At 41.8% G+C, this 115,343-nt stretch carries 97 protein-coding genes and 4 pseudogenes (1 of these 101 only partly in view); 45 read left to right on the top strand and 56 right to left on the bottom strand.

All coding sequences use genetic code 11. From position 1 onward, the window contains the following. The first annotated feature begins 225 nt into the window (after positions 1–225). A complete protein-coding gene (gene glmM / locus DP114_RS00935; protein WP_171975209.1) occupies positions 226–1,698 on the top strand; it encodes a phosphoglucosamine mutase in 1,473 nt (490 codons plus the stop codon). Here the strand turns inward: glmM and DP114_RS00930 are convergent. Next, a complete protein-coding gene (locus DP114_RS00930; RefSeq protein ID WP_172195138.1) occupies positions 1,691–1,930 on the bottom strand; it encodes a hypothetical protein in 240 nt (79 codons plus the stop codon). The genes glmM and DP114_RS00930 overlap by 8 nt on opposite strands. 223 nt (positions 1,931–2,153) lie before the next feature. Between DP114_RS00930 and DP114_RS35640 the strand changes: the two genes are divergently transcribed. From DP114_RS35640 to DP114_RS00915, 5 genes and pseudogenes are all read left to right on the top strand, one after another. Next, positions 2,154–2,282, top strand: a complete 129-nt coding sequence (locus tag DP114_RS35640) for a hypothetical protein (RefSeq protein ID WP_256379317.1) — start codon at positions 2,154–2,156, stop codon at positions 2,280–2,282. Positions 2,283–2,787: 505 nt separating this feature from the next. After that, a pseudogene (locus DP114_RS00925) lies at positions 2,788–4,294 on the top strand (SulP family inorganic anion transporter). Positions 4,295–4,523: 229 nt separating this feature from the next. Continuing rightward, positions 4,524–4,655 carry a hypothetical protein gene (locus tag DP114_RS35635; protein ID WP_256379316.1) on the top strand — a complete coding sequence of 44 codons (132 nt, stop codon included), beginning with the start codon at positions 4,524–4,526 and terminating at the stop codon, positions 4,653–4,655. 613 nt (positions 4,656–5,268) lie between these two features. Further along, positions 5,269–6,438: an acyltransferase family protein gene (locus tag DP114_RS00920; RefSeq protein ID WP_169265461.1), complete on the top strand. Its 1,170-nt coding sequence runs from the start codon at positions 5,269–5,271 to the stop codon at positions 6,436–6,438. Positions 6,439–6,441: 3 nt separating this feature from the next. Then, positions 6,442–7,893 carry a VanZ family protein gene (locus tag DP114_RS00915; RefSeq protein WP_171975207.1) on the top strand — a complete coding sequence of 484 codons (1,452 nt, stop codon included), beginning with the start codon at positions 6,442–6,444 and terminating at the stop codon, positions 7,891–7,893. Between the two features lie 131 nt (positions 7,894–8,024). Here DP114_RS00915 and DP114_RS00910 read toward each other — a convergent pair whose 3' ends face one another. The 5 genes from DP114_RS00910 to DP114_RS00895 form a co-directional block, all read right to left on the bottom strand. Next, positions 8,025–8,717: an acyltransferase gene (locus tag DP114_RS00910; RefSeq protein ID WP_171975206.1), complete on the bottom strand. Its 693-nt coding sequence runs from the start codon at positions 8,715–8,717 to the stop codon at positions 8,025–8,027. 443 nt (positions 8,718–9,160) lie between these two features. Further along, positions 9,161–9,289 (bottom strand): hypothetical protein, encoded by a 129-nt coding sequence (locus DP114_RS35630; protein ID WP_256379315.1) that lies wholly within the window; start codon positions 9,287–9,289, stop codon positions 9,161–9,163. A 267-nt stretch (positions 9,290–9,556) separates the two neighbouring features. Next, entirely contained in the window at positions 9,557–10,789 is a 1,233-nt protein-coding gene (locus tag DP114_RS00905; protein ID WP_171978080.1) for a DUF445 domain-containing protein, read from the bottom strand. A 19-nt stretch (positions 10,790–10,808) separates the two neighbouring features. After that, entirely contained in the window at positions 10,809–11,312 is a 504-nt protein-coding gene (locus DP114_RS00900) for a hypothetical protein (protein ID WP_172195135.1), read from the bottom strand. Positions 11,313–11,515: 203 nt separating this feature from the next. After that, positions 11,516–12,526: a response regulator gene (locus DP114_RS00895; protein ID WP_169263972.1), complete on the bottom strand. Its 1,011-nt coding sequence runs from the start codon at positions 12,524–12,526 to the stop codon at positions 11,516–11,518. Between the two features lie 392 nt (positions 12,527–12,918). Here DP114_RS00895 and DP114_RS00890 point away from each other — a divergent pair, with 392 nt between their 5' ends. Both DP114_RS00890 and DP114_RS00885 read left to right on the top strand, forming a co-directional pair. Continuing rightward, positions 12,919–13,998, top strand: coding sequence for a RuBisCO accumulation factor 1 (locus DP114_RS00890; protein WP_171975204.1), 1,080 nt, complete (start codon positions 12,919–12,921; stop codon positions 13,996–13,998). 106 nt (positions 13,999–14,104) lie between these two features. Then, positions 14,105–14,573 (top strand): annotated as a pseudogene (locus DP114_RS00885) (RNA-guided endonuclease InsQ/TnpB family protein); the annotation flags it as partial. 231 nt (positions 14,574–14,804) lie between these two features. Here the strand turns inward: DP114_RS00885 and DP114_RS00880 are convergent. Together DP114_RS00880 and rimI are read right to left on the bottom strand one after the other, a co-directional pair. Continuing rightward, positions 14,805–17,273 (bottom strand): ATP-dependent Clp protease ATP-binding subunit, encoded by a 2,469-nt coding sequence (locus DP114_RS00880; RefSeq protein ID WP_171975203.1) that lies wholly within the window; start codon positions 17,271–17,273, stop codon positions 14,805–14,807. A gap of 381 nt (positions 17,274–17,654) precedes the next feature. After that, positions 17,655–18,185 (bottom strand): ribosomal protein S18-alanine N-acetyltransferase, encoded by a 531-nt coding sequence (gene rimI, locus DP114_RS00875; RefSeq protein WP_169263969.1) that lies wholly within the window; start codon positions 18,183–18,185, stop codon positions 17,655–17,657. A 90-nt stretch (positions 18,186–18,275) separates the two neighbouring features. Here rimI and lysA point away from each other — a divergent pair, with 90 nt between their 5' ends. The 3 genes from lysA (at position 18,276) to uppS (ending at position 21,703) form a co-directional block, all read left to right on the top strand. After that, positions 18,276–19,682 carry a diaminopimelate decarboxylase gene (gene lysA / locus DP114_RS00870; RefSeq protein ID WP_169263968.1) on the top strand — a complete coding sequence of 469 codons (1,407 nt, stop codon included), beginning with the start codon at positions 18,276–18,278 and terminating at the stop codon, positions 19,680–19,682. Between the two features lie 348 nt (positions 19,683–20,030). Continuing rightward, positions 20,031–20,957: a diadenylate cyclase CdaA gene (cdaA, locus tag DP114_RS00865; RefSeq protein WP_171975202.1), complete on the top strand. Its 927-nt coding sequence runs from the start codon at positions 20,031–20,033 to the stop codon at positions 20,955–20,957. After that, positions 20,954–21,703 carry a polyprenyl diphosphate synthase gene (uppS, locus tag DP114_RS00860; protein ID WP_169263966.1) on the top strand — a complete coding sequence of 250 codons (750 nt, stop codon included), beginning with the start codon at positions 20,954–20,956 and terminating at the stop codon, positions 21,701–21,703. The genes cdaA and uppS overlap by 4 nt, the downstream gene beginning before the upstream one ends. Before the next feature lie 140 nt (positions 21,704–21,843). On the opposite strand, the gene DP114_RS00855 is transcribed toward uppS, so the two are convergent. From DP114_RS00855 to dnaK, 4 genes are all read right to left on the bottom strand, one after another. After that, positions 21,844–22,116: a DUF3143 domain-containing protein gene (locus tag DP114_RS00855; RefSeq protein WP_169263965.1), complete on the bottom strand. Its 273-nt coding sequence runs from the start codon at positions 22,114–22,116 to the stop codon at positions 21,844–21,846. Between the two features lie 374 nt (positions 22,117–22,490). Beyond that, positions 22,491–23,012 carry a J domain-containing protein gene (locus DP114_RS00850; RefSeq protein ID WP_169263979.1) on the bottom strand — a complete coding sequence of 174 codons (522 nt, stop codon included), beginning with the start codon at positions 23,010–23,012 and terminating at the stop codon, positions 22,491–22,493. Between the two features lie 358 nt (positions 23,013–23,370). Then, a complete protein-coding gene (locus tag DP114_RS00845; RefSeq protein WP_169263964.1) occupies positions 23,371–24,360 on the bottom strand; it encodes a DnaJ C-terminal domain-containing protein in 990 nt (329 codons plus the stop codon). Between the two features lie 208 nt (positions 24,361–24,568). After that, the gene (gene dnaK / locus DP114_RS00840) at positions 24,569–26,770 is read right to left on the bottom strand and encodes a molecular chaperone DnaK (RefSeq protein ID WP_171975201.1); all 2,202 of its coding nucleotides are present in this window, start codon (positions 26,768–26,770) and stop codon (positions 24,569–24,571) included. A 117-nt stretch (positions 26,771–26,887) separates the two neighbouring features. On the opposite strand from dnaK, the gene DP114_RS00835 reads away from it, so the two are divergent. The 5 genes from DP114_RS00835 (at position 26,888) to DP114_RS00815 (ending at position 31,155) form a co-directional block, all read left to right on the top strand. Further along, positions 26,888–27,745: a M28 family peptidase gene (locus tag DP114_RS00835; protein ID WP_169263962.1), complete on the top strand. Its 858-nt coding sequence runs from the start codon at positions 26,888–26,890 to the stop codon at positions 27,743–27,745. A 426-nt stretch (positions 27,746–28,171) separates the two neighbouring features. Then, positions 28,172–28,402 carry a Uma2 family endonuclease gene (locus DP114_RS35995; protein ID WP_318284531.1) on the top strand — a complete coding sequence of 77 codons (231 nt, stop codon included), beginning with the start codon at positions 28,172–28,174 and terminating at the stop codon, positions 28,400–28,402. 173 nt (positions 28,403–28,575) lie between these two features. Beyond that, a complete protein-coding gene (gene der, locus DP114_RS00825) occupies positions 28,576–29,937 on the top strand; it encodes a ribosome biogenesis GTPase Der (protein WP_169263961.1) in 1,362 nt (453 codons plus the stop codon). An 86-nt stretch (positions 29,938–30,023) separates the two neighbouring features. After that, a complete protein-coding gene (locus DP114_RS00820) occupies positions 30,024–30,176 on the top strand; it encodes a hypothetical protein (RefSeq protein WP_171975200.1) in 153 nt (50 codons plus the stop codon). Positions 30,177–30,228: 52 nt separating this feature from the next. Beyond that, positions 30,229–31,155 (top strand): energy-coupling factor transporter transmembrane component T family protein, encoded by a 927-nt coding sequence (locus tag DP114_RS00815; RefSeq protein WP_171975199.1) that lies wholly within the window; start codon positions 30,229–30,231, stop codon positions 31,153–31,155. A 42-nt stretch (positions 31,156–31,197) separates the two neighbouring features. Here the strand turns inward: DP114_RS00815 and DP114_RS00810 are convergent, their stop codons facing one another. From DP114_RS00810 to DP114_RS36175, 15 genes are all read right to left on the bottom strand, one after another. Continuing rightward, positions 31,198–33,273 (bottom strand): serine/threonine-protein kinase, encoded by a 2,076-nt coding sequence (locus tag DP114_RS00810; RefSeq protein ID WP_171975198.1) that lies wholly within the window; start codon positions 33,271–33,273, stop codon positions 31,198–31,200. Positions 33,274–33,445: 172 nt separating this feature from the next. Further along, on the bottom strand, positions 33,446–34,690 hold the full coding sequence (locus DP114_RS00805) for a glycosyltransferase family 4 protein (protein WP_171975197.1): 1,245 nt from the start codon (positions 34,688–34,690) through the stop codon (positions 33,446–33,448). A gap of 140 nt (positions 34,691–34,830) precedes the next feature. Next, positions 34,831–36,210, bottom strand: a complete 1,380-nt coding sequence (locus DP114_RS00800; protein ID WP_171975196.1) for a glycosyltransferase family protein — start codon at positions 36,208–36,210, stop codon at positions 34,831–34,833. Beyond that, positions 36,210–37,538 carry a glycosyltransferase gene (locus DP114_RS00795; protein WP_171975195.1) on the bottom strand — a complete coding sequence of 443 codons (1,329 nt, stop codon included), beginning with the start codon at positions 37,536–37,538 and terminating at the stop codon, positions 36,210–36,212. Before DP114_RS00795 ends, DP114_RS00800 begins: the two co-directional genes overlap by 1 nt. A gap of 20 nt (positions 37,539–37,558) precedes the next feature. Continuing rightward, positions 37,559–37,927: an EamA family transporter gene (locus tag DP114_RS00790; protein ID WP_171975194.1), complete on the bottom strand. Its 369-nt coding sequence runs from the start codon at positions 37,925–37,927 to the stop codon at positions 37,559–37,561. Positions 37,928–37,980: 53 nt separating this feature from the next. Beyond that, on the bottom strand, positions 37,981–39,933 hold the full coding sequence (locus DP114_RS00785) for a hypothetical protein (protein WP_171975193.1): 1,953 nt from the start codon (positions 39,931–39,933) through the stop codon (positions 37,981–37,983). A gap of 426 nt (positions 39,934–40,359) precedes the next feature. Then, positions 40,360–41,049 carry a glycosyltransferase family 2 protein gene (locus DP114_RS00780; RefSeq protein WP_169263954.1) on the bottom strand — a complete coding sequence of 230 codons (690 nt, stop codon included), beginning with the start codon at positions 41,047–41,049 and terminating at the stop codon, positions 40,360–40,362. 83 nt (positions 41,050–41,132) lie between these two features. After that, positions 41,133–42,101: a GDP-mannose 4,6-dehydratase gene (locus tag DP114_RS00775; protein WP_169263953.1), complete on the bottom strand. Its 969-nt coding sequence runs from the start codon at positions 42,099–42,101 to the stop codon at positions 41,133–41,135. 240 nt (positions 42,102–42,341) lie between these two features. Next, on the bottom strand, positions 42,342–44,714 hold the full coding sequence (locus DP114_RS00770; protein ID WP_171975192.1) for a glycosyltransferase: 2,373 nt from the start codon (positions 44,712–44,714) through the stop codon (positions 42,342–42,344). After that, complete coding sequence (locus DP114_RS00765) at positions 44,711–45,919, bottom strand: glycosyltransferase family 4 protein (protein ID WP_169263951.1); 1,209 nt, start codon at positions 45,917–45,919, stop codon at positions 44,711–44,713. The genes DP114_RS00770 and DP114_RS00765 overlap by 4 nt, the downstream gene beginning before the upstream one ends. After that, complete coding sequence (locus DP114_RS00760) at positions 45,916–47,505, bottom strand: class I SAM-dependent methyltransferase (RefSeq protein ID WP_171975191.1); 1,590 nt, start codon at positions 47,503–47,505, stop codon at positions 45,916–45,918. The genes DP114_RS00765 and DP114_RS00760 overlap by 4 nt, the downstream gene beginning before the upstream one ends. A gap of 60 nt (positions 47,506–47,565) precedes the next feature. Continuing rightward, positions 47,566–49,410, bottom strand: coding sequence for a methyltransferase domain-containing protein (locus tag DP114_RS00755; protein WP_171975190.1), 1,845 nt, complete (start codon positions 49,408–49,410; stop codon positions 47,566–47,568). Then, on the bottom strand, positions 49,403–50,713 hold the full coding sequence (locus tag DP114_RS00750; protein WP_171975189.1) for an ABC transporter ATP-binding protein: 1,311 nt from the start codon (positions 50,711–50,713) through the stop codon (positions 49,403–49,405). The genes DP114_RS00755 and DP114_RS00750 overlap by 8 nt, the downstream gene beginning before the upstream one ends. Before the next feature lie 122 nt (positions 50,714–50,835). Then, positions 50,836–51,681, bottom strand: a complete 846-nt coding sequence (locus tag DP114_RS00745) for an ABC transporter permease (RefSeq protein ID WP_169263976.1) — start codon at positions 51,679–51,681, stop codon at positions 50,836–50,838. Between the two features lie 308 nt (positions 51,682–51,989). After that, a complete protein-coding gene (locus DP114_RS36175; RefSeq protein ID WP_370460614.1) occupies positions 51,990–52,169 on the bottom strand; it encodes a hypothetical protein in 180 nt (59 codons plus the stop codon). A 150-nt stretch (positions 52,170–52,319) separates the two neighbouring features. On the opposite strand from DP114_RS36175, the gene DP114_RS00735 reads away from it, so the two are divergent. The 5 genes from DP114_RS00735 (at position 52,320) to DP114_RS00715 (ending at position 55,924) form a co-directional block, all read left to right on the top strand. Then, positions 52,320–52,634: a hypothetical protein gene (locus tag DP114_RS00735; RefSeq protein ID WP_169263921.1), complete on the top strand. Its 315-nt coding sequence runs from the start codon at positions 52,320–52,322 to the stop codon at positions 52,632–52,634. Between the two features lie 124 nt (positions 52,635–52,758). Next, positions 52,759–52,953, top strand: coding sequence for a cytochrome b6f subunit PetP (gene petP, locus DP114_RS00730; RefSeq protein WP_171975188.1), 195 nt, complete (start codon positions 52,759–52,761; stop codon positions 52,951–52,953). 203 nt (positions 52,954–53,156) lie between these two features. Then, positions 53,157–54,257 (top strand): Get3/ArsA fold putative tail anchor-mediating ATPase NosAFP, encoded by a 1,101-nt coding sequence (locus DP114_RS00725; RefSeq protein ID WP_169263946.1) that lies wholly within the window; start codon positions 53,157–53,159, stop codon positions 54,255–54,257. A gap of 203 nt (positions 54,258–54,460) precedes the next feature. Then, on the top strand, positions 54,461–55,501 hold the full coding sequence (gene chlG / locus DP114_RS00720; RefSeq protein ID WP_171975187.1) for a chlorophyll synthase ChlG: 1,041 nt from the start codon (positions 54,461–54,463) through the stop codon (positions 55,499–55,501). 135 nt (positions 55,502–55,636) lie between these two features. After that, positions 55,637–55,924 (top strand): hypothetical protein, encoded by a 288-nt coding sequence (locus tag DP114_RS00715; RefSeq protein WP_169263944.1) that lies wholly within the window; start codon positions 55,637–55,639, stop codon positions 55,922–55,924. 100 nt (positions 55,925–56,024) lie between these two features. Here the strand turns inward: DP114_RS00715 and DP114_RS00710 are convergent, their stop codons facing one another. Both DP114_RS00710 and DP114_RS00705 read right to left on the bottom strand, forming a co-directional pair. Beyond that, positions 56,025–56,747 carry a dienelactone hydrolase family protein gene (locus DP114_RS00710; protein ID WP_171975186.1) on the bottom strand — a complete coding sequence of 241 codons (723 nt, stop codon included), beginning with the start codon at positions 56,745–56,747 and terminating at the stop codon, positions 56,025–56,027. Positions 56,748–56,768: 21 nt separating this feature from the next. After that, positions 56,769–57,722 carry an MDR/zinc-dependent alcohol dehydrogenase-like family protein gene (locus tag DP114_RS00705; RefSeq protein WP_169263942.1) on the bottom strand — a complete coding sequence of 318 codons (954 nt, stop codon included), beginning with the start codon at positions 57,720–57,722 and terminating at the stop codon, positions 56,769–56,771. Positions 57,723–57,786: 64 nt separating this feature from the next. Between DP114_RS00705 and DP114_RS00700 the strand changes: the two genes are divergently transcribed. Beyond that, the gene (locus DP114_RS00700; RefSeq protein WP_169263941.1) at positions 57,787–58,866 is read left to right on the top strand and encodes a ChaN family lipoprotein; all 1,080 of its coding nucleotides are present in this window, start codon (positions 57,787–57,789) and stop codon (positions 58,864–58,866) included. A gap of 415 nt (positions 58,867–59,281) precedes the next feature. Continuing rightward, complete coding sequence (locus DP114_RS00695; protein WP_169263940.1) at positions 59,282–59,668, top strand: hypothetical protein; 387 nt, start codon at positions 59,282–59,284, stop codon at positions 59,666–59,668. Between the two features lie 297 nt (positions 59,669–59,965). Here the strand turns inward: DP114_RS00695 and DP114_RS00690 are convergent, their stop codons facing one another. The 4 genes from DP114_RS00690 to iscB (DP114_RS00675) all read right to left on the bottom strand — a co-directional run bounded on the left by DP114_RS00690 (position 59,966) and on the right by iscB (DP114_RS00675) (position 63,913). Next, positions 59,966–60,160 (bottom strand): helix-turn-helix domain-containing protein, encoded by a 195-nt coding sequence (locus DP114_RS00690; protein ID WP_246162995.1) that lies wholly within the window; start codon positions 60,158–60,160, stop codon positions 59,966–59,968. A 107-nt stretch (positions 60,161–60,267) separates the two neighbouring features. Beyond that, positions 60,268–61,074 carry an inositol monophosphatase family protein gene (locus DP114_RS00685; RefSeq protein WP_169263939.1) on the bottom strand — a complete coding sequence of 269 codons (807 nt, stop codon included), beginning with the start codon at positions 61,072–61,074 and terminating at the stop codon, positions 60,268–60,270. A 65-nt stretch (positions 61,075–61,139) separates the two neighbouring features. Then, complete coding sequence (locus tag DP114_RS00680; RefSeq protein WP_169263938.1) at positions 61,140–62,606, bottom strand: BCD family MFS transporter; 1,467 nt, start codon at positions 62,604–62,606, stop codon at positions 61,140–61,142. Positions 62,607–62,626: 20 nt separating this feature from the next. Then, entirely contained in the window at positions 62,627–63,913 is a 1,287-nt protein-coding gene (iscB, locus tag DP114_RS00675) for an RNA-guided endonuclease IscB (protein WP_171975185.1), read from the bottom strand. Between the two features lie 377 nt (positions 63,914–64,290). Between iscB (DP114_RS00675) and DP114_RS00670 the strand changes: the two genes are divergently transcribed. After that, a complete protein-coding gene (locus DP114_RS00670) occupies positions 64,291–65,238 on the top strand; it encodes an aldo/keto reductase (RefSeq protein ID WP_169263936.1) in 948 nt (315 codons plus the stop codon). A 40-nt stretch (positions 65,239–65,278) separates the two neighbouring features. Here DP114_RS00670 and DP114_RS00665 read toward each other — a convergent pair whose 3' ends face one another. Then, on the bottom strand, positions 65,279–66,040 hold the full coding sequence (locus DP114_RS00665; protein WP_169263935.1) for a circadian clock KaiB family protein: 762 nt from the start codon (positions 66,038–66,040) through the stop codon (positions 65,279–65,281). Between the two features lie 809 nt (positions 66,041–66,849). On the opposite strand from DP114_RS00665, the gene DP114_RS00660 reads away from it, so the two are divergent. Both DP114_RS00660 and wecB read left to right on the top strand, forming a co-directional pair. Beyond that, complete coding sequence (locus tag DP114_RS00660) at positions 66,850–67,227, top strand: hypothetical protein (RefSeq protein WP_171975184.1); 378 nt, start codon at positions 66,850–66,852, stop codon at positions 67,225–67,227. Between the two features lie 144 nt (positions 67,228–67,371). Next, entirely contained in the window at positions 67,372–68,523 is a 1,152-nt protein-coding gene (wecB, locus tag DP114_RS00655; RefSeq protein WP_169263933.1) for a non-hydrolyzing UDP-N-acetylglucosamine 2-epimerase, read from the top strand. On the opposite strand, the gene DP114_RS34615 is transcribed toward wecB, so the two are convergent. From DP114_RS34615 to glcD, 4 genes are all read right to left on the bottom strand, one after another. Then, positions 68,520–69,542 (bottom strand): peptidoglycan-binding domain-containing protein, encoded by a 1,023-nt coding sequence (locus DP114_RS34615; RefSeq protein WP_246162992.1) that lies wholly within the window; start codon positions 69,540–69,542, stop codon positions 68,520–68,522. The genes wecB and DP114_RS34615 overlap by 4 nt on opposite strands. A gap of 380 nt (positions 69,543–69,922) precedes the next feature. Beyond that, on the bottom strand, positions 69,923–70,552 hold the full coding sequence (locus DP114_RS00640; RefSeq protein ID WP_169263932.1) for a peptidoglycan-binding domain-containing protein: 630 nt from the start codon (positions 70,550–70,552) through the stop codon (positions 69,923–69,925). A 382-nt stretch (positions 70,553–70,934) separates the two neighbouring features. Beyond that, complete coding sequence (locus DP114_RS00635) at positions 70,935–71,858, bottom strand: M23 family metallopeptidase (RefSeq protein ID WP_171975183.1); 924 nt, start codon at positions 71,856–71,858, stop codon at positions 70,935–70,937. Positions 71,859–72,299: 441 nt separating this feature from the next. Then, the gene (glcD, locus tag DP114_RS00630; protein ID WP_169263931.1) at positions 72,300–73,778 is read right to left on the bottom strand and encodes a glycolate oxidase subunit GlcD; all 1,479 of its coding nucleotides are present in this window, start codon (positions 73,776–73,778) and stop codon (positions 72,300–72,302) included. Between the two features lie 115 nt (positions 73,779–73,893). On the opposite strand from glcD, the pseudogene DP114_RS34610 reads away from it, so the two are divergent. Next, positions 73,894–74,088, top strand: a pseudogene (locus tag DP114_RS34610) (Uma2 family endonuclease); the annotation flags it as partial. Positions 74,089–74,133: 45 nt separating this feature from the next. Here DP114_RS34610 and DP114_RS00625 read toward each other — a convergent pair. Next, entirely contained in the window at positions 74,134–74,865 is a 732-nt protein-coding gene (locus DP114_RS00625) for a GDSL-type esterase/lipase family protein (protein ID WP_171975182.1), read from the bottom strand. 70 nt (positions 74,866–74,935) lie between these two features. Then, positions 74,936–75,835 carry a tRNA (adenosine(37)-N6)-dimethylallyltransferase MiaA gene (gene miaA / locus DP114_RS00620; protein ID WP_171975181.1) on the bottom strand — a complete coding sequence of 300 codons (900 nt, stop codon included), beginning with the start codon at positions 75,833–75,835 and terminating at the stop codon, positions 74,936–74,938. 181 nt (positions 75,836–76,016) lie between these two features. Between miaA and gyrB the strand changes: the two genes are divergently transcribed. The 3 genes from gyrB to rpoD all read left to right on the top strand — a co-directional run bounded on the left by gyrB (position 76,017) and on the right by rpoD (position 81,933). Beyond that, complete coding sequence (gene gyrB, locus DP114_RS00615) at positions 76,017–77,954, top strand: DNA topoisomerase (ATP-hydrolyzing) subunit B (RefSeq protein WP_171975180.1); 1,938 nt, start codon at positions 76,017–76,019, stop codon at positions 77,952–77,954. A 653-nt stretch (positions 77,955–78,607) separates the two neighbouring features. Further along, entirely contained in the window at positions 78,608–79,246 is a 639-nt protein-coding gene (locus tag DP114_RS00610) for a fasciclin domain-containing protein (protein WP_171975179.1), read from the top strand. A 1,511-nt stretch (positions 79,247–80,757) separates the two neighbouring features. Beyond that, complete coding sequence (gene rpoD / locus DP114_RS00605) at positions 80,758–81,933, top strand: RNA polymerase sigma factor RpoD (protein WP_169263926.1); 1,176 nt, start codon at positions 80,758–80,760, stop codon at positions 81,931–81,933. Positions 81,934–82,144: 211 nt separating this feature from the next. Here rpoD and DP114_RS00600 read toward each other — a convergent pair whose 3' ends face one another. Next, the gene (locus DP114_RS00600) at positions 82,145–82,324 is read right to left on the bottom strand and encodes a chlorophyll a/b-binding protein (RefSeq protein ID WP_169263925.1); all 180 of its coding nucleotides are present in this window, start codon (positions 82,322–82,324) and stop codon (positions 82,145–82,147) included. A 177-nt stretch (positions 82,325–82,501) separates the two neighbouring features. Here DP114_RS00600 and DP114_RS00595 point away from each other — a divergent pair, with 177 nt between their 5' ends. Beyond that, positions 82,502–83,068, top strand: coding sequence for a DUF3455 domain-containing protein (locus DP114_RS00595; RefSeq protein WP_171975178.1), 567 nt, complete (start codon positions 82,502–82,504; stop codon positions 83,066–83,068). Positions 83,069–83,352: 284 nt separating this feature from the next. On the opposite strand, the gene gyrA is transcribed toward DP114_RS00595, so the two are convergent. Beyond that, the gene (gyrA, locus tag DP114_RS00590; RefSeq protein ID WP_169263924.1) at positions 83,353–85,872 is read right to left on the bottom strand and encodes a DNA gyrase subunit A; all 2,520 of its coding nucleotides are present in this window, start codon (positions 85,870–85,872) and stop codon (positions 83,353–83,355) included. 257 nt (positions 85,873–86,129) lie between these two features. Here gyrA and DP114_RS00585 point away from each other — a divergent pair, with 257 nt between their 5' ends. After that, positions 86,130–86,534 (top strand): response regulator, encoded by a 405-nt coding sequence (locus DP114_RS00585; RefSeq protein WP_169263923.1) that lies wholly within the window; start codon positions 86,130–86,132, stop codon positions 86,532–86,534. A 298-nt stretch (positions 86,535–86,832) separates the two neighbouring features. Here DP114_RS00585 and DP114_RS00580 read toward each other — a convergent pair whose 3' ends face one another. Next, positions 86,833–87,726: a tetratricopeptide repeat protein gene (locus DP114_RS00580; protein ID WP_171978079.1), complete on the bottom strand. Its 894-nt coding sequence runs from the start codon at positions 87,724–87,726 to the stop codon at positions 86,833–86,835. A 919-nt stretch (positions 87,727–88,645) separates the two neighbouring features. Between DP114_RS00580 and DP114_RS00575 the strand changes: the two genes are divergently transcribed. The 4 genes and pseudogenes from DP114_RS00575 to DP114_RS00560 all read left to right on the top strand — a co-directional run bounded on the left by DP114_RS00575 (position 88,646) and on the right by DP114_RS00560 (position 93,257). Then, entirely contained in the window at positions 88,646–90,118 is a 1,473-nt protein-coding gene (locus DP114_RS00575) for an efflux RND transporter periplasmic adaptor subunit (RefSeq protein WP_171975177.1), read from the top strand. Then, positions 90,115–91,332, top strand: coding sequence for an ABC transporter permease (locus DP114_RS00570; RefSeq protein WP_171975176.1), 1,218 nt, complete (start codon positions 90,115–90,117; stop codon positions 91,330–91,332). Before DP114_RS00575 ends, DP114_RS00570 begins: the two co-directional genes overlap by 4 nt. 265 nt (positions 91,333–91,597) lie before the next feature. After that, complete coding sequence (locus tag DP114_RS00565; protein ID WP_305764690.1) at positions 91,598–92,362, top strand: ABC transporter ATP-binding protein; 765 nt, start codon at positions 91,598–91,600, stop codon at positions 92,360–92,362. Between the two features lie 529 nt (positions 92,363–92,891). Continuing rightward, positions 92,892–93,257 (top strand): annotated as a pseudogene (locus DP114_RS00560) (hypothetical protein). A gap of 176 nt (positions 93,258–93,433) precedes the next feature. On the opposite strand, the gene DP114_RS00555 reads toward DP114_RS00560, so the two are convergent. Then, a complete protein-coding gene (locus DP114_RS00555) occupies positions 93,434–94,075 on the bottom strand; it encodes an HAD-IA family hydrolase (protein WP_169265766.1) in 642 nt (213 codons plus the stop codon). Then, positions 94,072–95,031 carry a tRNA epoxyqueuosine(34) reductase QueG gene (gene queG / locus DP114_RS00550; RefSeq protein ID WP_169265767.1) on the bottom strand — a complete coding sequence of 320 codons (960 nt, stop codon included), beginning with the start codon at positions 95,029–95,031 and terminating at the stop codon, positions 94,072–94,074. The genes DP114_RS00555 and queG overlap by 4 nt, the downstream gene beginning before the upstream one ends. A 203-nt stretch (positions 95,032–95,234) precedes the next feature. On the opposite strand from queG, the gene DP114_RS00545 reads away from it, so the two are divergent. Beyond that, on the top strand, positions 95,235–95,657 hold the full coding sequence (locus DP114_RS00545) for a nuclear transport factor 2 family protein (RefSeq protein ID WP_169265768.1): 423 nt from the start codon (positions 95,235–95,237) through the stop codon (positions 95,655–95,657). 421 nt (positions 95,658–96,078) lie between these two features. Here DP114_RS00545 and DP114_RS00540 read toward each other — a convergent pair whose 3' ends face one another. From DP114_RS00540 to DP114_RS00530, 3 genes are all read right to left on the bottom strand, one after another. Continuing rightward, positions 96,079–96,510: an ATP-binding protein gene (locus tag DP114_RS00540; protein ID WP_169265769.1), complete on the bottom strand. Its 432-nt coding sequence runs from the start codon at positions 96,508–96,510 to the stop codon at positions 96,079–96,081. Positions 96,511–96,513: 3 nt separating this feature from the next. After that, positions 96,514–98,187, bottom strand: a complete 1,674-nt coding sequence (locus DP114_RS00535; RefSeq protein ID WP_169265770.1) for a SpoIIE family protein phosphatase — start codon at positions 98,185–98,187, stop codon at positions 96,514–96,516. A gap of 195 nt (positions 98,188–98,382) precedes the next feature. Then, complete coding sequence (locus DP114_RS00530; RefSeq protein WP_169265771.1) at positions 98,383–99,120, bottom strand: response regulator transcription factor; 738 nt, start codon at positions 99,118–99,120, stop codon at positions 98,383–98,385. A 750-nt stretch (positions 99,121–99,870) separates the two neighbouring features. On the opposite strand from DP114_RS00530, the gene DP114_RS00525 reads away from it, so the two are divergent. From DP114_RS00525 to DP114_RS00515, 3 genes are all read left to right on the top strand, one after another. Next, complete coding sequence (locus DP114_RS00525; protein ID WP_169265772.1) at positions 99,871–100,641, top strand: WecB/TagA/CpsF family glycosyltransferase; 771 nt, start codon at positions 99,871–99,873, stop codon at positions 100,639–100,641. A gap of 342 nt (positions 100,642–100,983) precedes the next feature. Beyond that, entirely contained in the window at positions 100,984–101,733 is a 750-nt protein-coding gene (gene ftsE, locus DP114_RS00520) for a cell division ATP-binding protein FtsE (RefSeq protein WP_169265773.1), read from the top strand. Positions 101,734–101,899: 166 nt separating this feature from the next. After that, the gene (locus DP114_RS00515) at positions 101,900–102,229 is read left to right on the top strand and encodes a hypothetical protein (protein ID WP_171975175.1); all 330 of its coding nucleotides are present in this window, start codon (positions 101,900–101,902) and stop codon (positions 102,227–102,229) included. Positions 102,230–102,303: 74 nt separating this feature from the next. Here DP114_RS00515 and DP114_RS00510 read toward each other — a convergent pair whose 3' ends face one another. Continuing rightward, positions 102,304–102,906: a hypothetical protein gene (locus tag DP114_RS00510; protein WP_171975174.1), complete on the bottom strand. Its 603-nt coding sequence runs from the start codon at positions 102,904–102,906 to the stop codon at positions 102,304–102,306. A 714-nt stretch (positions 102,907–103,620) separates the two neighbouring features. Then, a complete protein-coding gene (locus DP114_RS00505) occupies positions 103,621–104,157 on the bottom strand; it encodes a DUF4330 domain-containing protein (RefSeq protein WP_169265775.1) in 537 nt (178 codons plus the stop codon). Between the two features lie 269 nt (positions 104,158–104,426). On the opposite strand from DP114_RS00505, the gene DP114_RS00500 reads away from it, so the two are divergent. Then, positions 104,427–105,293, top strand: a complete 867-nt coding sequence (locus DP114_RS00500) for a M48 family metallopeptidase (RefSeq protein ID WP_169265776.1) — start codon at positions 104,427–104,429, stop codon at positions 105,291–105,293. A 36-nt stretch (positions 105,294–105,329) separates the two neighbouring features. Here the strand turns inward: DP114_RS00500 and DP114_RS00495 are convergent, their stop codons facing one another. The 3 genes from DP114_RS00495 to DP114_RS00485 form a co-directional block, all read right to left on the bottom strand. Further along, positions 105,330–106,091, bottom strand: a complete 762-nt coding sequence (locus DP114_RS00495) for a metallophosphoesterase family protein (RefSeq protein ID WP_169265777.1) — start codon at positions 106,089–106,091, stop codon at positions 105,330–105,332. 239 nt (positions 106,092–106,330) lie between these two features. Further along, entirely contained in the window at positions 106,331–107,122 is a 792-nt protein-coding gene (locus tag DP114_RS00490; protein ID WP_171975173.1) for a Tab2/Atab2 family RNA-binding protein, read from the bottom strand. 198 nt (positions 107,123–107,320) lie between these two features. Next, complete coding sequence (locus DP114_RS00485) at positions 107,321–108,148, bottom strand: TIGR01548 family HAD-type hydrolase (protein WP_171975172.1); 828 nt, start codon at positions 108,146–108,148, stop codon at positions 107,321–107,323. 268 nt (positions 108,149–108,416) lie between these two features. On the opposite strand from DP114_RS00485, the gene DP114_RS00480 reads away from it, so the two are divergent. Further along, positions 108,417–108,716: a 30S ribosomal protein PSRP-3 gene (locus tag DP114_RS00480; protein WP_048871660.1), complete on the top strand. Its 300-nt coding sequence runs from the start codon at positions 108,417–108,419 to the stop codon at positions 108,714–108,716. Positions 108,717–108,850: 134 nt separating this feature from the next. On the opposite strand, the gene DP114_RS00475 is transcribed toward DP114_RS00480, so the two are convergent. Both DP114_RS00475 and iscB (DP114_RS00470) read right to left on the bottom strand, forming a co-directional pair. Then, the gene (locus DP114_RS00475) at positions 108,851–110,230 is read right to left on the bottom strand and encodes an aminopeptidase P family protein (RefSeq protein ID WP_171975171.1); all 1,380 of its coding nucleotides are present in this window, start codon (positions 110,228–110,230) and stop codon (positions 108,851–108,853) included. Between the two features lie 238 nt (positions 110,231–110,468). After that, the gene (iscB, locus tag DP114_RS00470; protein ID WP_171975170.1) at positions 110,469–111,752 is read right to left on the bottom strand and encodes an RNA-guided endonuclease IscB; all 1,284 of its coding nucleotides are present in this window, start codon (positions 111,750–111,752) and stop codon (positions 110,469–110,471) included. 307 nt (positions 111,753–112,059) lie between these two features. On the opposite strand from iscB (DP114_RS00470), the gene DP114_RS00465 reads away from it, so the two are divergent. Continuing rightward, positions 112,060–112,509, top strand: a complete 450-nt coding sequence (locus DP114_RS00465; protein WP_169265782.1) for a DUF4332 domain-containing protein — start codon at positions 112,060–112,062, stop codon at positions 112,507–112,509. Between the two features lie 40 nt (positions 112,510–112,549). On the opposite strand, the gene DP114_RS00460 is transcribed toward DP114_RS00465, so the two are convergent. Further along, a complete protein-coding gene (locus tag DP114_RS00460; RefSeq protein WP_169265783.1) occupies positions 112,550–113,164 on the bottom strand; it encodes a TetR/AcrR family transcriptional regulator in 615 nt (204 codons plus the stop codon). A 406-nt stretch (positions 113,165–113,570) separates the two neighbouring features. On the opposite strand from DP114_RS00460, the gene DP114_RS00455 reads away from it, so the two are divergent. Both DP114_RS00455 and DP114_RS00450 read left to right on the top strand, forming a co-directional pair. Further along, positions 113,571–115,151: a M16 family metallopeptidase gene (locus tag DP114_RS00455; protein WP_169265784.1), complete on the top strand. Its 1,581-nt coding sequence runs from the start codon at positions 113,571–113,573 to the stop codon at positions 115,149–115,151. 90 nt (positions 115,152–115,241) lie between these two features. Beyond that, positions 115,242–115,343, top strand: the beginning of a protein-coding gene (locus DP114_RS00450) for a M16 family metallopeptidase (RefSeq protein ID WP_171975169.1). Its footprint extends 1,371 nt past the window's final position; 102 of the gene's 1,473 nt are visible here — the first part of the coding sequence; its start codon is at positions 115,242–115,244; the stop codon falls past the right edge of the window.

The raw sequence follows: 115,343 nt of genomic DNA, 5'->3' as shown, positions 1-115,343 counted from the left end.
GTAAGTTCCTAGTGATAAGTCTTGAGAGCAATTTTTGATGTAGCCCAGTAGTTTACAATATCTTTATAAATACAAAAAAATACTTAAAATATACTTACAACCACTTTGAGTGAAAAATGAAACAATAAATAGCAAAGTGTGACGATTAAAAGGCGTCCAGCACGAATTGTTGAATAAAAATTAAAGTGCTATTCTCCAGTGTGAGTGTGTGGGGTTTTTCTTCTTATGGTTTCATACATAACTCGAACTCAAGGTACTGCTTCAGAAAATTCAACAACTAATGTTGATGAATCGGAAAAGAAACTTAATGAGGGCGGTTTTGGGTTGAACTTAACATCACTTGTGGGTACACCCCTGTTTGGTACAGATGGTATTCGGGGACGAGTGGGAGACTTGCTGGGTGCACCCCTAGCATTGCAAGTAGGCTTTTGGGCAGGTACTGTTTTGCGTAGTCATGCTTCCAACCCAGGACCAGTCATCCTCGGCCAAGACTCCAGAAACTCCAGCGATATGCTGGCGATGTCCTTGAGTGCAGGGTTAACAGCAGCAGGATTAGAAGTTTGGCATTTGGGGCTATGTCCTACCCCTTGCGTTGCATATCTTACCAGCGTCACCGATGCTATCGGTGGGGTGATGATTTCTGCTAGCCACAACCCGCCAGAAGACAACGGCATTAAATTTTTTGGCGCGGATGGGATGAAGCTGTCCCAAGCTTTGCAAACGGAAGTAGAAGCAGGAGTGCGTGGTATGGCTTCTGCAAACTGTAATCATTGCGGACGGTATTACTCGCGCTTGGACTTAGTGGGAAGTTATGTTGAAGCATTGAAAAAACCCCTGCACGGTGTCATGAATTTTCAAGGCATGAAAATTGTTTTAGACTTGGCATGGGGAGCAGTTGTTGGTCTAGCACCATCGGTATTTCAGGAGATGGGGGCCCAAGTCATCTACTTACATAACGAACCAGATGGCGATCGCATCAACGTCAACTGCGGTTCCACTCACCTAGGAATTCTCCAAGCCGCCGTCCAAGAACACAATGCTGACTTAGGCTTTGCTTTTGATGGTGACGCAGATCGGGTTTTGGCTGTAGATAACACGGGAAGACAAGTCAATGGCGATTACATCCTCTACCTCTGGGGACAAAACCTAAAGCAAAACCAACAACTGCCAAATGACCTCATTGTTTCCACTGTTATGGCAAACTTAGGTTTTGAGAAAGCATGGAAGCAAGTCGGTGGGCAATTTATTCGCACAGCAGTTGGTGATCAGTACGTCCAAGCCCAAATGCTGCGGACTGGAGGAATGCTTGGGGGTGAACAATCGGGTCATATCCTCTGCCGTCACTATGGTATGACTGGAGATGGCTTGTTAACAGCCTTACATGTAGCAGCGTTGGTGAAACAAGCTGGCGTTCCCCTATCGGAAATGGTGACTCAAAGCTTTCAAACCTATCCGCAACTGTTGCAAAATGTTCGAGTGGAAGACAAAGCTAAGCGTTTGGGATGGAAAGAATGTGAACCCTTGCAACAGGCGATCGCCTGCGCCGAAGCAGCAATGGGAGATTCTGGCAGAGTTTTAGTCCGCGCCTCTGGTACAGAGCCACTCATCCGAGTTATGGTAGAAGCCGAAGCTGCTGAACTCGTCAACTACTGGACAAATGAATTGGTGATGCAGGTTCAACAGCACTTGGTTACGTGAAGTACTCACCACTCAACTGATATTCCCCAAGCAAAAAGCACTGATGGTTAGCTAGAGGCGCTTTCAAAAATTTCTTCAACTGCTTTGCTGGGTACAAATTGTCAAAAGGGCGTGGCGTCGCGAGAATGAGTTCTAACTCATCAGGTAAAAACGTGGCGATTTTCTGTTTGATGTCCAATGCTACAGCTTCGTCGCGCCTTCGGCGAACAGATTTTGAGCCTATTACTCCCAATAGGCATCAGCATATCTTATATCCGCTTCTCCAGGGAGAAAAGCTCTTACGTTGGGAGTGAAATTAATTTAAACAGCAATTTCTTGATTTGATAGACAAATATGTTAAAAGTTTTATATTTTCCAAATATTTTGTCACTTCATTATATGATAATGTTTACAAATTGATTTTTTGTTTGCATATAAAGGCAATCTAGTGAGGGTGTAAATTGCTTTTGTACATCATGTTTACAGTAACGGACTCTAAAAATTGGCTGCAAGTAAGCCGTTATAGTAGTCGGGGAAGTGTGTATTTATTCGCTCCGATGGTTAACTTCAACATCATGGCTGAAGTTGGCGATGCTCCCCCCTGATGTGCTAGCAAGAAATTGTAAATAATACGAACAATTCAATCATTCATTATATCTTGGTGAAAGTGACTAAATTTCACTTCTGTTTTAGTCTCTCAATCAAGAATATAATTTTTGATTGAAGTGGCTGTATTCTTAACTGCATAACTACAGAACCTAAATTGAATACAGTCTAAAAAATTAGAGGTTTCTAATATTAGAAGTGAAGTTTTAGCAGGGATAACTATAGCATTCGCACCGATAACTGAATTTTTTGCTTTTGCAGCGATCGCTAAACAAGTGAAGCTCAAACCATTTTTCCCTGCATTATAATGCTTCTAATCATCAAGCTACTTCACTCAGTAAAAGATGTAGCAGCGCCTCCCGAACGTAGTAGCTCCCCAAGTAGAGTATAGCCGCGTTGTTCACTTTCGTTGAGCTTTAAATCCACATACTCTTGATTCTGACTCCTGAATTTTGGATTCGGAATTAGCTCTAAATATTTCATACCTAAATAGCAGAGGAACACTTGAATACAACCGTTTTTAAACGAGAATGGTTCTCCAACACTAAAGCAGATATCCTAGCAGGTACTGTAGTAGCGCTAGCGCTGATTCCGGAGGCGATAGCTTCGCTACTGCCTTGGGCAGATCGCATTTTCAATTATTGCAGGCGTTGATCCTAAAGTCGGGCTATACGCCTCGTTTTGCATAGCAGTAGTGACAGCTTTTGCAGGAGGACGCCCTGGGCTGATTTCTGCTGCGACAGGAGCAATGGCGCTGTTAATGACCACATTAGTCAAAGAACATGGGCTGCAATATCTGTTTGCAACGACTATTCTAACTGGTGTGATTCAGATTATCTGTGGCAAGCTCAAACTCGGTCGCCAAATGAAGTATGTGCCGCGAGCAGTTATGCTCGGTTTTGTTAATGCCTTGGCAATCTTGATTTTTATGGCTCAGTTACCTCAGTTGGTTGGGGTACCCTGGCAAGTTTATATCATGTTTGCTGTGGGTCTTGGCATTATCTATCTACTACCCCGCTTCACCAAAGCAGTCCCTTCACCCTTAGTTGCAATTGTTGTTTTGACAGCTTTTTCTATCCTCACGGGGATCAAGGTTCCTACAGTAGGTGACATGGGCGAATTACCTACTACCTTTCCCATTTTCAGCTTACCTACGGTTCCATTGACCTTTGAGACACTCTCGATTATCTTTTCCTATGCATTACCTTTGGCTGTAGTGGGATTACTGGAGTCATTGTTAACTGCGTCACTACTCGACGAACTGACCGATACCCCAAGTGATAAAAATAGAGAAGCTGTAGGTCAGGGTATTGCCAATATTGTGACAGGATGCTTTGGGGGGATGGCAGGCTGTGCAATGATTGGTCAGTCGGTCATCAATATCAAATCTGGGGGACGCAGTCGTCTTTCTACCTTATGTGCTGGAGTGTTGTTATTGTTCTTCATTTTGGTATTAGGTGAATGGGTACGGCAGATACCAATGGCGTCCCTAGTTGCAGTGATGATCATGGTTTCGATTGGAACTTTTAGTTGGTCATCTCTAATCAACTTACACCGTATACCGAGAAGTGAAACTGCTGTCATGATTACAACTGTTTTCATGACTGTACTCACACACAACCTAGCAATTGGAGTTATCGTAGGTGTAGCATTTAGTACTGTCTTGTTTGCCCGCAACATTGCGAAAATTGTGTTTGTAGACACAGTTCTTAGCGATGAGAAAACTTCTCGGATTTACAGCGTTTCCGGTCAACTTTTCTTTGTATCGGTGGAAGAGTTTTTTGCCGCTTTTGATTTTAAAGAAGAATTAGAACGTGTAAAAATTGACCTGACCCATGCTCACATTTGGGATCAAGCAGCAGTTGCAGCCATTGATAGAGTTGTGATTAAGTTTCGCAGAAAAGGTGTAAAAGTAGACTTAGTGGGACTGAATGAAGCGAGTGCTACATTGCTAGAAAAGCTAGGTATTCACAATAAACCGGGTGCCCTAGAAAACCTTAATAACCACTAAATTATTACTAGCACAATCAGGTGGTTTTGTTCCAATTTGCCAGCTTCTACATGATAAATAATGAAAGACAGGGAAGTATGTCGTTTTTTTTGAAATCTTCATAATTTTTGGAAAAAATTTACGGTTTCTTGAAAAACTTTTCGTCATTTCATTCATAACATGGTGACAGTACGCTACTTGTGTCAGTAAAAAGGCGCTTTAGTAAATATGTAAATTATCTTGGCACATCATGATTACAACAGCAGCAAACGACAAAAATTGGCTGCAAAAAAGCCGTTATAGTAGTCGAGGAAGTATTTACTTATTCGCTCCAATGGTTGACTTCAACGTAATGGCTGATGTTGGAGATACTCCTCCTTGATCAGATGTGCTTATCTCTGATTGGAAATTTTATCAGAGACTCAATAACTGAATTTTGATGAAGTAAAAGATGTAGCTCTTTTTTGGAATAGCTTCAATAGATTCAATTGAGTTGAAATAGCTGCTTTGACTTTCGATAACTGAATATTTGAATTCACATCACTTGTTAATCGACTCACTACTACAAATTGAGAGTTAGATGATTAGTGCTGCTGCGAAGCGTTGATATTCAGTTGTGAATCAGATTGAAAGACAAACAGTAGTTTGTTTGATTTTAAACATAGATGTGAACGCTCAATACTAGCGACAGGATTTACTTGTGAAATAGAGTATTTCTTGTGCAGTTACATCTAACAACTCAACAATATCTGCATTTTACAATTTATTAAGCTAAATCTTAATGTTTGATAATTCAAACATTTAAGAAAATTTTCTTTGCGATTTCAAGACGCAAAAAAAAGATGATATGAGTTGACATAAAAACTCATAAAAAATGCTGTACAAAAATGTTGATGGTTATCTCCAATAGAGATAAAATCAGCACGATTATTTATAGCATTAACAGCAATCAAAGCTATTAAAACACACGTTGTTGTATTAATTGAATTAATCAAATGACGAAGACAACTAATGAACCAAAAATCCGTCTTTCTTTCTTAGATGGTATGCGTGGTTTAGCTGCATTATATGTCGTATCTTGTCACATTTTACCGCATCTAGGGGAGAACTTACCTTTGTGGATAATGTTGCCAACAAAACTCATGAGATATGGTTCTTTTAGTGTTGCAGTTTTCATTGTACTTTCTGGCTACTGTTTAATGCTGCCAGTCACTCGCTCTCAAACAGGTTATATTCCCGGAAACTTATTGGATTACTTTAAAAGAAGAGCGCGAAGAATTTTACCACCTTTTTACGCAGCAGTTATTTTATGTTGCTTATTAGCTGTGGTCATATTAAGTTTAGAGAGATTTACTACTTTCCAATGGTATGAAATGAAATTCGACTGGTTCTCTCCTCGATTTTCTTTTGTAGATGTGATTTTGCACTTTCTAGTCATTTACAATTTTGTTCCAGGAACGGATGTTTATGTAATGAATGTGCCATTATGGAGTGTCGCTTTAGAATGGCAGATTTACTTTTTATTTCCTCTGGTTTTTCTTCCTGTATTACGGCGTTGGGGTTTGTTGTCAGTTATTGCACTCGCTTTTTTAATTGGGCTAACACCTCACTATTTATTGAATGGTTATATGGATGTTAGCCGTCCTTGGTTTGTGGGTTCATTTACTATCGGAATGGCTGCAGCCGAGATTGCATTTTCGCAAAAGCCACAACTGGTGAAACTCAGAAAATCTTTACCTTGGGGTAGACTTGCTACAATTTTTGCTGGTATTGCTGTCATCACTGAGTGGAAGAAATTCGGAATTGATGCTTGGATTTTCGAGACTTTTGCTAGTATAGCGGCTGCTTGTTTGATAATTTATTGCACAAAAATTGTGATTTTGCGCAAAACGCCACCTTTAGTTATGCAGCTACTTGAGCATCCTTGGGCGATCGCACTCTCAACTTTTTCTTACAGTCTCTATCTGACTCACGGACCAGTAGAAACATTAGTGAACCACTGGCTTGTTACCCTAAAAATGTCTCCAGTGGTGTTCGCAGTAACATTGTATCTATTGAGTGTAGGAAGTTCGTTACTTGTTGGTTATTTATTTTATTTAGTTTTTGAGCGACCATTCACATCCAATTTCTTAAAAGAACACAAACTGAAAAATTCAACAAACTGAGGTATGATTCTAGTCATTTTTAGTATATTAGTAGTGCTCATAGCTACACTTTTTCCCTTTAATTTTTCTTTTCCAGACAGTCTTTCTCCACAATTAATTTTAGCCAGTTTCGACAATACGAGTTCTTTTGGAGACTTGGTAAACAATATTTTATTGTTTATGCCTTTAGGTTTCGGTTTAACTGCTCTTTCGCAGAGAAAAATGATGAAATTGATGAGTGTATTTTTAATAGTGATACTCATCAGCGCTGGCTTATCATCAATAGTTGAATTTCTGCAAGTTTTTCTACCTTCAAGAACACCTACACCTACAGATATTGTCAACAATACTACAGGTGGATTCGTAGGTATAATTTGCTTTTATCTGTGGCATTCACAACACTTTATATACATCTGGTCGCGTGTAGAAAACAGTAGAGTTGGCAACTCTATTACAAAGATAACGTTATTGTTTAGTGGATATATACTTCTTTCATTTCTGATTTCCATTCTCTGGCAAAATTCGATAGAGCTAAGTAATTGGAGTCTGAATTATCCGCTAATGCTTGGTAATGAGCAAACAGGTAATAGACCTTGGCAAGGCTATATTTCAGAAATGCATATTGCTGATAAAGCAATTGCTAAAAGTGATATATCACGATTATTGAATAGTGAAAATGACTTTGACACTATTAGAAATTATCTGATAGCTTCCTATCAGTTAATCAATAACACAAGTTATCAAGATCGTACTGGGCAACTTCCTGAACTCTCGCCGCAAGGACAGTTACCAAATATTGCAGATGAGAAAGGTGTTGCCTTAAGTTCGAGCCATTGGCTAAAAACAAGAACTCCTGCTACCTATTTGAACAAAAGGATACGTGAATCCTCTCAATTTACAATAATGACTACTGTTGCTACCGCTGATAGAGTTCAGACTGGACCTGCGCGCATTCTTTCAATTTCAAGTAGTACTCTTCATCGTAATTTAACCCTAGGACAGCAAGAAACTAACCTGGACTTGCGGATACGAACACCAATAACTGGAGCAAACGCGGCAGATTTAAAGTTCAGTGTACCTAATTTTTTTACAGATACTAATCCCCATAAAATAGTCATCACTTACTCTCAAGCAAATATCCAAGTATATATAGACAAATTACAGAATTTTTATTCTTTTAATTTACTAGAATTAGTTCCAAAAGAACAGAAGATATTTTACTATGCGTTAACTTTTATCCCTTTAGGAATTTGCCTAACACTCCTTACTATTCGGAAAAATAAAAAGTTAAGTTTTTATAGGTTTTTACTCTTTAGTGGGATATTACTACCTTCTCTAATAGTGGAAAGAATTTTGGTAATTAATACTGGCAAGAGTATCAGTTTAAAAAATATATTGCTTGGTATGTTCTTTACAGGTGTAACTATGCTGATATTAAGATTACGGGCTTCAGCATTGCTTAAAAAGAAGCCTTAAATTGAGTTTTTTTATTCTGTCTGCTGACTTCTTCTTTAATAGAGATGTACTGTTGTATCTAAAACAAAAAGCTTTGACAACAGTACCTGCACTCATTTTAACGAAAATACTCTAGTCCGAATTATAAATCCTCAAGCAGTGCCATTTCCCTTACTAGCTTTAATGACTTTTGCTGGTACTCCAACAGCTATGGAAAAAGGAGGAATATCTTTGTTAACAACTGCTCCAGCACCGATGACGCTTCCTTTACCAATAGTCACTCCATCTAAAATTCTAACTCCAGAACCTATCCAACATTTGTCTTGAATTTCAATCCCTTCACGGCTTAATCCATGCTCTCTATGATTGTTAGCGTAAATGCTTGTATGAGATGCAATCAGACATTCCTTACCAATTTTTATATGACCAGGACCAGCCATACAAACGTAGGGACCTAAATAGGAACCATCACCAATATCAATCAGACAATCACAAACAGTCGCTTTGATATCAACACCGCGATCAATACAAACCTTATTACCAATACGTAACAAGCTATTTGGCGCTCTCATATCAAAGAATACGTCTCGCAGAATTTTAACATAATCACCAACTTCAATCGAACAGCCTCCAAGAAGCTCAACTCCTGTGTGAATGTAAACTCCTCGACCCATGCGAGCAAATATTGGACGATAAGATAGCCGCCGCAATAGAACACCAACGGGACGAGGAACCCATCCCATGAGACTAGTTATGGCCAACTCTATGGTGCGTGACCAAATTGTAGGTGACGTAGTAGACAATTGGTCAATATCAAGTTGTTGCTCAAGTTCTTGAACTGTCATAGTTTTGACCTTTTACTTGGTAGACGACATCTAAATTAGAGTTCTGTTTTTTAACTGATTGCTTAAAACATCAAATTATTGGTTAATTTGCCCTAAAATATATCCCTGATACAAATTATTTTTTCTTACTCCATAGTTGAGGATAAGAGAACTTCCCGCACATCCTTAGTTGCTTTATGCCAATCAAAGTTTGCGATACGCGTAGCGTCAAGCCTCCGGCTTATCGCCTACTGGTGACATTCCTGTTGAAAAGGAAAGTTACTTCTTGCCCAAAAGCTATAATTTATTTCACCCGATGGAATTCTTTAACCTGATTTTTAACACAACAATTCAAGATCAGATTGGATAGGATGAAGCTCATTTTTTTCTCCATGCACTTACAGAAAAACACATCTGATTGTTATTGAGTTTCTGTTGATGTTTATAATCAGGTGTAACTAGTACTAGGGGGGAGCATCTCCGACTTCTGCCATCACGTTAAAATTCACCATCGGTGCAAACAAATAAGCACTTCCTCCATTGCCATAGCGGCTTTGTTGGAGCCAGTTTTTGAATTGTGCTGCTTTCATCATGTTGCACACAGATAGTTTTTCAACTGATTAGATCACTTAGTAATGGCACGATTTTTTGTGACTTCTATCATTTATATGTTTATGATATACCAAATTGCATCACACCAAAGACCTATATTGACGCTCTCCTCTCATCGTAAGCTAAACCCACTTGAATGATGTAGGGAGCCAACATATAGAGACATTTCATACAACGTCTCTTGCCTTGGTGATCAATTTTGTCATTAGCAACTGTATTTGCTGAAAAATAATCTTGTAGCAAAAAGTCTATTGAGCAAATAACAAAAACGTTGTTTGCACCAATCCAACAACAAAGCCTAAAATGCCGCCCAAATTCACAATTGCCTGCAACTCATTTTTAACAATCCCTTCTATTGCTGCTTCTAAATCAGCAGGTGAAGTTGATTTCACGCGGTCAACAATCACTTGGTCAATTGCCAAAATGGGAATTGCCTGAGCTACAATTGCTTCCAAGTCTTTCTCAAAATACCGCTCTAAAACAAGAGCCAGTTCTTTACTGACTACTTCGAGTGAAGCATTCACAACAGGAGAGGAACTGAGGCGATTCACCAGCAACATAGCGACATTTTCCCAGTCAACGGAACTACCTAATCCTTGGAGTAAGTCACTACCACGCGTTTGCGCGTAATTACGGACAGTTTCGCGTGTCGTCTTTCGCAGCTGTCGTACTGTACCTATTGGTAAACTTTCCAAAGAAAAACTTTGTAGAAGTTGCTTAAGGCGATCCCGCAGCTGTAACTGTTGAATCAATTCCTGCAAGCGAGTATTGGTAGCATCTTTCTCATCCAAGCAGTAAGTCCGTAGGCGCGTCAAAGTATTGCGTAAACCAAACAGATTTGCCACAACCCAATAAGTACCGCTGGTTTTTTCCCGAAAACTTTCGTCAATAGTTTGAATCGTGCGATCCGTCAAAAAGTCAATAACTGCTAGTCGCAAAATGTCCGGCGGTATGACAACCTGTAACAACCAATCACCCAGACGAGTGGCTTGTTCGTCGGTTAATTGAAAGTCCAGTAATATCTGGTCAAAAATTTGATTAACTTGCGCCTCTAAAAAGTCTTCCCGCCGCGCCAACACCTTCAAAAGACGCGGTAAGGATTCCCCTAACAAATCCCGTAAAATTCCCGACAATATTTTAGCAGTTTTCTGCTCTTTATCGGATTTTAGTTGGTCAATTGCCAGTCGCAAGATCCAGAGAATTGCTCCTTGGATGCGTTCTGTTTGCAACAATCGCCGCGCTAGTTTTTGCAACTCTTGGGGTGTCAGTAGCGACCCCATAATCGTATCTGAGACATTCTTAGCAAGCCGTTCTTGGTTGCGGGGAATCAATCCAGGTGTAAAAGGTATCTTTCGTCCACCGATGTAAATTGCACGGTAGGGACGAAATAACATTTTGATGGCTATATCGTTAGTGAAGTAGCCAATAATTCCACCCACTATTGGGGGAGAGACATAAAGCCAAAGATGAGACCAATCCAAAGTCATTAGTCATTACTTATTAGGAACCACTGCGTTGCGGTGAGGCAGTGCGTTGGGGAGCCACTGCCGTGCGCGGGTTAAGCGCGTTGAGGCATGTGGCGTGAGCCAGTACTTGATGAGGGTTTCCCGACAGAGGTATCTGGTGAGACAGCGCTGCAGGAGGTGAGACCAGTGCTGCGGGAGGGTCTCCCTCCGCAGGCATCTGGCGAACCCGAAGGGGTCTCCCGACAGAGGCGACTGCGTTCGCGTAGCGTCTCCGCAGGAGATACCCGAAGGGCGTTCGGGTTTCCCGACTTGTTCGCATGATTGCTTCTCCCAAGGGGAGACGCAACTGCCGAACCCGAAGGGTGAATCCAGCGCTGCAGGAGGTGAGACCAGTGCTGCGGGAGGGTCTCCCTCCGCAGGCATCTGGCGAACCCGAAGGGGTTTCCCCACAGAGGCGACGGGCGTTCCCGATAGGCGCAGCCGTGCCGTAGGCATAGGGAGGTTCCCTCCGTTGTAGCAAGTGCCGTTCATTAGTCATTAGTCATTAGCATTAGAAGCAAAGTACTAATAACTAATCATTAACAACTAAGCTTTCGTTATTACTAGCATTCCCATCATATCGTTTGCAACAGGGTAATGTGTTGCTGCTGCAAAACGAACTTTTTGGAGCTATCTCTATAAATTTCCTGTAAACTTAAATTTGGATTAGCGTTTATTTTGTTGTTTCATCGCCACTTTGTGTCATTCATAGCCAATGGTAGCGCTTCCTGCTGGAGCTTCATCATGAGCAGATACTGCGCGCAGCGCGATCGCTATCACTTCAGCAGACAAATCAAGGAATTTAAGTTCATCTTCGCTCAAAGTCTGGGGTTCTTGCCACTGTAGTGATAAGACTGCCAATACTTCTTGGCAATAGGTTATCGGAATAACCAGATGTGCTTGAACTTTGTTATCGCAGTAGTCAGCAACACCAAGCAACTTTTCGTCATTAAGTACATTGAGCGAGATTTGCATTTCGTGAGTAACGATACGCTGTGCGTCAAGCCTTGGGCTTATCGCCTCAATTGTAAGTGGATCTTGAGCGAGCCAGTTTTTCACTTTACCTGTCGTACTGTAACTTCCTTGATTTGCAGCCAAGGTATTACCCTTTACTAACTGCAATATACAGTTATGAGTTGCAAAATTTTCACCAAATGCCCTAGCAATGGAGTTGAGAGTTGTTTCCAAACAAGTATATTCTTGAGTAACCTGCACTAAAACACTCAGTAGTGCTATTTGAGCGTGAGCACGTTGCAATTCTTCTGTACGTTGCTTGAGTAAATCGTAAGTTTGGGCTGCTTGTTGGACAACTGCCTTCAATTGCCCTGGATCCCAAGGCTTGGTGATAAACTTATAAACCTGTCCTGTATTAATCGCCTCTACTAAGTCTTGAACATCAGTAAAACCTGTAAGGATAATTCTTAGGGTATCTGGAAACTGAGGCACTGTCTTACTTAGAAACTCAGTTCCCTTCATTTGGGGCATTCGTTGATCGGATATAATCACAGCTACTTCCCCTTCAGTTGCTAAGATTTGCAGAGCCTTCATACCACTGTCTGCTTTCAAGACATGAAAGTCGCGGCGGAAGGTGCGGTAAAGTAAATCGAGATTATCTTGTTCGTCATCAACTACCAAAATTTTTTGCTTTTTTGGTTTTTCTATACTCAATAATGGATGGCGAATCTTATCCAGTTCAGGAGTTTGATTATCCATAAAAACTTTCTAAATCCTTATCGGACAATTTTGTTATATTTCATACCAGCTTCGCTTGGAAACATCATACAAGCAGAAGCAGCAGATACCCGGATCATTTGTGAATAAATTGACTATTTAAATCTTTTTTACTTATTTATACGAAAAAAATTAGGCGACTAATTTTGATTTTTCAGTATAAAAACGTAATTTAAAAAAGAAAAAACATTTTGCTATAAGACGTAAGCAATAATATTGTAAAACTTCACTTGCTGAATCGATAGAAATACTCAGCTACAGGAAATATAAAGAAACATCGGTTGAGCGTATGAAGACGGAGGCGATTTGAATCACCGTTTTTGGTAAAATGCAACAAGCAATGAACTGCTCTCCCTTGAAGTTGTTAGTGGATTATGACTGACCAACCACCCAATCCTCAAAATTCGGATAATAGTGAAATCGCACAAGAATTGGTGCGAAAGCTCAGACAAAAGCAAGGCACCTGGGTGGAATGGGGAATTGCGATCGCCCAACTGCAAAAACTTGGTTATGATCCCCAAGCCATATTTGAAGGAACTGGATTTGAGCCGATACAACAAAATCAAGTCGTTGTTGGCTCTCAAGTATACAATTCCATAGAAAAGGTTGGTGCATCTCAAGCAGCGCGATCGCATTACTCAACACGAGGTAGTGATGTTTTGTACGAACTACGCCTACTCACCCAAGAAGAACGCGCAGCAGCTGCAGAACTCACCTTCCTGCACAAACTTGACATTGATGAGGCGCGGGAAGTCGCCAAAGCAGTAAAGGATTTCTCTCGCTTTGGTACCCTACCAGAGGGGTTTGAAAGTCATCCGGGAGATGCTGTAGCATATCACTGTTGGAAACTCGCCCGCCAAAACTCAGACTTACAAGAACGCTCCCGCCTGATAGCAAAAGGTTTACGTTTCGCTCACTCACAAACAGCAAGGAAGCAAATCGAACAGTTATTAACAGATTTTACGGTAGTCCCCAAACGTCCTGCTCCCTTGTTGCCCTTTTATCGCCTGGACTCTGAGGAAGAATTACCGCGTATGATACCAGTTGTGGGTGAGTTGCCAATAACCGCACAAGATTTCAAAGCAGTACCCATAGTAGAAGGGATAGAACCATTTGGTATGGTCAAGTTTGCTGGAGAGCAAGCTTGGGTAGCGTTACCAGGTTGGCAGATTTTGTTGAGTGCAGAAGATCCAGTGGTGATTTTGTGCAAGAGCAATAGCTTTCCCAACCAAACACAAAATTCCTCACAACCTGTGTTAGTTGTTGTAGATCGGCAAGAGCGAGAATGGGACTCTAACAGTTACTTTGTTGTTGATAACTCTGGTGAATTAGATTTCCAATGGTTTGAAACAGCACCGGAAATTCCCATACTTGGGAAAATTATTGTGATTGTGCGACCAAAGAAGATTTTGGATGAAAATGTGACCAAGGACTTTTGGCAGATTGACGAGTGAACTACCTACACTGTACCGTTAGGTCAGTGTAAGCTTCCCAATTCATTGGGGATTGCCTCAGCCTTCATAGATTTTTTACGTCCTGAAGACTTTGGTCTTACATCCCCATCACAAGTTAGCAAAAGCAATATCTAATTGTGGATGGGGAACTTTTACCAACTTTTTAGCTTACAAGCTAGAACGCGAAGGTGCAAAGTTGGTTTAAATTGACAGATGGTTTCCCAGTTCTAAACTGTGCTCTAATTGTTTCTATCAGATGGGTGAAATGCCGTTAGATGTGAGGGAATGGACTTGCCCTCATTGCGGTACTCATCATGATCGAGATGGTAATGCAGCCATCAACATTAGAGCGGAAGGAATCAGAATGCTTGCACTGAGCGGTGTCGAAGTGCTAAAGGTGAGCCAGTGCGGTCTTGGGGTCTCCCCAAGTGGAGCAACTCGCGAACCCGTAAGGGCGGAAGGTTCAGCCGTCTGGTGCTGTAGGAGGGGAGGTAAGACCCAAGATGGGACGAAAGTCTCATTTAGGGCACTCGCCTATGAGTACAGAAGCCCCGTCCGCCTATACGGCGGGGTAGTTCACGTTTGATTTCTTCACCAGAGTTCGGCGGCTTTACTTCTATGAAGCCTCCACTAAAGTACTTGATGTTTTCACTTTAAATAAGTTGATTGATAGAATAAAATATTATTTTTATTCAAATTTATAAATTCAACTAATCAAAAGATGAAATACAAAAAAAGGTAGAGCTGTTGGATGCTCTACCTTTGTTTTATCAGAAGAATAAAGAAATATTAAGTCTTCTTTGTTTCTATTCAACGACAGGGGTCAACAATTCCCGGCGCTGTTCAGCTCTGACAATCACATTACCAGTGTCATCCACATCAACAATGGCTGTATCACCATCTTTAATGCGACCAGACAGAATCTCTTCCGCTAGGCTATCTTCTAACAAGCGCATAATTGCCCGACGTAATGGTCTTGCGCCGTAGCTAGGGCTATAACCTTCTTCGATGAGACGGTTGTTGAATCTATCGGTGACTTCCAGTGTGATGCCTTTTTCTGTCAAGCGACCAAACACTTCCTTGAGCATGATCGTGGCGATTTGAGAGACCTCTTCTTTGCTCAATTGACGGAAGACGATGATTTCATCCAGTCGGTTGAGGAACTCAGGACGGAAGTATTGCTTGAGTTCTTCGTTAACCAAGGATTTAATCCGGTTGTATTGCGCTTCTGTTTGATCTTCAGCGACATCAAAGCCGAAGCCGCTACCACTCTTCTCGATTACCTTGGAACCGATATTGGAAGTCAAAATCAGCAAGGTGTTCTTGAAGTCTACGGTGCGACCTTTCGCATCGGTTAAGCGACCGTCTTCTAAAATTTGCAATAGCATATTAAAGACGTCGGGGTGTGCTTTTTCGATTTCGTCGAATAGCACAACTGTGTAAGGACGACGACGCACAGCTTCGGTCAGTTGACCACCTTCGTTATATCCGACATAACCAGGAGGCGAACCAATCAGCTTGCTGACGGTATGGCGCTCCATATATTCCGACATATCTAGGCGAATCATCGCTTCTTCGGAACCGAAGAAGTAAGAAGCCAAAGCTTTTGCTAACTCGGTTTTACCTACACCTGTTGGACCAGAGAAAATGAAGCTAGCAATGGGTCGATTAGGATTTTTCAAACCGACACGAGCGCGACGAATTGCACGTGAAACTGCTTTGACAGCATCTTCTTGACCAATCAAGCGTTGATGCAGGGTGTCTTCCATGTGCAGCAGCTTCTCGGATTCAGATTCGGTGAGTTTGTTCACCGGAACTCCTGTCCAGGAAGCGACAATGTGAGCAATGTCTTCTTCGGTAACGACAGGTTCGTCACCTTCAGTGCGACTACCGTTGGTCTTGCTTTGAGCAATGGCGCGAATTTCGGCTTTGATTTCCATTTCGCGATCGCGCAACTCCCCAGCTCTATCAAAGTCTTGAGCGCGGACTGCATCGTCTTTTTCTTTCAAAATCTGACGCAGTTCTTTGTCCAATTCTTTAGCTGCAGGGGGTAATTGCGAGTTAATCAAGCGAACCCGACTTCCTGCTTCGTCAATCAAGTCGATTGCTTTATCTGGAAGGTAACGGTCACTGATATATCTATCAGATAACTTCGCCGCTGCAAGCAAAGCTTCATCGGAGATTTTCAGCTTGTGGTGCTGTTCGTAGCGCTCGCGCAGTCCATAGAGAATCTCAATCGTCTCATCAACTGACGGTTCACCCACCATGACTGGCTGGAAGCGGCGCTCTAGGGCTGCATCCCGCTCGATGTGTTTGCGGTATTCATCTAGAGTTGTGGCTCCGATGCATTGCAATTCACCTCGCGCCAAGGCGGGTTTGAGGATATTTGCTGCATCGATTGCGCCTTCTGCCGCACCTGCACCAATTAAGGTGTGGACTTCGTCAATCACGAGAACAACATTGCCCGCCTGACGGATTTCATCCATGATTTTTTTCAGGCGTTCTTCAAATTCACCCCGGTACTTGGTTCCGGCGACAAGTAAACCGATATCCAGGGTTACCACACGTTTGTCTTCTAAGATGTCGGGGACATCTTTATTAGCAATGCGTTGTGCTAAACCTTCGGCGATCGCGGTTTTACCTACCCCTGGTTCCCCAATCAGGACGGGATTATTTTTTGTCCGCCGACCCAAAATCTGGATCACCCGTTCAATTTCTTTGGCGCGTCCTACTACAGGATCGAGTTTGCCATCTGCTGCCATTTGGGTCAGATTTGAGCCAAACTCGTCCAATGTCGGGGTTTTATTTCCACGTGGTTGACCACCAGCGCTCACCTCAGCTGTTTCTCCCAGCATTCGGATCACTTGGGTTCTTACCTTAGAAAGGTCCACTCCTAGGTTTTCTAGAACTCTGGCTGCTACACCTTCCCCTTCTCGGATCAAGCCCAACAGCAGATGCTCGGTGCCAATGTAGTTATGCCCTAATTGGCGCGCTTCTTCCAAGGATAGTTCCAGAACGCGCTTTGCCCGTGGCGTAAACGGAATTTCCACAGCGACAAAGCCGGAGCCTCGACCTATGATTTTTTCTACTTCAATCCGAGCGTCTTTGAGATTGACACCCATAGACTTCAGCACCTTAGCCGCTACTCCGGTACCTTCTCCAATCAGACCCAGGAGGATCTGCTCGGTACCTACGAAATTATGCCCAAGACGGCGAGCTTCTTCTTGGGCTAGCATAATTACCTTTATGGCTTTTTCTGTGAAGCGTTCAAACATATGGCATTCATCCCATCACCTGCGTCGTGCCGGTACGCTGATTTTAGCACAGGCAAAGATTGCGGATGCTTGTATAAACAAATAGACATCCGACAATGTTTGACCCAGCTTGGTGGGACAATTGCTAATTTTTCATGACTTTTATTTAATTTTCTTTACTTTTGTACGGTCAGTGTGCTGAGGAGCGTAATCTTATTTACCTTTTTAGGCTTGACCACGGATAATAAGTGGCTGGATTAAAAAGTTTTTTATTCAATCCCAAATAACACCTAATATCATATTCTCAGTTTCATCTCAAGCTTTTTTTGAACTTTATGAGATTTTCTTATGTTATTTTAGAAAATAAACAGAAATTTTCATCAAAGCAGGTAAGTAAGAGGACTAGGATGCTTTTGTCAAGCGATCGCGAATGATAATGTCCCAGTCATATAAAGTTTTCTGAAATTGTGGCTGTTGCAAATTTCCAAGCCATAAAATCAGCGCGTCTTCATCATCTTTGTAATAGCGCCGCCGCCGCCCGGCTATTTTAAAGCCAAATTTTTCATATAAAGAAATTGCTGCTGAATTAGAAGCTCGCACTTCGAGGGTTGCTCGCTCTAAACCGCGTCTGCAAGCATTTTTCAGCACAGAATACAAAAGAGCCTGTCCAAAACCTTGACGGTGGTATTGAGGATGAACCGCCAAGATAGTGATGTGAGCTTCATCTAAAATTGACCAAAAACAACTTATTCCTAGTAGCCTGACAACAGATACACCAGAGAACAAACCCAATAAATCACTGTTAGGGCTATCTAACTCGCGTTGGTAGCCTTCGAGAGTCCATAAACCACCGAAGCAGATTTGGTCGAGTTCCAGCACTGCACTCAAATCTGCTGAAGTGAGGTGTTTGATTTCTAATTCTAATTTGCTCACACTTATTCGTAAAAGTACAACGCCTTTGTAAACTGAGAAGCGGAGGAATTACTCACGCCTATAATTTAGAGAAGGACAAATCTTATAGTTATGGTATCGACACACCCTGCTGGGGTTCAATATTCTGGTAGTCAGTATTTACCACAAGCAAACCCTCAAAACATCAGTCTTTCACCAAATCAGCAACTTTTGCCGTTAACAGCCAGAGTTAACAATCATGATCATCTCGAAATTGGCGGTTGTGACGTCACAACGTTAGTTGAACAATTTGGATCACCGCTCTATATTTTAGATGAGCAAACCCTGCGAACAGCTTGTCGTCAATATCAAGACAGCTTCAAACGTTATTACAAGGGGGAATCTCAGGTACTGTACGCTTCCAAAGCGTGGAGTTGTATTTCTGTTTGTGCGATCGCACACGATGCTGGTTTAGGAATAGATGTCGTCTCTGGGGGTGAACTCTATACAGCCCTGAGTGCGGGTGTCAATCCCGATAAAATCTATTTCCACGGCAATAATAAATCCCACCAAGAACTAACTTTTGCCATTGAGTCTGGCTGCATCATTGTAGTAGATAACTGGTATGAGTTACGTACTTTGGTGGATATAGCTAAACAAACAGCAACACAACGTTCTATCCGCATCATGTTGCGTTTAACGCCAGGTATCGAATGTCACACCCACGAGTATATTCGCACGGGACATTTAGATAGCAAATTTGGCTTTGATCCCAATCAACTAGATGATTTGTTTACTTTTGTCAGTCAACAATCTGTGATTAACTGTCTGGGATTACATGCTCACATAGGTTCCCAAATTTTTGAACGTCAACCTCATCAAGATTTAGCTGCGGTGATGGTGCAGTGGCTAAATAAAGCTGCTGGATATGGTTTATCGATCAAAGAGTTGAATGTGGGAGGCGGCTTAGGGATTAAGTATACAGAATCGGATGATCCACCTAGCATAGAAGAGTGGGTGAAACCGATTTGTGAAGTTATTCAACAAGCTTGTGCTGCAAACAATTTGCCTTTGCCCAAATTATTATCTGAACCAGGGCGTTCACTGATTGGAACAGCTTGTGTGACAGCATACTCTATTGGTTCATCCAAGGTAATTCCAGAAATACGTACCTATGTAGCAGTTGATGGAGGAATGTCTGACAATCCGCGGCCAATCACATACCAGTCTGTGTATCGCGCAGTCGTTGCTAACCGAATGTCTGCTCCAATAACAGAAAGTGTAACAATAGCTGGCAAACATTGTGAATCTGGGGATATTCTAATAAAAGATGCCCGAGTGCCAAAAATTGAATCTGGGGATATTCTTGTAGTTATTGCGACTGGTGCTTACAATTACAGTATGGCATCTAACTACAATCGTCTGCCCCGACCGGCAGCTGTTATAGTAGCGAATGGCGAAGCAAACTTGATTTTGCGACGCGAAACTTATCAGGACTTAATTCGACAGGACTGCCTACCGCAAAGACTTAAAAGCTAGTTATTACGAGCCACTGCGTCCTTCAGGTTTCCTGCAAGGAACGCTGTGGAATTAGGCAGTGTGCCCTTCGGCTGCGCTCAGGGTAAACTTTTACGGGTTTCCCGACAGTAGCGCAATTGCCGTAGGCGCAAGCGTACGCCAAAAGCATACGCGCAAGCGTCTCTTCGCGTAGGATATTAGCTCCTGCCAGAAGAAGCAGGTAAACAGGAACACAAAAGCAATGCTTTCGGGGAAAGCCTGTGTAAGTAGACTATAGAAAGCACGCAAGTGGCATTCATTAATTAATCACGCTATGAGCTGTTAACTGTTGATTCACTTTATTAGAGGCAAAAGGTTAAATCCAGAGTCATGGGAGATTGGTGGACGCAATGGCTGACAAACCTAGAAAGGTCACAGTCCTTGCTGATTGGGACTCTGGATATAGGGTTAGTACTGGCGCTCACGTACATGATACTTATCATTATTAATGAGCGCCGGACATTGTGGATGGTTAGAGGATTTATTGTTCTGATGCTCGCATCAGCAATCAGCAGCAGATTGCATCTACTATTGCTGAACTTTGTACTGGAAAAGTTAGTAATTGGCTGTGCTGTGGCAATGGCGGTTGCTCTACAATCAGAGTTCCGCCGATTTTTGGAACAATTAGGACGCGGTGAATTCCAGCAGTTGTTTCAACCATCCCGTCTGGCGGTTCCCAAATACAATAGTGTCATTGATGAAATTGTTGATGCTGTTAGAGAACTGTCAAAAAATCGAATTGGAGCTTTGCTCATTTTGGAAACCACTGGTCCTATTGATGAGCGGGATTTTTCTGTGCCAGGAGTAAAGCTGAATGCCGAAGTGTCAAAGGAACTTATACAGACAATTTTTCAGCCGAAAACTTTATTACACGATGGGGCGACGTTAATTCGTGGCTCACGGATTGTGGCATCAGGTATAATCTTACCGCTATCGGGACGCACAGCCTCACGCCAGTTGGGAACACGCCACCGAGCGGCGATGGGAATTACTGAGCGGGTCGAAAATTGCATTTGTGTCGTTGTATCAGAAGAAACGGGTTCTATTTCCTTAGCGGAACGAGGTACCTTAAATAGACCGCTGACGATCACAAAGCTCAAAGAGTCTCTCGATACTCGCTTTTCTCCAAATGTGGATCGCGAACCTGGTGCTCCTGGTTTGTTAAGTTTGGGTCGTCAAATTCGTAGTAAGGTACTAGCACTCATTTCACGTTTACTCGGATTACCATCGACCGCTTCGCGACGAGATAAAAAATGACAGCACAACACACTGAACTACGAGATTTGCCCTCTGACTTGAAACAAGAATTCTTGCCCAGACACGTTGCAGTCATTATGGATGGCAATGGTCGATGGGCTAAGCGTCAAGGTCTTCCCCGGATTATGGGTCATAAAGCTGGTGTAGATGCGCTGAAAAATTTACTACGTTGTTGTGATGATTGGGGAATTGGAGCGCTAACAGCTTATGCTTTTTCAACTGAGAACTGGGGAAGACCAACCGAAGAAGTCGATTTTTTGATGACTTTATTTCAGCGAGTTTTGCGCCAAGAACTGCGTGAAATGATGAAGGAAAATGTTCAAATTAGATTTGTGGGTAATTTGAGTGTTTTACCTCTTGGGCTTCAAAAAGAAATTTCTCATTCAATGGAAGAAACAAGAAACAATCGCGGTATAAAATTCACCGTCGCAACCAATTACGGAGGTAGACAGGAGATTTTACAGGCGTGCCGTACAATTGCTCATAAAGCACAGCAAGGTTTGCTTCAACCAGATGAAATTGATGAGGCAACATTTGAACGTCACCTCTATACAGAAGGGGTTTGTGACCCAGATTTATTAATCCGTACAAGTGGGGAAATGCGGGTCTCGAATTTCCTTCTCTGGCAAATCGCTTATGCAGAAATTTATATTACAGAAGCCTTGTGGCCGGATTTTAACCGCAATGAATTTTATCGCGCCCTATGCGCTTATCAGCAACGAGAGCGTAGGTTCGGCAAAGTGTGATAAGAGGGGATGAGTACCGGACCAGGGAGAAGGCAGAAGAAGAGCTAATGTTCTTTTCTTCCCCCCCAACACCCCACAAGAGCGCCTCGTTTCCTCTTTTTACCTTACTCTCACACTGCCTGACCTTGTGTATCCTTCTTCTATGGTCCGGAAAAAACAGCCCGTTCTATGTCCTCTCGACTGAGGGAATACTTGAACGCACGTTGGATATCTTGTCCATCATCTCCAGCTTTGAGATACCGCACGATGATTTGCTCAATATCTAGCGAGAGTTCTGCTTGCCAAGTAGATCGCTGTAGCCGCCAGCAATGCAGTTGTTGTTCATCTCGTTGACAGCCTTGCTCTCTCAACCAATATTCAATTTGGGGGAGAGCATGGTTGTATAACGGTGTTTCCGGGGGAGGAAGAGCCATAATTTCAGTCAAGAGTCAATATTGACACTCATCGCACCTTTAGGCGCGAGGATTCTTGCTTCATCCGTCCTCCCTAGGTCTTCAAATGCAAGCATTCAAAATACCCCCGTTTGGATACGTCCACAAGCGCACACGGACTGCCCGACCGCGTTTGAAAGGATTTATTCAATTGCTTTTTACTCTTTCCTACACTATGTCGCACTCAGCTGAGCATTGTAGATGGGGAGCACCCAACTCTGCCTCACGATAGTCTTTTAGACTATGGGCAATATTATTATCCCGTATTTTTGGATACGCTGTCAATTCTGGAAAAGCCGTCCTAAAAGGACGGGGCTTTAGACCCAGCTTTTCGGTAAAAAGTTAAAAATTAGTTTTTAATTTGGAATTTCTGAAGGGACACTTGGTTGAGAAATAGTGGTATTGGGTTGTTGTATTGCTGGAGTATGTAGTCTTTGTGTTTGAAAGGCACCTTCACCACGGGTTAAGCCGATCGCGATCGCCAATAACAAGCAACCCAAAAGGGTTAATCCTAAAATAAACAAAGCAAAGATTTCACCAGCGCTGAGTGGGCGATCGCTGGCGTCAAGGTAAGCTGATTTAGACCAGTCGTAAGAATAGGAAACTGGGTGATTCAAGTCGGGGGGTGCTTGGATGACTCCAAAGCGGGAATAGCCAATTTTCAGGTCGTAGCTAAGCCGCCGTTCTGGGTTGCTTAAGGTAGCATACGCCTCGTTGAGTTGCTGAAATTTGGCAGTTGCTACAGCAGTGGGTAATTTTGTCGTATCTGGATGATAGTGCTTGCTCAATTCCCGGTAAGCACGACGGATTTCAATTACCGATGCTGAGGGATGCAGTCCTAGAAGGGAGTAATAGGTTGGTTTGCTGCTTTGTGGCATTGCCCCATTTTGATTCACAGCCGTTTCACTCACCTAGCTAAACGTTTTTTCTAATATTCTAAACCTAATTATTCCCTCAGCAGTTTAAATCCGTCACGAGTCTGTGATTGGTTGTTGGTTGTGAGTTGTCAGCTACTAGGCATGTAAGGGGGTAAGAGTATAGGGGAGCCAGTACTGATAGCGAAGCGTGGCACAAAGTGCCATAGGAGGTTTTCCCGACCTAGGTATCTGGCGTGTGTAGGGGCTAATTATCCCTGACACCCCTACACCCCTACACCGGCTTCGTTGGCGTACCAGACAGCAAAGGGCCCTTAGGCTTGGTCACAAACGACTACCAACAATTAACGATTCATCATCGCTATTTTACCAAATCGGTGCGGGGTTTAAAGGTTTCTATCTGTCGTAACTTTTCGTAAAGTTCACGTTCTTGTTCAGTAATATTTTTTGGAGCTACGATCTGAATTTCTACCAATTGGTCACCACGTTCACCGTTTTCCTTGGGGTAACCTTTGTTGGCAAGACGGAAGCGTTGACCTGAACGTACACCGGGGGGAATAGACATTTTTACTGGTCCGTCTAAGGTTGGCGCTTCTATCTGTCCTCCTAAAACTGCTTCAGTGGGAGTGACTGGAACCTGACAAAAAACATTTGAGCCTTCTATTTTAAATAAATAATGAGGGTTTACTGTAATTTTTAAGTATAAATCGCCATCATTGATACCTTGGTTTTTCAGGCGGATGGTTTGACCTGTGACCATACCAGGAGGCATATTGACTTCGAGCGAACGCCCATCTTCAAGCCGAATCCTCTCGCTTCCACCTTTGTATGCTTTTTCCAATGGTAACGTTAGTCTTGCTTCTATATCTCGGCGAGTGGGGCGAGAATTAACTGTGTATTGAACTTTTCTGTTTGTGGAACTAAAGGGATCACTCTCTACTCCAGTTGTGGAAGTTCCATTTTTGGTGTCTTTACGAACACCTACACCAATGACTTGATTGATAAAACTATCAAAATCAGAATATCTACCAGGATCTACCTCTTGATTGCGGGTACGACCGTTTGTACGATTCCAGCCGTTTTCTCGTGAAGCTGCTTGTTTGTCAAAACCTTTTTGTTTCCAAAAGCGACTAAATTGGTCATATTGCGCCCGTTTCGCTGTGTCAGAAAGAACTTCATAAGCCTCTCCGATATCTTTAAATTTTTCTTCTGCTGCTTTGTTTCCTGGATTGAGGTCTGGGTGATACTGACGCGCTAACCGTCGATAGTTCTTTTTGAGATCTTCATTGGACGCATCTTTCGTTACTCCTAAAATCTCGTAGTAATCCCGAAAATTCTGCAAATTTGGCATAGTTTCAGTTGTTTATTTTTAAGTTTTAAATTCTCACTTTTTTAGTGGTTATTCATTAATTCTTTAACGACTAACTAATTACCTATTACCTCTTACAAACTACTAAATCCGAATTTAAAATCAACCTTTTTTTTCTGTTGATTTTATCTGTTAATACTTTTTTTGAGGTACTAGGGGCGGGGTTTCCCGCCTTAATATCTATCAGACGTTATAACCAATTATCATCGTCATCATCCCAATTATCCTGGTAGCTAGGACGGGGTTTGCGTGAAGAACCGGTGTTATCAGAGGAACGATCTCTCCTGTCATAATCTCTGTTGTAGTCCTTGTTATAGTTCCTGTCTGTGTCATAGTAATCGCGATCGCCCCTGGCGGGGCTTCGCCCATCGCGTTCGCGCAGCGTGCCCGGAGGGCTCAGCGGGCGCTCTGCGCCATCGCCCCTTGGGCGGCTTCCTCCAAACGAATCGCGGTATGTATCCCTTTGGTAATCGCGATCATCGCCTCTTGGGCGGTTTCCTCCGGGAGGATCTCGGTCTTTTTCGCCAGTGAAGATTTCACGGATAGTACCAAACAAGTCATCCTCTTCATCATCAACGTAGTACTGGCGGATCTCACGGTTTAGATCATATAAGGCATCTTGCAAGTCGGCGTAAGCTTGGTCAATCCCTCTGTCATCATTTTCTTTCAAACTTTCGCGCAGTTCTCGGCAGATATTATCAATTCTTTGGCGGCGGCTGCGAGCAAGCTGCATGCCAAAATCCAACGCCACTTCTCTAAGTTGTCGTTCTGCTTGGATAATCAATGCTTCAGCACGAGTGCGTTTTTCTACCCGTTCTTTCCGTTCTCTGTCAATTTCAGCATATCTTTCAGCATCCTGAATTGCCTGCTTGATTTCCCCTTCGCTCAAGGTAGAAGCACCTTGAACTGTAATACTTTGTTCTCTGCCTGTGGTTCTATCCAGAGCGGTCACCTGTAATATTCCGTTGGCGTCTATATCAAATGATACTTGTACTTGCGGAATACCACGTGGGGCTGGAGGAATACCATACAGTTTAAACCGTCCGAGAGACTTATTATCTACTGCCATCTCCCGTTCGCCTTGGACGACGTGGACTTCCACTGTATTTTGATTATTTTCTGATGTGGAAAAAATATCAGAGCGGCGTACTGGTATGGTGGTGTTGCGGGGAATCAGTTTTTTCATGACGCCGTTGACGGTTTCTAATCCCAAAGACAGGGGTGTCACATCTAACAGCAGGACATCCTTGAGTTCACCAGCGAGAATACCCGCTTGTATTGCTGCACCTACGGCCACAACTTCATCTGGATTGACATTTTGGTTGGGTTGTTTGCCAATCATTGCTCGTACAACCTGCTGTATCATTGGCATTCGGGTAGCACCACCAACCAGCACTACTTCATCAATATCTGCTGGTGTTAAACCAGCGTCTTTCATGGCGCGTTTGACTGGAAGGCGTACACGTCCAAGTAAGTCATCAGACAAACCTTCAAACTCAGAACGAGTCAAACGAGTTTCGAGATGTTTTGGGCCTTCTTGATCAGCAGCGATAAAAGGTAAATTAATATCGGTGACGCTGACAGAGGAAAGTTCTATTTTGGCTTTTTCAGCTGCTTCTAACAAACGTTGTAAAGCTGAGCGATCGCGTCTTAAATCTACCCCTTCAGTTTCCAAAAATTTCTCTGCCAACCAATCGACTATTTTTTTATCAAAATCGTTACCACCGAGTTGCGTGTCTCCACTTGTGGATCTGACTTCAAACACTCCATCCCCAACGTCTAAAATCGACACATCAAACGTGCCACCACCCAAGTCAAAGACTAATATAGTTTCAGTGCTGCCGCGATCCAATCCGTAAGCCAAAGAAGCGGCTGTCGGTTCATTGAGAATTCGTAGTACTTCCAAACCTGCTATTCTACCAGCATCTCGTGTTGCTTGCCGCTGAGAATCATTAAAATAAGCAGGTACGGTGATGACTGCCCCTGTCACTGGACTACCCAAGTACTTACTGGCGTCCTCTGCCAGTTTCTTTAGTACCATTGCGGAAATTTCTTCTGGAGCAAAATCTTTATTTAGACGAGGACAAGAAATTTTAATGTTACCAACTTCATCTTTGCGGATAGTATATGGGATTCGCTTGGAATCTGGACTCAGTTCGCCATACCTGCGCCCAATGAAGCGTTTAACGGCGAAAAAGGTATCTTGTGGGTTGAGGAGGGTTTGCCGTCGTGCCATTTGCCCAACAACTCTTTCGCCTTCTTTGGTGAAGCCAACTACGGAGGGAGTCGTTCGCATTCCTTCTGCATTGGCAATCACCACCGGCTTGCCACCCTCCATGACGGCAACTACTGAGTTGGTTGTACCCAAGTCAATGCCGACTACCTTGCCCATGCGTTTTTGTTCTCCTATAGTGTCTTATAAATTAATTTGTTTAGATCTAATGCTTGATTTATTGTATCTTGCTGTTGAGAATTACATGGTCAAACAGTGTTCCTTGTTAGTTAATTTGTGAATCTAAAGAACGAAATCGAAAATCACCTTACCTCGATCGCCCGCGATCGCGATCCCTATCTAGCTACTGCTGGACATTTCTTTGTCCAAGAATACATTCGTCAACAATTTGCTCAATGGGGAAGTGTGGAAATCCACACCTTTAAAGTCGGGAGCAAAACTTGTCAAAACCTCATTTTGAATTTACCTTCACAACCTGAGTCCGAAAAAAGAGATTTGCCTCCTATTTTAATTGGTGCCCATTATGATGCTGTTCCTGGAACGCCAGGCGCTGATGATAATGCTACAGGTATAGCAGTTTTGCTGGAATTGGCAAGAATGTTTGCTGCCCAACCAACAAAATATCCCCTGCGGCTGGTAGCTTTTGATATGGAAGAATACGGCTTATTAGGTCCTTCTGGTGCTTCTGAGTATGCAGCCGAGTTGCGACAACAAGATCAGCCGCTACGGTTAATGATTTCTCTAGAAATGTTGGGCTATTGCGATCGTACCCCTGGTTCGCAAACTTACCCATCTCCTTTAGAACGCTTTTACCCAAATCGTGGCGATTTTATTGCTTTAATTGGCAATTGGCGCACAATTCGTGACTTAATTTCTATTAGCCGCAGTATTCGTAAAGTTGGCGTACCCAGCCATTGGCTACCAGTACCTAACAGAGGTTTAATACTTCCACTGACTCGACGAAGTGATCATGCACACTTTTGGGATCAAGGTTATCCTGCAATGATGGTGACAGATACAGCCAATATGCGAAATCCAAACTATCATAAACCCAGCGATACTATTGAGACTTTGGATTTAGATTTTCTGACTGGTGTTTGTCAAGGATTAGAAAGTGGTATTCGGTATTTGTGAAAAAAACGATATGTTTTGATTGAACAGTATTGAACTAGAAGGTTTAGAACAAGAGTTTTTAAAATATGTTTATCAACAACAGGTAACCTTATTATGGTTAAGACAAGTATCAGAAAAAAAATCACATTAGAAGATTTTTGAGCGCTTCCAGAAGGAGATGTCAACTATGAGTTTGTAGATAGTTATGCAGTGCCTAAAGTTTCTCCTAAATTCTTTCATTCGACTTTATAATTAACTCTGTGACTCTTGCTTCGTACTTGGTGTCAAGGAAAAGGTAGAATCGGTTCAAAGTGGGCAATTATTTGAAAACGTCAGGGGCAAGATTGGGCACCTGTACCCGCTTTGACTTATATTGATTACCAAAGTTTACCTAAAAGCTGGAAGCGCAATGAAGCTTGTCCTGTTCCTCCAGAATTGGTAATCTAAATTATTTCTCCAGACCAAACAATGAAGGAATTTGAAGACAAAGCACGAGATTATTTTGATGCTGGAGTGTCACGGGTTTGGATTGTCGATCCAGAAGCAATAACTATCAAAGTTTTTGTCTCGGCTGAAGAAAGTCAAGTTTACAGTGATAATATGCCGATTGTGGATACTCTGTTTCCTGGTTTGGAGTTAACAGTTAGACAAGTTTTTGAAGAGGCAGAATTGCTTTGAATGTTGGTGGTGCTTTTGTAGTTACGAATAATTAGAATTTGTTACCCAAAGTTAAGAAAACTTTTTAAGTGAGTTATTGTCTGTGAACTAAGTTTACGGAGTTTTTTCTGCAACAGGCAATAGTATCAGCTGAAACCGCTAGAATAGAGATTTGGAGCATTGTGCATCCGGTTATGAGTCTTCCTATAGTTGCTATTATTGGTCGCCCGAATGTGGGCAAATCTACCTTGGTCAATCGTCTTGCCGAGGAACAATCTGCTATTGTTCATGATCAACCAGGTGTGACGCGCGATCGCACTTATAAACCAGCATACTGGCGCGATCGCGACTTTACAGTTGTTGATACTGGTGGTTTAGTCTTTAATGATGATACCGAATTTTTACCATTGATTCGTCAACAAGCAATGGCAGCCCTAGCAGAGGCAAGTGTTGCTATTTTTGTAGTAGATGGTCGCACAGGACCAACACCGGCTGATGAAGAAATTGCTGAGTGGTTGCGACAACAAAAAGTCCCTGTTTTGCTAGCTGTCAATAAATGCGAATCCCCAGAACAAGGTTTGATTCAAGCTGCCGAATTTTGGGAATTGGGTTTGGGGGAACCTTTCGCCATCTCTGCTATTCATGGAAGTGGTACAGGAGACTTACTTGACGTAGTGATTAACTACCTTCCTGCTACAGCAGAAGTACCAGAAACCAACGAGATTAAAGTAGCAATTGTGGGACGTCCCAATGTTGGAAAATCCAGTTTATTGAATACTTTTGTGGGAGAAACAAGGGCAATTGTTAGCCCAATTTCTGGTACAACCCGTGATGCAATTGATACTATTGTGGAACGAAACGGGCAAATTTACCGCTTGATTGATACGGCAGGAATTCGCAAAAAGAAGAATGTAGAATATGGTCCGGAATTCTTTAGCATCAACCGCGCTTTTAAAGCAATTCGTCGCGCTGATGTGGTTTTATTGGTGATAGATGCCCTTGATGGTGTCACCGAGCAAGACCAAAAATTAATTGGGCGGGTTACTGAAGAAGGTCGAGCTTGTATTATTGTGGTCAATAAGTGGGATGCTGTCGAAAAAGACTCTTACACCATATATGATTACGAAAAACATCTGCAAGAACGACTGCATTTTACTGAATGGGCAGAAATGATTTTTGTCAGCGCCTTGACTGGACAACGGGTAGAAAAAATTTTGGAATTGGTTGATAAAGCAGCCGAGTCACACAAACGTCGTGTGAGTACAGCGGTGATCAACGAAGTTTTGGAAGAAGCAATAGGTTGGCACTCGCCGACAGTCTCTCGTGCTGGACGCCAAGGCAAAATTTACTATGGCACACAAGTTAGTAGTCAACCGCCTACAATAGCATTGTTTGTCAACGATTCTAAACGCTTTAACGATAACTACCGGCGCTATATCGAGCGACAATTTCGGCAACATTTGGGCTTTCAAGGAACTCCTATCCGTATACTATGGCGGAGTAAAAAAGCCCGTGAAGTCGAAGGTACTAATGCCAATCGAGCAACCCGCGTGTAATAGTGGTCACAAGTCATCAGTCATGAGTCTTTGGCAATTGACTAATGACTGATGGCTGATCGTCACCTACGGAGGGAAAACGCCAGGTGCTTCAACGGGGGGAACCCCACGCCAGACGCCTCAAGTCGCGAAACCCTTTCGGCAGTCGCTCATGGGGGAAACCACGCCAGATTCCTAGGTCGGGAAACCCTCATCAAGAACTGGCTCCCCAAGACCCTTCGGGAACGCCCGTCACCTAGGTCGGGAAACCCTCCTGCGCCGTGCTGGCTCACTAACGACTAATGATTATAAATGGATTTACTGCGATCGCTGCCAATTGGGCTTTACTTAGAACAACCTCAAACTTGGTTACATAAACTCGATCCACGAGTCAAGCTAATCTGGTTGATGAGCTTTCTCACAACTTACATTCTTGCCAATAACTTATGGCGCGTGCTGTTGGTGGTACTGTTGATTGTTGCTACTTTAATAGCAAGAATCCCCCGAAGAGTTTGGCAGCAGCAAATGGGCTGGCTGTTGACATTCTGCTTTTTTATTTTAATCGTTATAGCTATCACTCCTGATGGACTTGGGATCAAGTATCAACCGCGCCTGCCGACTAACCAACAAGTTTTAACAGAACAATCAGCTTCGAGTCAGTCTACTCCAGCACCAATGTCCGCCAATAAGCAGCAAGATTATAAGTATCTGCTGTTTGACAAAGGTCCAGTTAAGGTCACTCGGCGTTCATGGGATTTGGCAATCAGTGTGAGTACGATGTGGTTTACCCTTATTTACAGTTGCAATCTGTATCTGTTGACAACTGCAACAGAGGAAATCACTGCTGCTATAGAAAGCTTAATGCAACCCTTGCGACGCTTGAAGTTACCTGTGACTGAAATAACTTTGACTTTAACTTTATCTTTGCGATTTATTCCCCTCGTTTTAGAAGAAATCCAGAATTTAATTCGTTCTGTAATGACCAGAGCTATTAATTGGAAAAAGTTAGGATTGAAAGGAGCTGTTAAAGTTTGGATGTTAGTAGCAGAACGGCTGTTGGAAAATTTGCTACTCAGGGCAGAGCAAATGGCGAGTGCTATGACGGTGCGGGGGTTTACGAGTCCTAGTGAACATCGTGTGCAATGGCATGATTTACGATTGAGAAGAGGTGATTGGTTGGCGATCGCAATTTTAATTTTATTCTGGGGACTGCGTTTAGCAATAGGAACCGAAGTTTAAAAAATATGCTTATTAAAGGCAACAACAATTAGTTTCTTAACTTTAACGGATAGCAACCAACCCAGTCTGCTCAATGATTCCCTGACCTTCTTTAGACAGCAACATACTAGCATAGGCAATTCCAGCCTTCTCATCGACTGAGTCATCGCGGCGGATGACTATAAAAAAGCGGCGAGTCATTGGGTAAGTGCCATCTTGAAACGCTTGTCGATTGACTTGCTTATTATTTGTAAAAGGTTGCACATAGTGCTTGGTGTTAGTTTTGGCGATCGCAATGGAACGGATTGTCTTCTGATTTAATATAAGTGGAGCCGAAGCATAAGAAATCCCCCCTGGCGTCGCGGCAACCTTACGAATAGCGGAGGTGAAATCGCGGACAACCTTCACATTGGAACCGATGTCGTCGCCATCACTGCCCAGCAGTAACTTGAGTGCGCTGGTAATTTTGGGATCCAAACCGACAGCTACAATTGGTATATTTGGTCCCCCTACCTGCTGCCAATTAGTCACCTGCCCCCTAAAAATCGCCTGGAGTTGGTCTACGGAAAGTCCAGGAATCGTCAGGCTTGGATGAGTGTAGAAGACAACCCCGTCAATAGCTATTGGCACCTGTTCTAAGGAAAAACCCCTAGCTCTCGCTTTATTATAGTCATCGTCTTCAAGGGTGCGAGCACTTTGAGCAAAAGTCAGTTCACCCTTGATCAGCATTTCGATACCCGTACTGGAACCAGGATTGCCACTAGGGGGTTCAGTGTAGCGTAGGCGAAATTCTGGGTGCGCTCGGTTGATAGCATCTTTCATATTATCGGAATTGACAGGTGCAAAGGCAGGAGCACCACCGTAGTTGAACAAACCCTGTGGCACATTTTGCACTTCACGCATTGAACGCAGTTGCAAATTAGAAACGCGACTGAGATCTGTTGGTGTCACCAGCGACAGTAAAATCGGCTGATATTTCCAGAAAACATAGATTAGTCCTACAGTAATGGCAACAAGTGCTGGAACTAGAAACTTCACGCGGTTTGGAATAGCTTGCCAGTTTTGTTTAACAAAAGTCAGTCTGCCAATATTAGAGGGTTGGGTAGCTTGCTGGGAAGAATTTTTTGGGTGCTGTGAGTATTTCTTTGAAAGATTGTTGCTAGAGACAATGGGGTTTAAAACTTGTAAAACCTCCTGTGCTGATTGAAAACGTGAGCTAGGTCTTAGTGCCAACATTCGACTAAGAGTTTTTATCAACAGTGGGTTTAACCTCAGTTCATTCTCCCAAAACCACTGCAGCGTATGTGGATCTAGCAACTGCTGGGGTTTTTTCCCTGTCATAAGCACCAGAACTGAGACTGCTAGAGCGTACAAATCGCTATGAGGAGCTACTAATCCAAGGCGGAGTTGTTCATCTGGGGCATAACCTACTTTACCCACACAAGTCAACGAAGTCATCATATTTTGTCCTGAACCTGTTAGTGTGCTGACTTCGAGTGCTACTTGTTTAACTCCCCCCATGTCAATCAAGACAGGAAGATGGTCATGTGCACGGAGTATGATGTTGTCAGGTGAGATATCTCGATGAACGACTCCTCGATTATGAAGATAAGTGAGAATTGGTAACAGATTTTGAAGGAGTTCTAAAATTTCTGTGTCACTAAAGCATTGACCTTGCTGTAAGCGTTGCTCAAGTAGCTCCTTATAGGTTCGTCCCTCGATATAATCCACAACTATAAAAATCTGTTTCTCTTGCCGAAATATCTCCCAGAATCGAGGAATCTGTGGATGCTCAAGCTGGTGAAGAGTTGCGGCTTCTCGTTGAAACAATTCCTCTGCTTTTTTGAGGGTAGCAGTGTTCTTCATTACAGGCATAAACTCTTTGATGACACATTTCTCACGAAACCGCCCCGTGTCTTCTGCTAGGTAAGTTCTCCCGAATCCTCCTTGACCGAGTTGTTGCTGGATGATGTAGCGTTCACGGAGGAATGTCCCAGGTTGCAACGGTTCATCCTCATTTTCTATTGGTGAGGTTGCACTTACTGCCTGGGATTGTACTATCACCACAGAATCACCACAGTGGTTACAGAATTTTGACCCTGCTGAAACTAGATGTCCATTTCTACACACTATATTCATAGTCGTTTCCTTTAGTCCTATTCGTGATTGAATAGGGGTAGGAAATTAAAATTATGCCAAAACGAGGAAGTGAATTATCCTTCAATCCACTTGATAACTTCTTTATATAGCGATGTGTAATTAGAGTATAAGCTACTCCTGATATCAGTTTGTCATTATTGTTATTTGTTGGCTACTTGGTATTATCTGGTCTTATGGCTTCAACATAAACTTCTCTAAAATTCTGAGCGACTTTACTCCAAGTGTATCTTGATAAAACTTTCTGACGACCAGCATTACCCAAAGTTGTTGCCCAAGAAGAGTTTTTTAAAAACTCTATAATTGCTTCTGCTAGCATTTCTTGATTCTTATAATCTACCAAAAGCCCATCTATTCCCTCGTCTATTACCCAAGGTATTGCTCCAGCACGACAACCAATCACAGGTTTACTCGCAGCCCAAGCTTCTAGAAATGCAATTCCAAAAGACTCAAAACCAGAAGGATAAGCAAACACATCTACAGCATAAAATAAGAGGGGTTTTTCCTCATTAGAAAAGTTATAGTAAAGCTTGACTTGCTTTTGATATGACTCTGGTAATTGATGGATAATATTTTCTACTTTCTCTGCAAACATTGTCCTTGCTCCTGCTAGCAGAAGTTGCACATCAGGGAAAAATTTCCAAACAAGTGTCATCGCTTGCAAAAGAGTATCTACTCCTTTGTGTCCTCCAAATTGTCCAATAAAACCTACGACTGGTTGCTCTTTGAAACCGAAATGGTTTTTGGCTTGAGTTGAGGAAATTTGTGCAAAGGGTTCTGGATCAACTCCTACTCCTACGACAGCTACACGTTCAGGTGAAACTCCTTGTTGGATAACGTAATCTGCTTCGTATTTTGTATTAGATAAATAATAAGTAGATTGCTGAATAGCACTATAAATTCTAGAGCGTTGAAATGCCCAATCATCCTGCGGATGTATTCCTCCATGAAGGACACACGGTCTTCCAGACTCCCTAGCACCGTTAAGCGCTGCGTACATGTGTAACAATGGAAAAGATGAAGCAGCAATAATATCAGCGGAATATTCTTGGATAGCTTTTTTTAAGCCAGGAATGATTGGTCCTCCTGCTATTGTTCTTAAATGCTGGTTGAATGGTAAACGCAGACGATAAGCAACTTTTTGAGGAAATCGAAATATTTGGCTGATTCGGCTATTGACTGGAAAACGGCGCACTTTGACACCATTTATTTCCTCGTCACCTGGTTGCAAGCGTGGTAGTTTTGGATTAAAAAAACCTTCTCCATTGAAGCAATTTGTGGTGAAGACTGTGACTTCATCGCCAAATTGTCGAACTAATTCTTCGGAAACACGTTGAATGAGCAATTCTGTACCCCCAATTGCTGGGGTATAACCTTGAGTAACGTGCAGAATTTTCATAATTTGAACGAACCGCCAAGTCGCCAAGGACGCCAAGATAAGAGAGAAAAGTAGAGATATGTCAAGTTAGTAGTTTCTATTGACTTTTACATTTTGGAATTTTGAATTTTGAGAGAAGTTTGAGCGCAGGTTTCCTTGGATCAAGTCTTCGGTGATTTTGAATTGCTTAGTCGCCGCCGAAACTTTTTCCCAATACGTTGCAGAAGTTCGCGACTTCCCTCAGTACGCCAAATTTCAATGACTCGCGCTAATTTACCACGTTTTACTACGGTCGGTGTGACGAGTTTACGTATTTGTCGGTCAGGTGCGTACTCTGGTTGTAAACAGTAGCGGCGGAGAGGTTCGACGACTTGTGACCAATTTAAGGAGTCGCGTAAGGGTTCAAATGCTGAAGCCCAAGATGATTTGGGGCGTTCTAAGATTTGTGCGATCGCCACTCTCACTGCTTCTACATCCAATGGTGGGACAGCTTTACCAACTCCATACTCTTTTACCCATTCACTGGTGACATCTCCCTCACTGACAAGTACAGGTAAACGCGCCCAAAGATAATCTAGTACTCGTGTGCGAATCGAATAACGAGTTTCGATGTGTGGCGGATGAAGAGTGACACCAATATCGGCTTCACACAACAGCGCTTCTCTTTCTTCGTATGGTATCCACTCGTAAAAGAAAATGGTACGGTCTTTTTCCCCAATTTCAGCAGCAAGCACTTGAACTTGTTCCGCCATTTTATGTGGAGGAACCTGAGGGTTGGGATGACGCGTTCCTAAAAAGACGAGTCGTGCTTGTGGGTATTCAGCGATGACACCAGTCCAAGCTTTTACCAAAGTTAGGGGATCGAGCCAGTCCCAAATACCGCCACCCCATAATACAATACGAGCATCTTCTGGAAATCCAGGATGTATACCGCGCAATGTAGGATTTGGACGGGGTTCTCGGTTTAGAAAGCCGATTCCGACAACGTCAATCAAAGAACGCAGGCTGGTATCTTTGGCAAAGTTGCGGGGGTTAATGCGTCCATTGGAAGCGAGTAAACCGATCCAGAAATCTCGTTGGCGATCGCTTCCACAAATAAAAAAATCACCTAAACGAGCTAAGCTGTTGGTAACATCTACTGCGCGGTTGTTTAAGCTTTCCTGTGCTGGGAGTGGCTTGCTAAGGTGGTAATGTAAATTTTCTAAAATAAAAGGATCATAAAGGTCAACAACGATGCGTTTTTGTGTCTGGTGCAAGAAGGCAAATTTTTCTACCATGTAACCAGACACCAAGGTAATGTCACTGTTTTCTACCAGGACTTGTAAACTTTTCGGGCGTTCATCCCAGTAACGTACTAGTTTTATATTGGGAACTTGGAGAGTCGTTTCCGAGGGAATGGCAAGGGTGACATCCAAATCCTGACTAAGAACACGCGCTAATTCCAAGTAACGCATCCCTGGACCTGCCATTTTAGCATCTACCACATCATTACTAACAATTAGTAAGTGTGGACGAGGTTTTATGTTTTGTAATTCAGGCATTAATTGAATTTTGATTGTAATATCCCTTTTAGCTTAAACCACCGATTTCTCAGTTGCCAAAAATTGCTTCTTTCCATGTAGTCAACTAAAGCTTTTAATCGTTCTATTTCTGCATCTTTGTGTTTGAAATCTGTATGGAATTGAGGAGTTTCTATCAAATTATTACTTCTCTGGATTATATATTCCAATCGATTTTTCATCTTTTGACCAATCACTTTTGGGCTGAAGTAAAACCTCATGTGTTCAGCTGCTTTTGCACCTATCTGCTTCGCTTCTTCATAATTTTTAAAAACATATTGCATGAGATATGCTGCATGGTCAACATCTGGTTCTGCCCATGTACTTCCCTTCTTGTAATGTCCATAATCTTCTGTTAAGGTAGTTAAAGAATACTTGACAGGAAAACTATTAGTAACATTCATAAAGTCAGTGTTCCCTGAGTAGGCAGTGGCTATAACTGGTTTTCCATAGAACATAGCCTCAGCAATAGTTAAGCCAAACCCTTCAGAACGATGTAAAGATACATAGCAATCAGAATGAAAAATCAGAGCATTTACATCATTTTTGAGCAAATATTTATCAATAAATTTTATATTTTTAAAATTTCGCGCTAAATCTTTTAACTGTTTATATTTATCAGGGAACTTCTGAGCATTAGAACATTTTATAACGAGCAATACTTGCTCATCTTTATCAAAGGCTCGTTGAAAAGCTTCAATCACTGCTATAGGATTTTTGCGTTCAAATACGCTGTAAAAATCAAATATAAAGAGAAAAATAAACTTATTATCTGGTAGCCCCAGTGATTGTTTACTTGCTGTAGGTTGTGGTAACCAGATACTGTGCATAACTTTAAGGACTGGGACAGGTGATAGTGGTGCGTTTTGCCCTTGACAGTAAGCTTCGCTTATCGCCTCCACACTGTAACTACTGGGAGTCCATATTTCATCAAAAAGATTGAATGCTTTTAGCCATTCTTTGGGAAAATCAGGAAGTTCACATACCCAGTACCCAATATTATACTTATTTTCAAAATATTCAGGTTTAGCGGAACTGATAAAAGTACTTATCATATCTGCATTTATCTGAATAATATTAATTGGATAAGGATTATCGTCCGAGAAATTGGTGTAAGTAGAATCGAACTTTCTATGAATTGTATTGAAAGTACAATTATTAATGACGAAAGGAATACTAACAGCCTCAAGCGATCTAATAGTTGAACGTACTCCTTCGCCTAAACCAAATTCACTGTTTACATAACCTGCGATGTTAACACCTAAAGTTACACTTGTGTTCAAAGATAAAGTTTCAGCTTCTGAATGCATGTTCTTTTTGGTTATTTTATTTACTTGTGCCAAATTACTAATATCACTCCACAAATAATGAAGCTCAAGCCTACTAGACGTATGAGGGGAATAGATTCTTTAAAAATGAAATAACCCAGTAAAACTGAGAACACATAAACGAGAGAGACAGATGGACCTGCAATGCTCAGATTTACTTTAGTTAAAAGTAGAATGTAAGCTATAGCACCTAAACCATAGCAGCTTAGTCCAATTAGTAGTTCAGGCGTTGTAGCGATGTTAAGAATTTGACCAATTGTGTTTGCTGGATTCAAGCTTGCCAATTTAAGCGCGCCAAGCTTTAAAAAAAACTGGCCTCCTACACTAGCCATAACAGACATTAGCAGTAAAAAAAATTCTTGTAACCTCATGAAATTTCCTCACACTCGCTTAGTAGTTTTTTGAGTCACACGTCCATCTTTTATTAAGAATCTGAAGTAATCGTCAAGTCAAACTTGGGAGACTGTGCTTGTTGGTCGCTAAACCAAGCAACAAACTCTTGCACCATTGTTAAAATTAGACTGTATTTTCCTGGTTGAGTAGGTGTTTTGATCACTGCATTAATTGCTGCTGACTCTCCAGGAGATAAATCAAAAGGAAGGGGTGTGCGATCGCCATCTCCATCAAAGACCACGAATTTACCCTCTGAGTCCAGCCAACGATAACTAAAGTTTGTACGATTTTTACCCTTGGCAACCCATATAAAGTTACTGGTATTTTTTATAATAACTGGGATTTTAATGGATAAATCTCTTTTTAACATTTTAGGAATTTCATATGGTCTGATTTCTTGTAAAAAGGTTTTGGCTATGGGCAGTTGTATTTGATAAGAAGTCCAATTTCCTAAAGAACTAGTATTTTTATGAACAGAGTCCATAGCAATTAACTTATCTTTTTGTATAGACTGCTGAGATATTATACATAGTCTTCCTTTTCTGCCTTCTCCTAACCAATTTATAACTTGATATGTATTCATTGAATGTTCATTATCACCATATTTTGGAGGTACATTTCCTGAGTAACCATTCACAACAGGTACATTAGCTTTAATACCAGCCCACATAGCAGATAACTGCGATGCCCAAGCTGGCTCTTCAGCTTTTAGAGTGACATAGGCCATGTCACAATTTTTCTCCATTAATGTCTGAATTTGTGTGACTTCTTTGATGTATTTTGTTTTTTCAAAACTAGGTGAAGTGAGTACAATTTGTTCTAATACACATCCAAGACAAAGTAAACTTAACACTATCATCCGCAACCTTTTACTAGCTATTGTATGTAGCAAAGAGTTTAGGCATAGTGTCACAGCAACTAAAATGTAAAAATAAAACATTGTCCATATGCGAGTGACTCCCCTGATCACCGAAGCACCTGGTACAACTCCGTATACAATTCTCCAAATTGACCAACCATTTGGCAAACGTAGGGTAATAATAAAAATAGTAAGAGCAACAAGTAAGCAAGCTTTTATAAGTAAAGTGTTCTCGTGGTTGAATAAATTCTTGCGGTATAGAAGACTGTAAACAGATAGGGCAGTCAGTAAGATAACCAAGAACCCAAGAAACATATGATGTTCGTAAGCCACTGGTAACTCTTTAAAATTTCCTGAGAATACAGGCCACCAAAGACTGTTGGGTACTGGTAGAAACCAAGAGGCAAGCCTAGGCAACATATTCTCGGCTTCTGCATAGGCGCGAGCGCCAAGTGTTTCCTTAACCTTTATATAGGGAATTAATAACGCAATCATGAATAACAGCCAAGTGGCAGCAATTAAAATAGTTGCTTTATAGTTATGCTTAATATATATAATCAACCTTTGCCGAATATCGAAATCTAATAAGTAAACTATCGAAGTAAAAATTATTAAGGTAAAGATTAAAAACCAGCCCAAGTAAATTCCTGCAAGAACTTGCAAGTAAACAAACAGTAATGCCCATGCGAGTGGTTTATTTCTTGGACGTTTGATGAAATTCCATGTAAATAAAAAAGCCAGAGGTGTAAAAAACTGAGGAAGTAACTGCTGATGAGTTATCTGAGCAATCCTTGGCATACCGAATGCAAAAAGAAAAGCACCAATTACAGTTAGCACATGGCTCACTTTGTAATGCCGCATCAATAAAGCAAAGCTGAAGAAGCATAGTATACAGACAACAATCATCCATAACTGATAGGACAATTCTGCAGAGAAAAATGCTCTTAATATAAAGTAGATTGGAGCTGAACCAAACAAGTTATCAGAAAAAGTTAAAATATTTTTAAAAGGATAAAAAAAAGCTGGTGAAAATAATTCACCGACATAACTTCTATTAAATAAATATTGATAAGAATGTTCTAGAAAGTAATGGTTTAATCGTGTATCTCCAGGGTCTGTTTGCATATAAGCAAAACTCGAAAGTATCGTAGGATGAAATACGTTAAAGACACCTATTAAACAAAATACTAAATATAGTATTGCCTGAGGTATTTTCAAGAAAATCATATTTTTTACAGATGTTTTTTATACTCAATCAATTTCTTGTCAAAATCCTAATGTAAGAGTATTTAGAACTACAGATGCATAACAGATGTAGACGCGTATCCCTCAAAGCACGCTTTACGACTCAGTGGCTTTCCGTAAGTCCTACGGACAGGGTACGCCAACACGTAGCGTCTCCGACAGGAGAAGGTTATACAGATAAATTATCTGTGTTTCTTTGTGGTTTCATATTCTAAAAATTGGGTTTTGCCAGAGACATCTACGAACTGTCACTCACAACCCAGAATGAAAGTAGACTTTCAAGATAGGTCTGATGACTAATTTTAATCAGCAAAATAGATTGTATTTTAAAATGCACCAAATAGCCCGGAATCCGTCTTTCCAACCTATTTTTTTACCTTCCTTATAAGTTCGACCATAATAAGATATGCCTACCTCATAAATGCGACATTCCATTTTCGCTACTTTTGCGGTAATTTCCGGTTCAAATCCAAACCGATTTTCTTCTATCTTTATAGATTGAATCACTTCCCGTCGAAACGCTTTATAGCAGGTTTCCATGTCTGTGAGATTAATGTTAGTGAGCATATTGGATAACATTGTTAAAAATCCATTCCCTAGTCTGTGCCAATAGTAAACAACTCTATGAGCTCTACCACTCTGAAAACGCGAGCCAAAGACAACATCTGCTTTGTTATCAAGAATCGGCTTAATCATAATAGGATATTCTTGAGGATCGTACTCTAAATCGGCGTCCTGAACAATTATGATATCCCCAGTCGCTCTAGCAAATCCAGTACGCAAAGCAGCACCTTTGCCCAGATTCTTCTTGTGATAGATAACTTGATCGACCTCAGCTTCCATCTTCTCTCTAAGGAAATCTCGTGTACCATCTGTTGAACAGTCATCAACTATAATAATTTCGCACTTTTCTATTGGAGATGCTTTGACTTCTCTAACAACTTGACTAATAGTTCCAAGTTCGTTATAGCAGGGTATAACAATAGATAGCTTCATAAACTATATAAATCCTCCACCTCACACCAGGTCAATTACTTTTAATTTTTTATAAACAAATTTTATAAGTCCATGTTAGGCAATTATTTATTGCCGCTCAGTAATTTAAGATCATAGTCAACCATTAACTCCACCAATTCTTTAAACGAGTACTGAGGTTGCAAAGCTAATTTAGTCTTAATTTTATCAATACAACCAACTAATTGTACTGCTTCATCAGGACGGTAGAACGCTGGATCAACTGAAACATAATCTTGCCAATTGAGTCCAATATAGTTGAAAGCACACTCAACCAATTCTCTGACTGAATGTGTTTCACCACTTGCAATGATGAAATCATCGGGTTGTTCTTGCTGCAACATCAGCCACATTGCGTAAACAGCATCTTTGGCGTAGCACCAATCACGACGAGCATCAAGGTTCCCCAATTTTAGTTCATTAGCTAGACCAAGTTTGATTTTGGCAGCTGCTTGAGTAATTTTCCGAAATACAAATTCGGTACCACGTCGTGGCGATTCATGGGTATAAGTGATACCACAGCAGGCGTAAAGGTTGTATTTTTGGCGATAATTGATGGTCATCCAATGAGCGTATGCTTTGGCGACACCATATGGGTTACGGGGACGAAAGGCGGTGCGTTCAGTTTGAGGTGATTCGTCAGGTTGACCAAAAACTTCGCTACTGGAGGCTTGGTAGAATTTAGCATCCGGTTTGCAGCGACGGATAGATTCTAGTAGGCGAGAGACACCAAGAGCGGTGTACTCTGCAGTAAGTGCTGGTTGTGTCCAGGAGAGGGGGACATAACTCTGGGAGGCGAGGTTGTAAATTTCGTCCGGTTGGGTTTCGGTGACGACATCCATTAGCGAACTTTGGTCCAGCAGATCGCCAGAGACAATTTGAATTTGGTTGAACAGATGGCTGACGCGTTCCAAGTTACTTGTGCTAGATCGACGGACTAAGCCAAAGACTTGGTAGCCTTTAGCTAGTAGTAGTTCGGCAAGATAAGAACCGTCTTGTCCAGTCAGTCCAGTAATAAAGGCTTTTTTAGTCATTCTTTACAATGTTTTTACAAAAAACGTTACTAACAAATGGTTTCAAATCAGAAAAATTTCTACTTATTTTACAATTTTGAAGTCCTGATAGGCGTTTGTTTTGCTAATTGCCAATGCAGCTAGCTTGTTAACTAAAGGTATGCATCTTTATGAAAGTCTAAGGTGAAGTTGAAGAAAATGACGAAGACAATGCAAATAAATTTACCTTAATTGTTTTTGCTTTGGCATCATCAGTTTCTTTTAATTCACAACTTTCTCGATTATGCCAGCATACAACTTAGCTGCAATTTGATATGAAGAATAGTTAGCTGCAAAAAAAGCTGCATTCTTCCCAAGCTGTTTTCGAGCGGCTGAATTACGCATCAACTCCTCTAAATAAGCGACTAATTGTGGAACTTCTAAATCATCTATATCTACTTTCCAACATACGGAATTTGGCAATTCTGCAAATTGCTGGTAATTACTAATAATGCAAGCTTTTCCATAGCTTAATACTGTCATTAAAGCAGCAGAAGACTCACCCATACTTGGGTATCTAAGATTGAGAACAACATCGCTCATCCGGATGCAGCTCTCAAAATCTTCATCATTTAAATAACCACTGATGGTCACGTTTTTTGAAAGACCCAATGACTGAATTGTCTCTTCTATTTTCAGTGATGGATCTATCAAATCACCGCCGATCAGATACTGAACAGGATAGCCTTTATCAATCAGTATCTTAATAGCTTCTAAAATGGTGGGTATGCGTTTAAGTTTGTTAACAAAACCAAAAGTAGATATTATAAATTTATTAGCATCAATGCCAAAACGTCTTTTTAGCGCAAGTCTATCATCTCCCGTATCCAAGACTGTATTAACAACAGAACCAAGAGGAACGACTGAAACATCACCTATTTCTTGCAGTTGGTCTTTTACCCAGCGACTATGAACAATAGCACCAAGACTACGTTTTACTAGAGCATGAGACATGGGAAATTTCCATATTTCTGGGTACTCACATCTAAATTTCACTGCTTCATAACTAGATTTTCCTTGCTCACCATATGCCTCAGTTAGAGCTTCTGCATATAAAGACTCTTTATCTGTTCCTAAAAATGAATCTGCTAAAAATGGATGAATATTAAACTCATGGAGTACAACAATACCGGGATACTGCCACGCCATTTGGTAAATTGCTTTATGAAATTTACTATTGTTACCAATATGGTAAATAATGGAATCATAATTTTTTATATCTTTGGGCAGTGTCGAAAGACTCTTCATTGATAATTCAAAAATATCGGCACTACACTCTTTTGGATTCTCTACATACAGAGTAATATCTACATACTCTTTTAGATGGCGCACAATCTCATAACTATAGTTTGCAATACCTGAGCGTTGAGGAAGCCAAGGTGATACATAAGCAATTTTTGGGCGCTGTAACTTTCCTGTTTTCTTTGTCTCTAATAAACTATTAGTAAATAATTTGAAGTAGCTGGCAGCAGTTTTAGCCCAAGTAAATTCTTTAGCACGTTTGATAAACTCTTCTCGCTTGCTTTGATTATTTGCACAATCGCGAAGAGCTGCTTTTAAAGCAAAAGCCATGTCCTTGGGCTCATCAAGTGAACAGTAGTAGGCTAGATCTCCGATAATTTCTGGAATAGATGAAACCTTAGTAGTAACTACTGGTAATCCGCATGCTAATGCTTCTAGTATAGGTAATCCAAAACCTTCATAGCGTGAAGGAAAGAAAAAAACACTAGCTCCTTGATAAAGAGCAACTAGCTCCTCTTCTTCGATGTAACCTGTCAGCACAAGTTTATCTAAAACACCAAGTTTAGCTGCTAGTCTTTCATAATTTTCCTTCTCTTCATTACTATAAGCACAAACTACATAAAATTTAAGATTGGCGAATTCTTGATAATTATCTTTAATTAAATACGAAAAGGCTTCGAGTGCGGCATTCATATTTTTTCTGGGATCGAAGCCACCTGTCAATAAAATATAAGGCTCTTTAGATTTCTTTATAGGCGAAATATATGACCAGAACTTAGTGTGATCTACTGCTAAATGTATTGCTATTGATTTACTCCCAACACGAGGGTCTATTTTTTCAAAATCACTTTTTGCGCTTTCTGAAATAAAAATTAATTTATCTGCCCACCTAGGGAGTGTTTCAATACGCTGTTTATACTCTGCTTTAATGTGTTCTGGCCATTTGGCAATGTAATAATCGGGCATTACCAGTGGTATGAGATCAGATATTGTTGCAAAAATCGTTACCCCATGTAAATGAATTGGCAAAACAACATTGATCATTAACGGATTAGGAACCCAGTAAGCATCTATTTTGAATTCTGTTACTACTTTGTTCAGAAGTTCACTGTAGTGGTTTGTCTGTTCTGTGTAATTATCTCGATTTAAAGCTTCGCTGACATTAATAGGAATCAGTCGTCTTTGTACTCTTGAACTAAAATGACCCATATCTGAACTATTACGGACAGTAATATACCATTCTTTGGTAATATCATTCAGCACTAACTCTTCACAAATTCGCTTAAAAACGACACCAATCCCACGATTTATTTCTGGTGTCGATAGTGTTTGACCGTCAATTAAAAACTTCATCCTTGATAAGCACCTCTGAAAAATTGGTTGATGACACAATCCCAAGAATACTTAGACTGCACGTATCTTTTCCCTGACCTTGCAAGCATTTTACCTTTATCTTGGCTACTTAAAATTTCTAATGCAGCCTCAAATTCTTCGCTTGACGAAACTGGGATACCCCCTTGACTTTTTTTACAATGTGCAGTTGTAACTTCACCATTTCTATGAACAATAACTGGTATCCCACATAACCAGGCTTCCATAAGTACTAGTGAGAAGCTTTCATTGTGGGAAAGATTGATTAATCCTAATGCCTGGGAAATAATTAAATATTTATCTTCTTCTGGTACAAACCCTAAATCTAAAAACCCTTTGTTTGTTGGGACGAGGTTTGCATCACCCCCACCTAAGAAAACAAGGGTGGCGTCACCACCATGTGACTGATAATCTTTAAAATAATCTATTAACGTCAGAATATTCTTACCAATATCTTTTCGCCCAACATATACAAAAAATTTTTCAGGTAGGTTACAACGCACTTTAATCTCTTCTAGAAGAGAAGAATTTGACTTTTGAAGTTTCTCAATATCAATCGGTAATTCGACACCTACCCCAATCACAGGACTTTCTATAAGTCTACGACCAATACTATGTCCATAATGTTTTATTGCTAGTGTTTTTTCTTCTTCTGTTAAAAAGAATATATGACGACTACGCTCCAGCATCTGGGCTGTAGTTATCCATTTAAACTGAGGCTCATCATGAAAACAAGGCATGATGCTGGCTCTACCTTCTAGTGATTGAATCAGGGAATAAATCAACCCTTGTGTGTAGGGCATACCAATCACTAAATGTCCATCTGTATTAGCTTGAGCGTAATCAACTAGAGCTTGACTATTTATACTATTTTCAAGAAACTGATGTTGAAATTTTTCATCTACCTCCATATTATGGATAATTCTATAGTTCACCTCATGATAAAGATTTTCACCCTCTTGTTTGACAGGAAACCGACGTACTATAACACCATTAATCTTTTCAACACCAGGAGGAAGAGTATTTTGCCACCAATTATCAAAAGGAGAACGACAACAAGTGGTGAGAACTTGGACATCGAAACCCCGCTTGCTTAATTGTTCTGCTAAGGTTCTGGCGGCGACTTCTGCTCCTCCTGCAAAAGTGCCGTACCAAGGAGTTACAAATGTAATTGAAATATGATTCATTGAGCTTTCTTTGCTATAACTGCAAAATCCGGCGGTGCATAAAAGTTGAACTTAGCAAGTTCAATTAGGGGATTGACGTGAGATGCTATTGGGTTATCTGCTTCAATTAACTGTAGTGGATCTTCGAGCCGATTTTCTCTTAAACGTAGTAATTTCACATCCAAAAATCCAAGTTGCTCAAAGAAAAATTTAACCGTTGGTGGAAATAGTGGGTGAAGGTGAGTAGGATCTGAGTAAAAATTACAAGCGCCTACAATGATGTTTTCTGGGTTTGGAGTCTCAAAGATAGCGATACCACCACTATGAAGTACCCTTCTTGTTTCATCTATCAACTTCATTAATATAGGAAATGATAGATGCTCAATAATATGAAACCCGCTGACTGCACCTAAGCTTGCATCTGGCAAAGACTGCAAATATGCAATGACATCTGATTCTATCACCTCTAGTCCCTTTTCTTTGCACTGCTCCAGCATCACTCTATTGATATCTATACCCCTTGCTTTGTATCCAGACTCACGCAGCAACTCCAACCATTCACCGCGTCCACAGCCCACGTCTAGAATAGGTAACTCCGGTGTACCAACCTTTGCTTCTTGAATGATAGGTAAGTAAGTTTTTAACTTATTAAGGATAACTTCACGACTACCTCGAAATTGATCTTCAAAAGCCACGTAGAAAGCATCTAGTGAATGTTGTTCTTCTTTCGCAAAGGTTTCCAATTGTTCTTGGCTAAAAGGTTCTGGTAACCGCCGTCGTGCTTCTTCCAAAAACATAGTTATTAGGCGCTTTTGCTGTACTAGGTCATTTTTGAGGTAGTTATCATTTCTTAAATCACGCTCATCCAAGTTTTGCACGCGAACATTCACTGCACCTAAGCGTTCATTCATTGCTTCTAGGCGAGTATCCACACTCTCCAAATGCTCATCTACTGTATTAATATGAGCATCCACAGTCTTTAGATGATCATTTATCAGTTGTTTGCGGCTGTTCATAGTCTCTAAGTACTCTTGTAGATGACTCATACAACTATCTACGTGATCTAGGTTGTTATCTATCTCTGAAACACGGTTATATACAGCACCCAAATGCTCATCCATTCCTTGTATGCTAGTATCTACAGCGCTGAAGCGTTTATCCATTCCTTGTATGCTAGTATCTACAGCATTCAAGCGCTCATCCATCTGCGCTTTTAAACTGGCTATTTCTTCTATAAGCTGTCGATTAAGCCCTACAGATTCTTTCAAAGCACGAATCAAGTTAAAGTTGACTTCCCGTTGATCTTTAAATATATAACTCAGTATTTTTAAAGCAATTTTTTGGAAATTTTTAATAATACTTAAATTAAAGGGAAATTTATTAAAGTTATCCGGCCATTTCGTGCGGGTAATCGATCTAGATTCTGCATTTCTCAGTAAAGCATCAATATGATAGAAAATATGGTTAAATGTTGCTGTTGAGTTGGAGATTATTGACTTGGATGTTGGATTTTCTGGCTGAACTTGACCATGACGCTTAGCAACATCTTCCCTAATTCTCTGCATTAATTCATCAACGTTAATTTCAGGATTATTGATATTAATCATTTTCTTTGCCTACTTCTCTTTATCAAATATTAAATTTTCTGTATCAGACTCTAGAAATACTTATGATGACATGATCTCAATTAAGATATCCTCCATTAATTGAGTGGGTAATGCATCAAACCAACGCACGCCTTCCTGCACAAGAGTTACTCTCAAAATATAAGAACCTTTTTGAGGAAGTGCCTTAATTTTAGCTGTATATCTTTCTGTTGTCACTTGACCCAATAAAGATTTAAAAAATCTAGGCTGACTTTTATATAAAGGGGGAAATATCTTTGTTCGTTCTCCATCAAATATAATGTAATTATTAGCCAGATTATCCATCCAGTGATAAGCAATATGAACAGGATGGGAACCATAACTGTGAAAGCTAAACTGACTCTGATTTTCAATTTCTAACTGAATTTCAAATTCACTATTTACTTTGACTTCTGTCGGACAGTTTTTAACGAATATTTTTAGTTTACCTGCGGGAACAGGCGGTAATACAGGAATTTGTAACTTACTTTTTAACTCTTCTTGATCTATTTGTCGATGAGAAGCAATAGCAAACAAACTAGGAGCAGCACATATCTCTCTTCTAGAAAATCTTCTCACAAGACTGCCGCCTGGATCATCAGTGTGACCAAACCATAAATCTACATACTTAAAATATTGATTTAACTGCTTTTTAAAAACCCGTGGAGATTGTTCATTGATATGCATCAGCAGTTCATATCTTGAACGTGGTTCTGGTGGGAGATAGGCACCTACAGAAGCAGCAATTTTTCTTTTTCGTTGATACTCATACTTGTAATACCACAGATTAGGAAATGTATGTGCTACAAATAATCCATCTGATTTTAAATGGTATGCTATTTTTTGATAAAGCTTATCCACTTCTTCACTGGATAAGTGTTCTATGACATCAGATGCGATTGCTAAATCATACTTTCCGGACAAAGGAATATGACAAACATCATCACAAATAAATTCTACATTTGCTTGAAGAGATTCCTCACCATCAAAACATTTTTTAGCTAACTCAATTGCATTTTGTGAGTAATCAATAGCTGTCACTTTAGAACCTTGATGAGCAAAATAAAAACTCAGTTCACCACGACCGCAGCCTAAATCAAGTACACGTCCTGGTTGTTTCAAACTTGCAATTGTTGCAACAGCTTTTAATCTTGAATCTTCTAACTTTTTACCTTGATTCTTTTTGTAAACATCAAAGCCGCCACAATCCTGAGTATAGTATTCAGTCGTGTAAGTTTGACGAATTCTCAGACTAGAATTGTCGCTGTGGTCGTTATATTTAATATTTTGATTTAAATAATTATCGGAAACTTTTATTAATAATTCTCCGGCATAGCCTGGTATTACTCCATACCAATCTAATATGTCAGCGTAGCGAAATAAAAAATCGCTAACTGCCATAAAATTTTGTCTCGTCCACAAGTACCCATCTACTAGTACATAACGTCCCTGTTTAGTAGCAAGTTCCAAGTCATGAAAAGAACTATCACCATCTTGTTGCCCATCTATATGAATCAAATCATAAATATTGCCAGGGAAGCGTTTCATCGCTTGTGTATCAGCAACAATATATTCAGTGGCAAATTCATGAGTTATTTTTTTCGCCCAATTTATCGCTCCCTTGACACCTCCGTAAGAATCTGTATCTAAGTCAATACCTACATAATGAGCAGATGGATGTCCATGTAGAAATGCCGCAGCGGAGTAACCAAAACGCACTCCGATTTCAAGAATAGAAGTGGGTTTTAGGACATGAGCGATCGCCCACTTTAACCCATAGTAATCAACCCAATCACTAAAAAGGTGGGCAAGTGGATCATCTGGATTCGCAGTGTTTGTAAAGTTATATTCTCTTTTGTGTGCCTGTTGAATTATCTCATCAAACATAACTATGCTTTAAAATTGAAAGACTTGGTGAAAGATTTATGATTCCTGACCAAAGGATAGCTTCTTTGTTTTTTAGTACTTTTAAAGACGCCACATTGTGGGCATAAACTAATGTTTTTTTAAAAGAACTTTGTGCAAAACCACTATCCGCAACACCAACTGTAATTGTGTATTCCCCTTCGCTCAAAGGTAGATGAAATTTGAAGCGAATCTCTACAAAATTATCCGGCTCGACTTGACCCAGTTTTTGTCCCATGCAGAAAGTGTTTGTTTCAAACACCACTTCTCCAGTTCGCTCTCTAATTTTAAAACCGATGTGTGGATCTTCAAAAGATTTAAAGAACAAGAGTCCTATACACAATTGCAATTCGTTGTCGCTAATGATAGCTTCAATTTCTTGCTCGCTTTCATCTAAAAACTTAATAAACTTAATATTCACTTCTGGTGAACTAATAACGACTTCTTCTAAGTCTGTTTTTACTAATGGAGAATCATTTTCGTGTAAGATGGTTTCCGAATCAGAATCATCTAGAATTTTAATTTTTACTGCATCTGGTTGTAAGTCTAATTTCTTCAGCAGCTTGGCTTGATATAAATCAATAACTTGTCTTGGTTTAGCATCTAGCACTAATTGCCCAGCTTCCATTAACACGGCTCTATGACAAAGTTTGTATACAGCCGTAGGATCATGGGAAACAAATAAAAACGTTATGCCTAGATCTCGCAGTTCTCTGATTCGTTCAAAACATTTTTGCTGGAAATAAATATCACCTACTGCTAATGCTTCATCTACAATGAGAATGTCAGGATTTACACTCACTCCAACAGCAAAAGCTAACCGGACAAACATACCACTAGAATATGTTTTGACAGGTTGCTCAATAAAATCTCCAATATCTGCAAACCCAGCAATTTCATCAAACTTCTCTTCAATTTCCTTTTGGCTTAACCCCAATAGCCGTCCATTAAAAAAGACATTTTGCCGCCCTGTAAACTCAGGATTAAAGCCACTACCAAGCTCTAACAATGCTGAAATCCGCCCATCAACTTGGACATCCCCTGTTGTGGGTGTCAGCGTTCTAGCAATAATTTGTAGCATTGTACTTTTGCCAGAGCCATTTTGACCAATAATTCCCAAAGTTTCTCCCTTAGAAATCTCTAGGTTAATATGCCGCAATGCCCAAAACTCTTGAGCCATGCTCTTTCCTGGTAGCAAAATTTCCTTGAGCCTATCTACCGGACGAGTATAGCGCTTGTAACATTTTGAGACATTTTTGAGAGATATTGCAATTTCCTCACCCATAACACACACGCATATTCCTACGACATCTGAAACTCTTATAAGATTTTGAATCAGAAATCATCAATTAAACTATAAAATTTAGCAAACTCTGGCGAATAATAGCGTTAAGTGGTCGCATTTTGCTACAGCACGTCAGCAAACGCTGGACGCAACCGCTTATACACCCAAAAACCGCAACAAAATATTACAGCAGAAGTCACAGAAGCAACTCCCCACTCACCCCAATGTTTCACCTCTCCCACTAAAATTAAGTCACGATAAACTTCCGAAATAGCCGTCAGGGGATTTAGCCAAAATACCCAGTTCCGGAATTCTGGTGGTATGGACGATGCTGGATAAACAATTGGTGTTAGATACAACCAAAGCTGTAAAATAACTCCTAAAGTCTGCGGTATATCTCGCAAAAAGACGGTTAGCCCTGCCGTCAAATAACCTAATCCTGCTGTCAGTAATAACTGGGTGAACCAAATCAACGGTAAGAGTGCCAAAGTCGTATGTAAAGTCTGAGTTTGTACCGCCACAAAAAAAATCAACGCCATTAAACCAAAGGAACTCTCAATAAAGGTTGATAAAATTGGCACTAGCGGTAACAAAGCTAAGGGAAACACAACTTTTTTTACTAAGTTAGGCTGTCCTATCACCGAAGTAGAGGCTTGCATCAAACCACCACTAAAAGCAATCCAAGGCAGTAACCCTGCAAATAGCCACAAACCAAAGGTAAAATTGTTTTCTGGAAAACCTTTGAGACTTAGCTTTGCTTTTAGCACAATTGAGAACACATAAGTATAAATCAGTAACTGGGATAGCTGATTCAACAAAGGCCATAAATTCCCTAAAACAGAACCTTTGTAGCGTGCTTCCAAATCCCGTCGCACCAAAGTTCTCAACAAATCAAACTTTACCAACCACTGTTCATGAAACGGCAAGATACGCTTTAGCTTCTCCGCCTTTCGGACAACTCCTCGCATTGTTCGCAACAATTGCTGCTCCTCACTCACTACCGACACACCAGATTTCTCTCAATGAAGCCCAACAGCTACTAAAGTTCCCGTTGTACTTCGTATTAGAAGAATAAGTTTTTTGTCAAAATGCTCTGAAATTACCTTGTAAATTATACGATTAATTGAATATTTTGCAGCATATTTTATCTGTGATTTCAGCTAAAAAGAACTCAGTTAAACTCTTGTGACTCACTTACCTTAAATTGGAACTGTCCCAGCAACTGTTGTTAAACAAATGTTATGTTTTGATGCTGAATATCCAACAAGTCATTGTTTCACATTTGAGGCAAGTTATCCGGATCAATTTTCTGACTACGCAAATACTCAGCTAGTCTCTCGGCTCGTTGGCGTTCTTGTTCAGCCCGTTGGCGTTCTTGTTCAACTTGTTGTGTAGATGTTAGTATCCATTGATTGTTTGCATCGTACCAACGTAGCCATAGAGTCGCTTGTAACACAATGGATGACGAGGATTGTAGTAGAGATTTAAGTCGGTAGCAATTAAAATTTCCTCGGGGGGATAGTTACAAGGTTGGCAGGTTTCGCTGAGTAGTCTAGCTTTAAAAATGTGAAATTCATCGGCAATCCGGATTCTTTTACTAATTCACTTGGCAAATCATACATCGTTGGTAAAACTTCCTGTGGTGGACGGGGTGGATCAGTTTAATACATCAGGTGCTACCTCTGATTCTAAGTTTGCAAGGGCTAAGTTAAACTCTGTGGATCAATACTCAAGCGATCGCAACCCCTGTCCCAACAATTGCGATCGCCCAAGGCGTGCGCCCTATGCCCCAACCAAACGGAGTTTGGTTGCCCCAAATCGAAGATTTGGGGAGAGGGGTTTTGGAAAAACCCCTCTGGGCAAAGAAAGAAGGGCGATCGCTCTGTATCGGGCATCTGTTGTTCTAGCTGTTGCGCTATGACAAAGATCTGCTGACACGTGCTGAGTTATTGATTTCATTTTAGTCAGTCGTCATCTTTCCCCACTCCCTCTGGTGTCCCAGATTCGGCTACACTGAGTCTTGGTTTGTTGTGTTGTAAGTTGGCATGGAAATCGGACAAAAAGTTAAAGTCGTTCGTTTGCGCGATCGCGTATCTGCCCCTATCGTCAAAAGACTAGGACAAGTCGGCATCATTCAAGGCTACAAGATGACCGATAGTAGCGGCGTTGGCATAATGGTTAAGTTTGAGGATAATTTTACCACTTGGTTTTTTGAAGATGAACTTAAACTTCAGCAGTAGCCCAAAGCTCAACCCCCCTTTGGGGGAATTCAAAATTTAAAATTATAGATTCAAAATAAAGAATTTTTTTTTGAATTTCTCATTTTGCGAATTTTGAATTTTGTGGGGTGCGTAGGTATCAGAACTTTGGTATAAGCTGCCAAAACAAGCTGAGTGCTAAGTTGGAATTGAAAAAACTAGCAGTAAAAATAGGAATCAAGGTAATGGCCCTGATACTGACATTTTTGGGCAAAGGCAGTAGTGATCGCACAAAAATTGCGATCGCCGCAGCCAAACTATTGGCAAGTCAAGGAAAACGTGTTCTCCTAGCTGGACAACCAGAACCAGCAATGTCAATCCTCTTAGGAGTAACAGTTGGTCCTGAACCCCAAGAAATTGCTGCCAATCTGCAAGTCGTGCAGTTCCAAACAGGAGTGCTGCTAGAACGCAATTGGGAGGAGGTGAAAAAACTGGAGGCACAATACCTGCGCACACCCATCCTAAAAGATATTTACGGTCAAGAACTGGCAGTCTTGCCTGGAATGGATAGCGCCCTCGCCCTGAATGCCATTCGTCAATATGATGAAAGCGGCAAATATGACGCGATTATCTATGATGGATCAGGCGACTCTTCCACCATACGGGTGTTGGGAATGCCAGAATCTGTTAGTTGGTACGTGCGACGCTTTCGCCAATTGTTTATCAATTCCGACTTAGGAAAAGGAATTTCCGAATCACCCTTCATTCAACCGCTTATTAGCACCTTTTTCAATGTCAACTGGGTAACAGATAACTTTTCCCAACCCACCAACCAAGTCAATAATTTGTTAGACAAAGGAAAAGCCGCCCTTGCCGATCCTAAACGCATTGCTGCTTTCCTCGTGACGACCAATGATCGTGTGGAAGTGGCTACAGCCCGCTATTTCTGGGGTAGTGCCCAACAAGTTGGTCTGATTGTTGGCGGCGTGCTGCAAGTTTCTTCTGACACAAGCGTAAACCTAACACAGGAATTTGCTCCCCTGCCAGTGAGTATTATTCCAGAAGCCAAGGCAGATGAGTGGCAACCGCTGATTGATGCCCTACCTAATTTTGCAGCACAAGCGGTACAGGCTCCTAAACCTATAGAGATAGACGTTAACACGCGTCAGGTCCGCTTATTCTTACCTGGCTTTGACAAAAAGCAGGTTAAACTGACTACATTTGGTCCAGAAGTCACCGTGGAAGCAGGAGATCAACGGCGTAATATCTTCCTCCCTCCTGCCTTAAGTGGGAAAGCTGTAACTGGAGCAAAGTTTCAGAACCAATATTTGATAATCTCTTTCTAAGCAAGTTAGGAGCTACAACAGTGAACAGTTATCAATGAACAGTAAACAGTGATAACTGGTAACCCTTCGGGTATCTCCTGCGGAGACGCTACGCGAACGCAGTCGCCTAGGTCGGGAGACCCTCCTGCAGCGCTGGCTCACTGGTAACTGATAACTGATAACTGATAACTGGCGAAGCTACAACTCATAAGCAAGTACGACTTATGTCTGAATCAACTCCCACTACTCCAGATCCAGATTCACCAGAAGCACTAAACTCGGTAACACCAACACAGGAAGTCAAAGCTGCTGTTGATCGTAGTGCCAAAACAAGGCAACTGCTGGGTATGAAAGGTGCAGCGTCTGGAGAAACCTCAATTTGGAAAATCCGCCTGCAACTGATGAAACCCATCACTTGGATTCCCTTAATATGGGGCGTCGTTTGCGGTGCTGCTTCTTCCGGCGAGTACACATGGACTCTGGAAAATGTCCTGAAATCAGCAACGTGTATGTTGCTAGCAGGACCATTGCTAACAGGTTACACGCAAACCCTGAATGAATACTATGACCGCGAAATTGATGCGATTAACGAACCATATCGCCCAATTCCCTCCGGAGCAATTCCCTTACCCCAGGTAATCACGCAGATATTAGTATTACTTTTTGCTGGTATTGGTTTAGCGTTTGTTCTGGATGTTTGGGCAGGTCATGAGTTTCCCACGATTACTGTGGCTGCCATATTAGGTTCCTTCATAGCATACATCTATTCTGCACCACCTCTGAAGTTAAAACAGAACGGTTGGTTAGGAACCTATGCCCTTGGTGCTAGTTACATCGCCTTGCCTTGGTGTACTGGTCATGCTTTGTTTGGTGAACTCAATTGGAAAATTGTTGTTCTGACTGTGGTTTATAGTTTGGCTGGCTTGGGCATTGCGATTGTCAATGACTTCAAGAGTATAGAAGGCGATCGCAAGTTCGGATTAAAATCACTTCCTGTGATGTTTGGTGTCACCACTGCTGCGTGGATTTGCGTAGTCATGATTGATGTTTTTCAAGTGGCGATCGCGGCTTATCTGGTCTACATCCATGAGAACTTGTATGCAGCAATTCTCGTACTACTTGTCATTCCGCAAATCACCTTCCAGGATATGTACTTTCTACGCGATCCACTGGCAAATGATGTCAAATACCAAGCAAGTGCCCAACCATTTCTCGTTTTCGGGATGCTCGTTGCTGGGTTAGCAATTGGTCATGCTGGTGTTTGACTTAATACTTCCCAAGTTAGAAGTTAGGAGTAAGGAAAAAAGTAAGATTTAAGGATAAGTAGTCAGGAGTTAATATGAAATGCTCCTAACTTCTAACTAAAAAATTATGACTCGTAACTTTTGTCAGGATTTGTCGTGTTACAACTACTTTTTTACATCATTCATCTGATTCAGCCGGTGCTCATCCCTGTTTGCTTTCTCAGCGCATGGAGCTTAATTCTTCTTGTTGTTTGGAGTATGTGGACAGCAGCGCGAGACAGTGTTGCTAAAGCGCAGGAAATGCATCAAATTCCTTGTACAGGCTGCCAATATTTTACCAATGATTACCACCTAAAATGTACTGTCCGTCCCTCTGTCGCTAACACAGAAGAAGCAATAAGTTGTATGGACTATCAACCGAAAACTAATCCTATGTTTTATTAGGAATTGTTTAGGTTGTATTTATACAGGGAACAGGGAACAGGGAACAAGGAACAGGGAATCCTATAAAACTTTATCAACTTGAAAAACACAAACCACTTTATTAGATAGTCTTGTGTAGGTGTTTTTCCAAGAACCATGTTAGCTCGCGCCAAGAGTTTTCGGCGGCCAAACGGTTGTAGGAAGAACGCTCGTGGCAGAAAAACCCATGATCGGCATCACTGTAAACCTTCAACGTGTACTCTTTCCCCAGTTCCTTGAATCGGGACTCGATTTGTTGAACGCGTTCGTTAGGAATAAATGGATCGGCACCACCGAAGAATAAGTATACAGGTACTGTGATGTTTGTCACCGCGTCGATCCACTCATCTAAAACCACACCGTAGAAGGGAGCAGCTGCCGCGATTTCGTCCGAGAACTTGCAGGCAGTCAGAAAACTCAGTCCGCCACCCAGACAAAACCCGGTAACACCAATTCTATCTGGATACACATCTGATCGTGACTTAATATAAGCCAACGCTGCCCGAAGATCCTCTTCCATAGGTTTACCGAAATCGAGGCGGAACATCATAGCCCTGGCTTGCTCAACCTCGTCATATCCGAATTTGTTGTTCGGCAACTCGCGATAATAGAGATCTGGCGTGAGAACCACGTAACCTTCGTTCGCAATTCGGGCTGCGACGTCTCGAATGTGTGGCGTTAAGCCAAAGGCTTCCATTAACAGGAGAACAGCGCTCTTGCGATCAGCAATAACAGGTGTACACAAGAAGGCAGGCATCTGTCCTTCAGGCGTGGAAATCATCACCTCTGTCTGTTCGATTTGCATTTTTTTCACAGTGGCTCAGGGCTAACTCATTTCTAACAAAACTTTTAAAACACCCTTTGTCTGAGCGCGTTCAAAAGCAGCCAGCCCATCAGCCAGAGGATAACAAGCATTAATGAGAGATTTTACGTCAACTTTTTCTTGTGCCAACAGTTCAAGTGCAGGCGCAAAAGGACCACAACGGGAACCAATAAGAGTAATTTCATCCACAACTAAAGAAGAGGCATCAAGGCTTAATTTCCCAGCATAAGTACTTTTGAGTACCAGAGTTCCTCGTGGACGCAAGGCACGGTGAGCAAGTGCAAAGCCTTCCGAGTTACCAGTACACTCCACAGAAATATCAAAAGCTCTATCAGTCACTGTATCAGCAAAGCCAGTTTTGATACCCCGTGCCTCTAAATGAGCAAGCTTATCTTGATGACGCCCCACAACCAACAGATCGCAGCCTGTTAAAGCTAACGTTTGCGCCACAAGTTGTCCTAGCTTACCATCCCCAATAACAAGCACCCGGTCATCTGGACGTAACTGTACCTGCTGTTGAATTTCCAATGCTGCTGCTAAAGGTTCAGTAAAAGTTGCCACTTCTGTAGGAATATTTTCAGGTACAGGATGCAAGTTCTGTATTGGCAAACACAGGTATTCAGCAAAAGCTCCATTGCGGTTGACAATACCAAGCACAGTACGATTTTCGCAATGAGTCGGTTGTCCACTGCGACAGAATCGACATTGCCCGCAAACAGCATTGATTTCTCCGACAACTCTCTGGTTGACTAAGTGTTGTGGTCCTTGTTCAACAACACCAACAAACTCATGTCCTAGAATACCAGTATATGGATAGTAACCCCTCTTCAGTTCTAGATCAGTGTTACAGACACCAGCACAGAGAACACGCACCAAAGCTTCTCCTGGTGGCGGTTCGGGAATAGGGATATTAGTTCGTAGTTGAAGTTGATTATTTTCGAGCCAGATTCCTTGCATTTTACCTATTCCTAAAGTGGTAATAAATGTTCAAAATCGTTAAGCTAGGGTGAAACTTTAAAAAATGACACAGTCTCTAAAAACTAATTTACAGGCATTAGTACAAATAGTAACAGACAGACAAAGGCATTTAGGAAAAAAAACGAAACAAGGAAAAAATAAAAAACTATTTTTTTGCCTTTTGCCTTTTACTTTTTACTTTCTCCTAAGCACCTTGCCTGCTTATCCTCAACAACTCAATAATTCTTGCCCACCGAAAACTGTTTTATTTCCTTCAAGAGGAGTTGCAGCAAGCAAAGTCTTTGAGGAGCAAATCCCAAATTGGGAGAAAACTTGTGGAAACCCAATAAATTATTTCCCTAGCTTTGAAAAAATGATATTAGAGCTAAAAAAAGTAAATATTGTTTATTTAGGGGAAAATCATGACAATTCGCAAGACCATAAAAGGCAGCTAGAAATTATTCAAAAACTTTACAATCAAAATCCAAACATTGCCATTGCAATGGAAATGTTTCAACGACCACTACAAGATGTTGTGAATCAATATCTAGCAGGTAAACTTACAGAAGAAGAATTGGTACAGAAAAGTGAATATGAAAAACGCTGGGGATTTCCTTGGGAGAATTATGCACCAATTATTCAGTTTGCAAAAGAAAAACGACTTTCCGTTATCGCCTTAAGCACTCCTTCAGAAATCAGCCGCAAAGTTGCTCAACAAGGCTTAGAAGGCTTAACACCATCTGAACGGAAATTTATTCCTCCTCTATCAGAAATTAAGACAGATAACGAAGAATATCGCCAAACTTTACAATCAGTCTTTCAGCAGCATCAAGCCGCAAATCATGGTAATAGTGCAGATGTTGAAAAATTTTTCCAAGCCCAAGTTGTATGGGACGAAACGATGGCAGATGGTATTGCTCAATTTGTCAAAGCTTATCAAAACCATCAAGTTATCGTATTAGCCGGACGGGGACATATCATTTATAATTATGGTATTCCAGATCGTGTTGCTCGTCGCCTCAAGAATGAAAAATTCATTCAGCGTTCTATTTTACTTAGTCCGCCAGATGAGCCTACTACACGCAAAAATAAGCGAATAGCAGACTTTATTCTTTCTAACACCACAGACGCACAGGGCAATTAACAGTAACTGGAAGATGATCTTCGCAGAAAAAGAAAAGAATACAAGAAGCAGTACTACCGCCCACGTTCCCTGGCTGCGGCACACTCCAAAGTCGCGTCAAGGCTCTATTTATCTGTAGATAACAAAAAGATACAAACTAATTATTCAAGTCCTCCGAAGTTTTTTTTTGGCACAAACCCTTCTGACAACTACTGTCCAGGGTTTAGCTGAAGTATTTATCAAAACCTTATTAACTTGTGCTGGTGGTTGATTAATAAGTTCTGTTATTTTATTAAAAATTCATACTTTAGATATACAAAAATTACTACTATAGATACAAGATCCTAGTCAGAGTTTCAAACAAGCTCAACCGGAGTTGAGCAACTTGGGAGAGCTTAACGCATATCAGAGAAATCTATCAAAAAAGGAAAACACGATGTCTATTACAGCTTTAGAAAAGACTTTTTACACTATACAACCAGATATTAATGAAGAAGCTGCTAAGATTGCGGCTTTGGTTTTCCCAACAACTCAGTTTCAATTATTTGGCCGAGAAATTGAAACTGAAAGTTTGTCTGTGACTTTCAAAGGAAGACATTTTTCAGAAAATTTTAGATTACAATTTTTTCCAAAAATAAACATCCTGGTTTTATCAGGGTACTACAAAGAAGGGACGGCTCACCTGACTTATACTCCAAGTAATAAATATAATTGGCGTGATGGTAGAGGATTTAAAATAAGTTCCCCTGATGGTATAGGAGAAAAATTTGAGTTTCTGGCAAATGAGTTTTATCCATTTCTAGAAGAATTTTTTCTGGGATGAGTGACCGAATAGAGAACTCAAGACTCAGGACTCAGGACTCAGGACAGAGAATTAATAAAGAGTACAAGTCCACAACTTCTAGTGTAAAGAGTAAAAAAGATTTTTCAATAAGACGCACAGCCCAAGAAAAAAGGTGTCCAAATAAAATCTTAGACCACCACTCTGAAGTCGTGACTTGCACTCTATATTATTTATGGGAATATATTCTGATTGCTGTCCCGCCCAAAAATTACCTTGATAAGTTCTTAACTTTGATTTTAGCGTTAAGCGAAGCTCTCCGTTTGCGTAGCGCCCCTCTTAGGGGCTAGGAATCGCTCCACCTCGATGTGGTTTTGCGCTGACTTTTCCTGTATTTCGATAACGACGTATTAACCGTTGAACGAATGATAAGCTGACTTTGAAGCGGTCGGCTAATTGTCGTTGCGACCCTTCTTTTGCTTTATAAGCATCAACCACACGTTGGCGTAGATCCGTTGAGTAGGGGACAGGCATTTTTCGTGAGTATTTTTACTGGTTCTTTAGTTTACTAGATTTGTAGTCTACTCAATTGAAAACCGCTGTAATGTGCACCTTTAGCTTATTAACCTTCGAGTAACACCTTAAATCTTTACCTTTTCGACAAACTGAGCAAAAATCGGAAGCAATTCTCTTCGACTGACAACCAATGTTGGGAAAGAGCGAGTCGTGTAATCTTGTTGTGGTATTAAAGGAAATGGCTCTGACTTGAGCGATCGCCAGCTTCCCCCTGCTGCTTGAACAATCACCCAAGCACCTGCTATATCCCAAACTTTTGGTGTCGCTTCAACACCACCCAGTGTCGCGCCAGCAGCAACCGTCAAGAAGTTATAGCTAGCAACACCCAACATCCGAATTTTACAAGGAAAGTCTTTCTGTATAACTGAGGTGCTACGCGAACATAGGTTGAAGAAGTGATTTCCACTAGGATCATCATTACTAGTATGGATAGGATGATGATTGCGAAAAGCTCCTGTTGGTACTTCTAACTCAGGTATACTTCCCCAGTAACCGTGAAAAGTTTCTCCCAATGGTGGCACAGCAACGTAACCAAAAACTGGTGTGCCTTTATACAGTAAACCCAAAGAAATCGACCAAATAGGAATCCCACGAGTAAAGTTAGTTGTACCGTCTAAGGGATCAATCACCCAGCACCATTCGGTACCACGGAAAACCTTATCATCTTCTTCGCTCAAGATACCGTGATCAGGGAAAGTAGATGCTATGGCGTTTCGTATTTCTTGATCTGCCCATTTATCTGATTGCGTCACCAAAGTGCCATCAGCTTTTTCCGAAGCCTGCACTCGCCCAAAATCTTGCATTAATTGATTTCCCACTCTGGCTGTGGTGGTTTGGGCAAAATCGAGAATTGTTGTCCAAAATTCAGTCATGTGTTTCTTCTCACGCAAAGACACCAAGGCGCAAAGATTTTTTGCAGTCTTTGCGCGAAACAAAACTAATCTAATTCGCTTTCTAAAATGGATGCGATCGCCTGCTTAGCATTTGTCTGAAATTCTCTCACATTAACTCGACTGAGGAACCAAATCGCTAATATCATACCAAGCGCTTGCAGTCCAAAAACCAAGCTATATGCCAGCACTTTCTGAGGAAATATTTGTTTCCCTACGTCCAATATAGCACCACCACTCACTGTCGCCAGCCCCCGTGCCATTGCCTGCGCTAAACCCCAAGCCCCAATGAATGTGCCAGCAGTTTCTGCTGCGGTCAAGTCTAGCATGAGGCTAATAGCTCCTGTTGTGGTCACACCGGAGGCTAAACCAAACAGGAATAACGCTCCTTGTAGGAGTTTCTGATTGGCAGTGAATCCCGATAGTATCACCAATACCATAGTTAGGGCGACTGTTAAGCATCCCAACACGGTGGTTTTTTGTTTGCCTATGCGTGGTACAACTAAAAAACCAGTTAAACCAAGAGCAATCAGCGTCCCAGTTCCCCAAAACGCATTCAATCTCGTCGTTTGGGAGACACACATGCCAAACACTTCACCGCCATAGGGTTCCATTACAGCTTCTTGCATAAACAAGCTGATTGTCATCACTAGCAAAAAGGTAAAAAACAAACCTGTTTGGCGGCTAGCAGTCAAGACTTTCATCGCCCTTTTGAGAGTAATTTGGTCTTCTCGTTTTACGATAGAGGAGCGTATGCCATATCGAGAATATTTTTTTTCAATTCCTGCTGTTGATAATATGGATAACCCACAAACTACGCCTGGAAGAATAAAGAATAGGCGGTTAACCGAGTTTTGCAGCGCCAATAACTGTTCAGGTTGGCTATATAGAGATACTGTTCCTGTTGCTGCTTCTTGACAAGTAGTAGCTGCTGGCAATAACTTTGAGCTAATAATTGCCCCAATAACAATGCCTACCATCAGCATTGACCAGACAACACCAACTAGTTTAGAACGGTTGTCTTCATCAGAAACATCCACCAGCAAAGCTGCAAAAGGGGTGGAACTAGAACTCAATGCCAATCCGTAGAAGGCAAAAATTCCTGCCAGCAGGGCAACCCAGCCGTAAGTTTGAGTCGTCCATCCAACGGAGTAAAAACTAGCACCCAACTGCCAAGTCACTTGTACTGCTAGGAAAGATGCGATCGCAAATAAAGCTGCACCCACCCACACATAACCAGTACGGTGATAGTTCAGAAAGGGTTTAGCATCAGATAACTGTCCAAACCACAGCCTTGCTGGTGCAACGAACTGATGCACTGCTATAGTACCGGCTACCAGTGTAGCTGGAATTGCTAATTCCTTAATCATGATGCGATTCAGCACTCCTAGGGTGAGAATCGACATGATGCCTAGCCCCATTTGAAATAAGCCAAGCCGAAACATCGTCAATACATTAACCTTTGGCATGGCCAAGGAATTTTTTTGAGAATCAATCAAATCGCCGCTTGCCATAGCTACTTCATTTTTATTATCTAAACTTGCGCAAACTTGTAGTCATAACCATCTTTACGATGTACTGCTTTGATGTCGTTTCGAGAAACACTAATTACCAATTCTTTGCTTAAACGAATATCAAAGTTTCCTTTAAAACGCACGGTTTTTAGTCGTTTCCCTGTAATACCTGCAAACTTCCCAGCAACAACCGAAACAATATCGCCAGTGTTCCAGTTTTTTACTTTTTGCTTGGCTCGATATCCTTTTCGGGGAAATCCGTATTTATCGGTTTGCACCATCTGTCGGCATCCCCACCCCAACGCCTTTATCAATAATGGCTGCTGAGTTAAAAGCAAAAGTGATTCAACTTTACCCACACACGCTGCATCCAACCAATGGGCTTTGGGTAGCTGTAGTCGGGTACGGTTAAACTTAGTTAATCCACCTGAAGCCCTGCTAACAGGCAAACCTATAGCTTTTAACCGATTGAACAATGCCCATCGGGTTGAGTTGACAGCCGCAGCATCTTTTAAAGGACGTTTAGCTTGTGCCAGAACTCGTTTCAACACTTCAGGCTTTTTAGCTAAAAACTGCTTAATATCCTGAGTTCCTTTTTTAGCGTTGCATTTATCACAAGCAAGGCAAAGGTTAGAAATTCGATTGCTGCCGCCCTTGGCTTTGGGATGAATATGTTCAACCTGCAAAGGCACATTTTCCGCGCCACAGTAAGCGCATTTTCTATCCCATTTGTTCAAGAGGTATTCTCTGACTTCATAGCCTTGCAACTCTCCTTGCTGATATTCAATTCCGGAAATTTCAGGATTCTCAAGCCGTTGGAGGTCAAATCTGACTAATTCTTGAACAATTGAACCAATGGGCGCAAATCGAATGAATCTGTCAATCCAAGTCAGAGTTGTTTCTACTCGATGCTGCAAGCTGGGTGCTAACCATCCTTTTGCACGAGTACGATTTAAGAATCGGGGTTGTCGATAACGTGTATGTCTGGCTCTACGGCTGCGACGGATGGCTCGTCGTGAATCCAAAGATGCTTTTATTGCTTGTCCTCTGTGGGCAAGCGATGCGCCAAACACGACTTTTTCCCGTTGCAGCAGCGCGATACCAGTTGCTTTTGAACCGGGATCTAATTTGAGTGTGATAGGCTCTGGCGTATCAACTACTTCCTTTTTGAGGATAATCGTAAAAGGATAGCGTCGGAAAACCGCTGCTTTGTTGGCGTTCAGCAGTTTCCTTGCTGTGATAGGGCGGCAAGGGTTGAGTGGTTTTCCGTTAGTATCAAGTACAAAAACGTAATTTTGATTAGACATGGTTTTGTCTCTACTGTTTGCACGTAATGTTTGCCTCGCTTAAGTTATCGGTCGGTACCCTTGCGGGTTCGGCACTTCCGTGACTGTCGCTTAACTAAGCGCCGAGGAGTGCCTCACTATCCTTTCAGCACTAGCTTTAATAAACCCTTTGCAAGTTTTAACTCAAAAGTTTTAGAGCTTGGAGCTGGCGAGCACTCCAAGGTAAGAACTTAAACACTTGCCGATAACGTAGGTCTAATCCTGAAGCTGGACACGACGATTAAGCGTAGTTGCTTTAATCAGGTTTTAGCCGTGTCTACATTCTGAGAGATATTTTGAGATAAATTTTGCAATACACTGAAAAGTAAAGAAATGTAAAGAAATGTAATTTTGAAAACGTGGAAACCATCACACTCGGACAAAATGGTCCAGCCGTTACACCCCTTTGCATTGGGACTTGGGCATGGGGTGATAAGCTCTTTTGGAATTATGGCAATAACTACGGTGCAGATCAATTGCAAGCAGCTTTTAGTGCAGCTTTAGAAGTTGGTGTCACCTTCTTTGATACCGCTGAAGTTTATGGATTGGGAGTTTCAGAGGAATTTTTGGGACAATTCTTAAAGAAAACCGACCAACAGGTACAAATTGCAACCAAGTATGGTCCTTTTCCTTGGCGAATTTTCGGTCAGTCTGTTGCTGATGCTCTGACAGATAGTCTCAAACGTCTACAATTAGGGCGAGTTCCTCTCTATCAGGTGCATTGGCCTTTTGCGTTTTTTATGAGTCAAGAAACCTTGATGAATGCTTTGGCTGATGAGGTGAAGCGGGGGAGAATTGAGGCGATCGGTGTCAGTAATTACTCAGCAGATCAAATGCGGGAAGCACACCAAATACTAGCAGCCCGTGGTGTACCTTTGGCAGTGAATCAAGTTCGTTACTCTTTACTGACTCGCCAAATTGAAACCAATGGTATTTTCAAAACTGCCAGTGAATTAGGTGTGACAATCTTGGCATATAGTCCTCTGGCTCAAGGCTTACTGACTGGTAAGTACACTGCTGATAGTGCTAATAATCTCAAAGATGGCAGAAGGATAGACTCCCGTTTTAGTAAAGAAGGCTTGCAGAAAATAGAGCCTGTGATATCTTTGCTACGCCAGATTGGAGAAAAACACGGGCGTACTCCTGCCCAAGTTGCCTTGAGGTGGTTAATCGCTCAAGGAAACGTTATTCCTATTGCTGGGGCGAAAACAGCGGAACAGGTACGACAGAATGCAGGTGCTTTGGGTTGGAGATTGAGCGACGATGAGATCAGGCAGTTAGAAGAAGTGAGCCGTTCTTACAAGTAAAAAGAATCAAGTAAAAAGAAATAATTTCTTTTTACTTGATTTATGAATTTTCCTGACCAGCCAGCATCTGTAAAATTTTCTCCACATTATCCAAATCTCCAACAATGCGTCGAACAGGATGAGGCCAAACTTTGACGAGGGTAGGAGTCGCAGAAACTTGATTGGATTCTGCTTGTTCTGGATTCGTTAAAACGTCAATTACTTTTAGTGTGTAAGGGTTGCCAAGATTTTTTTCTAGTAGTTCATGTAAATTCTCTAAAATGCGTTGTGTTGCGCTACTGTGTCCGGCAACAAACAGGCGCAGAACATAACCTTTTGTTTTTGGTTCGGGTTGTTGCGCGGACGTTGTTGGTTCATAGTATGAAGGATTTGCATCCCAAAGGTCAAGCCGCACAACTAAGTCGTGGTCTTCCCAAAGCTGAGGAAATGTAGAGCGATATGTTGTCAATACTAAGTGATCGCACAAGCCCTCCTGCCAAGGTGCAGATTGCCATGCTAACTCCCCTGTCCCAAAAATAGCGTTAAGAACGGCTTGATGTCGCATAACTGCCGGATAAGCCTCAGCGAAAGTTTGTATCTGTTGAGTGCGTGGATTTAACCAATGGTCTATAGTCGCGGTGTAGCAAGGTACTAGAAAATGAGGTGGTTCTGGTAAATCCAGAATTTCCTGCAAACTAACGCACAAATGTAAATGCCATCGACCTTGCTTACTAGGGTCGATACAGTAAATTAAATCTCCTCCAGGTGTAAACAGCGCAATGCCTTTAAACAGTGGAGGTAAAAGTGGTTTGTCGGATGTCAAGGGCGTGTCACTCCCTTCTCCTTAAGAGACGCTAAACTTAAGTTTCTGCGGGACACGCTGCTTTGTATGACTGCGGTCTGTGTGCTCTACACTCTGCAAAGCGTGCCGTGCCTCCTACGCAGGAATTACGAATTGCGCCTGAGGGCGTGCCCACAAGCCATAGGCATACGCATGATTGCGTGTGTTTCGTGCATACGGGGGAATTTCAAATATGGCTTACCGGCACGTTATGCGACCATAATGATCAATTCAGAATTAACAATATATCCCTTTAGGGATATTAAATAGTCTTAATATTTATAATTCATAATTCTCAATACTTGTATTCTTTAAGGAACAATTTTTGCTATTTCACTGGGAGTTGCTGACATTTCTAGAAGGAAATTTTGACTTTTGTAAACAAATTCAAAACTCTTGTCATTTGCATACACGACAAACCACCTGGCAGGGGATCACCAATTTACTAATTTATTCAAGACCATTTACGAATTATGAGGAACTTTCCTTGCTTTGATAAGAAATGTTAAGCACGCTAAAAGTAATTGAATTTCAAAAAACCTTTAAAATCATTACTTTTTAGTTGATATGCCTAAAGATAGATGTCAACAACAGGCTTTGTCTCAAACTAAGGATTAAATTTCTTCACATAATTGCAAAAAATTAAGTGTAAAGTTTATTAAAAAAACGCTCATCTTATGAATAGGTTTTTATATACTGAATCTTTAATAGTTGATCCCGCTCATTGATGAGTTAGAGATTTCTCAACCTGAATCTTTGTTTTGTTGATTTTGTATTTAAGGGAAAAAGTCATGGCTTTGTCTCAAACATCTAATTTAAGTAAGACACACTCTTTGTTAATGATGAAAAGTTTCTTAATATGGACTTTTACATTGGCAGTATGCTTGCTGGTTGTCGGTTTTCCTTTGGTTGTCTTGATGGCTACGGTCGGATGTCTGTTGTCAGTTGTTTTACAATCAGTGATGCCTGTTAGTGCGGTTTTGCTTGTTGCAGGTGGTTTAATTATGTTTAATGTGATGGCAGTTGTAATGGCTGCTGCAGCCCTGACTCTTAAAGGAGTTCATCCAAGCGAAATCAAATGGTTGAGCTGGCTGCATGGAGAAACAGAGAATATGCAAACGATCGCCGTTTATGCTTCTTGCCCATTAACTTGTGAAATTAAACACTAACTATCACTGCTCAATTCGACAAACAGTACATCCGCCCGGTTCAGCCGGGTTTTTTCATGCCTTTTTTGTCCTTTGTCATTTCCGGATGATAGCTATTGACTCATGACTATTGACTAGTGACAATTGACTAATGACAATTGACTAATGACAAAAAAGCAAATTTACATTATATTGGGTACTCGTCCGGAAGCAATCAAACTAGCTCCAGTCATTCAGGTTTTCCAAAATTCCTCAAGTCTGAACACATCTGTTATTTTGACAGGACAGCATCGCGAGATGGTTGAGCAAGTGATGCGGCTGTTCAACCTCAAAGCGACTCATGATTTGGAGATTATGCAACCAAAGCAATCTCTGAGTGATATCACCTGCCGCAGTTTACAAGGTTTGGAAGGATTATTCCAAGAAAGTAAGCCAGATTTAGTCCTAGTGCAGGGAGATACGACTACGGCATTTGCCGCAACTTTGGCTGCATTCTATCAAAAAATCCCTGTAGGACATGTAGAAGCTGGGTTAAGGACGGATGACTTATTTAATCCTTATCCGGAAGAAGCTAATCGGCGGCTGATTTCTCAACTAACTCAATTGCACTTTGCGCCAACGCCAATAGCCGTGGAAAATCTAGAACGTTCTGGTGTTTTGGGCGAAATTCACCTGACGGGTAACACAGTGATTGATGCGCTGTTAACTGTAGCTGCAACTGTTCCTGTTTGTGATATACCTGGATTGGAATGGGAAAAATATCGTGTCCTGCTGGCAACAGTTCACCGCCGTGAAAATTGGGGAGAACCACTGCATGATATAGCTCAAGGATTTTTACAGTTACTGGATAAGTTCGGTGATACAGCTTTGCTACTGCCATTGCACCGTAATCCGATAGTGCGAGAACCGTTGCAAACACTATTGGGAAACCATCCGCGTGTCTTTTTAACAGAACCTTTAGATTATGCTGAATTAGTGGGAGCGATTATGCGATCGCACCTTTTACTTACCGACTCTGGCGGTTTACAGGAAGAAGCACCCAGTGTTGGAAAACCAGTTTTGGTTTTGAGAGAAACAACAGAAAGACCTGAAGCAGTCACTGCGGGTACAGCTAAACTAGTGGGAACTCAAAGCGAGAACATTTTTGCGACTGCAGCCCAATTGCTTTCTGATTCTACTGCTTATGAAGCAATGGCAAACGCGATTAATCCCTTTGGCGATGGTCATGCAGCAAAGCGAATTTTACAAATTGTGCAAAATTACTTGCAGCTTTCCCCAGAAACATCAGCCTCACTTCAAGAGCATTTTGGCAATTAAGGACCACCAACACTAATACCAGAATACCCAGAATACCCAGAATAGCTATAATTTCCAGAATTTCCAGGATAATATCGTCTTATGCTAACATTACCCACTCCCAGATAACTTAGAGTTTCTGATCTGGCTACTCCATCTGGACGAAGACCAAGACTTGCCTGGAAGTTTCTGACTGCTCTTTGTGTTGAAGAATCGTAATATCCAGTGACTGGAACATTAGCCAAAGCTCTTTGAAGTTCTGCCACAGCTTCACCTCTGGAGCCTCTTCTTAAAGTTATGTTACGGCTATAGCTGTCGTTATAATACGGAGAGTAGCCTCTAGCACCAAAACCATCGTTAGGATACAGAGGATAATCTAAAGATGGTCTGCGGCTAATGTTCCCGAACCCAAGATAACTAAGAGTTTCAGGTCCCGCGACTCCATCTGGACGTAAGCCGTTTCTTGCCTGAAAGTTCCTAACTGCTCTTTGAGTTAACGAACCATAGTATCCAGTGACTGAAACATTGCCCAAACTTCTTTGAAGTTCTGCCACCGCATCACCTTGGGAACCTTTTCTAAGAGTGATGCTACCGCCAATCCCATTATTATAAGTGTCTTGTGTTGGAACACGGCGAAGAGTATATTCTTTCTTAGCGCGGGTGTCAATCCACTTAGCAGAAACGTAATTACCTGTAGACAACCGAGCAAATCCACGCTTATATGCTACAACTCTTGGCAATGGTGAACCATTGGAGTCACATTTGGCAGCGCGATAGGAGGTACTAGGACCTGTACGTATATTAAGACAGCTACCGTTAGTTCTCACAGAGTATCTACCAGGACCGTAGTAGGCGGCTGTTGCTGGTTGGGATTGGGCGAAAATTGCCAATAAGGTAGTGATTAGTGCGAAACTTAACCATGTAGATTTCAAATATTTTTGCCCTGGAATAGTGAGTTTAAATTCAGGAAGATGGTATTCGCTATCTGCAGTTACCGCTGCATATGAACTATCCATCAGAGAATAAGCAAGATATTCCACAATCTTCTCCTTTGTGCTGAAAGTCGTTTGGTGAGTGTAGAAGTTTTGTTGTGCTCTTCCGTAGATTTTGTCTAGGTAGAACTTTACTGGTCTATATAAATTGTGACAGAGTCTAGAACGAAATTGGAAATTAAAGTGAATTTTTCAAAAACAAAATCCCTGTCCGCTTGACTCAAACAGACAGGGAAATATTGACCAAGAAAAATATGTGTTGCTAACAGCTTTGTTGCATACAAAGTCTGTGAGCCTAAAAATCCTTTTTTACAGCGGTTTCATATAAATAGACCACAAATGGTAAGATGGGCATCGCTCAGAAAAGCCATCTAATGGACATTGTGAGATATTAGTGAGTAATGCCTGCCTTACAAAAAATACTGTAATTAATACACTCCCAAACCAGATAAGGTTTGTGGTCCAGCGACTCCATCTACAAGTAAACCATTTCTTCGCTGATAGTTTTTGACCGCATCTGCTGTGATTTGACCATAATATGCGGTAGGTGTGAGTCCTAAAGTTTCTTGTAGTCTTGCTACAGCAGAACCTTGAGAACCTAAACTCAAAGTGTAAGGACCACCAACACCAGGACCACCGGTGTTGCCTTTGCCAGGTTTGTTGCTAATCCAATTAGCACCAACGTAATAACCATTGGATAGCTTTGCAAATCCATTTTTATATGCTACGACTCGTGGAAGTCGTGAGCCATTACGGTAAGATGCAACAACGGCAGTGGATGAGCTAGGACCTTTACGAACTAAGAGATCACTGCCTTTTGTCTGAACATAATATTTGTTTCCTGGACCGTTGTATGTGGCTGAAGCTGTTTGAGCTTGAGCTAAAATCGCTAACAACGTACCCATGAGCGCGAAACTTAACCACACAGATTTGAAATTTCTGTTCCAGTTGAATCTCAGTTTCAATTCTGGCAGTTTCAATTCTGGAAGACTGAATTCTGTATCTTTAGTCGCCTCTGCGTAGGCACTATCCATCAAAGAATAAGCAAGATATTCCACAGTCAGCTCCTTAATACTGGAAAATTCACAAATGCAGAGTTTTACTTCGTTTTTTGGTGAGTCTGTCTAATGTAACTTAGACTACGCTTTATCGTAAAGGATTTTCACTGGTAGCATAATTAAGAAAATATAATTTTTGTCACAAAAGTCTGGAACAATGCCGTGAGTAAAGCGTCACTCGCTCCGCTCAAATTCAAAATTCAAAATTCAAAATTCAAAATTAATTAGTGGGAGCGTGTGTACCGTCACTAATTCAAGACCACCAAATCAAAGATTATGGTGGTGGCTGTGCATCATAGCCTCTGGCGAGCCGACTCCAAAGCAGCATTGCCCCAAAAGAGCAAATGTATCTGTAGTATTTACAAGAATAGAAAATCTTACCTTATTGCCCAAACTGCTTTGAAAAGGAAAAAGTATCAGAACGTACTTGCTGACCATTTTGCCAAACTTCTACTTTGTCAGAACTAACAATATAGGAAAAACTACCATTGTCTGCTCGATACTGAGAACTGCCAACACTCCTAGCAGGAAGGCGTACAGGGTGGGTTGAGTCTCGCTTTAATTGCCCAATATAAAACAACTGACCATTTTCCTGACAGACTTTCACAGAAAGATTTGCTGTTTCGCCTTCGATTACTGTAGTGCCATTGCATTTAGTATCAGCCATCTGAGATCCAACAGGCACTGGAATTGGTTGCCAAGATGAAACTTCCTGTGGTGTCTGTGTACCAGAGACTTGGTTGATTTCGTGATTTGCTTTTGCTTGAGTTGCAGTCTGCTGTTGTGGAATTTTTCCTGCAATCAAAGATGGTAATGTCGTCAAGGGGTCAACAGCAAAACGATGATTTTTACGCACCTCAAAGTGTAGGTGAGGTGCCGTACTATTACCTGTCGTTCCCATTTCTGCAATAACTTGTCCTTGGCTGACCTGTTGACCCTGTTTCACCAAAAAGCGGCTATTATGACCGTAAACTGTAACAGTCCCATCGGGATGCTCAAGAACTACGACATTCCCTAATCCCCATTCGTTCCAACCTGCTTTGACCACTGTACCGGATGCAGCAGCAACAATAGGAGTACCAGTTGCTCCTGCGATATCAATTCCTTCATGTTGATATTTGCGAAAACCCTGAGAAATTATTCCCTGAGTGGGCCAAATTAAATCAGAGGGAAGAGATTTTTGTGGAATATTGGAGCTTTTTACTGTCTGGGTCAAAACCTGCGTATTTGTACTTAACACAGCAAAAAAAGATGTTAACCCTATCAAGCTATATGTACAAATTTGAGTAATAGTAACTTTTATCATCAGTTAGAGCTTGTAAGAAAAATGGTTTAGGATGTCTTGAGTTATTTGCTGTTACAGTCTTAAAGCAACAACATCAGGAGTGTCAGTAATCCAAAATCCAAAATTCCCAAGCCCTGGATGAATCCATCGGATCAATCCAAAATCTACACCCTTCCTAAATAGGATGTGAACACCCTCCTCGTCTTCTCTTTCTTTTCTTTGCGCCCTACCCTGCACCGAAGCCGCTTTGCGTCTATGCGCCCTTTGCGCTACCCTGCGGGAAGCCGCTTCGCGTCTACGTTTTTTTGTTCACGACTTATCTAGGATTGCTGTAAAATTCAAAATTGTCTACTGGATGAAGGGAGAATCCCACGGCTTTAAGTGAAAACGTTAGGCGTAGCCGCGCCCCAGGCGGCGACAGCGCGATGTTTTCATAGCCGTGGGAGCGTCATTTGGTATAAGCTAAAATTTTTCCACACCCTCAAACTTTTTAGCAATCTCACCCGTAGCGTTTGCAGCCTCACCACAAGTGCGCGGTGTCGGGAAAATCTTACCTGGATTTGCCAAACCTTTGGGATTAAAAACTTGCCGTACCCATTGCATAGTTTCTAAATCAGTGGCAGTGAACATTTCTGGCATATAACATTTTTTGTCTGCACCAATACCATGTTCACCAGAAATACTACCACCAACTTTCACGCATAGCTTGAGAATTTCCCCGCCGACTTCTTCCACCTTTTCTAATTCGCCAGGAATGGAATTATCGTACAGAATCAATGGGTGAAGATTCCCATCTCCAGCATGAAATACGTTAGCAATGCGATACCCAGATTTTTGACTTAATGCTTCAATTTGTTCTAGTACATACGGTAACTGAGTGCGAGGAATGACACCATCTTGTACATAATAATCTGGACTGACGTGACCTGCAGCAGCAAAAGCGGCTTTTCTTCCTTTCCACAATCTTAAGCGCTGTTCTGGGTCACTAGCTATTGTGATATTTCGTGCACCATTCTTTTGGCAAATTTCTGCAATCCGCTGTTTATTTGCCGCAACTTCTACTGCCAAACCGTCAATTTCTACTAATAAGATACCACCAGAATCGCGGGGATAACAATTTGTTGCCACCACATCTTCAACGGCATTAATGCTGAGATTATCCATAATTTCCATACCACCAGGAATAATCCCCGCGCTGATGATATCAGAAACACTAACACCTGCTGCTTCAATACTCGTAAAGTCTGCCAAAAGTACGCAAATTGATTCAGCAGTTTTGAGAATTCGCAGCGTAATTTCTGTAGCAATTCCTAGCGTTCCTTCAGAACCAACAAACAAACCTGTTAAGTCATAACCAGGCATTTCAGGAATTTGTCCCCCCACATCAACAATCGAACCATCAGGAAGGACAAGTTTCAATCCCAAAACGTGGTTGGTTGTGACACCGTATTTTAAACAATGTACGCCACCAGAGTTTTCTGCGACATTACCACCAATTGAGCAAATGATTTGGCTGGAAGGGTCAGGAGCGTAGTAAAAACCAGCACCACTCACAGTTTGTGTTACCCAACTGTTAATCACTCCTGGCTGAACAATAACTTGCTGATTTTCTAAATCAACTTTAAGTATTTGTCGCATTAAAGAAGTGACAATCAAGACGCAATTCTCGACTGGCAACGCCCCACCAGATAAACCCGTACCAGAACCGCGTGCAATGAAGGGGATGGAGTGGCGATCGCATATTTTCACAACCTCTGCAACTTGTTCTGTCGTCCTCGGTAACACCACCACAGCTGGACGTTCGCGATAGCTAGTCAGTCCATCGCACTCGTATGTGATGAGTTCCTCGCGGCGTTGTACTACGCCATTTTTACCAACGACAGCCTCAAATTGCTTGACGATGGGTTTCCAGTTGCGTTGTTGTTTATCTTGGGTAAGCATAGGTGGTTTTTCCAAGGGAGAGAACTACTTTGCCGACTCCCTATAAACATATTGTTACAAGAATTGCACCTGAAACGGGAGTCAAGAACAATATTGTCTATTCTGATCTGACACCCTAGAGCAAGTTGGCTTAGATTTAACTCTCTGGCAAGGAGAATTTGAAGGTAGGCAAGATGTTTGGTTACGTTGGTGTTACAAAGATGGTATCGTTGTACAAACTGGGGATAAGCGTGCTTCACAAGCAGAACAACGTGCTCAATTACTTGCAGAAAAATTACGAGCTATGGGTATTGATCCTGATAGTCTTTAGAGAGGTTTCATGAAACGCCTCAACCAAAAAATTATCAAGGACTAATTATTCTTTCACATATTTTTCAATAGCTTGCTTCCACATTAAATATCCTTGACCATTTAAATGCAGTCCATCTTGTGTGTATCGAGCATCTAATTGATTCTGCGAATCGGATAAATGAGAGAAAACATCTATGTACTCATAAGAAAACTCTTTTGCCACTTCTTTCAACTGCAAATTCAATTGCAAGATGTTCTTATTATCTTGCCAATAGCGAGTCACTTGATTGTTGACTGGTAAAACACTTTGAATAAAGACTTTTGTGTTTGGCGTTTGATTTCGCAATTCTGTTAAAAGGTGCTGGTATCCAGTTAATGTCTGTTCGACAGATTTGTGAGCATTGATAAAGTCATTGATGCCTATCATTAAGAAAAGTTTTTTTGGTTTAGATGCCACAACAGCGTTTAGACGATTTAAAACAGAATCTGTCGTGTCAGCGCTAATACCACGATTTTTTAGATTCGGATTTTCCAGCAATTCTCCCCATTCGCCTTCATCAGTTAAACTATCTCCCAAGAAAATGATTCCGGAGTCTGATTTGGGCAGGATTTCAAACTGGCTTTTTTTATGTAGATAATAAACTGAGTAATTATTTTGAGCAGACTTGCTGGGAAGTATTTTTTGCGACAAATATGAAACTCCTCCTCTTCTGGCCAGAAATACAGTCACTAGCAACAAAAAGAAAAGATTGAGCAAGAGAGAAAGAAAGAATAAGATGACAATTGTATTGTTCATTGTTCTAATTTCATTATCAAAAGGAAAGTGCTCAGGTATAAGTTTCTATTTATGAGTTCGTCGGTTACTCTCAACTACAGTTGGCGATGAACTCTTGCAACCGCTGCCAAACTTTATCCAATAAATCAGGACTCTCTACATCAAACCACTCAATTTGAGGATATGCTCTAAACCAAGTCCGTTGGCGCTTGGCAAATTGCCTTGTGTGCAAAACAGTTAATTGTTTCGCTTCCTCCAAAGAAATATCTCCTGCCAAATGTTGTTTGATTTCCTGATATCCTAAAGTATTCAGCAAAGGTAAGTCAGTTCCATATTTCTGGCAAAGGTATTTCACCTCCGCGACTAAACCATCTGCAATCATCTTCTGTGTACGCTGTGCGATGCGTTGGGTAAGGTGAGCAGAGTCACAGTCCAAACCAATTTGCAAAATCGGATAATTTGGGGGATTTTCTCCTTGTTGATCGGAAATTGGGCGACCAGTGACGTAGAATACCTCCAATGCCCTTAAAGTCCGGACTGAGTCGTTTGGATGAATTTTTTGTGCTGCAATCGAGTCAACTTGTTGCAACATATCGTACAATAGCCTTTGACCCAAAGATTCCAGTTGCGATCGCAATTCCTTGTGCGGTGCAACCCTGGGAATTATCAAACCCTGTGTGATGGAGCGTATGTATAAACCAGTCCCACCAACCAGCAGGAGGGGATGAGGACGAGAAGCAATTAACGCCTGTGCTTGATCTTGATAGTCTGCAACTGTCATAGTGTTTGTCGGGTTGCAGATATCTATAAGATAGTGCGGTACTAAGTTTTGTTCAGCTTCTGTAGGTTTCGCCGTACCAATATTAAATTCCCGATAAACCTGACGAGAGTCTGCACTCAGAATGACTGAGTCAAGCCGCATCGCCAAATCCAATGCTAATCCCGACTTACCCGTCGCCGTCGCGCCACAAATCACAATTAATTTAGTCATTAGTCAATGAAGAGTAAACACTGACAACTGATAACTGATAACTAATTAGGTACAGTCCCCTCATAAACTTCTCTTCAAATTGCCCTAAAGTCGCCAGCAAGGCTTTTGTGCTAGAATTTTTGAGTCTTTTGATATTTTCAACCATTAGGCGATTTTACCCCCAATTAACAGGAGAGTTTACATGACGAGCAGTTACAGTGCCGCTCAGATTCAAGTTCTGGAAGGTCTGGAACCCGTCCGCAAAAGACCGGGAATGTACATAGGTTCCACAGGCCCGCGAGGACTCCATCATTTAGTTTACGAGGTGGTGGACAACTCAGTAGATGAAGCTTTGGCGGGTTACTGCACTCATGTGGAGGTGGATCTCAACTCTGATGGTTCTGTAACCGTTGTAGATGATGGTCGGGGTATCCCTACAGATATTCACCCCCAAACGGGGAAATCAGCATTGGAAACTGTGTTAACAGTACTACACGCCGGGGGAAAATTTGGCAGCGGTGGCTACAAAGTTTCTGGAGGATTACACGGAGTTGGTGTTTCCGTGGTGAACGCCCTGTCCGAGTCGGTGGAAATTACCGTTTGGCGAGACAAAATGGTTCATACTCAGCGCTACGAACGGGGTGTTCCTGTTACAGAACTGATAGCGAAGTCCTACAAGGAAAACCGTACTGGAACTTCTGTCACCTTCAAACCCGACTCCCAAATCTTCACAACCGTCACTGAATTTGATTACACGACTATAGCAAGCCGCTTGCGGGAATTAGCATACCTCAATGCTGGAGTCAAAATTACTTTTACTGATAACCGTCTCGAACTGCTTAAAAGTGATACACCTAAGGTAGAAACCTACGAATACAAAGGTGGTATTCGGGAATATATTACCTATATGAACAGTGATAAGCAACCACTGCATGAAGAAGTTATTTTTGTGCAGGGAGAACGCAACAATGTTCAAGTAGAAGTTGCTTTGCAGTGGTGTACTGATGCTTATACAGACAATGTACTAGGCTTTGCCAATAATATTCGCACGGTGGACGGTGGTACACATTTAGAAGGTTTAAAGGCAGTTTTAACTCGTACCTTGAATAATGTTGCCCGCAAGCGTAACAAAATCAAAGAAAATGAACCCAACCTCAGTGGAGAACACGTCCGTGAAGGTTTGACGGGTGTGATTTCTGTGAAAGTCCCAGAACCGGAATTTGAAGGACAAACCAAAACTAAATTAGGTAATACAGAAGTTCGGGGAATTGTAGATTCGTTTGTCGGAGAAGTTCTTACCGAGTACCTGGAATTTCATCCTAGTGTCGCTGATTCTATTTTAGATAAAGCTATCCAAGCTTTCAAAGCCGCAGAAGCCGCTCGACATGCGCGGGAATTAGTGCGTCGCAAATCAGTTCTGGAATCTTCACCATTACCAGGTAAATTAGCAGATTGCAGTACTAGGGATCCTAAGGAGTCGGAAATCTATATCGTGGAAGGGGACTCTGCAGGCGGAAGTGCAAAACAAGGACGCGATCGCCGATTCCAAGCAATTCTCCCCCTACGCGGTAAAATCCTGAATATTGAGAAAACTGACGACGCCAAAATCTATAAAAATACTGAAATTCAGGCGTTAATTACAGCACTCGGTTTAGGAGTTAAGGGCGAAGAATTCGACGCATCCCAACTGCGCTATCACCGTATAGTTATCATGACTGACGCTGACGTAGATGGAGCGCACATCCGGACTTTGTTGTTAACTTTCTTCTATCGGTATCAGAGGGCGCTGATTGAGCAGGGTCATATTTTCATTGCTTGTCCGCCACTGTTCAAAGTAGAACGGGGACGTAATCATTACTATTGCTATAGTGAGCGTGAGCTGCAACAGCGTCTGGCTGAGTTTCCCGATAACGCCAATTACACCATCCAACGCTTCAAAGGTTTGGGTGAAATGATGCCAGAACAACTCTGGACAACTACAATGAACCCAGAAACTCGTACTTTTAAGCAAGTGGAAATTGAGGACGCCGCCGAGGCTGATCGCATTTTCACGATTTTGATGGGCGATCGCGTTGCACCCCGTCGCGAATTCATTGAAACTTACGGTTCTAAACTCAATTTGACCGATTTGGATATCTAATTGTCTGTGAATTTGCTGACTACTCGTCTCTCGGTACAAGATTACCTATCTTTTCCTTATGGTTTTTGGCGACGCCAGTCGCCTAGTGCTCGATCAACCCAAAATTACGGGGTTAAGGCAAGCTGGGGAAGTCGGGGAAGCAGGGGGAGAGTAAGAATTTTTTCACCTCATCTACCCCTCAAAGTTGATGTAGTGGACTACTAGTAGGAGAAAAATGCCACACTTTAGCCGAAGGAAAGCCCAACGGAAACGTTCGTCACTGTGAGAGTGAGAAAACGCCACATGCTGAGTCCTGCACAAATGCTTTTCCAACAAGTTGGGATACCCTTTAGGGCATCGGTACTGTCTCACCGCAGTGCGCTTCACCTGTGCAGTGGCTCCCCTCCTGCACCCTGCTGGACTCTTTGTCATTCGCAGTCCTTATTTTTTTTCTGAGGTAAACAAGGGCTGCGAACTGCTCGCTGTATCAGCGCGCGCAGAGCGTCTACAAGTCGGCACAGCTGCCCTCGCAACTGGCATATTAGTTGTCGGCACAAGAGAAACAAGGTCGAGAGGCTAAGATATATAAACGCAACTAACTATCAGTTACTTTATTAACTTTTGTTAAATTTTCTAAATTTAATGGAACAATACTTATAAGAAGAGATATGAGTATGAAAGCAAGCAAAAGCATTTTTAGAAAAGCATTGTTTACCCTTATGAGTGCGGGTAGTCTGGTTGCTTTATCTGCTTGTGGTCAACCTAGTGTAGATCATACAACCGCTCCTCAGACTGCGGCAACTCCAGCAAATCTTCCTACATCTGCTCCTCCAATTGCCCAAACTCCTACTACCCCAACAGCAAGCAAAAACCTAGCAGAACTGGCACAGTTAGCATCCACTCAGGCTTCTTTTACAACGCTAACACGGGCAGTGCAAGCTGCTGGTTTAACTCAACAAATGGCAGAACTTGGACCCTACACAGTCTTTGCTCCAACGAATGCTGCTTTTGCTGCTTTACCAAAGGGTACAATTGAAAAGCTTCTCAAACCAGAAAACAAGCAACAATTGATCAAACTTGTGAGCTATCACGTTCTACCAGGACAAGTGACCTCTAGCCAACTGACGTCTGGACAAGTTAAAACAGTTGAAGGTTCTCCTGTGATAGTATTGGTTGACACTACGACCAGTACAGTTATCGTAAACGGTGCTAAAGTCATTCAAGCAGATATTCCAGCTAGTAACGGCGTAGTTCACATAGTAGACAAGGTTATTCTACCTCCAAAATTTCCAGCAAGTCTTGGCTCTAATTAAATCAGTGAACTGTCACTGGCAAACCCGCCCTCACAGGTTTGCCTATGTTCAGAGGACACGTTAGTTAGAACGGATCATGACCAAAAAGTACCGACTACCGACTTAAGATATAAGATATTTAAGGTTACTCCTAACACATATAAAAATTATTTATGAAAAACCACTTAAATAATCTTTCATTTTCTTTGGAAGAGTATCAAAAATAACATACTATCGTGACTCTATACTCTGCATATCTGTCTATATGTTGTTAACTTGAAGTACTGGTTAGAGCAATCTATTCTTAAAACGAGCAACCAGAATATAGTTTAAATTATTAGCCTTCTCTTAAGCCGCTGTCTACTTTTTTCCCACATTTGGAGACCTCTAAGTTAACCAAAAAGGGATTAGTACCATTAACTAGAGTTATCCAACAATTCATGCTCATCTGTACGGTAGTCTGGTGATAAATGTTTCTTAATGTACTTGATAGCAGGCTATGGTATATTTCGTACCCGTCTTATGAAATTGGGCATGAAATAGGTTATTATCGATAGTCTTAACTGTCAAATCCTTTTTTAATTGATTAAAATTATCCTTGTATACAATAAGAAGAGTTTGTCAAGATTCATAAGGTTGAAGTTTCAACAGTGCGTTAACGTGTGATTAAGAGCGGATTGGCTCAGTCCACATTCCTTTTCGAGCTAACTGATGCTGCCAAAGTCTTAACTCCTGAGTTAAAGTGATTGGCAGAACAAAGTTAAGTGACCACCAAAAACACCACAGTTACTCTATTTGTTGTATTCATGGTGCCTACAGTACGCCTAATGGAAGAAAACACAAAGCCACCTTAGACAGGTTGTGTATGACATGCTTGTCGCTTGGCTAACTTAACTCCACTCAGTAGCTTGTAAAGGAAATGTAAAAATGGCTGTAAGCATCTTTTCTGATTTCATTTGCTAAAAAGTATGCTTTTTCTGAGTAAAGAATGTTCTAAGTAATAGATTGATCGAGATATGAACCAGGTGTATTGACACGAAATTGAAATGAAAGTACCCCTGCAATTCCAAAAAGTTTTGGAGAAAATACAAAAGTATGGTGTCTTTATCAATGTCTTACTTTTGATAGAACAGTATTTAGATTGTTCAATAGTTTCATGATTAGGACACAAAAACAGTTCAATTTCTGTGAAACAGGCTACAATCGGAACAGTCTTTACAAAAGAATCTCCCAACAGTCATATTCATTTGTATGGAGTGGTAATTGTTTTTAGTAGTCCAAAGTCTTTATTTAGACTAATTAGTAAAAGGTGATGTTGCTCGGCAACACACATGGCGTTGACTAAAGATAAGAATTTACCTTCAACCAGACTTTCTCTCCAGGAGTAACTCTGTCGTGAAGGTGTAGTAAATTCTAAATTTATCTTAGGCAAAGTTGCCAAAAGCCCTCTTTTGTGTTGGGAAATAGTTCACCTTAAGAGTAGTAAGCACATCTTAAGTAATTGATTCTGCAAGGAGCATGAGGAACGCGGCATGAACCAGGCTAACAACGTACTCGAAAATATATATCAGCCTGATGATCTGGAAATAATGAATCAGCCTGAGATTGAGTTAGAAGAACTCTTAATTGACGACGAAGAGGACTTGCTGACGGGCGATGAAGGCGAACTCGATGAATTTTTAGAGCCTCAGTCTGATGAGGACGACTTAAAGTCTGGAAAAGCCGCTAAGGGGCGTCGTCGATCTCAAAGCAAGAAAAAGCATTACACCGAAGATTCGATCAGGCTTTACTTGCAAGAAATAGGTCGGATTCGCTTGTTGCGTGCAGACGAAGAAATTGAATTGGCACGCAAGATTGCCGATTTACTGGAATTAGAGCGCGCGCGGGAAAAACTTTCGCTACAGTTAGCTCGTGAGCCTTACGACAGCGAGTGGGCAGAAGCAGTACACATACCCATGCCACAATTTCGTTATCGGCTACATATTGGTCGTAGAGCGAAAGATAAGATGGTGCAATCAAACCTGCGTCTTGTCGTTTCAATTGCTAAGAAGTATATGAATCGAGGCTTGTCTTTCCAAGACTTGATTCAAGAAGGTAGTCTTGGTTTGATTCGCGCGGCAGAAAAGTTTGACCACGAGAAAGGATATAAGTTTTCTACATACGCCACATGGTGGATTCGTCAGGCGATAACCCGTGCGATCGCCGATCAATCCCGTACTATCCGCCTTCCGGTTCACCTCTACGAAACGATTTCCCGCATCAAGAAAACAACCAAGCTGCTTTCTCAAGAAATGGGTCGCAAACCCACGGAAGAAGAAATTGCTACGAGAATGGAAATGACAATTGAGAAACTGCGGTTTATTGCTAAATCCGCACAATTGCCTATTTCACTAGAAACGCCCATTGGTAAAGAAGAAGATTCTCGACTTGGCGATTTTATTGAGTCTGATGGTGAAACACCAGAAGACCAAGTTTCTAAAAACCTGCTGCGAGAAGACCTGGAAAAAGTCCTCGACAGTCTTAGCCCCCGTGAAAGAGATGTTCTCAGATTGCGTTATGGCTTAGATGACGGTCGTATGAAGACTTTAGAAGAAATTGGACAAATTTTCAATGTGACTCGTGAGCGAATTCGTCAAATTGAGGCAAAAGCGCTACGCAAGTTACGTCACCCAAATCGTAACAGCGTTTTAAAAGAGTACATCCGTTAGTTATTAGTCATTATGTCATGAGTCATTGATTTTAGACAAATGACTCATGATTGAGAAAAAACAAATACCTGTCAAACTAATGCTGTTTTGAGACTAACCCGAAGACAGGCTAATTCTGCTTGCGAAAAACCTGGAAGTATTAATACTTCCAGGTTCTTTGTTTATGTATGTATATATTTATTTATTGCGAGGCGGTCTGTAACCTGAAAAGTTACAGAATGCCCCAGAAGTGTAGGAAACCTTGACCAGAGAATAGCTCAATAAGAGCAGCTGCTAAAAAGCCAATCATCGCCAAGCGACCGTTCCAAACTTCTGCTTGAGGTGTGAAACCCCAACGCCAAGAATTACGGTCATCAATTACAGGGGTAGTGGTTTTTGTTGCGTTAGTCATAACTGGCACTCCAAACTAAATTATTTAAGGTTTGTTACCTTATGTAAACTAATATAACAATTTTTGAGAAGTTGTGTCACATTTGCCATAAATTTATTGCAATTTTTCGATTTATTTTTTACTTTCTGTGAAGTAAATCTCTTCAAGGTAATTGGTATTTCCCTTTTTTGAAGAGGTATGATGAAACTAAAAATGAAGTGCAAACAGATATGCTTCCTACTACTTCCATTACTGATTGCACAGGTTAGTGTGGCTCAAACGCCACAACAGAGGACAATTGCGCCGCCTCAGCTTCCTAACAACTTAAAGGTACCGCCAAATCAAGTATTACAGTTTGGGGAGAGGGCTACAGGAGTACAAATTTATCAATGCAAAGCGAAATCCGGTAACCCCAACCAATTTGAGTGGACGTTTGTAGCACCCGAGGCTAAACTGTTTGACGCACAAGGTAAGAACAATATCAAGCACTACGCAGGTCCTACTTGGGAGGCAAAGGATGGTAGTAAAGTCGTAGGTCAGGTCAAAGCAATCTTTGATTCACCCAACCCCAATGCAATTCCTTGGTTACTGCTTCAAGCCAAATCTCAGCAGGGTAATGGCATATTAAGTAAGACAACATACATCCAACGGGTGAATACTGTGGGTGGCAAACCCCCCGTTCAAGGATGTCAAAACAAGAGTGTAGGCACCCAAAAGCGAGTCAATTACACTTCTGACTACTTGTTTTATAGCGCGACTCCGTAACTGAGGCTAAGCGAGCACAGCTTAACTTACGCTAGTACTTACGGTTAAGTGAAAGTATTTGTAGAGTGGGCACCAATATAGTTCGGATAAGCGCTTGGGTTGCAGGGGAGGAAAGAATTATTGGACAATTAGTTCTTTGCCCCCTGCCTCTTGACTCCCCCAGCTGCCCCAGCCTGCATCAACGAGTAAATTTCTTAACCGAACGGTATTGGGATGGGCACTGCCTAGCAATTACCCAGCAATGATCAGCATAGTATCCCTAGACCAGAGTTGTAGACTGAGCATTACGAGTGTAGTTCAATCACAGAAATGATTTTTTCTTCACGACTAAGTTGAAGAATACTTTCACCAGGGCTATCTTTACCCAAGATTGGAACTGTTTCCACTCCAAGGCGTACCAGCCGTTGGTGATTGGTAACTACAGCCACCTCAGCACCTGCGATCGCTCGTACAATTCCTGCTAAAATGTCAGTCTTGTTGCTGAATTTAAAGGTTTGAGTTCCGATATCACCCCGATTCGCCGCCCGCAAACCACTTACAGGAATGCGCTTAGCGTATCCCAGTTGAGTTACCAGTAACAGGTTTTCCTTTGTGTTTGAAGTCACACAACCAACCATTTCTTCTTGCTGGCGCACGCGTAAACCTTGCAGACCCATCGCAGCGCGACCCATAATCGGGAATTGATTCTCATTAACCTCAAACTTCAAGACTCGCCCACCCGAACTTGCTAAAACCAAATGTTCCCTTCCAGTGGTGAGTGAAGTGGATAACAATTCATCGTCGTCTTTGAGTTTCAAGATAGTTATTCCACGACGAGTGAGGTTAGTCAATTCTGTCAAGGACAAACGCTTGATTCTTCCTTGCTTAGTCAAAAGAACAATCTCACTATTTTCTGGATCATCTGGTAATACAAAGCGGTTAATCACACCTTCTTGAGCGTCCTGCTGAGCAGAATTTGAGAGCAAGGTAATCAATGGTGTTCCCCGTGCAGAACGTCCACTGCTGGGAGGGATATCCGCTACATTCACTGGGTAAACCTTACCCCCACTGGTGAGTACCAGCAAGTCTTTTGTTGTGTCAGTTAACACACTTTTGAGCACGATATCATTATCGGATGTACCGTTGTCAGTTCTCGCCTTTCGGGGTGAAGGTTGAGAGCGACGTACATATCCCCTGTGCGTAAACTCTAATACGACTTGTTCTGACGGTGCTTCCAGTTTAGGATTTTCAAGTTTGGATTTTGTATTTTCTATATCCTCCTGTGCTCTGGTGCTCTTGTTTTCAAGATCTCCCCTGCTGGTATGCTCCTGTGCTATCCTAGTCCGACGATCATCATTGTATTTGCGCTTGAGCGATCGCAAATCTTTTTTGAGTGACTTCAATAATTCTCGTCTATCGTCCAGCAACGTGCGCAACAACTGAATTTGCTCATTGAGTTGCTCATACTCCTTGTGTAAGTTTTGCTGTTCTAAATTCGTTAAACGTCGCAATGGCATAGCCAAAATTGCATCCGCTTGCACCTCACTCAAATCCAGTCGGTTTTGCAAGCTCATTTTTGCTGTAGTCCCATCAGCAGCACTTCGTAAAATCTCTACAACCTCATCTACGTGAGATAGTGCTTTGAGTAAACCTTCAACCAAATGCAGCCGAGTTTGAGCCTTATCCAATTCATGAGAGTAGCGACGGTTCAGTGTTTGCTCCCGAAAACTTAAAAACTCCTGCAACAGTTGACGCAAGCTCAACTGACGCGGTTGTCCATCCACCAAGGCGAGGAGAATCGCCCCAAAGTTGCTTTGCAAGGCGGTTTGGTGATACAAATTCTGGAGAACTTCTTGAGGATTGGTATCGCGTTTGAGTTCAATCACGACGCGCATTCCCTGGCGATCGCTTTCATCGCGAAGATCTGCAATTCCTTGAAGCCGACCTTGATTTACTAAGTCCGCGACTTTCTCAATCCAACCAGCCTTATTCACCTGATAAGGCAATTCTGTAACCACAATTGCTGTCCGCCGTTTGTTTCCCTTACTTTGCGCAACTTCCTCAATTTGGGCAATTCCCCGCAGCACAATACTGCCTCGACTTGTGGTGTACGCTTCTTTTATTCCAGCGTTACCTACAATTTCACCACCAGTGGGAAAATCTGGTCCAGGAATGATCTCAAATAATTTTTCATTACTTAAATCGGGGTTATCGATTAATGCTATCAACCCATCTATCACTTCCCCTGAGTTATGCGGTGGAATATTCGTCGCCATCCCCACAGCAATACCAGAACTGCCATTGAGCAAGAGAAATGGTAACTGTGCTGGTAATACGGTTGGTTCTTGTTGGGAATTATCGAAGTTACCGATAAAATCCACCGTTTCTTCACCAATTTCCGTCAGCATTCCCTCGTGGCTGATAGGTGAAAGACGCGTTTCTGTATAACGCATCGCCGCAGGCGGGTCATTATCCACACTCCCGAAATTACCATGTCCTGCTAGTAAAGGATAGCGACTGGAAAAGTCCTGTACCAGCCTGACTAAGGCATCATAAACTGCTTGGTCACCGTGAGGGTGATACTTACCTAACACGTCTCCCACCACACGCGCGCACTTACGATAGGGTCGATCCGGCGTCAGCCCTAATTCGTGCATGGCATACAAAATGCGTCGGTGAACTGGCTTTAAGCCATCTCGCACATCTGGTAACGCTCGCCCAACAATGACACTCATGGCATATTCGAGATAAGACCGTTGCATCTCGGTATGCAAGGCTGTGGTAATGACCTGTCCCTCACAGAGAAGGTTTAACTGTTTTGCCATGAGTTTTTTTCCTAAATTTCCACTACACAGAATTTGCCGTTAACGAAGACTGCAGCAACCACAGCATCACGGATGAAATACTCTTCATTACACAATCTTGATAGTCACAGGATAGAAAGCAGTAGTATTATCCTTGTTGACAAAGATTTATATTGATTATTTCAAAGAAAGCACACAAAGTTTTAATTAGATGGTATTGTCCTGTTCACTAGCCTGTGTGCTTTTAGTTAAGATGCACAAACAAAAGTCAAATTCTCATGAAAACTGTTTTGATTGTCGAAGATGATCTGATTAATGCTCGCGTTTTTTCCAAAATCTTGACTAAGCGAGGTGGCTTGCAGGTGAAACATACTGAAAATGTAGAAGAAGTTATCAAAATTGCCCAATCGGGAGAAGTTGACATTATCTTGATGGATGTTTCTCTGTCAAGAAGTGTTTACCAAGGTAAGTCTGTTGATGGTATCAAAATTACACAAATGCTAAAATCCGATCCGCAAACAGCTATTTTACCTATTATTTTGGTAACAGCACACGCTATGGAAGGCGATCGCGAGAACTTTCTCAAACAAAGTGGTGCTGATGGCTACATATCTAAGCCGATTGTGGACCACCAACAGTTTGTTGACCAGATCTTGGCACTGCTACCTCAACAGAACAACTGAACACACCATTTGGGGCATAAAAGAATATTTTCCCCACGGTAAACTGCATTTAGCACATTTCCATAGTAGTGTCCTTTTCTTAAGAACATACCTCGAACAGTAGCTCAACACATAGATTGCGATTGAGCTACTGCTTCATTGATAGAATAATATATATGTACTATTAGATGAGATTTTCAGCAAGTAGCCATGGGGAGAGTGAGGGAGTGTGGGAGTATGAGAGTGTGGAACTGAACAAGTGTGGGAAAATATTCTTCCCTGCTTTCTTCCTTCCCTCCTTCCCTCCTTCCCTCCTTCTTTACTGAGGGGTCATTCGTTGCCTGGTGGTCGAATTTGAAGGTTCTTCACGTTGCTGGAGAGCAGCTTGAATGCCAGGTAATTCTAAGAATTTTTTCGTATCAGACAGCAAGCGTGTGCCCCAAAGATTTTGTTTAAGAAAATCTAAATCAGCATAGCGTTCATCAATGCGGACTGCAGCTTGTCCCATAGCTAGGGCTTGTCTTTGATCGCCTTTGGCATATAAAGCTACTGCCAATGCTAATAAGGGTTCTGCGGCTTGTTTCTCCATCCCAACAGCGTCTTGCCATTGCTTAATTGCGCCCTGGATATCACCCTGTTCATACAAAATTAATCCAACATTGTTAATGGCGGGCCAGAATTTTTTGTTAAAGGAAACAGCTTTTTTATATTGGATGAGGGCGTCTGGAAGTTTATTCTGCATGTAGTAAGCATTGCCCAAATCAAACAATCCCTCTGGATCATTGGGCTTTAAGTTCAAACCCTGCTGGTAGTAACTCGCAGCTACTTGGTACTTTTGCTGCTGAAAGTAAGCCGAACCCAAAGCAAACTGAACGTCGCCATTTTTTGGATTGAGAGATTGTGCTTTTTTCAGAGCGTTAATACTATCATCCAATTTTTTACTTTGCAAATACAACCCACCTAAGAGAAACCACACTTTATCGTTCTTAGGAGCCAGTTGTGATGCTAAGCGAGCTCTTGGTAGAGCGAGTTCAAACTGTTGAAACTGCGCGAGTTGTGCTGCTTCCTTTGCCAAACCTAAACCCTGCTGCTCCAACTTCGCCGCATCAAGTTGCAGTGTATGAGGTACTAATGCTTGTGCATTGGTAGGTTGAGGTATGGACAAACCACAACAAACAACCAAAAGAGAAATCAAACCAATCCGTTTAGGCACACTACCGCCTTTTTGCCAAGAATGAAAGAATCTTTCCGTTAGCTTAAACGATTTCCACTGTTGACGACAGCAAACTTTTACAAACAAGAGTACAAGCGTATTCTCTGACAAAAACTAGGGGGGTATGGATGTAAGGGTGTAAGAGTGTGGGAGTGTCGGGGAGAAGAAAATTCTTTAGGGTTGGGTAAGGCGTCACCCCTAAGTTTAGTTCTGAGGTTCCCTTTCCCCTTTCCCTTTTAATCTTTTCCCTGTCCGGGCATTGACACTGGACTCTGGCGGGGCGGCTTTTACCCTATCCCCATCACTGAATGTGCTTTGCCGCCGCTGTTTTGTAATAGAGTCGCAGCTATTGTGGATGACAACCGTGGCGATAGCTAGCCCCTAAGGGGCAAAGCTCGCCGGGGGGAGTATCCCCCCGGCAGACTTTGGCGCTGCGCAAACGCTGCAGCATAGCGGCAGATCGCTTGTTGTCAAAAAGCGATTCCGTGGAGCGCAGACGCAATCATGCGTATCGCTTAAACAATATCATGCTATACCAGTACCCGAGTTAAATTTTCAACGACAAGCTAATGATTTAGACAACTAAAGTCAGAATATTAAAGATCAGGTGCGACTGTGTTTTCCCCCTTTTTGTCTGGCTGTAGAACTATCATTCTTCCAAAAAATGGCAATTGACGCAAAATTTATAGTGTTCATAATAACTGTAAAAGTCACCCATTCAGGTGAAGTCATAACGAAGCATTGACCAATAAGATGAAGATATATTAAGCTACTGTATATTTTAGATGTTTACATAGTCATTGATTTATTAATAACTTTATTTTCAAAAGCCTTCTAAAAATTGTAAAAACTCTAAATTATTCGTTTTGGTCTTACACTTAAAGACGCTGATATCAAGCTATTATCATGACAATCTATTATGACTACATACTTAGAAACTCCTGTAATTGATAAAAAAGTTAAGCACCCAGCACGCTGGTTGATTGGTTTAGTAGCAGCTGGAGTATTGGTGATTGGTGCAACCACAACATACACAGTTGTCAATCGGGGGACAAGCAAACAAGACATAACTGCACTGACTGTCCCAGTAGAAGCCAAAGATGTGACTGTGCGAATTTCTGCTAGTGGTATAGTGCAGCCTGTTCAAAGCGTGAATATCAGCCCGAAAAACTCTGGAACTCTGGTACAGTTGTATGTTGAACAAGGCGACAAGGTTACCCAAGGGCAAATTATTGCCAAGATGGACAGTGCAGATATTCAAGCACGAATCGCTGAGGCTCGTGCAAACTTAGCACAGAACCAAGCACAGTTGGATCAAGTCGTTGCTGGGAATCGTCCTCAAGAAATTGATCAAGCAAAAGCACGTTTAGCACAAGCAGAGGCACAACTGGCTCAAGCGCGTGCAGGAAATCGTCCTCAAGAAATTGCCCAGGCACAAGCTCAAGTAGATGCCGCTCAAGCAAAGGCTAAATATACAACCGAACAACTCAAGCGTTACCAATCTCTCTACCAGCAGGGAGCTGAGAAAAAACAATTGCTTGACCAAGCCATAAGTGAAGATAATGCTGCTAAGGCGAGTTTGCTAGAAGCGGAAAAACGCCTATCTCTACAACAAATTGGCACTCGTTCTGAAGAAGTTTCTCAAAAAGAAGCAACAGTTGCTGAATCACGAGCAGCTTTGCAATTATCACAAGCAGGTTCCCGTCCTGAGGAAATTGCCCAACGTAAAGCAGCTGTTGGAGCTGCTCAAGCTAAGTTAAAAACAGAGCAAGTAAATTTAGACAATACGATTATCCGCGCTCCCTTTTCCGGAATTGTCACCCAGAAGTACGCCAATGTTGGTGCGTACGTCACACCAACAACTTCCGCTTCCTCAAGTGCATCGGCAACTTCTAGTTCTGTTGTTGCTGTCGCACGCGGCTTAGAAGTTCTGGCGAGTGTCCCAGAAGCTGATATAGGTAGAATTAAGCAGGGGCAGCAGGTAGAAATTGTCGCCGATGCCTATCCTGATCAAGTATTTAAAGGTCATGTGCGCTTGATTGCTCCTGAAGCAGTCAAGGAAGAAGGTGTCACATTGTTCCAGATCCGGGTGGCAATTGATACAGGACGAGACAAATTGCGTTCTGGCTTGAACGTGAACATGACCTTTTTAGGTGATAAAGTACAAGATGCCTTACTCGTGCCAACTGTAGCAATTGTCACTGAAAAGGGTAACACAGGTGTCTTAGTGCCAGATGCAAAGAATAAACCCCAGTTTCGTCCTGTCACAATCGGAGCACAAATCAAAGACCAAACTCAGATTTTAGAAGGAGTAAAAGGGGGCGATCGCATCTTTCTCAACCCACCTGCAGATTACATGATTCAGAAAAAGCAGGAACAGGAAAAGAAATGAACATCCTAGAAAGTATGAAGATGGCAGGGAAAACCCTGGTGTCGAATAAGTTACGTAGCGCCCTGACGATGCTGGGTATTGTGATCGGGAATGCCTCAGTGATTGCCATGATTGGGGTTGGTGAAGGAGGGCAAAAGTTTGTCAACAAGGAATTGCAGTCCCTGGGACCAAATATCTTGTTTGTCATTCCTGGTAATCGTGAAACTCAGCGTATCAGCAGGAAAGTGTCGAAAAATCTAGTGCTGGAAGATGCGCAGGCGATCGCCTCTCAAGTGCCAACAGTAGCAGGAGTCGCGCCGGAGTTAAATGGCAGATATGTAGCCAATTACCGTAACAGAAATACCAATGTCAATATCATTGGCACAACTTCCAGCTTTCCCAAAGTACGCGACTTTGATACTGCCAAAGGTCGGTTTTTTACCGACATTGATATAAAGCGCAATAATCAAGTTGTTGTACTAGGTGCCAATTTAGCAGAAAGATTATTTGGTACTACTAACCCCATCGGTCAGCAGTTGCGAATCAAAAATGCTAGCTTTCAAGTTATTGGTGTCCTAGAAGCTAAAGGCTCAAGCTTGGGAGCTGATTATGACGAAGCAGCATTAGTACCAATCACAACCTCAGCAAATCGACTTGTCGGACGGAATTCTCCCTATGGGATTGCGTTAGATTACATAGTTGCCTCTGCTCGTGATAGCAACAGTGTTGATGCGGCAGAATTTCAAGTTACCAATTTGCTACGCCTGCGGCACAAAATTATCAGCGAAGATGATTTTACCATTCGCACTCAGAAGGATGCTTTGCAAACTCTTGGTCAAATCACAGGTGCTTTGACAATTATGCTGGCTGCTGTAGCTGGTATCTCCCTATTTGTCGGCGGTATCGGCATCATGAATATTATGCTCGTCTCCGTTACTGAACGCACTCAAGAAATTGGTTTACGTAAAGCTATTGGTGCAACTCAGCAGGATGTTCTGTCACAGTTCATCATAGAAGCGATCATTCTCTCAGCAGCAGGTGGGTTAATTGGCACTGCGATTGGTGTGAGCGGCATTATGGTAGTATCAGCCTTGACTCCACTAAAAGCAGGAATTTCTCCTGTAGCAATTGCCCTTGCAGTTGGTGTTTCTGGTGGTATTGGTTTATTCTTTGGTGTTGTACCTGCACGTCGTGCGGCTCAACTCGATCCAATTGTAGCGTTAAGAAGTGCTTGAAGAAGAACTCAGTTGTCAGAACGCAGAACTCAGAATCAATTGGAAAGGGAAGGCAGCTAACCAATTGTAGACACCCCCGTTAACTGTCGTTATTTAAACCCCAAGACGAGTTACCCAGTCGTACAGAAGTTCATTCTGACTTCTGACTCAGGAGTTGCTGAGTTCTTTTTGTTAAAAGAATTTAAAACTGAGCAGGTGACTAAAGCAGCATTGCCCTATTAGGTAAACTGATAGTGGGTTAGGTTAAATTCGGTTAAAAATTTATATGCCAAATACTTTATCACTGACTGACTCCCGCGTTCCCAATCCGGGAAATCAACCAGTGATTATTCGTTTAGAAAATGTTTTTAAAGTTTACGGTAGTGGCGAAGCTGAAGTGCGAGCACTCAACGGTGTTAATCTGACTATAGAGGAGGGTGAATACTGTTCAATCATGGGACCATCTGGTTCTGGTAAATCCACGGCAATGAATATCATTGGTTGCTTGGATCGCCCCAGTTCGGGACATTATTACCTGGATAAGCTTGATGTCGCCGAAATGAAAGATACAGAGTTGGCAGAAATTCGTAACAAAAAACTGGGATTTGTATTTCAACAATTTCACCTTTTACCTCAGCTGAGCGCTTTAGAAAATGTAATGCTGCCGATGATCTACGCTGGTGTGAACGGTAAGGAACGACGTGATAGAGCCGCAGAAGCTCTCAAGCGAGTAGGCTTAGAAAAGCGTCTCAATAATAAACCAACTCAACTGTCTGGTGGACAGCAGCAACGGGTGGCTATAGCTCGTGCCATTGTAAACCGTCCAGTCTTACTGCTTGCCGATGAACCGACAGGCGCACTCGACTCGCGCACAACCCAAGAAGTATTGGATATCTTTGGTGAACTCAATGCCAGTGGTATCACTGTTGTGATGGTAACCCATGAACCCGAAGTTGCTCGTCAAACACAGCGTGTTGTTTGGTTTCGTGACGGTGATGTTGTACACTCTCACCTGAGTCCATCTGATCTGGGTCATTTGGCGGTGTCTTAGCTTGTGAATACTACTCCATTGATGCAATAACATTGAGCTTATGTGCAATCGCGATACGCGGAGCGTCAAGCCTATGACTAACGTCACGCTAGTCCCTAAGAGGGACGCTCTTGCAACGCTATCGGCTTATCGCCTTTTTTTGATATAGCCATAGCCAGTCAAGTTAGGACGTAGAGTATAAAGGATATTTATTACTTCACTTGGATCATTGACGCTTCGGCAATCCAAGTCGTTCTCAAGCAAGCAGCGTCCTAATGAAGATGACTATGGCTATAGCTCTATGTGTTGTACTTCATTTACTTGCAATGTGCTGTAATTTCTCTTTAAGGTTATTTTACATACCAAACTTAGGCCTATCAGAGTTTGATCATTAATATCGACCACCAAGAGAAAGAGTTTTAAAAAATGCAAAAATAGACTTTTATCTACCTTTTAATAGAGGTAAAAATCTATCCACAGATGCCAAGAATGGAAGAGTTACTCTTGATACAATACCAGATTGATAAAGAAAAACTTGCAGGAGTTAGTCATGCCTGACGAAGTGAAGCCCAATCCATCAGAAGCTCCTACCCAGGATGCACAATTAGCCGCTGAAAACATCGCTAGTGGTGAAGAAAAAGCACCAGGCGTGGATATAGAAGAAGATTATCAAGCTGCACAGCAATTGAGCGTCAGTGGAGTTGATCGCACAGGTGAAGGTGCCAAAGCGGCTGAAGAGGCGACCGCACCTAAGCAGGAAGTGGGTGAATCGGAATAGACAAAAACACAAGCCAAGGAAACTAGTAATCCTGGTGATTACATAGATATGGCAAAAGATGTTGGTGGTTCTAAAACTGAAGCTGTAGCCAACGTTAGTGATGATTTGGTAGAAAAAGTCAAGGAAAAGGGTCAATAAAAGTAATATTGGCTGGATTTGATAACAACATCAACTAAGATAAGTATTCAATCTGTATTCAGCGTTATTTTACTCTTTTCTCATTGATCATATGGGAAAATATTCGGGAGGATTGCTACCTCCCGAATTTGTAATATAAATAATAGTTTCTATTAAGCAGTCAGTTTACAATTCAACTAAAAATTAATGCAATTTATCACCTCTAACAGTTGACTTGGGTGATGAATTATAAAATCTGGATTTTGTTTTGCTAATACTTCTTCTGAGTTGAACCCCCAAGTCACTGCAATCACCTTAATATTTGCTTTCTTTGATGCTTCAATGTCTCTGGTTTCATCTCCTACATAGATAACTTCTTGAGGTTTAATCTGTTTTTGCTTTAATACATTATTAATTATTGTTGTTTTGCCGAAAATTGTCACTCCTGAAGAGATAAACTCAAATAAGTTATCTAAATCATTAACCTTAATAAAAGCTGTCACATTTTCTAGAGAATTAGAGGTGATAATTCCTAGCCTATAACCTTCATTGTTAAGAGCAACTAAAGCTTCTTTAATTCCTGAAATTGGTTCTAATTCTTTAATTTTAGTTTTTAACTCAGTTTTTACTTTTTTGACCAAAAAAGGTATTTTTAAAATTGAAATTCCTGAGTATTTAATGATTTCCCTAGAGCTTAAGTTTCTCAAAAGGCTAAGCTCGTCTTGGGTAATTGGTATATATCCAAACTCTCCAGCTAAACGATTGGCAATACTTACCAAAGCATCTACTGTATCAGCAATTGTGCCATCAAAATCAAAAATAATTACTTTCTGGGTCATTCTTTCGCCTGTGAGAATGCGTCTAAATTAGCACGGGCATTCCGTCGCAACATATCTGGCTTAATCCGTCGCAACGCTGATGCCGAAAATTGTCTATCCCACTCTTGATCTGAGATTTGGGCTAATTCTACCAGCTTGGGCGCAAGATTCCCAGGATACGGTTCAAACTCTGCAACATCTGTTTGTTTAGCAAAACGCTGATTCCAAGGGCAAACTTCTTGGCAAATATCACAACCAGCAACCCAGCCTTGTAAGTGGGATGTTATTGTTTGGGGCAATGTTTCATTGCGATTTTCAATCGTATGGTAAGCAATGCAGCGATTCGCATCGACGACAAACGGTTGAGTAATAGCACCCGTTGGACAAGCGTCAATACAACGAGTACAAGTACCACAGTGTTCTGTATGTGGGCGATCGCTCTCCAACTCCAAATTCGTCAGCACTTCCCCTAAAAAGACCCAAGAGCCATACTCCTGGGTTATCACGTTTCCGTTCTTTGCAATCCAACCAAGTCCAGCTTTTTGTGCCCAGACTTTATCTTGTACTGGACCTGTGTCTGCATAGTATCGTGCTTGAATTCCTTCATCAAGTCCTTGCAGCCAGGTTGTCATTGCCTTAAGTTTTTTGTGCATGACTTTATGATAGTCTCGTCCCCAAGCATACCGAGAAATTTTTGCGTATTCCCTTGTTCCAGGACGTTGATGATCTGTGTAGTAGTTGAGGGCGACACTAATGATCGTTCGCACCTCTGGCATAACCTTACGAATATCTTGGCGCTTAGGATTTGTCATCCATTCCATATCAGCGTGATAACCCAACCCTATCCAAGTTTGCAATTTTTGGGTCTCGTGTGTTGTATTCTCTCCATCTATCGCAGCAATTCCAACCTTTTGGAATCCCAACTCTAGGGCTTTTTTTTTCACCTCACTGCTATTTGTTCGGGGGGATTTATTCATTTACTTTTTTTTATTTGCCCTATAGCATAGTTTTCCTATTCTACACTATTGAGTCAAAGTTGTGACTTACATGGGCGTTGGTCTACTAACACGCTAGATGATTTGTGCTCGCCTAGAAAATATACCTCAAAAGTAGCTTTCGAGTCTGGTTGCTTTTGTATTTCAATGAATGAATTGTTAGCTATCGTCATACAGGTAAATTTATGACAGATAATGAATCTACACCCACAAAAGTAGAGGAAAAATTCCAGATTTCGGGAATTACAGAACCAACTCTGCTGGATTACTTTCAAACTTTGAATGCAGGAAAATTTGAGGAAACAGCTGCTTTGTTTGCAGAAGATGGTGTTATGCATCCTCCATTTGAATCTGGGATTGTGGGACGAGATGCTATTACTCGATATTTACAACAAGAGGCTCAAAACGTGAAAGCTTACCCCCGTGAAGGTGTCGTCGAGACTTTAGAGGAGGAGCAAATTCAATTTCAGGTGACAGGCAAAGCACAAACTTCTTGGTGTGGTGTTAATGTCTTGTGGATATTTATCCTCAATCAACAAAAAGAAATCCTTTATACGAGAATAAAACTTTTAGCCTCTCCCAAAGAATTACTCAATTTGAGGCGATGAGTAAGCACGTGACATCCTCCCTCACCATAATCTTTGATGATGGTGAGGGCTTCCAAGATTTACACCTTGGATTTCCTGGTTACTTTCTTTCAAGCTTTCGCCACTTGCCTAGACTGACCTTCATTAGCCCCCGGTAGCTCGACTGCACAGGCTGTTTAGGTTCCCGTCGGGCAGACGGTACTAATGAGAGTCCATGTATCCCAACGCCATACACTTCGTGTATGGCGTGGGTCTTATAGCTCCCCCAGACCCCTACACAAGATAAAGGTAGCAAAAATTATAATTATTGTTAAATATTTCTGAATTTAGGATTTTAAATGGCTTGGTCTATGCTAATGCAAGGAGAGCGTTATTGTTAAGCCCTGACTTTGGTGGTAATCGGCACACTCATCTTTTGTGGCAGAGCTAGAGCAGTTATTTTTTATGCCGTAGTAGTAATTTTCGGCAAGGTGACTTCTAGCTTCAAACAGTTACCACCTTCAACCTGTAGCTGGTACTCCACGTTGTCCATCAGACGATGCATGATTAGCCAACCGTAGCCACCTTCTTGTTGATCAGTAGGATTTGGGGGCGAATAATCAGATAAATCGAAGCCTTTGCCATGATCCCAAACTTCCAATGCAATTTCCTGGTCTTTCAATTCTAAACGAATGAGAACTGGTAATAGTGGTTGATCTTTATGGGCATGACGTACCACATTAGAGTAGGCTTCCACCAAAACTAAGCGCAAGCGACTTGATTGCTTTGACCAATCAACTGAACCTTTAAACTGAACTTCCAAGCAACCGACCAACCAGTTTTCTACGATGGTTAAAAACTTTAAGTCACTTGGTACATGAAGCTCGCTTTTCATCACTTACAAAACCTCCAGCGAAAGTATAGTTTGGTCATCTTCTTGGACTCGGTTGTCTGCTTGAATACGCGCTAGTAAGTGGTTAAGATGAAGTGGTTGAGCTTCTATCTTAAGCAGTTGCCACAGACCCTCTTGATTCAGCATAGAACGGTTGACTCGCTGGGCGCTATCGACGAATTGTGCACCAAAATCTTTAGTATTTAATACTTCTGCTTCAGTAACACCATCACTAGCTAGCAGCAGGATATCTCCGGGAGCAAGAATCAACTGACTAGACATGACCTGCCATACAGGCAAGATACCCAGAGGAACGCTACGTACCTTGAGATATTTGGGTTTTGTTTCTACAGTCTCTCGGTATGACCAAACCAAGGGATATATATGTCCTGCGTTAGCATAAACTAGTTCCCTGGTATTGGGAGTATAGCGAGCTAAGACGACGGTGATAAAACAATTGTTGCTAATCAAATCATCGCTGAGAGTATGGTTGAGATTTTGCATAACCACATTTGGTAGAGGCGGTGATTCCTGAGACAACTCTCGGCGCAACACTGAGATAGCACTAGCCATGAACAAAGCCGCTGGGACACCCTTACCAGAAACGTCTCCCACAGCCAACCACAAGTCTCCTTTAGGATGGACAAACACTTCAAAAAAATCGCCTCCCACTTCACGAGCAGGGTAGCAACAGGCTTGTACCCTCACACCCTTGATGTCCGGCATCGTTTGACGGAGTAGGTTGTTTTGAATTTGGCGAGCTACTTCCAACTCAGCGCGGATTTGCTCTTGCTTGTGATGAAGACGTTGGTAAAGTTTTGCTTGAGAGAGCGCAAGAGCTGCTTGTTCAGCAACACCTGTTATGAGATCGATATCTTCTTGTTGCCAAGAACGAGCGTGGTGATGCTGCTTGAGAGCAAGAACAGCAAGCACATTTTGCTGCCATGTTAGAGGCACAACCAATTTCTGACAAGCTTTCTCATCATGTATGCTTAGGACTTTTTGTGATTGACGGGTTTCAAGAACTTCGCGAATCAAAAGATTTAGGCCTAAATCACAACTCGAATCTGGGAATTTTGGATCTTGGTAGCAGAACTGATCTGGTGTTAGGCGATCGCCCTCCACAGGTCTGAGCACGCAATAACTGGCTTCAAAAGTCTGTCCCACTGTTGCGACAATTCTTTGTAGCATACTGTTGTAGTCCAGAGACTCTCGAATAGCTGTTGTGACTGCATTAAATAAAGATTCTCTGCGCAAGGCGCGACTCAACTCTTGTGTGCGTTTTTTCACGACTCGATATATATCAGCTGCTTGCTCAACAACTGCTTTGAGTCGCTCGGGCTTCCAAGGTTTAGTGATGTACTTGAAGACCTGACCAGAGTTTATCGCCTCTACTAAATCTTCGACATCAGTAAAACCAGTGAGTAAAATCCGAATTGTATCAGGAAAGTGCTCTACAGTTCTACCCAGAAATTCCGTGCCATTTATTTCTGGCATTCTTTGATCAGAGATAATCACAGCCATCTCACCTTCTTTGTCCAAGATATCTAAGGCAGTGAGGGCATTACTTGCTTGATATACCTGAAAATCTCGCCGAAAAGTACGGTAGAGTAAATGTAGGTTGTCAGGCTCATCATCCACCACCATGAGCTTAAGCTTTCCTGTCTCTATCTCAGTCATACTTAATTTGACTTTCCAAAGACTTTGATACTAACCCAATTATTTGCTATTGCCATGTCATCATTAAAATACACTCGACAAAAGCAAAAGTAAATAAAATTTCTCCTATTTAAACTCATGATTTCTCGAATTTTTCCAAATTTTCTCTAAATTCTAGTAACTCTTCTAAGAGTTTTCCAAAGCTGAATGTAAACTCTATCCCACTAGTCCAGAACGTAATGCGCGAACCGCGGCTTGTGTACGGTCATCGGCGCATAACTTGTTCAAAATATTTCGGACGTGTGTTTTGACAGTTCCAACTGTGATGTAAAGTCTTTCCGCGATTAGCGCATTGCTACAACCTTCTACAATCAATTGCAAAACTTCTAATTCCCTTTCTGTTAAAGTGTAAGGATCGATTGTGTCCAGGGGCTGATTTTCTTTTTCTAGGCTACTATCAACAGACATTTGTAAACTAGTTTTATTGTCTAATTTTGTAACTTCAGGCGAGAATGGATTTTTTTGAGCTTGTTGCAATACAATTCGGGCGATCGCTGGATCAATCCAAGCGTTACCGTTATACGTGACTCGCACAGCTTCAAGTAAATTGTCAAACTTAATATCCTTCATACAGTAAGAGTCGGCTCCTGCTGCAAAAGCAGCTAGCACCGCTTCCTTATTATCCTGTAGCGTCAAAATCAATACTTTTGTTGCTAATTCTTCTCCATCAACTGTAGATTTTATCTCGCGTGTTAGTTCAATTCCATCTTTGTCTGGTAAACCAATATCTATAATGGCAATATCTGGTTGTAGCGTACTTAACATTTTTAAACCCTCGACACCATTTGTCGCTTCGCCTACAACTTCAATTTCTTCCTTTTGCTGAAGAGCTGTCCGAATACCTACACGGGTCAGATCATGATCTTCAATCAAAGCAACACGAATTTTAACCATAGTCTATTACCGCCCTTATACTCAAAAGCTGTAAAATTGAGTTTACAAAAAAGTCTGCTGAAGATGCAGTGTAAAGATGCCTGTGGAAAAAGATAACAGAGCTTTTTGAGTTAGACTAACATATAAAGGCATCCCCTTTTTGTCACAGAATTTGATAAGATACTTGCCCGCTTAAGTCTCCACAGCTTGTGTGTTAGATTAAAATACACCCGAGTTTATAATTATCCTTCTTTAACATTAGCTTTAACAATAAAAACACAAACACAAAATGTTTCTCCTGCTTAGGAGTAGTACCTGATATAGATAGATTCTATTGTGCATCCTGAGTTCTATAGGGAGTAGCCTAACATCTAAATAGATACCACAAGTTATGCTGCTTCATTTTTATTGAAACTTAACTGGAGTTCCTTGCCAGCAGACTAGGTTGCGCGTGAAGTCTGCCGGAGAGCATCAATCTTTGTAAAAGCGCGAGTTTCACCTCTTATGAAGTTTTTTTGCTACGGCAAGATTTATAACTCTGACTCGTAAGTTTTTTCCGGCGCAAGTCCTAGATACATATCATGATTTATTTGTACAGTGCGTAAGTTACAATGCTGAGTTTTGATCTACTTTTTGGAATCTCCGTAATTTACCGGAGAGTGCCCTCACAACATCTATTTTGTAAAATTCCCTCACTTAAACTTCTGGAAACAATTTGATAAGCTATTGTTCTATCTATGTAGTTGGTGCGAGGCTCATAAAGAATAGGCTATGTCTAAACTGCCTAGAAAGTTTTCAGTCTTGGGGTTACCAGTTCATGTGACAACTGACTATCCAAGCTGGTTGCTAGAAGGTTTGCAGCAGGGTACAGGAGTTCATGTCGTCACTCTGAATGCAGAAATGACCATGCAAGCAGAGCGGAATTCCTCCCTAGCAAAGATCATACAGACTGCTGAGTTAGTGGTTCCAGATGGAGCGGGAGTTGTTCTCTACCTGCAATGGCTATTGCAGCAAAAAGTCCAGAGAACTCCCGGAATTGAATTAGCAGAAAAACTTTTGCAAAAACTTGGACAGACACAGACTAAGGCAAAGGTCTTTTTCTACGGAGGAGCGCCTGGTGTAGCCGCAAAAGCATCAGAGTTTTGGCTCTCTCAAATTCCAGATTTGGTCGTAGTTGGTACTCACTCTGGCTTTCATTCACAACAAGAAGAAGAACAATTGCGACAAACTCTTGTGCAACTACAGCCACAAGTGATTTTTGTTGGTTTAGGAGTTCCACGTCAAGAGTTATGGATTGCTAATAATCGCCATTTGTGTCCTCAAGCAATATGGATTGGTGTTGGAGGGAGTTTTGATATTTGGTCAGGGATAAAAACTCGTGCTCCTAGTTGGCTAGCAGATAACAATTTAGAATGGCTATATCGGCTATATAAAGAACCTTGGCGCTGGCGAAGAATGTTGGCGTTGCCTGAATTTGCCTTTAAAGCCTTAATTTACCGGTTTTTTCAAGTGTCAGGAGTTGGTGTAACGTCAAATTTGTAAACTATTGTTAGTTGTCCACCTTCCCAATCCTAAATCATTTGTCAAAAATAAGATCTCCGACTTCGTAAAAGTTGTCGGAGATCTGTATCTCTCAATTGATGCGCTACGCGCAGGCACTTTCACACAAATCAAATTGCTATACCTACCAACGATTAAGTACTCAGAAAAATTTTCTACTAGACCTCTCCAAAAATCGATTTTTAGTGCAAGCGTCGTAAAGGTTTCATAGCCATTTTTGGAGAGGTCTACTGCCAAAAAACTTGTTTTGAATTCAAGGTTGCTAGATTTCACCTGGGAATACTGATTGTATTCAATCTCAAATCTAGAACTATTATTCCTCCAATGCTACTATTAACCAAGCGAAAAGCTCCTGAAAAATCCGTCCTGACTCAAAACAGCGAAACAAAACAGCAAAATGGTAATGTTGAATTCATGGTGCAATTGCGCTCTGTGTCGAAAACTTATGCCAATGGTTGTCATGCTCTTGCCAATATAGACTTGGAAGTCAAAAAGGGTGAATTTTTGTTTGTCACAGGAGCAAGTGGCTCTGGTAAATCGACGCTTTTAAAGCTGTTGTATGGGGATGAGTTACCAACACAGGGAGATGTGATTGTTAATGAGTACAATATGGTACCTTTGAGGGGCCATCGCTTATCATTTTTTCGCCGACGCATTGGTGTTGTGTTTCAAGACTATAAACTTATTTCTCGGCGGACAGTGGCGGAAAATGTTAGTCTCGCGCTAAAAGCTCAAGGATACACGCGCAAGGAAATTCAAAGGCGTTTAGAACCTAGTTTGAAACTGGTGGGTTTACATTCCAAAGCAGAATGCTTTCCAAAACAGCTTTCGGGTGGAGAGCAACAACGAGTAGGTATTGCACGAGCAATCGCGGGAACACCACCTATTCTTTTAGCAGATGAACCAACTGGAAACCTTGATCCAGAGAATTCCTGGCAAATCATGCAAATTTTCCAAAAGTTAAATTCTTTTGGAGCAACAGTGATAGTGACAACCCATGATGAACAGTTAGTCCGCAGGTGTAATCATCGAGTGATGCAAATGCAAAATGGGCGGCTTTATCCAAGAACTTAAAGAAGGTGGAAGTTTTCTATTGACATCCTCTCTCAAGCGAACCGAAGTTTGGTGAGGGATTCCAACTGTCTAGTGGAAAAAAGCTCTACAAGAGCCGCAACTGTTCGTTATGTGCCAACGTTCGTCGAATCAACAGGCTCAGGCTGGCTTTGTTCTAAAAAGACACTTGACTCAATATTTAGGCGCATTACCGCCAAATACTATGATTGCACATTTGCTGTTGTTGTTCCCAGGAATTTGGCAAAACCTCAGTTATCTTCTTCTGTATGTGCGCTATACGGAAAACTGGTTACGCAGTCGTAGCCAAGACAAAGCCAGCCTTGTTTTAGTTGTCTGTTATGTGTCCTGCTTAGTCGGGAACACCATGAAAGCTGATTTTATCTTTAAACAAATTCGAGAGAAAATTTTTGGATATCGCTCCCCCATTTACCAACGATCTACCTGTAGCCAAGACCCCAGTACTCTAGCGGCTCTTAATAAGGAAACAAGGATGTAAGGAGATAGATCAAGCATAAAAATTGATCAGATGTCCTACATCCTTACATTTATATTCCGTTATAGATTGACTTGTTAATAACAGAAACTAAAATCATCAATGGTGAATTGACCATCAAAAGCAGAGAAGGTAATACGGTGAATTTCCTTTGCTGATACTGATAATAAAGTGTTGGGAGATCCACCGGAGTCAGAATTAGCAAGATTTGCTCCTGGTAGTACTGTTTGTGTCAGCAGTTGCTGATCGCGAGCGTATGCTGAAAGCACAAGCCGCTGTGAACTGGTGACAAAAGCACTGACAAAATGGACAGGACGTAGAAAAGTTACTTCTATATATCCATTTTTAGGTGCTGCCATTAACACTACCAGGCCAGAATGGGTAGGAAATGCTGGGTTTGAAGGCTGTATTGCGATACAATTCTTAAAAAGAACTCCCCATTGCTCATACTGTCGCTCCACTGCTTCAAAACATCTCAATTCTTCCAAAGTTAAGTAGACGCACGTGGGTACTGATACGACTTTAGTGTCAATAACTTTTTCCACTTGGCTTTGCGAAACTGGAAATTGATTTTGATTTTTAGAATCAAATTCATTACGAGAGAATTTATGGTCTTTTATGGTTGATTTTGTCTGGGATTGAAGACTAGCCTGCTTTGCCACGACACCCCGCTTTGTCATTATCTAGAGAACAGTTAGATGATTAACGACATAAAAATTCATTGGTTTTGATCAGCTGCATAGGATTCTAGGTACAAAAACTAGTTGCCCAGCTAGCAGCATGAAGCACACCCAGGTTTACTTACTTAATATATTCAATGAGTGTTTACACTTTTCTGGACGCTTACTCATATCAGTGATGTTTCTGATAGAGCACTACAACAAATTAATGTTATTTTTGATATAAAGTTATATTTACTACCAGTAATAATTCTGTTTTAAGAGTCTATTTTTCCAGATATCTAAATGCACAAAACAACTTACATTGTAAAAATATTTACATTTTTTATAAAAAATATGTAGATTTTACAGATACTTCATGAGACGTAGGAATGAGGAGTGTGTGAATGTTATCTGTAAGCGTTGGTGAACTACTGAAATAAATTTGGAAATTGGAAGATAATGAAGATAAAAAAGTAGGGGGTTGGGTTTGAAATAGATAACTCCGACTGAGTTACCCATTCATACCCAAGAAATATTTCTCTTTAAGTTGGTGGTAAGTCGCGCTTATCATTAACTTACAAATCTAACTAAACCAGAGCGACTGACCACAAAAGCTCATGGCAGGCATATTCGGTTCATATTTTCTGAAGCGGCAGTCGCTCATAGAGGAACCTCCAAAGGCACGCAGGCTCCTCATAACTGGACTGTCTTCTCCTGACTAACAAATGTAAGTTAATTTTCTTTTAATCTGACATCAATAACAGTGGCATTAAAGTTGTAGTTGAAGCCATCTAACTCAATTGGCATTCCAATTTTTACTTTACTATTACCTAGAACTGGTCCTTCGTCAGTGATTTGTGCTTTGCCTGCTAAAGTCAAACGTAAATCTTTACTAAAGCTGTTTGATCTGTCTGGTTCTGGCAATTGTTTAATCGAACCATCAGGTTGAGGAACTAATATAGTTCTGGGTAACTCTTCTACAGATTTAATATCTATTTGACCGTGAGGCTGATTGCGGATAATAACTTTAGTTTTGCCGCCTTTTTCAAATCCTCGCGCGTATAACTGTTTAGTATCGAGTACATTTAATCCCCGAACGATTAAGTCTACCTCGATGGGTACTGTTTTCCCACCAACTTGAGCAACGGAACCGGAACCACCAGGGAAGATAAAGATGCCAACTATCACTAGCAGAATAACAAGTACAGCACCTAAATCCAGGATGTTAATTTTACCGAATAAACGACCTTTGGAATCTATAATAGCCATAAGAAATCTTTCCAAATAAGAGCAAAGTTGCTGATTGTAACAGTATGCTTTATTTAAGCACAGAGGATTCTGAGTTACTGCGTTAGCAGTGAATGTGCTTGGGCGTTACGATCATGCGACAGTGTATCACAACTTCCTAGTTTTAGATGGACTTTTTGCTATTTTAAGTTGCTGTCCCACAGAAGATATATCTTTATGCAACTTACACAGTTAGAAATCCGTCCTATAGTTTTATATTCCTTCAAACCTCTTTTCAAGCCGGATTTGTGATGAATAGGAAACGCTTTTCTATCAATCCCCGTTTTTCTCAAAAACCCTGGTTTTACCCATTCGTTTCGGTAATTGTCGCCACACTCATCTGCTTAGTGACACCTGTGACAACAAGAGCGATTGATGCTGGGCAGTTGTTGCCTTTCATTCTTCAGGGAGTTCAGGTTATTCAATTGTCTAATATGTCTCCTCGCCAGGAAGTTGATATTGGTAAGCAGATTAATGAGCAACTGTTAAGTAGTCAAGTTAAACTTAACCGCAACTCTGCACTTAATCGTTATGTACAACAAATTGGTCAGCGTTTGGTAGCTAATAGCGATCGCCCCGATCTCCCTTATACTTTCCAAGTCGTTGAGGATGACACTATTAACGCTTTTGCCACTCTAGGTGGTTTTGTGTATGTTAACACAGGTTTGCTGAAAACAGCAGACAATGAAGCCGAACTAGCAAGTGTTATGGCGCACGAAATTGGTCATATTGGCGGAAAACACCTTGTTAAACAGATGCGACAAAAAGCACTTGCAAGTGGTTTGGCATCAGCAACTGGATTGGATCGTAACCAAGCTGTGGGGATTGGTGTAGATTTAGCCCTCAATCGTCCTCGTAGTCGTGGAGATGAATATGATGCTGATACTAGAGGATTAAGAACTCTAACTAGTTCTGGTTATGCTCCATCAGGCATGGTTTCCTTTATGGAAAAACTACTAAAAAAAGGTTCTAGCGTTCCGACATTTTTGAGTACTCACCCTGCAACAGGCGATCGCATCAAAGCTTTGCAGAGTGCTATTAACAATCAACCTAGAAGTGGGAGTGCCGGTTTAGATAGTTCTAATTATCAGGCAAACATCAAAGCTTTGCTGAGATAAGTTGTTTTGACTGCTCCTCATGTCCTTTATTTGCTACTAGACTCGTTGCTTATTGCAGCGTCTCACCTCGACTTTAGCTGGATTGACAACAGTCACTGCTTCTTTTAGAGGCAAGGTGCGGAAACGATGATTATAAACATTTGCCTGATAAACAAGTTGATTTGTAATGTCTAGTCCTGTCAGCCACCCACTTCGGGGATGATAAGCGCCAGTATCAATATCTAACCATCCTTGTCCTTGTGCTAATTTACCAGGATTCACGTCAGGTAACGTAAATGTCATAGTATGACCAACAATAATTAGCTTATCAGGAAGATAGGGTTTTTCCATACTGTGAAATTTATCGCGCACCCAGCAAAGCTGTTCTACAGTTTGTTCTGCCATCGGAATTGAGGGATCAACACCCGCATGAGCCAAGAAAATATCTCCTAAATCCAGATGTGTAGGTAAAGTTTTCAACCATTCCAGATGCTCATCAGGTATTGTGGCTTCTTGATAACTGGCTACCGTTGCTTGCCCTCCACTGCATAGCCATCCTTGTACGAGCGAGGTGGAAACGTGTTTGTTGGTAAAAATGTTTAATAACATTTGCTCATGATTCCCCAACAAACACTGGTAGCAACTATTCTTGACAAAACTCACAACTTGTGAACTTTGAGGACCGCGATCAATTAAGTCTCCAAGAAAGTAGACTTGATCATCTGATGTGGGAGCGATCGCTTCTAACAATGTCATTAAACCTTCATAATGACCATGTATATCCCCAATAATAATTCGGCGGTAGCTAGTTGCGCTCATGAGCTTTATGGTTGGATAACTTTACCTAATACTGGTGCTACACTTTAACTGCTGCTAATTTCGTAAATTTGGCTAAAAAAAGCTCAGAAACATAAATGTTAATATCATTGGGACTCATTCAAGTAGGCGTATATAACTACTTTAACTCGCTGTGAGTAAATACCGTTGTATTATGGCAAACAATAAACTCACAGATGTGAAAAGGATCTGGCGCTTGGTACAGTGCCAGAGGTCATAACTCACTCCTCACGTAACAACCAAAAGCCACTGTAAGTCATCCCAGAATCATCAGGTTGTACTAATAAAAAATGTAGTCCACGGCTTTGCTGCTTCCGTTGTTCATAAACTTTGCCAGCAGTTGTCACTTCTTTATCTTCAAATGTGCCAACAATCCACCTGTCAACTAAGCCAGCTTCTAATACCAAACCATCAGGTGCGCCAGCAACGTAATTCAACGCCACAGGATGGACTTGTTGCAACCAGCGTGCCAAACGCATTGATTGTTTTCCACCATAAATGACAACACCGGGAACGGGTGTTGTTGATGCTAAACCGAGATTAATAGGTAGGAGATATTCTGGCATTTCTAGAATTGGGATGGGGCGATGGCCAAATATTTCTCCCACATCAGCAGCAGTAAGTGAAGCAAAACGCCATTCTTCTCCCCAAAGATTTTCTGGTAATGGCATTGGGGGTGGTTTGTCCAAAGATATAGGATATTGCTTTTCTTGCAACCACTGTTTTAATGCCAAGGTGCGGCGCGTTGGTTCAACACAAATGCCTAAACTGCGTCCAGCTTGTTCTATTAAACTTAAAGACTGAGGACGAAACACTTGAATGACATCTGGGAGTTGTTCAAGCGCTGCTTTGTGAAGTTGAGAACCAACCCAACTTGAAGAAGCTTGTGACTGTAGACAAGTTGCTTGATACTCAAAACTACGAGTCGGATCGCAAATCAGCAACTCCCACATCACTTGTCCAGATGCTTCAGTCTGGGGACGACGATAAAAATCAGCTTGCCAAATTTTCATGAAAGGTACGCATCTTAACAATTCAAAATCACCGAAGATTGGATCGGAGGAAACCTCCGCTCCAACTTCTCTCAAAATTCATGGTTGCTGAGCGTAGTCGAAGCAAAATTCAAAATGAAAGACGGTTTCAGTTTGGGATTTAAACCCCAACTGAAACTGAGGTGCAATGACTTGCACCCTACCTCAACAAAATAACACCTACACTTGTTCAAAACCTGTTTCGTTGACTAGTTCCGAAATCCTAAGCAGACTCAGGTGTTGTACATTGGTGAAAACCATAGATGCTCCTGCGTCTATCAATTTTTCAGCATACGCATCCCGATGTGCTAGTATTTGCTGTACATGAGGTGGTAAAACACCAACGCCAATCCAAGTCCGAGAAGGTTCTTGCAAACGCGCTTGCTTCACCGTGTACATATCAGCTACTGTATCTCCTACATACACTACTGGCGTTAAATGCTTATCATTTTTATTCTCGGAAGACTCTAAGGAGCGCACAGTAGCAAAAAGTCCAGTCGGATTTGGTTTACTTGGTGCATCTTCCATTGCGATTAAGACTGGAGACTTCAACCCAAGGCGTTGTTCCAAAATGTAAGTAGCAGAACCGCGAGTTGCACCACTGAAAAATCCCCAGGGAATCTCAGCTTTTGTTAGTTCCTCTAGATATTTAGAGTCTAGCAATAATGGTTCATTGCAGATATATCCTGTGAATTTGTCGGGATCACATCCTCGATAACGCGATTGAAAAAAGGTGACAATGGCATTGTAATCGAGTTGTAGTTGCTCGCGCGTGTAACAGAGAGTTTCAAAATAGCGGTAAGTTAATTCTTGAGATGCTTCCCAATCATTATTCCAAACACCTTCAGACTTGAGCCGATCTATATCGAGTTGTGTTGGGCGATACGCTCCTTCTGTAAAATGCTCTACAGTATCTGCGATCGCTCGTCGATAAGAACCACTGACATCACGTATAACACCATCAATATCGAAAACCACTATCGCCTTTGGTGAGAGTTGTTCAGTCATAAAATGCGGAGATTTTTGATGAGTTATTAGGAGGCGGTGCTACAACGCGGGTTAAGCGTTTTGTAGCACCTGCCGTTAATTAGTCATTAGTCAATAGTCATTAGTCATTAGTCAATAGCTATTAGTTACAACAAGCAATTTTCCTTTTCATATTTCATTCTCTTGACTTGCGACTTTCCACTCTTGTTTGGAAATTTGGTAGATATTGCGTTACAATAGGCGATCGCAAAGTTAGTGAGTGTTGCCCGGATACTCCCCGGAGGTGTGATTGTCGAAATTTATTTTGAAAATACTGTGGCTAGATGAAAACGTAGCCTTGGCGGTTGATCAAGTTGTAGGCAAAGGCACAAGTCCTTTGACTAAGTACTTTTTCTGGCCGAGGAATGATGCCTGGGAAGAATTAAAAAAGGAGCTAGAATCAAAACACTGGATTACTGAACTAGATCGGGTGGAGTTGCTCAATAAAGCTACAGAAGTTATTAACTACTGGCAAGAAGAAGGCAGAAACCGCCCGATGGCTGAAGCTCAGTTAAAGTTTCCTGAAGTTGCCTTTACAGGTAGCGCCTAGAGTTGCATAGTTCATTCCCCTGTTGTTGAACAAGCTCCGAGAGTTTGTTAGTTTTATCCCTGCTGCCAATAACCTGAGGTTGTGCAACAGGGCTAACACTTATGTGTTATCTGTTTTTCATCACACAAGAACAATTATCGACACACTAAATCTTCTATCTGACTAGCTTGTGTCGGTAATGCCGCAGTTAAAACGTCGCGACTTTCTTGTGTCACTAAAACATCATCTTCAATGCGGATTCCTCGCACATCGGCAAATTGAGATAAGTGCTCCCAATTTACAACATCCTGATACTGCGACCGTACATTCGCATGATTTAGAATCGCTGGAACTTGATAAAATCCTGGTTCAATTGTGACTAACATTCCCGGACGTAAGGGGCGATTTAAACGCAGGTAGCTTAAACCAAAATGATTGCTCCTTGTACGTCCCTCTTCATAACCTGCTAAATCTCCCAAATCTTCCATATCATGAACATCTAAACCCAACAAATGACCGATTCCGTGGGGAAAAAATAGCGCATGGGCGTTGATTTCGACTAAATCTTGCGGATTTCCTTGCAAAATGCCTAAATTGACCAAGCCCTCTGCAATGACAGTACAAGCGAGTAAATGTAAATCCTGATACTCAACGCCAGGGCTTACCTTAGCAATACAAGCATCATGAGCCGCTAACACAATATCGTAAATATCTCTTTGGGTAGATGAAAACTTACCACCCACTGGCCAAGTACGTGTGACATCACCTGCCCAGCCTGTCTCTGTCTCAGCGCCAACATCAGCAAGTATCAAGTCGCCCGGTTGCAATGAGTGGTGATATTGCTCGTTGTGTAGAACTTCTCCGTGAACAGTGACGATACTGTTGTAGGAAGTCGTCATGTTATTGGCGATGATCACTTGTTCCATCGCGGCACGAACTTGTGCTTCAATTTGAGCATGAGTTGTAGCTGCCATGCCAGCTTTGTGTGCTTCTACAGTCACAGCGGCGGCTTTGCGTAATTCAGCTAATGCGCCATCGTCGTGAATCAGCCGTAACGAGATGATTGCTTTAGCTAACTCCAAGTCAATGTCTTGTGGTGACTTCAGCGGCAAAACCCATCTATTCAAAAGTTGCGACTGTTGTGTCCAAGTGGCGGCGTCCTGTACGGCAATTGTTGCGGCTTCTTCTGTCCACAATTCTAATTCTGCCATTGGCTTAGCAACGTCTGCTCCAATTATCTGAGCAATCTCCTCACGATCAGGCATTTCTCCATGCCAAAGAGCACTGTCTGGTTGAGGATCATCCATAAACAGTTCTAACTTACCGGCACTCAGGCGAATTGCTGCATTGCGTAGTGGAAGTCCTGTAAAGTAGAGGAAATGACTGTTTGCACGAAACGGAAAGACGTTTGCTGGAAAATTACGCGGACTGGTAGTTCCTGACCAAAGAATTGCCGGAAAATCAATTAGGTTGGCGAGTCGTTGGCGTCTGTCGCGTAGAGTTTCGATGAGGGAGCTAGAGGTTTTCAATATCATAATCTTGAAATTAAAGCAAATGTTTCAAATTTTTGTCAGTTTCCAGAGCAAATGAAGATTTTTAAACAGCCAAAATTTTGCTTAAGATTACGTTGAAATAAAGATATCAATGAGCGTATTTCTCACACAAACCAAAGGCGGAAGCCCACGAGGAGGTGTGAGAAATCCCGATTTCTCACACCTCCGTCCTTCAGGCGTGGGAGGAAGCCGACACGACTTTAGTCGCCGTCCAGAAATCCTAAAATGCATAATTGTACCCGTCATTTTTGTGAATGTGTGTGCAACATTTATAACTAATACCTGACACCCTTCCAGATTTAGTAGATATGTCGAAACTACCACTCTTGCGGCACAAGACACGACCTACGTATTTACCCGTCTTCTTCCCAGACTCAACGACGGCTTTAACAATGTCGCCAGTTCTAAACCCGAAGTGAAGCACTTTGCGCTCACGATGACGTGTCGAAAATCCGTATTTATCGGTTCCGCACATCTGCCGTGTTCCGTGTCCAGTCGCCTTAAGCAGGAGTGGCTTAACGTATTTGACGACCAGAGTAAGCGTGGAAAGCCCAACACAAGCCGCATCAATCCAATGGGTCTTATCTAAACCTTGTTGGGTGCGATTGAACTTAGTTAATCCTCCGCTGCCCGTCTCTACAGGTAACTCCGTTGCTTTGAGTACCTCCAGCAACTTGAACCGAGTAGCATTGACTGCTGTAGTGTCGGCAAGTGGTTTCTTAGCTTCCGACAATATCTTCTTGAGCAAGTCAGGCTTGTTTTTCAAGAATAGCTCAATTGGCTTGTTGCCCTTTTTCAAATTGCACTTTTCACACGCCAAGCATAGATTACTAATGCGGTTAGAACCACCTAGTGAACGTGGGTGAATATGCTCTATTTGCAGTGGAACATCTTTAATCTTGCAGTAAGCACATTGACGGAGCCACTTATCAAGCAAGTACTCTCGCGTCTCATAACCAGCAAGTGTGCCTTGCTGATATTCCTTGCCGCTAATCTCCGGATTTTGGATTAACTGCGTGTCAAATTTCACTAACTCTTGGGAAATGCCAGTAATCGGTGCTAGCTTGCATAGTCGTTTTACCCAAGTCTCAATGTTGTACACACGGCTCATGAGACTAGGTGGCAACCATCCTTTTGGCTTCGTGCGGTTATTGAATCTTGGAGCACGGTAACGAGTTTTGCGGTTGCGCCGACTTCTGCGTAGTTGGCGACGGGATATCAAAGATTCCCGAATAGCAAAGCCTCGGTGTTGCAATTCGGCAGCCCACACAACCTCTCCCGTTTTATCGTTAAGCAACGCCAAACCCGTTGTTTTTGCGCCTGGGTCAATTTTGAATCTTAATGGTTGAACGGAAACCTCAGGTCGTGATTCTTTTAAAATCAGCGTGAATGGGAAGCGATAGAAGATTGCGGCTTTATCGTTTCTCAGTAGTTGCCTTGCTTGCGCTGGGTGGATTGGATCTAATGGTCTTTTGTTGGTATCAATTACAAGTACTTTGCTCATACGAGCCTCCTTTCGACTACGCTCAAGGCAAGCCTTTCGGGTGATGTTAGCCTGGACAATGTTATCGGTCGGTACTTTCTATTGCGGCACTGAGTTTAACCCTTTACGTCTGTTTAACCGTTTCGTTCTAGTATCCTGGAACTGGCTTTGTATTCCGGAGTAGGTTCTTTAACACTTACCGATAACGTAGTACGCGGGGTACTTAGTCGGGTCAACTAGGGCTTACAACGACTTGGTCGCTGGAAGCCCACGGCTTCTGGCCGTGGGTGTTGACTATATTTGTATAGCGTATTTGTTTTTTCAAAAAATGTCTCTTAAACAAAAAGTAAACGTCAGTCCTATCTCATCCTCTAATTGGTCTATTGAGCAATTGCCTGGATTGAGTCAGCAAGAGCAAGCCCAACTGCAAAACTGTGGAATTACAACCACAGCCGCACTCGTTAAACAAGGGAAAACACCTGCGGATAGGCTAGTGCTGGCAAATAAATTACATATCCATCTTCAGTATGTGAATAAATGGGTAGCATTGGCTGATTTAGCTCGTATCCCCGGTGTCGGAACACAATATTGTGGATTGTTGCTGCATGCTGGTATTGCTTCTGTGGTACAGTTAGCAGCTACCCCCATTCACAGATTGCACCAACAACTTCTGCGTTTGGTGGTAGCAACCATGCAACGACGAGATTTGTGTCCTTCGATTGAGCAAGTTCAACAGTGGAGTCAACAAGCGAAAACAGTACTGAGTAATGAGCGATGAACTTAGTACGCAAAACAAGAAATTGTTGACTGTTGACTGATTACTCTGTTGCCAAGACTCCATTCAGGAAGATATCAGCTAATCCTTCTGCCATTTGCTGCATTTGTTGGGGTGAGGCGTTTGGTTCCATAAGGGTGTTGTTGGAAAAGCCTGCAACGGCAAACATTCCTAGAAAAACCTTGGCGACAAGTTTGGCATCCATGCGACGATAGATTCCTTTATCCATTGCAGTTTGAAAGAATGCCTCGCCAACATCAGTCATTTTGGCAATGACTTCAGACTGGATGCGATCGCGCAAGTCTGGGTGAAACTGTGCCTCCATAAAACAAACCCGCATCAAGTCCGCGTTTTTTTGCATATTCCACATCCGGCGACGCATAACCTGAGCGACAGCCTTATAACTCCCCATTTCACTCAATTCTGTGAGCAAGTCTGTCAGAATTTCCACCCACCCTTGAGTTGCAACCTCTATCAAAATCGCCTTTTTATTGGAAAAATGACGAAACAGCGTGCCTTCAGCAACTCCTGCTGCTTGTGCCAAGTCGCGGGTGGTTGTGCCATCAAATCCTTGAGACGCAAACAGTCGTCTTGCCGCATCTAGAATGCGGGTGCGTGTTTGTGTTTCTGAAGATGGAGGAGCATTAAAAATTCGCATAAAAATTATGATGATATCGCTGGAATAGAATGTGTAGCATTATTGTCTAATTTAAATGCAATAACAATGGAAAGCTTAATACAAGATTAAGACCTTGTTGACTGACGATGCCAACTCGTATACTCACTTTTCCCCGCAAAGGGATGAAAACACTTTATCTGAGGGTATTTTGACGATAAGCCGTCTTACCGCATCTGGAATGCGGGCGCATGTTTGTGTTTCTAAGAATAGAGAAGAATAAAAATTCCTATAATCACAGCTATAGTGAAATATCCGGAACAGGATGTGTTGCATGATTGTCTAAGGTTTAATGCAAGAACGACAGAAAACTTAATACAACACTAAGACCCTCTTGACTGACTAAACTGTTTATATTGTCAAGCGAACTTTACTTTTTTTTTCGTGTATGCACAAGCCCAACCACTCATACCAGAGGAAACTTAAAAACAAGGCAAGTCAACTTTTCGTATCTTTTGTTATAGCAGTTCTTCTTTGGTGGGAGTTACTACCGGGAGTTGCTTTAGCACAAACTCAGACTCCAGCGCCTACTGAAAACTCGATTCAACCTTATTTGAATCGGGTGATGAAGCAATTGAGTGAGTTCCGCCTCGACAATGGTTTGAAGTTCATTGTCTTGGAAAGACATCAAGCTCCTATTGTTTCTTTTCTAACTTATGCTGATGTCGGTGGTGTGGATGAGCCAGATGGAAAGACTGGTGTAGCTCACTTTCTGGAACATTTGGCTTTTAAAGGTACGACGCGTATAGGTACTTCTAATTACCAAGCCGAAAAGCCACTACTTAACCGTTTGGATCAATTGGCAGAGCAAATTATAGCAGCAAAAGCGGCTAATAAAAAAGATGAAGTTGCTCAGTTAGAAGCCCAGTTCAAGAAAATAGAAGCACAAGCCGCTAAACTCGCCAAGCAAAACGAATTAGGACGAATTGTGGAACAGGCTGGAGGCGTGGGTTTAAATGCCAATACCTCCACGGAAGCGACTCGTTATTTTTATAGCTTTCCTTCTAATAAGTTGGAACTGTGGATGTCGTTGGAATCAGAAAGATTTCTTGATCCTGTGTTTCGGGAGTTTTACAAGGAAAAAGATGTCATTTTAGAAGAGCGACGTATGCGGGTGGAAAATTCTCCCATCGGAATCATGATGGAAAAGTTGATTGATACATCTTTCAAAGTCCATCCCTACAAGCGTCCAGTGATTGGTTACGACCAAGATATCCGTAATTTAACACGGGAAGATGTGCAGAAGTTTTTCGATGCGTACTATGTCCCCAATAATTTAACTATTGCTGTGGTTGGTGATGTCAAGTCCGCTGAGGTTAAAAGACTAGCACAAATTTACTTTGGGCGTTATAAGGCAAAAGAAAAAGGCGTTGCTCAAATTTCTGTAGAACCGAAACAAACACAACCCCGAGAAGTGAGTGTTGAACTACGCTCTCAACCCTGGTATCTGGAAGGTTATCATCGTCCCGCAATGACTCATCCAGATCATGTGGTTTATGAAATTATTGGTAGCTTGCTCAGTAGTGGGCGTACGTCGCGACTGTATAAGTCTTTGGTGGAAAAGCAGCAGTTAGCGCTCACGGCACAGGGTTTTAGTGGATTCCCAGGAGATAAGTATCCTAATTTGATGTTGTTCTATGCTCTCACAGCTCCGGGTCACACGGTTGATGAAGTGGCTGTGGCTTTGCGTCAGGAAATTGAGAGGTTGAAGACAGAGCCAGTTTCTGAGACTGATTTGAAGCGGGTGAAAACACAAGCGCGAGCAAGTTTGTTACGCATACTTGATTCCAATATGGGAATGGCACAGCAGTTGTTGGAGTATGAAGTGAAAACTGGCTCTTGGCGGAATTTGTTTAAGGAGTTGGATCAAATTATAGCTGTGACGCCTGCTGATATTCAACGGGTGGCGACAGCGACGTTTACAACGGAAAATCGTACAGTTGGTAAGATTTTGTCGAAGCAAAGTTGATTGACGGATAAGAGGAATGAACCGCTAAGACACGAAGGGCACGAAGGAAGAGATATGAAGAGATTTAGGGGTAGAAGGGATAAGAAAAGGATGAGACGTCTTTACTCGTTGCTGGTTTGTTTTGTGTTGGTTGGATTGTTATGCTTTGGAGTATACAACACATCTTGGGCGGCGACGGCGGCAAAGCATTAC

The organism is Brasilonema sennae CENA114 (assembly GCF_006968745.1).
Taxonomy (GTDB): Bacteria; Cyanobacteriota; Cyanobacteriia; order Cyanobacteriales; family Nostocaceae; genus Brasilonema; species Brasilonema sennae.
This window is presented reverse-complemented; position numbering and strand designations above follow the sequence as displayed.

Coding starts and splice junctions, on each gene's coding strand:
- DP114_RS00555 (WP_169265766.1), bottom strand. CDS start 94,075: ATGACCCAGAAAGTAATTATTTTTGATTTTGATGGCACAATTGCTGAT.
- DP114_RS00635 (WP_171975183.1), bottom strand. CDS start 71,858: ATGATAAAAGTTACTATTACTCAAATTTGTACATATAGCTTGATAGGG.
- DP114_RS00725 (WP_169263946.1), top strand. CDS start 53,157: ATGGCCCTGATACTGACATTTTTGGGCAAAGGCAGTAGTGATCGCACA.
- DP114_RS00755 (WP_171975190.1), bottom strand. CDS start 49,410: ATGTTTGATGAGATAATTCAACAGGCACACAAAAGAGAATATAACTTT.
- DP114_RS00545 (WP_169265768.1), top strand. CDS start 95,235: ATGACAGATAATGAATCTACACCCACAAAAGTAGAGGAAAAATTCCAG.
- DP114_RS00575 (WP_171975177.1), top strand. CDS start 88,646: ATGACTACATACTTAGAAACTCCTGTAATTGATAAAAAAGTTAAGCAC.
- DP114_RS00525 (WP_169265772.1), top strand. CDS start 99,871: ATGTCTAAACTGCCTAGAAAGTTTTCAGTCTTGGGGTTACCAGTTCAT.
- der (WP_169263961.1), top strand. CDS start 28,576: ATGAGTCTTCCTATAGTTGCTATTATTGGTCGCCCGAATGTGGGCAAA.
- DP114_RS35635 (WP_256379316.1), top strand. CDS start 4,524: ATGATTACAACAGCAGCAAACGACAAAAATTGGCTGCAAAAAAGCCGT.
- DP114_RS00465 (WP_169265782.1), top strand. CDS start 112,060: ATGTCTCTTAAACAAAAAGTAAACGTCAGTCCTATCTCATCCTCTAAT.
- DP114_RS00585 (WP_169263923.1), top strand. CDS start 86,130: ATGAAAACTGTTTTGATTGTCGAAGATGATCTGATTAATGCTCGCGTT.
- DP114_RS00795 (WP_171975195.1), bottom strand. CDS start 37,538: ATGCATTCAGAAGCTGAAACTTTATCTTTGAACACAAGTGTAACTTTA.
- DP114_RS00700 (WP_169263941.1), top strand. CDS start 57,787: ATGACACAGTCTCTAAAAACTAATTTACAGGCATTAGTACAAATAGTA.
- DP114_RS00745 (WP_169263976.1), bottom strand. CDS start 51,681: ATGCGAGGAGTTGTCCGAAAGGCGGAGAAGCTAAAGCGTATCTTGCCG.
- DP114_RS00535 (WP_169265770.1), bottom strand. CDS start 98,187: ATGACTGAGATAGAGACAGGAAAGCTTAAGCTCATGGTGGTGGATGAT.
- DP114_RS00765 (WP_169263951.1), bottom strand. CDS start 45,919: ATGAATCATATTTCAATTACATTTGTAACTCCTTGGTACGGCACTTTT.
- DP114_RS00790 (WP_171975194.1), bottom strand. CDS start 37,927: ATGAGGTTACAAGAATTTTTTTTACTGCTAATGTCTGTTATGGCTAGT.
- iscB (WP_171975185.1), bottom strand. CDS start 63,913: ATGTCTAATCAAAATTACGTTTTTGTACTTGATACTAACGGAAAACCA.
- DP114_RS35640 (WP_256379317.1), top strand. CDS start 2,154: ATGTTTACAGTAACGGACTCTAAAAATTGGCTGCAAGTAAGCCGTTAT.
- DP114_RS00880 (WP_171975203.1), bottom strand. CDS start 17,273: ATGTTTGAACGCTTCACAGAAAAAGCCATAAAGGTAATTATGCTAGCC.
- glcD (WP_169263931.1), bottom strand. CDS start 73,778: ATGCTTACCCAAGATAAACAACAACGCAACTGGAAACCCATCGTCAAG.
- gyrB (WP_171975180.1), top strand. CDS start 76,017: ATGACGAGCAGTTACAGTGCCGCTCAGATTCAAGTTCTGGAAGGTCTG.
- DP114_RS00510 (WP_171975174.1), bottom strand. CDS start 102,906: ATGACAAAGCGGGGTGTCGTGGCAAAGCAGGCTAGTCTTCAATCCCAG.
- DP114_RS00895 (WP_169263972.1), bottom strand. CDS start 12,526: ATGGATAATCAAACTCCTGAACTGGATAAGATTCGCCATCCATTATTG.
- DP114_RS00855 (WP_169263965.1), bottom strand. CDS start 22,116: ATGGCTCTTCCTCCCCCGGAAACACCGTTATACAACCATGCTCTCCCC.
- DP114_RS00890 (WP_171975204.1), top strand. CDS start 12,919: ATGACTGACCAACCACCCAATCCTCAAAATTCGGATAATAGTGAAATC.
- DP114_RS00600 (WP_169263925.1), bottom strand. CDS start 82,324: ATGACTAACGCAACAAAAACCACTACCCCTGTAATTGATGACCGTAAT.
- DP114_RS00750 (WP_171975189.1), bottom strand. CDS start 50,713: ATGGGTGAGGAAATTGCAATATCTCTCAAAAATGTCTCAAAATGTTAC.
- petP (WP_171975188.1), top strand. CDS start 52,759: ATGGAAATCGGACAAAAAGTTAAAGTCGTTCGTTTGCGCGATCGCGTA.
- DP114_RS00770 (WP_171975192.1), bottom strand. CDS start 44,714: ATGAAGTTTTTAATTGACGGTCAAACACTATCGACACCAGAAATAAAT.
- DP114_RS00810 (WP_171975198.1), bottom strand. CDS start 33,273: ATGAATATAGTGTGTAGAAATGGACATCTAGTTTCAGCAGGGTCAAAA.
- DP114_RS00760 (WP_171975191.1), bottom strand. CDS start 47,505: ATGATTAATATCAATAATCCTGAAATTAACGTTGATGAATTAATGCAG.
- DP114_RS00910 (WP_171975206.1), bottom strand. CDS start 8,717: ATGACAGTTCAAGAACTTGAGCAACAACTTGATATTGACCAATTGTCT.
- uppS (WP_169263966.1), top strand. CDS start 20,954: ATGACAGCACAACACACTGAACTACGAGATTTGCCCTCTGACTTGAAA.
- DP114_RS00660 (WP_171975184.1), top strand. CDS start 66,850: ATGGCTTTGTCTCAAACATCTAATTTAAGTAAGACACACTCTTTGTTA.
- dnaK (WP_171975201.1), bottom strand. CDS start 26,770: ATGGGCAAGGTAGTCGGCATTGACTTGGGTACAACCAACTCAGTAGTT.
- DP114_RS00490 (WP_171975173.1), bottom strand. CDS start 107,122: ATGAAAATTTGGCAAGCTGATTTTTATCGTCGTCCCCAGACTGAAGCA.
- DP114_RS00610 (WP_171975179.1), top strand. CDS start 78,608: ATGAAAGCAAGCAAAAGCATTTTTAGAAAAGCATTGTTTACCCTTATG.
- lysA (WP_169263968.1), top strand. CDS start 18,276: ATGGTATCGACACACCCTGCTGGGGTTCAATATTCTGGTAGTCAGTAT.
- DP114_RS00625 (WP_171975182.1), bottom strand. CDS start 74,865: ATGAACAATACAATTGTCATCTTATTCTTTCTTTCTCTCTTGCTCAAT.
- DP114_RS00540 (WP_169265769.1), bottom strand. CDS start 96,510: ATGAAAAGCGAGCTTCATGTACCAAGTGACTTAAAGTTTTTAACCATC.
- DP114_RS00455 (WP_169265784.1), top strand. CDS start 113,571: ATGCACAAGCCCAACCACTCATACCAGAGGAAACTTAAAAACAAGGCA.
- gyrA (WP_169263924.1), bottom strand. CDS start 85,872: ATGGCAAAACAGTTAAACCTTCTCTGTGAGGGACAGGTCATTACCACA.
- DP114_RS00690 (WP_246162995.1), bottom strand. CDS start 60,160: ATGCCTGTCCCCTACTCAACGGATCTACGCCAACGTGTGGTTGATGCT.
- DP114_RS00920 (WP_169265461.1), top strand. CDS start 5,269: ATGACGAAGACAACTAATGAACCAAAAATCCGTCTTTCTTTCTTAGAT.
- glmM (WP_171975209.1), top strand. CDS start 226: ATGGTTTCATACATAACTCGAACTCAAGGTACTGCTTCAGAAAATTCA.
- DP114_RS35630 (WP_256379315.1), bottom strand. CDS start 9,289: ATGATGAAAGCAGCACAATTCAAAAACTGGCTCCAACAAAGCCGCTAT.
- rpoD (WP_169263926.1), top strand. CDS start 80,758: ATGAACCAGGCTAACAACGTACTCGAAAATATATATCAGCCTGATGAT.
- DP114_RS00475 (WP_171975171.1), bottom strand. CDS start 110,230: ATGATATTGAAAACCTCTAGCTCCCTCATCGAAACTCTACGCGACAGA.
- DP114_RS00710 (WP_171975186.1), bottom strand. CDS start 56,747: ATGCAAATCGAACAGACAGAGGTGATGATTTCCACGCCTGAAGGACAG.
- wecB (WP_169263933.1), top strand. CDS start 67,372: ATGACAAAAAAGCAAATTTACATTATATTGGGTACTCGTCCGGAAGCA.
- DP114_RS00845 (WP_169263964.1), bottom strand. CDS start 24,360: ATGCCAAATTTGCAGAATTTTCGGGATTACTACGAGATTTTAGGAGTA.
- DP114_RS00815 (WP_171975199.1), top strand. CDS start 30,229: ATGGATTTACTGCGATCGCTGCCAATTGGGCTTTACTTAGAACAACCT.
- DP114_RS00570 (WP_171975176.1), top strand. CDS start 90,115: ATGAACATCCTAGAAAGTATGAAGATGGCAGGGAAAACCCTGGTGTCG.
- miaA (WP_171975181.1), bottom strand. CDS start 75,835: ATGACTAAATTAATTGTGATTTGTGGCGCGACGGCGACGGGTAAGTCG.
- DP114_RS00775 (WP_169263953.1), bottom strand. CDS start 42,101: ATGACTAAAAAAGCCTTTATTACTGGACTGACTGGACAAGACGGTTCT.
- DP114_RS00695 (WP_169263940.1), top strand. CDS start 59,282: ATGTCTATTACAGCTTTAGAAAAGACTTTTTACACTATACAACCAGAT.
- DP114_RS00900 (WP_172195135.1), bottom strand. CDS start 11,312: ATGACTAATGAACGGCACTTGCTACAACGGAGGGAACCTCCCTATGCC.
- DP114_RS00485 (WP_171975172.1), bottom strand. CDS start 108,148: ATGACTGAACAACTCTCACCAAAGGCGATAGTGGTTTTCGATATTGAT.
- DP114_RS00505 (WP_169265775.1), bottom strand. CDS start 104,157: ATGGCTATTATAGATTCCAAAGGTCGTTTATTCGGTAAAATTAACATC.
- DP114_RS00460 (WP_169265783.1), bottom strand. CDS start 113,164: ATGCGAATTTTTAATGCTCCTCCATCTTCAGAAACACAAACACGCACC.
- chlG (WP_171975187.1), top strand. CDS start 54,461: ATGTCTGAATCAACTCCCACTACTCCAGATCCAGATTCACCAGAAGCA.
- DP114_RS00495 (WP_169265777.1), bottom strand. CDS start 106,091: ATGAGCGCAACTAGCTACCGCCGAATTATTATTGGGGATATACATGGT.
- DP114_RS00500 (WP_169265776.1), top strand. CDS start 104,427: ATGAATAGGAAACGCTTTTCTATCAATCCCCGTTTTTCTCAAAAACCC.
- DP114_RS00565 (WP_305764690.1), top strand. CDS start 91,598: ATGCCAAATACTTTATCACTGACTGACTCCCGCGTTCCCAATCCGGGA.
- DP114_RS00680 (WP_169263938.1), bottom strand. CDS start 62,606: ATGGCAAGCGGCGATTTGATTGATTCTCAAAAAAATTCCTTGGCCATG.
- cdaA (WP_171975202.1), top strand. CDS start 20,031: ATGGGAGATTGGTGGACGCAATGGCTGACAAACCTAGAAAGGTCACAG.
- queG (WP_169265767.1), bottom strand. CDS start 95,031: ATGAATAAATCCCCCCGAACAAATAGCAGTGAGGTGAAAAAAAAAGCC.
- DP114_RS00805 (WP_171975197.1), bottom strand. CDS start 34,690: ATGAAAATTCTGCACGTTACTCAAGGTTATACCCCAGCAATTGGGGGT.
- iscB (WP_171975170.1), bottom strand. CDS start 111,752: ATGAGCAAAGTACTTGTAATTGATACCAACAAAAGACCATTAGATCCA.
- DP114_RS00780 (WP_169263954.1), bottom strand. CDS start 41,049: ATGAAGCTATCTATTGTTATACCCTGCTATAACGAACTTGGAACTATT.
- DP114_RS00850 (WP_169263979.1), bottom strand. CDS start 23,012: ATGCCACAAAGCAGCAAACCAACCTATTACTCCCTTCTAGGACTGCAT.
- DP114_RS00595 (WP_171975178.1), top strand. CDS start 82,502: ATGATGAAACTAAAAATGAAGTGCAAACAGATATGCTTCCTACTACTT.
- DP114_RS00915 (WP_171975207.1), top strand. CDS start 6,442: ATGATTCTAGTCATTTTTAGTATATTAGTAGTGCTCATAGCTACACTT.
- ftsE (WP_169265773.1), top strand. CDS start 100,984: ATGCTACTATTAACCAAGCGAAAAGCTCCTGAAAAATCCGTCCTGACT.
- DP114_RS00785 (WP_171975193.1), bottom strand. CDS start 39,933: ATGCAAACAGACCCTGGAGATACACGATTAAACCATTACTTTCTAGAA.
- DP114_RS00685 (WP_169263939.1), bottom strand. CDS start 61,074: ATGACTGAATTTTGGACAACAATTCTCGATTTTGCCCAAACCACCACA.
- DP114_RS00800 (WP_171975196.1), bottom strand. CDS start 36,210: ATGCCTGAATTACAAAACATAAAACCTCGTCCACACTTACTAATTGTT.
- DP114_RS00705 (WP_169263942.1), bottom strand. CDS start 57,722: ATGCAAGGAATCTGGCTCGAAAATAATCAACTTCAACTACGAACTAAT.
- DP114_RS00530 (WP_169265771.1), bottom strand. CDS start 99,120: ATGGTTAAAATTCGTGTTGCTTTGATTGAAGATCATGATCTGACCCGT.